The organism is Streptomyces sp. NPDC001493 (assembly GCF_053597235.1).
In genome coordinates, this window is the sequence record NZ_JBSFHV010000017.1 from 57,672 (window position 1) to 170,838 (window position 113,167).

Annotated in this window: 99 protein-coding genes, 1 CRISPR repeat array and 1 riboswitch (2 of these 101 only partly in view); of the genes, 35 read left to right on the top strand and 64 right to left on the bottom strand. The window is 71.4% G+C overall.

Annotation, left to right across the window (positions count from 1 at the left end; genetic code table 11):
- A protein-coding gene (locus ACWCWD_RS23565) for a LacI family DNA-binding transcriptional regulator (protein ID WP_450775268.1) crosses the window boundary here: on the bottom strand, positions 1-995 show its 5' portion. The gene continues 46 nt to the left of window position 1, outside the view; the window shows 995 of its 1,041 coding nt (coding positions 1-995); it begins with the start codon at positions 993-995; the stop codon falls past the left edge of the window.
- Between the two features lie 253 nt (positions 996-1,248).
- Between ACWCWD_RS23565 and ACWCWD_RS23570 the strand changes: the two genes are divergently transcribed.
- Positions 1,249-2,919 carry a beta-1,3-glucanase family protein gene (locus ACWCWD_RS23570; RefSeq protein WP_450775270.1) on the top strand — a complete coding sequence of 557 codons (1,671 nt, stop codon included), beginning with the start codon at positions 1,249-1,251 and terminating at the stop codon, positions 2,917-2,919.
- Between the two features lie 70 nt (positions 2,920-2,989).
- On the opposite strand, the gene ACWCWD_RS23575 is transcribed toward ACWCWD_RS23570, so the two are convergent.
- The 4 genes from ACWCWD_RS23575 to ACWCWD_RS23590 form a co-directional block, all read right to left on the bottom strand.
- On the bottom strand, positions 2,990-4,180 hold the full coding sequence (locus ACWCWD_RS23575) for an MBL fold metallo-hydrolase (protein WP_450775272.1): 1,191 nt from the start codon (positions 4,178-4,180) through the stop codon (positions 2,990-2,992).
- Between the two features lie 107 nt (positions 4,181-4,287).
- The gene (locus tag ACWCWD_RS23580) at positions 4,288-4,728 is read right to left on the bottom strand and encodes a PPOX class F420-dependent oxidoreductase (protein WP_450775274.1); all 441 of its coding nucleotides are present in this window, start codon (positions 4,726-4,728) and stop codon (positions 4,288-4,290) included.
- A 91-nt stretch (positions 4,729-4,819) separates the two neighbouring features.
- The gene (locus ACWCWD_RS23585) at positions 4,820-5,824 is read right to left on the bottom strand and encodes a DUF6745 domain-containing protein (protein ID WP_450775276.1); all 1,005 of its coding nucleotides are present in this window, start codon (positions 5,822-5,824) and stop codon (positions 4,820-4,822) included.
- A 120-nt stretch (positions 5,825-5,944) separates the two neighbouring features.
- Positions 5,945-6,271, bottom strand: coding sequence for a hypothetical protein (locus ACWCWD_RS23590; RefSeq protein WP_450775278.1), 327 nt, complete (start codon positions 6,269-6,271; stop codon positions 5,945-5,947).
- Positions 6,272-6,550: 279 nt separating this feature from the next.
- Between ACWCWD_RS23590 and ACWCWD_RS23595 the strand changes: the two genes are divergently transcribed.
- From ACWCWD_RS23595 to ACWCWD_RS23620, 6 genes are all read left to right on the top strand, one after another.
- Positions 6,551-7,507: an STM4015 family protein gene (locus tag ACWCWD_RS23595; protein ID WP_450775280.1), complete on the top strand. Its 957-nt coding sequence runs from the start codon at positions 6,551-6,553 to the stop codon at positions 7,505-7,507.
- Positions 7,504-8,523 carry an STM4015 family protein gene (locus ACWCWD_RS23600; protein WP_450775282.1) on the top strand — a complete coding sequence of 340 codons (1,020 nt, stop codon included), beginning with the start codon at positions 7,504-7,506 and terminating at the stop codon, positions 8,521-8,523. The genes ACWCWD_RS23595 and ACWCWD_RS23600 overlap by 4 nt, the downstream gene beginning before the upstream one ends.
- Entirely contained in the window at positions 8,504-9,712 is a 1,209-nt protein-coding gene (locus ACWCWD_RS23605) for an STM4014 family protein (RefSeq protein WP_450775284.1), read from the top strand. The genes ACWCWD_RS23600 and ACWCWD_RS23605 overlap by 20 nt, the downstream gene beginning before the upstream one ends.
- 157 nt (positions 9,713-9,869) lie before the next feature.
- On the top strand, positions 9,870-10,676 hold the full coding sequence (locus tag ACWCWD_RS23610; protein ID WP_450775498.1) for an STM4013/SEN3800 family hydrolase: 807 nt from the start codon (positions 9,870-9,872) through the stop codon (positions 10,674-10,676).
- Between the two features lie 7 nt (positions 10,677-10,683).
- Complete coding sequence (locus ACWCWD_RS23615) at positions 10,684-12,123, top strand: STM4012 family radical SAM protein (protein ID WP_450775286.1); 1,440 nt, start codon at positions 10,684-10,686, stop codon at positions 12,121-12,123.
- A 7-nt stretch (positions 12,124-12,130) separates the two neighbouring features.
- On the top strand, positions 12,131-13,024 hold the full coding sequence (locus ACWCWD_RS23620) for an STM4011 family radical SAM protein (RefSeq protein ID WP_450775288.1): 894 nt from the start codon (positions 12,131-12,133) through the stop codon (positions 13,022-13,024).
- 8 nt (positions 13,025-13,032) lie between these two features.
- On the opposite strand, the gene ACWCWD_RS23625 is transcribed toward ACWCWD_RS23620, so the two are convergent.
- Together ACWCWD_RS23625 and ACWCWD_RS23630 are read right to left on the bottom strand one after the other, a co-directional pair.
- Positions 13,033-13,857: an SGNH/GDSL hydrolase family protein gene (locus ACWCWD_RS23625; RefSeq protein WP_450775290.1), complete on the bottom strand. Its 825-nt coding sequence runs from the start codon at positions 13,855-13,857 to the stop codon at positions 13,033-13,035.
- 180 nt (positions 13,858-14,037) lie between these two features.
- Complete coding sequence (locus ACWCWD_RS23630) at positions 14,038-14,901, bottom strand: M23 family metallopeptidase (protein ID WP_450775292.1); 864 nt, start codon at positions 14,899-14,901, stop codon at positions 14,038-14,040.
- Between the two features lie 2 nt (positions 14,902-14,903).
- A riboswitch (cyclic di-AMP (ydaO/yuaA leader) is annotated at positions 14,904-15,060 on the bottom strand.
- 428 nt (positions 15,061-15,488) lie between these two features.
- Here ACWCWD_RS23630 and ACWCWD_RS23635 point away from each other — a divergent pair.
- Positions 15,489-16,298, top strand: a complete 810-nt coding sequence (locus ACWCWD_RS23635; RefSeq protein ID WP_450775294.1) for a tyrosine-protein phosphatase — start codon at positions 15,489-15,491, stop codon at positions 16,296-16,298.
- Between the two features lie 28 nt (positions 16,299-16,326).
- Here the strand turns inward: ACWCWD_RS23635 and ACWCWD_RS23640 are convergent, their stop codons facing one another.
- The 19 genes from ACWCWD_RS23640 to ACWCWD_RS23730 all read right to left on the bottom strand — a co-directional run bounded on the left by ACWCWD_RS23640 (position 16,327) and on the right by ACWCWD_RS23730 (position 37,009).
- Positions 16,327-16,725, bottom strand: coding sequence for a hypothetical protein (locus tag ACWCWD_RS23640; RefSeq protein WP_450775296.1), 399 nt, complete (start codon positions 16,723-16,725; stop codon positions 16,327-16,329).
- Between the two features lie 46 nt (positions 16,726-16,771).
- A complete protein-coding gene (locus ACWCWD_RS23645) occupies positions 16,772-16,951 on the bottom strand; it encodes a DUF6126 family protein (protein WP_450775298.1) in 180 nt (59 codons plus the stop codon).
- Positions 16,952-17,024: 73 nt separating this feature from the next.
- Complete coding sequence (locus ACWCWD_RS23650) at positions 17,025-17,633, bottom strand: helix-turn-helix domain-containing protein (protein ID WP_450775299.1); 609 nt, start codon at positions 17,631-17,633, stop codon at positions 17,025-17,027.
- A gap of 71 nt (positions 17,634-17,704) precedes the next feature.
- Positions 17,705-19,195 (bottom strand): aspartate aminotransferase family protein, encoded by a 1,491-nt coding sequence (locus tag ACWCWD_RS23655; RefSeq protein WP_450775301.1) that lies wholly within the window; start codon positions 19,193-19,195, stop codon positions 17,705-17,707.
- Positions 19,192-21,213 (bottom strand): 1-deoxy-D-xylulose-5-phosphate synthase, encoded by a 2,022-nt coding sequence (dxs, locus tag ACWCWD_RS23660; protein ID WP_450775303.1) that lies wholly within the window; start codon positions 21,211-21,213, stop codon positions 19,192-19,194. The genes ACWCWD_RS23655 and dxs overlap by 4 nt, the downstream gene beginning before the upstream one ends.
- 97 nt (positions 21,214-21,310) lie before the next feature.
- Positions 21,311-22,330, bottom strand: a complete 1,020-nt coding sequence (hpnH, locus tag ACWCWD_RS23665; RefSeq protein ID WP_450775305.1) for an adenosyl-hopene transferase HpnH — start codon at positions 22,328-22,330, stop codon at positions 21,311-21,313.
- 5 nt (positions 22,331-22,335) lie between these two features.
- Positions 22,336-22,983, bottom strand: coding sequence for a phosphorylase family protein (locus ACWCWD_RS23670; RefSeq protein ID WP_450775307.1), 648 nt, complete (start codon positions 22,981-22,983; stop codon positions 22,336-22,338).
- Positions 22,983-24,980 (bottom strand): squalene--hopene cyclase, encoded by a 1,998-nt coding sequence (shc, locus tag ACWCWD_RS23675; protein WP_450775309.1) that lies wholly within the window; start codon positions 24,978-24,980, stop codon positions 22,983-22,985. Before shc ends, ACWCWD_RS23670 begins: the two co-directional genes overlap by 1 nt.
- Positions 24,981-25,084: 104 nt before the next feature.
- A complete protein-coding gene (locus ACWCWD_RS23680; protein ID WP_450775311.1) occupies positions 25,085-26,188 on the bottom strand; it encodes a polyprenyl synthetase family protein in 1,104 nt (367 codons plus the stop codon).
- Positions 26,185-27,573, bottom strand: coding sequence for a hydroxysqualene dehydroxylase HpnE (gene hpnE, locus ACWCWD_RS23685; protein WP_450775313.1), 1,389 nt, complete (start codon positions 27,571-27,573; stop codon positions 26,185-26,187). Before hpnE ends, ACWCWD_RS23680 begins: the two co-directional genes overlap by 4 nt.
- 100 nt (positions 27,574-27,673) lie before the next feature.
- Positions 27,674-28,627: a presqualene diphosphate synthase HpnD gene (hpnD, locus tag ACWCWD_RS23690; RefSeq protein WP_450775315.1), complete on the bottom strand. Its 954-nt coding sequence runs from the start codon at positions 28,625-28,627 to the stop codon at positions 27,674-27,676.
- A complete protein-coding gene (hpnC, locus tag ACWCWD_RS23695) occupies positions 28,624-29,532 on the bottom strand; it encodes a squalene synthase HpnC (RefSeq protein ID WP_450775317.1) in 909 nt (302 codons plus the stop codon). The genes hpnD and hpnC overlap by 4 nt, the downstream gene beginning before the upstream one ends.
- 429 nt (positions 29,533-29,961) lie before the next feature.
- Positions 29,962-30,747, bottom strand: a complete 786-nt coding sequence (locus ACWCWD_RS23700) for an ABC transporter ATP-binding protein (RefSeq protein ID WP_450775319.1) — start codon at positions 30,745-30,747, stop codon at positions 29,962-29,964.
- Complete coding sequence (locus tag ACWCWD_RS23705; RefSeq protein WP_450775321.1) at positions 30,740-31,669, bottom strand: ABC transporter permease; 930 nt, start codon at positions 31,667-31,669, stop codon at positions 30,740-30,742. Before ACWCWD_RS23705 ends, ACWCWD_RS23700 begins: the two co-directional genes overlap by 8 nt.
- A 111-nt stretch (positions 31,670-31,780) precedes the next feature.
- Positions 31,781-32,653, bottom strand: coding sequence for a glycosyltransferase family 2 protein (locus ACWCWD_RS23710; protein WP_450775323.1), 873 nt, complete (start codon positions 32,651-32,653; stop codon positions 31,781-31,783).
- Positions 32,654-32,660: 7 nt separating this feature from the next.
- Positions 32,661-33,440 (bottom strand): CDP-alcohol phosphatidyltransferase family protein, encoded by a 780-nt coding sequence (locus tag ACWCWD_RS23715; RefSeq protein WP_450775325.1) that lies wholly within the window; start codon positions 33,438-33,440, stop codon positions 32,661-32,663.
- The gene (locus ACWCWD_RS23720) at positions 33,418-34,479 is read right to left on the bottom strand and encodes an iron-containing alcohol dehydrogenase family protein (RefSeq protein WP_450775327.1); all 1,062 of its coding nucleotides are present in this window, start codon (positions 34,477-34,479) and stop codon (positions 33,418-33,420) included. The genes ACWCWD_RS23715 and ACWCWD_RS23720 overlap by 23 nt, the downstream gene beginning before the upstream one ends.
- Positions 34,467-35,201 carry a phosphocholine cytidylyltransferase family protein gene (locus tag ACWCWD_RS23725; RefSeq protein WP_450775329.1) on the bottom strand — a complete coding sequence of 245 codons (735 nt, stop codon included), beginning with the start codon at positions 35,199-35,201 and terminating at the stop codon, positions 34,467-34,469. The genes ACWCWD_RS23720 and ACWCWD_RS23725 overlap by 13 nt, the downstream gene beginning before the upstream one ends.
- A complete protein-coding gene (locus ACWCWD_RS23730) occupies positions 35,198-37,009 on the bottom strand; it encodes a DUF5941 domain-containing protein (protein ID WP_450775331.1) in 1,812 nt (603 codons plus the stop codon). The genes ACWCWD_RS23725 and ACWCWD_RS23730 overlap by 4 nt, the downstream gene beginning before the upstream one ends.
- Before the next feature lie 353 nt (positions 37,010-37,362).
- Here ACWCWD_RS23730 and galE point away from each other — a divergent pair, with 353 nt between their 5' ends.
- The 3 genes from galE (at position 37,363) to idi (ending at position 40,174) form a co-directional block, all read left to right on the top strand.
- Positions 37,363-38,358: a UDP-glucose 4-epimerase GalE gene (gene galE / locus ACWCWD_RS23735; protein ID WP_450775333.1), complete on the top strand. Its 996-nt coding sequence runs from the start codon at positions 37,363-37,365 to the stop codon at positions 38,356-38,358.
- A 140-nt stretch (positions 38,359-38,498) separates the two neighbouring features.
- Complete coding sequence (locus ACWCWD_RS23740; protein ID WP_450775500.1) at positions 38,499-39,431, top strand: cation diffusion facilitator family transporter; 933 nt, start codon at positions 38,499-38,501, stop codon at positions 39,429-39,431.
- Positions 39,432-39,580: 149 nt separating this feature from the next.
- Positions 39,581-40,174, top strand: coding sequence for an isopentenyl-diphosphate Delta-isomerase (gene idi / locus ACWCWD_RS23745; RefSeq protein WP_450775335.1), 594 nt, complete (start codon positions 39,581-39,583; stop codon positions 40,172-40,174).
- Between the two features lie 122 nt (positions 40,175-40,296).
- Here the strand turns inward: idi and ACWCWD_RS23750 are convergent, their stop codons facing one another.
- Positions 40,297-40,752: an ATP-binding protein gene (locus ACWCWD_RS23750; RefSeq protein WP_450775337.1), complete on the bottom strand. Its 456-nt coding sequence runs from the start codon at positions 40,750-40,752 to the stop codon at positions 40,297-40,299.
- A gap of 153 nt (positions 40,753-40,905) precedes the next feature.
- A complete protein-coding gene (locus tag ACWCWD_RS23755; RefSeq protein WP_450775339.1) occupies positions 40,906-41,532 on the bottom strand; it encodes an HdeD family acid-resistance protein in 627 nt (208 codons plus the stop codon).
- A gap of 103 nt (positions 41,533-41,635) precedes the next feature.
- Here ACWCWD_RS23755 and ACWCWD_RS23760 point away from each other — a divergent pair, with 103 nt between their 5' ends.
- The 3 genes from ACWCWD_RS23760 (at position 41,636) to ACWCWD_RS23770 (ending at position 45,948) form a co-directional block, all read left to right on the top strand.
- Positions 41,636-42,388, top strand: coding sequence for an enoyl-CoA hydratase/isomerase family protein (locus ACWCWD_RS23760; protein ID WP_450775341.1), 753 nt, complete (start codon positions 41,636-41,638; stop codon positions 42,386-42,388).
- Positions 42,389-42,465: 77 nt separating this feature from the next.
- Positions 42,466-43,329, top strand: coding sequence for an SCO6745 family protein (locus ACWCWD_RS23765; RefSeq protein WP_450775342.1), 864 nt, complete (start codon positions 42,466-42,468; stop codon positions 43,327-43,329).
- Positions 43,330-43,533: 204 nt separating this feature from the next.
- On the top strand, positions 43,534-45,948 hold the full coding sequence (locus tag ACWCWD_RS23770) for a Tex family protein (RefSeq protein WP_450775344.1): 2,415 nt from the start codon (positions 43,534-43,536) through the stop codon (positions 45,946-45,948).
- A gap of 96 nt (positions 45,949-46,044) precedes the next feature.
- On the opposite strand, the gene ACWCWD_RS23775 is transcribed toward ACWCWD_RS23770, so the two are convergent.
- A complete protein-coding gene (locus tag ACWCWD_RS23775) occupies positions 46,045-47,682 on the bottom strand; it encodes an ABC-F family ATP-binding cassette domain-containing protein (RefSeq protein WP_450775346.1) in 1,638 nt (545 codons plus the stop codon).
- 201 nt (positions 47,683-47,883) lie between these two features.
- Here ACWCWD_RS23775 and ACWCWD_RS23780 point away from each other — a divergent pair, with 201 nt between their 5' ends.
- Together ACWCWD_RS23780 and ACWCWD_RS23785 are read left to right on the top strand one after the other, a co-directional pair.
- Entirely contained in the window at positions 47,884-48,462 is a 579-nt protein-coding gene (locus ACWCWD_RS23780; protein WP_450775348.1) for a hypothetical protein, read from the top strand.
- A gap of 162 nt (positions 48,463-48,624) precedes the next feature.
- A complete protein-coding gene (locus tag ACWCWD_RS23785; protein WP_450775350.1) occupies positions 48,625-49,548 on the top strand; it encodes an FAD-dependent oxidoreductase in 924 nt (307 codons plus the stop codon).
- Between the two features lie 135 nt (positions 49,549-49,683).
- Here the strand turns inward: ACWCWD_RS23785 and ACWCWD_RS23790 are convergent, their stop codons facing one another.
- Both ACWCWD_RS23790 and ACWCWD_RS23795 read right to left on the bottom strand, forming a co-directional pair.
- A complete protein-coding gene (locus tag ACWCWD_RS23790) occupies positions 49,684-51,426 on the bottom strand; it encodes a BCCT family transporter (RefSeq protein ID WP_450775502.1) in 1,743 nt (580 codons plus the stop codon).
- 112 nt (positions 51,427-51,538) lie between these two features.
- Positions 51,539-52,420, bottom strand: coding sequence for an oxygenase MpaB family protein (locus tag ACWCWD_RS23795; RefSeq protein ID WP_450775352.1), 882 nt, complete (start codon positions 52,418-52,420; stop codon positions 51,539-51,541).
- 301 nt (positions 52,421-52,721) lie between these two features.
- Here ACWCWD_RS23795 and ACWCWD_RS23800 point away from each other — a divergent pair, with 301 nt between their 5' ends.
- On the top strand, positions 52,722-53,636 hold the full coding sequence (locus ACWCWD_RS23800; RefSeq protein ID WP_450775354.1) for an oxygenase MpaB family protein: 915 nt from the start codon (positions 52,722-52,724) through the stop codon (positions 53,634-53,636).
- Here ACWCWD_RS23800 and ACWCWD_RS23805 read toward each other — a convergent pair.
- From ACWCWD_RS23805 to ACWCWD_RS23815, 3 genes are all read right to left on the bottom strand, one after another.
- Positions 53,623-54,255: a TetR/AcrR family transcriptional regulator gene (locus ACWCWD_RS23805; RefSeq protein ID WP_450775356.1), complete on the bottom strand. Its 633-nt coding sequence runs from the start codon at positions 54,253-54,255 to the stop codon at positions 53,623-53,625. The genes ACWCWD_RS23800 and ACWCWD_RS23805 overlap by 14 nt on opposite strands.
- A 272-nt stretch (positions 54,256-54,527) precedes the next feature.
- Complete coding sequence (locus tag ACWCWD_RS23810) at positions 54,528-55,004, bottom strand: macro domain-containing protein (protein WP_450775358.1); 477 nt, start codon at positions 55,002-55,004, stop codon at positions 54,528-54,530.
- Between the two features lie 54 nt (positions 55,005-55,058).
- A complete protein-coding gene (locus ACWCWD_RS23815; protein ID WP_450775360.1) occupies positions 55,059-55,961 on the bottom strand; it encodes a helix-turn-helix transcriptional regulator in 903 nt (300 codons plus the stop codon).
- A 101-nt stretch (positions 55,962-56,062) separates the two neighbouring features.
- On the opposite strand from ACWCWD_RS23815, the gene ACWCWD_RS23820 reads away from it, so the two are divergent.
- Complete coding sequence (locus ACWCWD_RS23820; protein ID WP_450775362.1) at positions 56,063-56,854, top strand: SDR family oxidoreductase; 792 nt, start codon at positions 56,063-56,065, stop codon at positions 56,852-56,854.
- On the opposite strand, the gene ACWCWD_RS23825 is transcribed toward ACWCWD_RS23820, so the two are convergent.
- The gene (locus tag ACWCWD_RS23825) at positions 56,811-57,923 is read right to left on the bottom strand and encodes an epoxide hydrolase family protein (RefSeq protein ID WP_450775364.1); all 1,113 of its coding nucleotides are present in this window, start codon (positions 57,921-57,923) and stop codon (positions 56,811-56,813) included. The genes ACWCWD_RS23820 and ACWCWD_RS23825 overlap by 44 nt on opposite strands.
- 144 nt (positions 57,924-58,067) lie before the next feature.
- Between ACWCWD_RS23825 and ACWCWD_RS23830 the strand changes: the two genes are divergently transcribed.
- Together ACWCWD_RS23830 and ACWCWD_RS23835 are read left to right on the top strand one after the other, a co-directional pair.
- Positions 58,068-58,550, top strand: a complete 483-nt coding sequence (locus tag ACWCWD_RS23830) for a MarR family winged helix-turn-helix transcriptional regulator (RefSeq protein ID WP_450775366.1) — start codon at positions 58,068-58,070, stop codon at positions 58,548-58,550.
- Between the two features lie 148 nt (positions 58,551-58,698).
- The gene (locus ACWCWD_RS23835; RefSeq protein WP_450775368.1) at positions 58,699-59,445 is read left to right on the top strand and encodes a MerR family transcriptional regulator; all 747 of its coding nucleotides are present in this window, start codon (positions 58,699-58,701) and stop codon (positions 59,443-59,445) included.
- Positions 59,446-59,505: 60 nt separating this feature from the next.
- Here the strand turns inward: ACWCWD_RS23835 and ACWCWD_RS23840 are convergent, their stop codons facing one another.
- From ACWCWD_RS23840 to ACWCWD_RS23855, 4 genes are all read right to left on the bottom strand, one after another.
- Positions 59,506-61,677, bottom strand: a complete 2,172-nt coding sequence (locus ACWCWD_RS23840; RefSeq protein ID WP_450775370.1) for a 3-hydroxyacyl-CoA dehydrogenase NAD-binding domain-containing protein — start codon at positions 61,675-61,677, stop codon at positions 59,506-59,508.
- Positions 61,678-61,723: 46 nt separating this feature from the next.
- Positions 61,724-62,938: an acetyl-CoA C-acetyltransferase gene (locus ACWCWD_RS23845; protein ID WP_450775372.1), complete on the bottom strand. Its 1,215-nt coding sequence runs from the start codon at positions 62,936-62,938 to the stop codon at positions 61,724-61,726.
- A gap of 73 nt (positions 62,939-63,011) precedes the next feature.
- Positions 63,012-64,154 carry an acyl-CoA dehydrogenase family protein gene (locus ACWCWD_RS23850; protein WP_450775374.1) on the bottom strand — a complete coding sequence of 381 codons (1,143 nt, stop codon included), beginning with the start codon at positions 64,152-64,154 and terminating at the stop codon, positions 63,012-63,014.
- Between the two features lie 46 nt (positions 64,155-64,200).
- Entirely contained in the window at positions 64,201-65,427 is a 1,227-nt protein-coding gene (locus ACWCWD_RS23855) for a CaiB/BaiF CoA transferase family protein (protein WP_450775376.1), read from the bottom strand.
- A 264-nt stretch (positions 65,428-65,691) separates the two neighbouring features.
- On the opposite strand from ACWCWD_RS23855, the gene ACWCWD_RS23860 reads away from it, so the two are divergent.
- On the top strand, positions 65,692-66,873 hold the full coding sequence (locus tag ACWCWD_RS23860) for a saccharopine dehydrogenase family protein (RefSeq protein WP_450775378.1): 1,182 nt from the start codon (positions 65,692-65,694) through the stop codon (positions 66,871-66,873).
- A gap of 58 nt (positions 66,874-66,931) precedes the next feature.
- Here ACWCWD_RS23860 and ACWCWD_RS23865 read toward each other — a convergent pair whose 3' ends face one another.
- Complete coding sequence (locus ACWCWD_RS23865; RefSeq protein ID WP_450775380.1) at positions 66,932-67,609, bottom strand: endonuclease V; 678 nt, start codon at positions 67,607-67,609, stop codon at positions 66,932-66,934.
- A gap of 182 nt (positions 67,610-67,791) precedes the next feature.
- Between ACWCWD_RS23865 and ACWCWD_RS23870 the strand changes: the two genes are divergently transcribed.
- The 3 genes from ACWCWD_RS23870 to ACWCWD_RS23880 all read left to right on the top strand — a co-directional run bounded on the left by ACWCWD_RS23870 (position 67,792) and on the right by ACWCWD_RS23880 (position 71,466).
- Entirely contained in the window at positions 67,792-69,495 is a 1,704-nt protein-coding gene (locus ACWCWD_RS23870) for a RecQ family ATP-dependent DNA helicase (RefSeq protein WP_450775382.1), read from the top strand.
- A 392-nt stretch (positions 69,496-69,887) separates the two neighbouring features.
- Complete coding sequence (locus tag ACWCWD_RS23875) at positions 69,888-70,304, top strand: SsgA family sporulation/cell division regulator (protein ID WP_450775384.1); 417 nt, start codon at positions 69,888-69,890, stop codon at positions 70,302-70,304.
- A gap of 190 nt (positions 70,305-70,494) precedes the next feature.
- Positions 70,495-71,466 (top strand): acyl-ACP desaturase, encoded by a 972-nt coding sequence (locus ACWCWD_RS23880; RefSeq protein WP_450775386.1) that lies wholly within the window; start codon positions 70,495-70,497, stop codon positions 71,464-71,466.
- A gap of 99 nt (positions 71,467-71,565) precedes the next feature.
- Here the strand turns inward: ACWCWD_RS23880 and ACWCWD_RS23885 are convergent, their stop codons facing one another.
- Positions 71,566-74,967, bottom strand: coding sequence for a hypothetical protein (locus tag ACWCWD_RS23885; protein ID WP_450775388.1), 3,402 nt, complete (start codon positions 74,965-74,967; stop codon positions 71,566-71,568).
- 486 nt (positions 74,968-75,453) lie between these two features.
- On the opposite strand from ACWCWD_RS23885, the gene ACWCWD_RS23890 reads away from it, so the two are divergent.
- The 5 genes from ACWCWD_RS23890 to ACWCWD_RS23910 all read left to right on the top strand — a co-directional run bounded on the left by ACWCWD_RS23890 (position 75,454) and on the right by ACWCWD_RS23910 (position 82,283).
- Complete coding sequence (locus tag ACWCWD_RS23890; RefSeq protein WP_450775389.1) at positions 75,454-76,437, top strand: ABC transporter permease; 984 nt, start codon at positions 75,454-75,456, stop codon at positions 76,435-76,437.
- Position 76,438: 1 nt separating this feature from the next.
- A complete protein-coding gene (locus ACWCWD_RS23895; RefSeq protein ID WP_450775391.1) occupies positions 76,439-77,374 on the top strand; it encodes an ABC transporter permease in 936 nt (311 codons plus the stop codon).
- Positions 77,371-79,476 (top strand): dipeptide ABC transporter ATP-binding protein, encoded by a 2,106-nt coding sequence (locus ACWCWD_RS23900; protein WP_450775393.1) that lies wholly within the window; start codon positions 77,371-77,373, stop codon positions 79,474-79,476. Before ACWCWD_RS23895 ends, ACWCWD_RS23900 begins: the two co-directional genes overlap by 4 nt.
- A gap of 104 nt (positions 79,477-79,580) precedes the next feature.
- Positions 79,581-81,257 carry an ABC transporter family substrate-binding protein gene (locus ACWCWD_RS23905; protein WP_450775395.1) on the top strand — a complete coding sequence of 559 codons (1,677 nt, stop codon included), beginning with the start codon at positions 79,581-79,583 and terminating at the stop codon, positions 81,255-81,257.
- 132 nt (positions 81,258-81,389) lie between these two features.
- Positions 81,390-82,283 (top strand): chitosanase, encoded by an 894-nt coding sequence (locus ACWCWD_RS23910; RefSeq protein ID WP_450775397.1) that lies wholly within the window; start codon positions 81,390-81,392, stop codon positions 82,281-82,283.
- 36 nt (positions 82,284-82,319) lie between these two features.
- On the opposite strand, the gene ACWCWD_RS23915 is transcribed toward ACWCWD_RS23910, so the two are convergent.
- Together ACWCWD_RS23915 and ACWCWD_RS23920 are read right to left on the bottom strand one after the other, a co-directional pair.
- Positions 82,320-82,574 (bottom strand): WhiB family transcriptional regulator, encoded by a 255-nt coding sequence (locus tag ACWCWD_RS23915; protein ID WP_450775399.1) that lies wholly within the window; start codon positions 82,572-82,574, stop codon positions 82,320-82,322.
- Between the two features lie 141 nt (positions 82,575-82,715).
- A complete protein-coding gene (locus ACWCWD_RS23920) occupies positions 82,716-83,510 on the bottom strand; it encodes a VOC family protein (protein WP_450775401.1) in 795 nt (264 codons plus the stop codon).
- Positions 83,511-83,809: 299 nt separating this feature from the next.
- On the opposite strand from ACWCWD_RS23920, the gene ACWCWD_RS23925 reads away from it, so the two are divergent.
- Complete coding sequence (locus ACWCWD_RS23925; RefSeq protein ID WP_450775403.1) at positions 83,810-86,002, top strand: DEAD/DEAH box helicase; 2,193 nt, start codon at positions 83,810-83,812, stop codon at positions 86,000-86,002.
- 12 nt (positions 86,003-86,014) lie between these two features.
- Here ACWCWD_RS23925 and ACWCWD_RS23930 read toward each other — a convergent pair whose 3' ends face one another.
- A complete protein-coding gene (locus tag ACWCWD_RS23930) occupies positions 86,015-87,160 on the bottom strand; it encodes an ABC transporter permease (protein WP_450775405.1) in 1,146 nt (381 codons plus the stop codon).
- Positions 87,157-88,185, bottom strand: coding sequence for a non-homologous end-joining DNA ligase (ligD, locus tag ACWCWD_RS23935; protein WP_450775407.1), 1,029 nt, complete (start codon positions 88,183-88,185; stop codon positions 87,157-87,159). The genes ACWCWD_RS23930 and ligD overlap by 4 nt, the downstream gene beginning before the upstream one ends.
- Positions 88,186-88,262: 77 nt before the next feature.
- Here ligD and ACWCWD_RS23940 point away from each other — a divergent pair, with 77 nt between their 5' ends.
- Both ACWCWD_RS23940 and ACWCWD_RS23945 read left to right on the top strand, forming a co-directional pair.
- Positions 88,263-89,327: an ATP-dependent DNA ligase gene (locus ACWCWD_RS23940; protein WP_450775409.1), complete on the top strand. Its 1,065-nt coding sequence runs from the start codon at positions 88,263-88,265 to the stop codon at positions 89,325-89,327.
- Positions 89,328-89,395: 68 nt separating this feature from the next.
- Positions 89,396-90,634, top strand: a complete 1,239-nt coding sequence (locus tag ACWCWD_RS23945) for an IS701 family transposase (protein WP_450775411.1) — start codon at positions 89,396-89,398, stop codon at positions 90,632-90,634.
- Between the two features lie 126 nt (positions 90,635-90,760).
- Here the strand turns inward: ACWCWD_RS23945 and ACWCWD_RS23950 are convergent, their stop codons facing one another.
- Positions 90,761-91,123, bottom strand: coding sequence for a DUF1330 domain-containing protein (locus ACWCWD_RS23950; protein ID WP_450775413.1), 363 nt, complete (start codon positions 91,121-91,123; stop codon positions 90,761-90,763).
- Entirely contained in the window at positions 91,120-91,542 is a 423-nt protein-coding gene (locus ACWCWD_RS23955) for a nuclear transport factor 2 family protein (RefSeq protein WP_450775415.1), read from the bottom strand. The genes ACWCWD_RS23950 and ACWCWD_RS23955 overlap by 4 nt, the downstream gene beginning before the upstream one ends.
- 117 nt (positions 91,543-91,659) lie before the next feature.
- Here ACWCWD_RS23955 and ACWCWD_RS23960 point away from each other — a divergent pair, with 117 nt between their 5' ends.
- The gene (locus ACWCWD_RS23960) at positions 91,660-92,463 is read left to right on the top strand and encodes a helix-turn-helix domain-containing protein (RefSeq protein WP_450775417.1); all 804 of its coding nucleotides are present in this window, start codon (positions 91,660-91,662) and stop codon (positions 92,461-92,463) included.
- Between the two features lie 188 nt (positions 92,464-92,651).
- Positions 92,652-92,985: a CRISPR direct-repeat array (repeat unit 29 nt; unit sequence GTGCTCCCCGCGCGTGCGGGGATGGTCCC).
- Between the two features lie 97 nt (positions 92,986-93,082).
- Here ACWCWD_RS23960 and ACWCWD_RS23965 read toward each other — a convergent pair.
- Genes ACWCWD_RS23965 through ACWCWD_RS24030 form a run of 14 tightly spaced genes read right to left on the bottom strand, consistent with a single transcriptional unit; the run spans position 93,083 to position 106,647 of the window.
- Entirely contained in the window at positions 93,083-94,357 is a 1,275-nt protein-coding gene (locus ACWCWD_RS23965; RefSeq protein WP_450775419.1) for a hypothetical protein, read from the bottom strand.
- A gap of 19 nt (positions 94,358-94,376) precedes the next feature.
- Positions 94,377-95,132: a hypothetical protein gene (locus ACWCWD_RS23970; RefSeq protein ID WP_450775421.1), complete on the bottom strand. Its 756-nt coding sequence runs from the start codon at positions 95,130-95,132 to the stop codon at positions 94,377-94,379.
- A gap of 47 nt (positions 95,133-95,179) precedes the next feature.
- Positions 95,180-95,710: a hypothetical protein gene (locus ACWCWD_RS23975; RefSeq protein ID WP_450775423.1), complete on the bottom strand. Its 531-nt coding sequence runs from the start codon at positions 95,708-95,710 to the stop codon at positions 95,180-95,182.
- Positions 95,711-95,766: 56 nt separating this feature from the next.
- Entirely contained in the window at positions 95,767-96,483 is a 717-nt protein-coding gene (locus ACWCWD_RS23980; protein ID WP_450775425.1) for a hypothetical protein, read from the bottom strand.
- Positions 96,480-97,001: a hypothetical protein gene (locus ACWCWD_RS23985; RefSeq protein WP_450775426.1), complete on the bottom strand. Its 522-nt coding sequence runs from the start codon at positions 96,999-97,001 to the stop codon at positions 96,480-96,482. Before ACWCWD_RS23985 ends, ACWCWD_RS23980 begins: the two co-directional genes overlap by 4 nt.
- Positions 96,998-98,266, bottom strand: coding sequence for an MCE family protein (locus tag ACWCWD_RS23990; protein ID WP_450775427.1), 1,269 nt, complete (start codon positions 98,264-98,266; stop codon positions 96,998-97,000). Before ACWCWD_RS23990 ends, ACWCWD_RS23985 begins: the two co-directional genes overlap by 4 nt.
- Positions 98,263-99,420 carry an MCE family protein gene (locus tag ACWCWD_RS23995; protein WP_450775429.1) on the bottom strand — a complete coding sequence of 386 codons (1,158 nt, stop codon included), beginning with the start codon at positions 99,418-99,420 and terminating at the stop codon, positions 98,263-98,265. Before ACWCWD_RS23995 ends, ACWCWD_RS23990 begins: the two co-directional genes overlap by 4 nt.
- Complete coding sequence (locus ACWCWD_RS24000; protein WP_450775431.1) at positions 99,417-100,634, bottom strand: MCE family protein; 1,218 nt, start codon at positions 100,632-100,634, stop codon at positions 99,417-99,419. The genes ACWCWD_RS23995 and ACWCWD_RS24000 overlap by 4 nt, the downstream gene beginning before the upstream one ends.
- A 2-nt stretch (positions 100,635-100,636) precedes the next feature.
- Complete coding sequence (locus ACWCWD_RS24005) at positions 100,637-101,656, bottom strand: MCE family protein (protein ID WP_450775433.1); 1,020 nt, start codon at positions 101,654-101,656, stop codon at positions 100,637-100,639.
- Positions 101,653-102,684, bottom strand: a complete 1,032-nt coding sequence (locus ACWCWD_RS24010) for an MCE family protein (protein WP_450775435.1) — start codon at positions 102,682-102,684, stop codon at positions 101,653-101,655. Before ACWCWD_RS24010 ends, ACWCWD_RS24005 begins: the two co-directional genes overlap by 4 nt.
- Positions 102,681-103,988 (bottom strand): MCE family protein, encoded by a 1,308-nt coding sequence (locus ACWCWD_RS24015; protein WP_450775437.1) that lies wholly within the window; start codon positions 103,986-103,988, stop codon positions 102,681-102,683. Before ACWCWD_RS24015 ends, ACWCWD_RS24010 begins: the two co-directional genes overlap by 4 nt.
- Positions 103,988-104,791, bottom strand: a complete 804-nt coding sequence (locus tag ACWCWD_RS24020; RefSeq protein WP_327179132.1) for an MlaE family ABC transporter permease — start codon at positions 104,789-104,791, stop codon at positions 103,988-103,990. The genes ACWCWD_RS24015 and ACWCWD_RS24020 overlap by 1 nt, the downstream gene beginning before the upstream one ends.
- Positions 104,792-104,794: 3 nt before the next feature.
- Entirely contained in the window at positions 104,795-105,655 is an 861-nt protein-coding gene (locus ACWCWD_RS24025) for an MlaE family ABC transporter permease (protein ID WP_450775440.1), read from the bottom strand.
- Positions 105,652-106,647: an ABC transporter ATP-binding protein gene (locus tag ACWCWD_RS24030; RefSeq protein ID WP_450775442.1), complete on the bottom strand. Its 996-nt coding sequence runs from the start codon at positions 106,645-106,647 to the stop codon at positions 105,652-105,654. The genes ACWCWD_RS24025 and ACWCWD_RS24030 overlap by 4 nt, the downstream gene beginning before the upstream one ends.
- Positions 106,648-107,589: 942 nt before the next feature.
- Here ACWCWD_RS24030 and ACWCWD_RS24035 point away from each other — a divergent pair.
- Positions 107,590-108,522, top strand: coding sequence for a hypothetical protein (locus ACWCWD_RS24035; RefSeq protein WP_450775444.1), 933 nt, complete (start codon positions 107,590-107,592; stop codon positions 108,520-108,522).
- A gap of 126 nt (positions 108,523-108,648) precedes the next feature.
- Here ACWCWD_RS24035 and ACWCWD_RS24040 read toward each other — a convergent pair whose 3' ends face one another.
- The 3 genes from ACWCWD_RS24040 to ACWCWD_RS24050 all read right to left on the bottom strand — a co-directional run bounded on the left by ACWCWD_RS24040 (position 108,649) and on the right by ACWCWD_RS24050 (position 111,703).
- Positions 108,649-109,212: a hypothetical protein gene (locus ACWCWD_RS24040; RefSeq protein ID WP_450775445.1), complete on the bottom strand. Its 564-nt coding sequence runs from the start codon at positions 109,210-109,212 to the stop codon at positions 108,649-108,651.
- A 48-nt stretch (positions 109,213-109,260) separates the two neighbouring features.
- Positions 109,261-110,790: a DUF6801 domain-containing protein gene (locus tag ACWCWD_RS24045; RefSeq protein ID WP_450775447.1), complete on the bottom strand. Its 1,530-nt coding sequence runs from the start codon at positions 110,788-110,790 to the stop codon at positions 109,261-109,263.
- Positions 110,791-111,127: 337 nt separating this feature from the next.
- Positions 111,128-111,703 carry a hypothetical protein gene (locus ACWCWD_RS24050; protein ID WP_450775449.1) on the bottom strand — a complete coding sequence of 192 codons (576 nt, stop codon included), beginning with the start codon at positions 111,701-111,703 and terminating at the stop codon, positions 111,128-111,130.
- A gap of 814 nt (positions 111,704-112,517) precedes the next feature.
- Here ACWCWD_RS24050 and ACWCWD_RS24055 point away from each other — a divergent pair.
- Positions 112,518-113,167 carry the 5' portion of a PucR family transcriptional regulator gene (locus ACWCWD_RS24055; protein ID WP_450775451.1) on the top strand. It continues 571 nt past the right edge of the window, so 650 of the gene's 1,221 nt are visible here — the first part of the coding sequence; its start codon is at positions 112,518-112,520; its stop codon lies beyond the right edge, outside the window.

Below are 113,167 nucleotides of genomic sequence, written 5' to 3' on the forward strand. Positions count from 1 at the left end.
TCGGGCGCCCCGGTTCCCTTGCGGTCCCGGTCCAGGCCGCGCAGCAGCAGCCTGGCCATGAGCCGCCCCTGGCCCTCGACGTCCTGCCGTACGGTGGTCAGCGGCGGTACGGTCTTCTCGGCCACCGACTCCATGTCGTCGAACCCGACCACGGCCACCTGGCCGGGCACCGCGATGCCGCGCTCGCCCAGGACCTGCAAGGCGCCCGACGCCATCAGGTCGTTGGCGGCGAACACCGCGTCCAGGTCGGGCCGCCGCTCCAGCAGCTCCTCCATCGCCAGTGCCCCGGACTCCACGGTGAACCCGCCCTCCGCGACGAGGGTCGGGTCCACGTCGAGCTGGATGTCGCGGTAGCCGTCGAACCGGTCCAGTGCCGAGGTCTGGTCGGGCGGCCCGCCGATGTACGCGATCCGCTGCCGCCCCAGATCCCGCAGGTGCTGTACGGCGGCCCGCGCCCCGCCCCGGTTGTCCGCGTCCACGTAACTGGCGGTGCGCTCGCCGGGAGGCGTGGTCCAGCTCGGCCGCCCGCCGTAGACGGTCGGCAGCCCGGCGCGCCGGGTGATCGCGGGCAGCGGGTCGTCGGTGTGCAGGGAGAAGGCGAGGGCTCCGTCGACGTGGCCGCCGGAGAGGTACCGCTCGATCCGGCCGAAGTCCCCCGGCCCTTCCACGATCAGCAGCACCAGCTGGGCGTCGTTCTCGGCCAGTTCCTTGCTGATGCCCCGGAGCTGCCGGGAGAAGAACGGGTCGGAGAAGATGCGTATCTCCGGCTCGGCGATCACCACGGCCACCGCCCCGGTACGCCGGGTGACGAGGGTACGGGCCGCGTGGTTCGGGATGTACTGGAGCTCCTCGACCGCCTGGCGCACCCGGTCCACGAGAGGTTTGCGCACACCGTCGCCCCCGTTGACGACCCGGGACGCGGTGGCCCGGGAGACACCCGCACGCGCCGCGACGGCTTCCAGGGTGGGCCGGGAACCTGGGGACTGCTCGGGCAAGGCGGTCGCTCCTCAACGCTGGTCGGCGGCGCGGGAGGTGGGGCCACCGGGTCACTCCCACCCTAACGCCGGGGCCGCCCGGAAGTGGTGCCGCCGGCAGCCCTGGTTGAGAGCGCTCCCAAACTCGTCCCGTTTCCTTCGACACATCCCTTGACCCTCATTGGTCCAGCCCAATAGCGTCACGTTCGCCTCAGGGCAACACCCCCACCCCGTCATGGTTCTGACGGCCCATCACCCCCTTTTGGGAGGGTCAGTGGTCTCTCGACGTTCCTTCCTCACCGCAGCCGGCGCGACCGCCGCCGCCGCTACGGTCCTCTCCCCGCTGTCGCCGTTCACCTCCAAGGCTTCGGCCGCGAGCGCACCGCTCCCGATCTCGCTCCAGAACAACTCCGGGAACAACACCGTCTACGCGTACATCTCCGGCACGGACAGCAGCGGCTGGCCGGTGTTCGTCTCCGCGAACGGCGCCCTGAACCGGCTGCCGAACCCCTCGTCGGCGGTGACCCCGATCGCCGACTACTCGATCCCCCTGGGTGCCTCCGGCTCGGCGGCGACCAAGGTGAACCTGGCCGGCTTCATCATCGGCGGCCGGGTCTGGTTCTCGGTCGGCCAGAAGCTCAAGTTCTTCGTCAACCCTGGCACCGTGCCCGGGGTGGTCCAGCCGGCCCTGACCAGCGCCGACCCCAACTGGTCGACGAACTGGACGTTCTGCGAGTTCACCTTCAACAGCGCCAACCTGTACGCCAACATCTCCTACGTCGACATGGTCGGCCTGCCGGTCTCCATGTCCAGCACCGGAAGCTCCGGCACCCAGACGGTCAGCCCGCTGCCCAGCGGCGCACTCGCCTCCATCGCCTCCGGGCTGCAGTCCCAGCACGCCGCCGACGGTGCGCCCTGGGACAAGCTGGTGATCAACGACTCCTCCGGCGGGGTACTGCGCGTACTCGCTCCCTCGCACTCCCCGGTCGACTTCGGCAACTACTGGGACGACTATCTGAACCGGGTGTGGAGCCACTACTCCACCACCCCCCTGACCGTGAACGGCCAGGGCAGCATCGGTTCGTACACCGGCACCGTCTCCGGTGGCGCCATCGTCTTCTCCGGCCTGAACACCAACGGCGTCCCGTTCACCAAGCCCAGCGCCGTCGACATCTTCGGCTGCGCCTCCGGTCCGCTCTACAACTCCGGCGGCGACGCGCGGGGCGCCATCGCGGCCCGGCTCTCCGCCGCGCTCAACCGAAGCAGCCTTCTGGTCTCCGGCGGCAACAACAACCCCGACGGCGTGTCCGCGTCCCAGTACTACACGGACCCCATCACCAACCACTACGCCCGGCTCGTCCACAAGTACGCCAGCATCGGCTACGCCTTCCCGTACGACGACGTCGGCCCCACCAACTCCGCGCCCGTCGACGGCCACATCCAGGACGGCAACCCCACGTCCTGGACCATCTCGCTGGGCGCGGGCACGGGTTCGGGTTCGAACCCGGGCGGCGGCACGGGCACCGGTACGGGCACCAGCGCCTACAACACCATCCAGGCGGAGTCCTACTCGGCCCAGAGCGGCACCAGCACGGAGACCACCACCGACACCGGCGGCGGCCAGAACGTCGGCTACATCGCCAACGGGGACTGGCTCAAGTTCTCGTCGGTGGACTTCGGTTCGACCTCGCCGGCCCAGTTCAAGGCCCGGATCGCCTCGGGTGCCGACGCGGGCGTGAGCGGCGCGATCAAGGTACGGCTGGACAGCACCAGCGGCACGCAGATCGCCGAGATCGACTTCGCCAACAACGGTGGCTGGCAGGCCTGGCAGACCGTGCCCGCCAACGTCGTCGCCTCCGCGACCGGAGTCCACGACGTCTACCTGGTCTTCTCCGGCAGCAGCTCCGACTTCGTCAACCTCAACTGGTTCACCTTCACCCACTGAACCGGCCACCGCGCCGGTGGGCCCGGTGCCCCGGACCGTCATCGACGGCCGGGGCGCCGGGCCACGCGTGTCACTCCTCCGTGACGAGTTCGAGGGCGCCGCGGGCCTCGCCCTCCGGCAGGTCGGGCGCGGGCCACTCCTGGTCGGGCACGTCGCCCACGGCCCGCCACCACGGCTCGGTCGGCAGTTCCCCGGACGGCTCGAAGGGCTGTCCCGGAATGGGGAAGGCGCCCGGCTGGCCGACCGCCGCGGCCGCTTCCCTGGTCCACTCACCCGGCTCGGCCCACGCGTGCGGGGCCAGGTTGAAGGTGCCCCAGTGGATCGGCATCAGGACACCGTGGGGGCGGCCGCCCTGGAGATCCAGATGCGCGCGGATCCCCTCGGCGGGCGTCATGTGAATGTCGGGCCAGAACTCGGCGTAAGCACCGATCTGGATCATCGTGACGTCGAACGGGCCGTGCTCGGCCCCGATCTCGCGGAACCCGGAGAAGTAGCCGGTGTCGCCGCTGTGGTAGATCCGGTGCTCGGCCCCCTCGACTGCCCAGGAGGCCCAGAGGGTGTGCTGCCCGCTGCGTACGCCGCGTCCGCAGAAGTGCCGCGCGGGGGTCGCCGTGAGCCGGACACCCGCCACCTCGGTGCTCTCGTTCCAGTCCAGCTCACGCAGGTGCGAGGGCGACACGCCCCAGTGCTCCAGATGGGCGCCGACGCCGAGCGGCACGGCGAAGACGGTGTCCGTCCGGGCGAGGGCGCGGATCGTGGGCAGGTCCAGGTGGTCGTAGTGGTCGTGGGAGATGACGACCACGTCCACCGGCCCGAGCGCTTCGAGCGACAGCGGCACCGGATGGAGCCGCTTGGGCCCCGCGAACGGGAACGGGGAGCAGCGCTCGCCCCATACGGGGTCGAAGAGCACGCGGGTGCCGTCGATCTCGGCGAGGACGCTGGAGTGGCCCATCCAGGTCACCCGGAGGCCCGAGGCCGGGGGGCGGGCCAGGTCGGCGTAGGTCGTGGCGTACACCGGAATGTTTCCCTGCGGCGCCCTGCGTGCCCGTTGTTCCCTGTTGAAGTAGATCTTCGCGAGCTCCACCGAGGAGCCCGAAGGCAGGGTGCGGGCTTCGACCGGGTTCTGGAACGCTCCGTCGGCGAAGTGGGGCGAGCGGCGGATGCGCTCCATCCGGGCCCCCGAGGGGTCGGCCCCGAAGGCGTCGGCACGCATCGAGCGCAGGCGGGTACGGAGGGGGGTCAGAAAGTCGGCGCCGGTCACAGCATCTCCTGGGGGAGTCGGTCTCTTCTTATTATGTGCGGGACGTATGCCCGCGCGAGGGTCGGGCACCGCGCCCCGGACCCGCCCGGCTCCCCACTCGTATCGCGTCAGGCACCCGGCTGCCCGTACACGTGCTCGATGTGCAGGGTGAGGACGACCCTGCGGTCCCGCACCATCGCCTGCCGGTAGTCGTCCCAGTCCGGGTGCTCGCCGAGAACGTCCCGGTAGAGGGTGATCAGCGCTTCGACGGTGGCGTCCTGGGGATCGGCGGCGGGAGGGGTCAGCTCGGCCGTCCCGTCCACGGCGGTCCACGCGCCCCGGTTCTCGCTCGTCACGTGGAAGCTGGCCCGGGGATCGCGGCGCAGATTCCGCGTCTTCGCCCGGTCCTCCGTCACTGAGACCCGGATCGTCCGGGCCTCCGCGTCGTAGGCGTAATTCACATTGGACAGCTGGGGGCGGCCATTCTTCCTCAGCGTCACCAGAACCCCGTCGTGCGAGGCACCGACGAGTCGCAGAAGGTCTTCCTGTGTGCGGTCGAGAGACGTCATGCCCCCTCCAACGTGCCCGCCCCCCGCAAGATTCCGCCGCTGGGCCGGCGGCACGATCCGGCTGCCGGCGGTGGCGCGTGACCACCCTCCGTCACGTCTGGCGCACGGGGGCGTACTGCTCACCCCCGAGCCCGAAGGTCCAGGCGACCCCGTCCTTCGCCGTACGGGTCGCGGGCGGCACCCGCAGCCAGTAGGTGCGGCTGGTGCCGTCGGGTTCGGGGGTGGAGTTGACGACCTCGACCATCACGACGTCCTCGTCCCCGGGGAGCGGGATGCGCCAGAGAACGCCCGTCTCGTCCCGGTGGACCGGCTCCGCCCCGGACTCCTCCAGGTAGCGGTCGTAGCCGAAGTGCTCCAGCATCACGCGCCGCAGCTCGGCGTTGGCCTCCTCGCGTATCCGCTCGGGGGTGAGGGCCGAGAGCTCCTCCAGGAAGGCTGCCGGCACCGGCATGCCGCGCCAGGCGTGGAGGGCGAAGCCGTCCGGGTAGGCGAGCGCCGGGCCGTCCCCGCGGTCGAGGCGGCCCGCCTCGTCGCGATGGAGCGCCTCGGGGCGTTCGGCGACGACGACCGCGTTCTCGTAGGGCCACCACCACCCGGCGTTGCGCGCCACCTCGGCCAGGCCCGCCAGGCGCTCGCTGTCCTCGAAGGCGGCGAGCCATGCCGCGTCGTGCTGCCCCAGCACCGCGTCCAGCAGCACCAGCCGCACCGCCGTCTCGTCCTCGGGACTGGCGGCGAGCTCGGCCACCACGCCCGCACGGATGCGCCCGGCGAGAGCGGAGGTGGTCTCCCACAGCTGCGCGCCGGTGGCCGACCAGAGCGCGGCCCAGCCCATCGACCCCAACTCGTCGTATTTCCTGCGGCGTTCATGACCCCACGGCCGGGTGCGCACCTCCTCGCGCACCGACTTCCCGGCGTCGGCGAGCTTCTCCACCGCCTCCACCGCGGCCCTGGGCGAGTCCACCCAGACGATCCGGCCCGGCTCCGCCAGGCCCGCCGTGCGGTAGGCCAGGCGAATGCCCTCCTCGGCCGCCACCCGGTCGGCCCTTCCGGTGGCCGAGGCCACCGCCCGCCACGAGGTCACGTCCCGTGTCATCATTCCCGTCCCTGTCATCTCTGGTCACCCATTCCTGCTCTTGCTCTTGTTCCGGCTCTTGTTCCTGCTCCGGTGCGTCTGTCGGCGCTTCTTTCCGTCCGCGCCGACGCCGGTGACCGTCCGTCAGTCCGCCACGACACGGAACGCGCCGGGGACGTACTCCCGCTGCCGCACCACGCGGAACCACCCCTTGGGCAGCGCGATCGGGGCGTGTTCCTCGTGCACCACCCGCCCTCCGTCGGGGAGGTGGAGCAGCATCGGTCCGAACGTCCCCGACTCGCGTATCAGCCGGCCGGGCCCCTGTACGGCGTGCGCGTGTCCGGTGACCTCGCCCAACGCCAGCACCAACCGGCCCCGTCCGTCACGCAGTTCGCCCGACGCCTCCAGGAACGGTGCGGGCACCTCGGACTCCTCGACCGCCATGATCAGCACATCGCCCTGCCGGTACACAGACGTCTCCCCTCCGGTACGGCGCCCCGTGCGCCGAACCTGTGGAGAACGCTAGGAGACGGGTCTGACATCGGGGGCCCGCGAGCCCTCGGTCTCGTGTCCATCACCTTCGTGACCAGCGGCTTCACGCGGATCGACTCGTGACGCCCCGCGGGTGCACCGGCATGGACGTCAGCTGCCGGAGGCGGCGACACCCGTCCCGGATGAGGTGCTGTCAGTGGCACTTGATAGACCTTGCGGCGGCAGACAGACGTCCCCAGCACACCGGAGCTTCGGGTCATGACCATTGCGAACCACCTGAGCGAGCTGCACGGCCTTCCCGCCGTCGACTTCGAACCCCCTGCCGAGGGGCGCTCGCTCCCCGAGGCCGGAGCCGTGGCGTGGCGGCTCCGGGTCGACCCGTACGACGACGACTCGGAAACCTCGTGGGAGGAGCTCTTCGAGCTGTTCCTGAAGACGGTCGATCCGTCCGGGGTGCGGGCTCTGATCATCGGTCAGTGGGGCGAGGCGTACGACTGCGACTCCGCGCACCCCATAGGCCTGGTGACCGCTGCCGCGAGCCGGTTTTCCTCCCTCGAATCCGTGTTCGTCGGCGATCTGGTCCTGGAGGAGGCGGAGATCTCCTGGATCGAGCAGTCGGACGTGACGGCAATGCTCAGCGCCTTCCCCCGGCTCGTGGAGCTGGGTGTGCGGGGCGGCACCGGTCTGGTGTTCCCGCCGGTGCGGCACGAAGCGCTGCGGTCGCTCACGATCGAGGCGGGCGGCCTGCCGGTCCAGGTGGTGCGCGGCGTGCTGGACAGCGAACTCCCGGCGCTGGAGAAGCTCGACCTCTGGCTCGGTGTCTCGGCGTACGGCGGTGACACGGAGCTCACGGACCTGGCGCCCCTGCTCTCCGGCACCCGCTTCCTGGCCCTGCACCACCTCGGCCTGCGCAACAGCGAGATCCAGGAGGAGATCGCCGAGGCGGTCGCCTCCGCTCCGGTGGTCGCGCGCCTGCGCACCCTGGACCTGTCGAACGGCGTCCTCGGCGACGACGGTGCCGCGGCGCTGCTCGAAGGCCAGCCGCTCACCCATCTCGACACCCTCGACCTCCACCACCACTTCCTCAGCGAGGCGATGGAGCAGCGGCTCACCGCCGCGCTGGAACCGCACGGCGTCCGGCTCGACCTCTCCGACCGCAACAAGCCCTGGAACGACGGCGGTCGCGAGAACCGGTACACGGCGGTGGCGGAATGAACCTCGCGACGGACATCGAGCACCCGGAGACCTTCCACGGGCTGCCCGTCCACGTGCTGCCGACTCCCGGCGAGTCGACGCCCGGGGGCGCGGACGGGAGGGACGCCGGACCGGCCGTGTCCCTCCCGGCGGCGGACGCGGTCGCCTGGCGGCTCGACAGCGCCTGGCAGGACGACCTCGACTTCCCCGTCCTGTGGCGGCACTTCCTGGACACCGTGGACGCCTCGAAGGTCCGGGCGCTGCTGATCGGCCCCTGGTGGGAGGACGAGTACACCCCGCTCACCCAGGTGGTCGACCTCCTGGCGGCCGACGCCGCCCGTCTCCCTTCCCTGCGCGGGCTGTTCCTCGCCGACGTGGAGAGCGAGGAGTGCGAGGTGTCGTGGCTGCAACTGTGCGACATCACCCCGGTGCTGGAGGCCTATCCGCTCCTGGAAGAACTCGTCGTCCGGGGTGGCGAGACGACGGGGCAGACCGAGGACGGGGAGACCCTCCGGCTGCGGCCCCTGCGGCACACCTCCCTGAAGTCCCTCCGCTTCGAGTCGGGCGGGCTGCCGGGACACGTCGTACGGGCGGTCGGCGCTTGCGAACTGCCCTCGTTGCGGAGCCTGGAGCTGTGGCTCGGCTCCGACTGGTACGGCGGGGACGCCACGGTCGAGGACCTGGCTCCGCTGCTGTCCGGCGGGGGGCTGCCGGCCCTGCGCCATCTCGGGCTGCAGAACAGTGTCGTCCAGGACGAGATCGCCGCTGCCCTGGCGTCGGCGCCCGTCGTCGCCCAGCTGGATTCACTGTCGCTGGCCATGGGCACGCTGAGCGACGCCGGCGGGGAGGCACTGCTGGCCGGGCAGGCCCTGTCGCATCTGTCGCGTCTCGACCTGCGCCACCACTACCTGGGCGAGGAGATGCTCCGACGCATCGTGTCGGCCTGTGCGCCCGCCGTGGTGGACGCGGATCCGGGTGACGCGTCCGACTTCGATCCGGACGAGGACGATGAGCGGTATGTCGCGGTCAGTGAGTAGCCCGGGGCGGGGACAGAGCCAGGGACCGCGTTTCACCGTCGTCGGCAACCCGCTCAACCGCCGGGTCGTCTTCTTCCGGGAGGCGGTTCTCGCCGCCGGTCTGCCGGAGGCACGGGTCGTGCCGTGGCTGGACGTCCTGCACGGCCGGGCGCGTTTCCTGCCCGGCGAGTCGGTGCGTCTGGACTCGCCGGGCGAGGAGTCGGAGGTCGAGCGGCTGCTGCGCGGGGTCGGCGACCCGACCCGTGTGGAGGGTTCGGCCCGCTGGTACACGAACTTCCTCGCGGCCGTCCGTACGGTGGCCGCCGAGGTTGCGTCCGCGGGTGGCGAACTGCTGGTCTCTCCGGATGAGTTGGCCCAGGTGTTCGACAAGCGGCTGTGCCACGCGGTGCTCGACGAGGCAGGCGTGGCCGTACCCGCCTCGCCGACCTCGGGAGCCTCCGCGGCTCCCGTCCGGGGCTGGGACCACGTACGGGAGCTGATGCGGGACCACCGCATGCCCAGGGCGTTCGTGAAGTTGGCGCACGGCTCCTCGGCCTCCGGGGTGCTGGCCGTGGAGACGGCAGGCCCGGGGCGGGTCCAGGCCACCACCTCGGTGGAACGCGACGAGGAGGGACGGCTGTTCAACTCCCTGCGGGTGCGGCGGTACACCACCGAGCGGGAGGTCGCGGCCCTCGTGGACGCCCTCGCGCCGGACGGGTTGCACGTCGAACGCTGGCTCCCCAAGGCCTCGCAGCAGGGCCGGTCCGCAGATCTGCGGGTCGTGGTGGTCGCGGGCCGGGCGACCCACGCCGTCGTGCGGACCAGCCGCTCCCCCATGACCAATCTCCATCTCGGCGGAGCCCGCGGCGATCTGGACCGGGTCCGTGAGGCGGTGTCCTCGGCAGGCGGGAGCTGGTCCGAGGCACTGGCCCTCTGCGAACGCGCCGCCGCCTGCTTCCCCCGGAGCACGTGCGTGGGGGTCGATCTGCTGCCCGCGACCGGCTGGCGGCGGTTCGCCGTGGGCGAGGTCAACGCGTTCGGTGATCTGCTGCCCGGCCTGACCGGTCTGCCGGGCAGCGGCGCGGAGGGCCAGGACACCTACGCCGCGCAGGTCGCCGCCGTCGTGCGGGCCCACGCCGACGCCCCCACGGGCAACGACAACGCATCCGACGAACGAGCAAGGAACGACCGTGCCACCGCAGCCCCCTGACCCCACGCCCCTCACACCCGGCCTGGCCTCCACCGATCGCACCGCCGCGGCGCACCCGGTCGCCACCACCACTGCCGCCGCCACCGCAGCGCCCACCGGCTCGGCACCCGTCGGTACCGTCCCCTTCGACACCGCCCGGGACGGCGGCACACCCGACATGAACGCCGTCGTCGGCAGTCACGATCTGCTGCTCGTCACGCTCGACACCCTCCGTCACGACGTCGCCGTCGAGCTCGCGGCGGCGGGCCGCCTGCCGAATCTCGCCCGGCATCTTCCCGGCGGCACCTGGGAGGAGCGGCACGCTCCCGGCAGCTTCACCTACGCCTCCCACCAGGCGATCTTCGCCGGATTCCTGCCCACCCCCGCCTCGCCCGGCCCCCACCCGCGGCTCTTCGCGGCGCGCTTCGCCGGCAGTGAGACGACGGCCGGCCGCACCTTCGTGTACGACTCCCCCGACCTGCCGCGCGGACTGGAAGAGGTCGGCTACCGCACCGTGTGCGTCGGTGGCGTCGGCTTCTTCAACCGGCAGCCGCCCCTGGGTTCGGTGCTGCCCGGCCTCTTCGCGGAGAGCCACTGGGAGCCGGAGTTCGGCGTGGCCTCGCCGACCTCATTCGAGGCGCAGGTAGCCCGTGCCGAGGAGGTCGTGGCGGCGCTCCCGGCCGATCAGCGGCTCTTCCTCTTCGTCAACGTCTCGGCGCTCCATCAGCCGAACTGGTTCCATCTGCCCGGCGCCACCGCCGAGGCCGGTGACTCGCGCGCGACCCACGCGGCGGCGCTGGAGTACGTGGACCGGCACATCGGCAGGCTCTTCGCGGCGGCGAGCAGTCGGCGCCGCTGCTTCGCCATCGTCTGTTCCGACCACGGCACCGCCTACGGCGACGACGGGTACACCGGTCACCGGCTCGGCCACGAGGCCGTCTGGACGGTTCCGTACGCCCACTTCTTCCTCGAACCGGGGGCCTGACCCGACCATGACCACCACTGTCCCCACCGCCCCGGCCGCAACACCCGCCGCCACTCCCGCCCCGGCCGGAGCGCCCGCCACCGGCGCGACCGAGCGGCCGTACCAGAGCTATGTCTACGCCTACCCCCACAAGACGGCCTACGAAGAGCTCGGCGACCGCCCCGCGCTGCGCGAGCTGTGGGCCGGGGAGTGCAAGGACGCTCTCCAGCTCTACGCCCACATACCGTTCTGCGAGGTCCGCTGCGGCTTCTGCAACCTCTTCACCCGGATCGGCGCCCCCGACGAGCTGACCACCCGCTACCTCGACGCGCTCGACCGGCAGGCGACCGCCGTACGGGACGCGCTGGGCGACGACGGACCGGTACGGTTCGCCGCCGCCGCGTTCGGAGGCGGTACGCCCACCTTCCTGACCGCCGGCGAGCTGGATCGGCTCTGCGACATCGCGGAGAAGAGGATGGGCGCCGATCTGCGCGCGGTGCCGCTGTCCGTGGAGACCTCCCCGTCCACGGCGACCGCCGAGCGGCTCGCCGTGCTCGCCGACCGGGGCACCACCCGTATCAGCATCGGTGTGCAGAGCTTCATCGACGGCGAGGCCAGGGCGGCGGTCCGCCCGCAGCGCCGGGCCGACGTCGAAGCGGCGCTCGGCCGCATCCGCGAGACCCGGATACCGGTCCTCAACATCGACCTGATCTACGGCATCGACGGGCAGACCGCACGGTCGTGGCTCGCCTCGCTGGATGCCGCCCTGGTCTGGCGCCCCGAGGAGCTGTACCTCTACCCGCTGTACGTGCGCCCCCTGACCGGCCTCGGCCGCCTCGCCGAAGGCAGCGGCCCCGAGGCCCGGGCGGCGGCGGACACCGCCTGGGACGCCCAGCGGCTCCACCTCTACCGCACCGGCCGCGACCACCTCCTGGCCCACGGGTACGAACAGGTCTCGATGCGGATGTTCCGCCGCGCCGACGCGCCCCAGGAGGGCCCCGACGACTACGCCTGCCAGACGGACGGCATGGTCGGCCTGGGCTGCGGCGCCCGCTCCTACACCTCGTCGCTGCACTACTCCTTCGACTACGCCGTCAAGATGGGGCAGATCCGCAACATCATCGACCGCTTCACCACCACCGGGGACTTCACCCGGGCGGAGCACGGCCGCCGCGTCGACGGCGACGAGCCCCGACGCCGCCATCTCCTGCAGTCGCTGCTCCAGGCCGCCGGGCTGCCGCGCGCCGAGTACCGGCAGCGGTTCGGCAGCGACCCCGTGGACGACTTCCCCGTGGAGCTGGCCCGCTTCGCGGAGCTCGGCTGGCTGGACAGCGGCAACAGCAGCAGCAACAGCGGCCATGACCTCCTGCGGCTGTCCCCGGAAGGACTCGCCCACTCCGACGCGCTCGGCCCCGCACTCTTCTCCCCCGCCGTGCGCGCCGCGATGGCCGCGTACGAGGCGAGGTGAGCGGCGCGTGGACCTGACGATCCTCTACCGCGGCCCGCTCGCCTCCTGCGACTACGACTGCCCGTACTGCCCGTTCGCCAAGAGGCGGGACAGCCGGGAACAGCTCACGGCGGACCGGGAGGCGCTCGAACGCTTCACGGCGTGGGTCGCCGCACAGACCGGGGACCGTCTCTCGGTGCTCTTCACCCCGTGGGGCGAGGGGCTGGTGCGGTCCTGGTACCGGCGGGCGCTGGTCGAGCTGTCCCACCTGCCGCAGGTGGCTCGGGTCGCGATCCAGACGAACCTCAGCGGCAGGACGGACTGGCTGTCCGGGGCGGACCCGGACCGGCTGGCGCTCTGGTGCACGTACCACCCCGGCCAGACCCCGTACGACCGGTTCCTCGGCAAGTGCCGGGAGCTGACCGCGGCGGGGGTGCGGTACAGCGTGGGCGTCGTCGGTTTCGAGGAGCACCTCCCCGAGGCGCGGAGGCTGCGGGCGGACCTGCCGGAGCGGGTGTACCTGTGGGTGAACGCCGCCGAGGGGCGTACGTACACGGACGCGGAGGCGGAGCGCTGGACGGCGCTCGACCCGCTGTTCCCGTACAGCCGCCATCCGCACCGCTCGGCGGGGCTGCCGTGCCGGACCGGGGAGTCGGTGATCTCGGTGGACGGGGACGGCACCGTGCGCCGGTGTCATTTCGTCAAGGAGGAGCTGGGCGGTCTCTACGACGGGAGCTACCGCCGGGCGCTCGCCCCGAGGGCCTGCCCGCTGGCGGTCTGCGACTGCCACATCGGGTACGTGCACCTGGAGTCGCTGCCGTTGTACGACGTGTTCGCCGGGGGTGTCCTGGAGCGGATTCCGGCGGCGCCGGCCGGGCCCGCCGCGGCGGGCCCGTCACGTCTCCGGCTTCCCCTGGTGTAGCGCCCCGCTCAGAGCGGCAGCAGGTCCGGGCGCTTCGCGGCGACCTCGTCGCCGGAGGACTCGCCGCGCAGCCGGCGGCCGATCCAGGGCACGAGGTACTCGCGTGCCCAGTGGATGTCGTCGCGCCGCACCTCGAAGGTGTTCCGCTGGATCTGCGGGGGCCACGGCTGGTCGGGGTCGGCCGGGGTCTCCAGGCCGAGGACCTGCGCGGCGCGCAGTGCCACCCGGGTGTGCCCGCCGGAGGACAGGTGGAGCCGGTCGTCGTCCCAGGCACGGCGGTCCTGGATCGAGCGGAGGGACCAGAGGTCGAGCACCGGGCAGTGGTAGCGGTCCGCGATGGCCCGCAGGTGGACGTTGTAGGTGGCGATCTTGCCGCGCATGTGGCGCAGGACCGGCACGCCGCGGGTGTCGAATCCGGTGGTGACCATGACGGTACCGACGGCGTCGGTGAGGTCGGCGACCGCACGCTCGAAGCGCTCCGCCAGGTCGTCCGGGTCGGTGCCGGGCCGGATGATGTCATTGCCCCCGGCGCAGAAGCTCACCAGGTCCGGTGCGAGCTCCTTGGCGCGGGGGACCTGCTCCTCGACGATCTGGTCGAGGAGTCGTCCGCGTACCGCGAGATTGGCGTACCGGAATTCCCCGCGCGGGGAATCGGAGCTCGTCGCCTCGTCGAGGACGGGAAGCTGCTCCGCCAGGAGAACCGCGAAACGGTCCGCCCAGCCGACATAGGTCCCGTCGGGTCCGGGGTCTCCGACTCCTTCGGTGAAACTGTCGCCGATCGCCGCGTACGACCCGATGATGTCTGTCTTCTGGATTCTCGAATCGTCTGCCACGGCCACATATCTTGCCTCTTTCAATGTGACCTACGCGACCGTAAGAAGGGGTTGACGTGGGGTGAGATAGACCACCCGGTCAGGTTTTGGTAAAGCCGGAATAAGTAGAGGGGCGGCACGCTTGCGCGTACCGCCCCTCGAAGCCCTGACGGATCGTGACGACCGTCATCGGGAGTGGTCTCAGATGGAGACGCCGTGGAGACGCAGGTAGGCGATCGGGTCCACGTCCGAGCCGTAGCTCGGGGTGGTGCGGATCTCGAAGTGGAGGTGCGGGCCGGTGACGTTGCCGGTGGCACCCGAGAGACCGATCTGCTGGCCGCCGGTGACGGTCTGGCCGGCCGAGACCATCAGCTGCGACTGGTGCGCGTACTGGGAGTACATGCCGTCGGCGTGCTTGATGATGACCTCGTTGCCGTAGGCGCCGTCGTAGCCGGCGGAGACGACGGTGCCGGGGCCGACGGCGCGGACGACGGTGCCGGTGGCGGCGCTGAAGTCGGAGCCGGTGTGGTAACCGCTGGACCACATGGAGCCGGAGGCGTGGTACGGGGTGGTGACGGTCGCGTTGGCGATCGGGGTGGTCCAGCCGGTGCTGTTGCTGTCGGCGGCCTTGGTGGTGGTCGCGGCGGACTCGGTCTTGGTCGCCGGGGCGGCCTTCGTCTCGGTCTTGGCCGCGGTCTTCGCGGTCTCGGCCTTGGCGGAGGACGCGGTGGAGGCCGAGCCGGACGCCTGGGCGCCGAGCGTCAGCTTCATGCCCGGGAGGATCAGGCTCGGGTTGCCGCCGATGACCTCGCGGTTGTCCTGGTAGAGCTTCTCCCAGCCACCCTTGATCTTGTGCTGGGCGGCGATCTTCGCCAGGTAGTCGCCGGGGACGACCTTGTAGGCCTTGGCGGACTGGGCGGCGACGGGGGCCGACTGCTCGGCGGCGTGGGCACCCGTGGCTCCGAGGAGCGGCAGGGCGACGACGGCGCCGCCGGCTCCGACGGCGAGGATGCCGCGAGCGATCGGGCCGGACTTCTTACGACGGTGCTTACCCGGGATGGGCATGGGGAATTCCTCTCCGGCGCCTACGAGGTGAGCTGTCGGGTTCGGGCTGGAGATGCCCGGTCGCGCTGAACGCGACTTCACCCCGAGCCGGCCGGAACAACTCCGGTCGGCGGCTTACCTGGGTCCCCCGCTCCTGCCACGCATGAGTGAGTGCGAATTCCGGGCGGCGGCAGGATTAGGCGGTCCGTCCGGAGTGATGGCGAACGTAATCGAGCCGGGCCGGACGGAACAAGCCATCGCAAGCGGAACGGAATCCGCACGCCGATTTCGGCACTCTTTTCCGGTCACCCTCCGTGGATTACGGATCTTGGCATTCCGCACGACGGACGGAGAGTCCTCCGGCGCCCCGGCCACGCACGGTCACGGATATGATCCCGCTCACCAGATCACCCACCATCTCCCCTAAAAACGGGTGATGTTGCTGGAAATCCATACAATACGGACATGTCGCGCACATCACTGATGACGGTTCCTCAGCCTTCGAGGAGCCGCCGCCACCGCTTCGCCGCCGCGGAGCGATGTCGTAGGGTCGCGACGAGCCGACGTCGGCGAGCAGCGCCGGCGCGCAGAAGCACCGAGGAGCCGCTGTGACGCAGGTGCCGCAGTTCTCGCCGGCCGAACCCGAGCTGAGCGGGGTCCGTAACTTCAGGGACGTGGGCGGGCTGCCCACCACCGATGGTCGGCGGGTACGGCACGGGAGGCTCTTCCGCAGCGGTCACCTCGCCGCCGCGACCGCCGAGGACGCCGTCTTCCTCGGCCGGCTCGGCCTGCACACGGTCTTCGACTTCCGTAATTCGGCCGACCAGAAGCTGGACGGCTTCGACGTGGAGCTGCCGGGCGTCCGCAACGTCCGCATCCCGCTCTCCGACCCCGCCGACGGGGCCGGTTTCTGGCGTCTGGTGCGCGAGGGCGACATCGCGCAGCTGCGCTCACTGCTCGCGGACGGTAAGGGCACGGAACGGATGCTCGTCTCGTACCGCTCGATCATCACGGACCGCACGGCCGAACTCGGCCGGGTGCTGCACGCACTGGCGGAGGACAGCGTGCCGGCGCTGATGCACTGCGCGGCGGGCAAGGACCGGGCGGGCCTGACGATGGCGATGACGCTGCTCGCGGTCGGGGTGGAGCGCGACGCGATCGCGGCGGACTACCTCAAGTCCAACGACGCCCACCGCCGGTACCGCCTGCGGCGCGGCGACAGCGCGGACCCGGTGGTCTCCACCGAGGTGATGAGCCTGCTCAACCCGCTCTTCGGGGCGCACATCGACTATCTGGACGCCGCCTTCGCCACCATCGAGGAGAACTGGGGCACGACGGAGCGCTACTTCTCCGAGGGGCTGCGGCTCTCCGGCGAGACCCGGGAGCGGCTGCGCGAGCGGCTGCTGGACGAGGCGTAGGCCTCGCGGTCGGGTCGCGGGCGGCCGGTCAGCCGGACGATCCCGGCCCGGCCGCCCGGACCCACCCCTCATCGAGGTGAATCGTCCAGGCGTTCCCCACCGCCCGGTCGAGTTCGACCAGGACCGCGACGTCGGCCACGACCGCGGGCGCGTCGGACACCCGCGGTGGAGCGTCCGGGACACCGTGCCGCCGGTAGGTCGGCAACACGCCGTCGCAGTCGAAGGCATGCAGCGGCACGGAGTCACCGCCGAACCACGCGGCCCGGTTCTCCTCCGCCCACGCGGCTGCGGCGTCGACCCGGTCCAGGTGCGCCAGAAGGTGCACCGGAGCGGGCCCGTGGCTGAACTGCACGAGAAAGCCCGCGGCGTCGACCGCCCACCAGTCCCATGTGTGTCCGGGCCGGGGGTGCCGCAGGATCGTCTCCATGTGGGCCACTGTACGGAGGCCGGAGCCGGGGCTCCGGACGACTCCTCTACTGGTTGCCCCCGGCGACGGCGAACAGGATGTAGAGGAAGGCGGCGATGACGTGCCCGGCGACCAGGTAGGCGACGAGCCGGATGACCATCCCGCGCGGCATCTTCCGCTCCTGGGTGTCCCGGGTCGCGCCGGGCTGCCGAGGGGTGAGCGGGTCGTAGTGCTCCGAATCGGACATGACGGTCCTCTCTGCCGTACGCCCGGGGCCGGGCGTACGAGGAATGGGCGCGGCACCGGGGTGCCGGGCGCGGTCAGCGCCGACGGGTCCCGTCGCCGAGGCACAGCTCGGCGGCGGGGCTCTGCAACAGGGTGTGTACGAAGATCAGCTCGGCGCCCTCCGGTCCGGCGGCGGCGATCCGGTGCGGGGTGAGCGAGTCGAAGTGGGCGCTGTCGCCGGGCCCGAGCTCGTGCGCGGATTCGCCGAGGCTGACCCGCAGCCGCCCTTCGAGGACGTACAGCCACTCCTCCCCCGGGTGGACCCGCACCAGGTCGCCCTGGGCGCCGTACGGGACGCGCACCCGAAGGGCCTGCATGGCGCGGCCGGGTCCGCCGGCCCGGCGGTACATCCAGCCGTCGGCCTCGGGCCCGTCGAACCGGCCGCCGCGCACGATCGCGTCGCGTTCCGGGGGGATCTCGCCGAGGAGCTCGGAGACGGTCGTACCGTAGATCCTGGCGAGGCCGAGAAGCACGGGCAGCGAGGGCTGCCGGTTTCCCGTTTCGAGCCGGGAGAGATGGGCCGGGGAGAGCCCCGCGCGCTGCGCGGCGGCCTCCAGGGTGAGGCTCCGGCTCCGGCGCAGCTCGCGCAGGCGGGGGGCGACACCGGGGAGGTCGTCGGCCACCCCTCCGTCGGGAGGATTCATGTCTCCATTGCGCCACCGACTTTCCTCTGAGGCAAATTTCTTGCCTCAGAGGCAAAGCGCTCCGGGAGTGGTCAGCGGTTGGCGACCGCCTGCTTCACCAGCGTGCGGCCGAAGTCCCACATCAGGCCGCCCCCGCTGTGGGCGTCGTCCATCACCGACTCGAAGGCCGTCACGAACCGGTCGACCTCCGCCTCGCCGATGATCAGCGGCGGGATCAGCTTGATCACTTCGAGGTGGTCGCCGGAGACCTGGGTGAGGATCCGGTGCTTCTGCAACAACGGTACGACAACCATCTGGGCGAAGAGCCCCTTGCGGGCGGCCTGGAGCATCGTCCACCGGCCGCGCAGCTTGATGGAGGACGGCCGTCCGAACTCGATGCCGACCATCAGCCCGCGCCCGCGCACCTCGTGCAGCAGCTCGTACCGGTCGACCAGCGCACCGAGCCGTGTCCGCAGCAGGTCACCGGTGCGCCGGGCGTTGGCGACGATCTCCTCGTTCTCCATGACCGAGAGGACCGCGAGCCCCGCCGCCATGGCCTGGGCGTTCGAACCGAAGCTGGCGGAGTGCACGAGCACCCGGTCCATCGAGGAGTAGACTTTCTTGAAGATCCAGTCCTTGCCGAGGGTGGCTCCGACCGGGACGTAGCCGCCGGAGAGCGCCTTGGCCACGCAGACCAGGTCCGGCTCGACGCCCTCCTCGTGCTGGTAGGCGTAGAAGTCGCCGGTCCGGCCGAGGCCGGTCTGCACCTCGTCCGCGATGAGCAGCGCCTTGTGCCGGTGCAGGAGGTCCTGGGCCTCTCGCAGGAAGCCGGGCGGCGCCGCGAGTACGCCCTTGCCCTGGATGGGCTCGACGACCAGCGCCGCCACGTCGCCCCGTTTGAGCTCGCGGCGCAGCGCGTCGAGGTCGCCGAGGGCGATGGCCGTGTCCGGGAGTAGCGGGGCGAAGCCGTCGCGGAAGCCGTCCTCGCCGTTGACCGAGAGCGAGCCGGTGGTGAGGCCGTGGAAGGCGTGGGCGCAGTAGAGGACACGGGGTTTGCCCGTGGCGTAGCGGGCGAACTTGAGCGCCGTCTCGACGGCCTCGGTGCCGCTGTTGCCGAAGAAGACGCGGTCGAGGTGGGGGCTGTGGGTGAGGAGCTTCTCGGCGAGCAGGCCGGGCAGCGGCTGGCAGTCGAAGCGGGTGAGGTCGGCGAGGGAGGCGTCGAGCACGTCGTGCAGGGCCTTGCGGACGACCGGGTGGTGCCGGCCGAGGCCCATCACGCCGAATCCGGCGAGCATGTCGAGGTAGTCGTTGCCGTCGGCGTCCCAGAAGTAGGCGCCCTCGGCCCGTTCGTAGACCTTGTCGAAGCCGATGGTGTGCAGCATGCGCGGCAGCTGGTGGTTGAGATGGCGCGCGTGCAGTTCGTAGCGTTCGGCGCCGCGCTCCGCGAGCAGCGTCGCGAGATCGAATCCCTTGCCGGAACCGTCGGCGCGGCGGGTGCCCTCCGCGGTACCGGAGCCTTCCGCGATGCCGGTGACCTCCGTGGCACCGGTGCTGCCGACGCCGCCTGCCCTGTCGTCCTTCATTCCCCGCTCGTCCCCTTCTTCTCTCCGCGCTCCACTCGTCCTCGTCCTCGCTCCCGCTCTCGTTCCGTGCCGTTCCCGGCCGTCGGTACGCGTCGCGGTACCGCCTCCGGTCCCGCCGTCTCCTCGTCGGTACGGCGCTCCGGATCTTCGGGCCGTCCCGCCAGTGCCGCGCCGATCCGGCCCGCGATCTCCACCGGGGTCAGTCCGACGTCGGCGAGCACCTCGTCGCGTTTGGCGTGGGCGAGGAACTCCTCGGGAATCCCGTAGGTCCGCAGGGTCACGTCCACTCCCGCGTCCCGCAGCGCCTGTCCGACCGCCCAGCCGACGCCTCCGGTACGGCAGTTGTCCTCGACGACCGCGACCAGCCGGTGGCCCGCGGCAAGGGGGGCGAGCTGCTCGTCGACCGGCCGGACCCAGCGCGGGTCGACGACGGTGCACCCGATGCCCGAGCCCTTCAGCAGGTCCGCGGCGTGCAGGCAGACCGGGGCCATCGCCCCGACCGCCACCAGCAGCACGTCGGGGCGCTCACTCCGGTGCAGGACGTCCATGCCTCCGACGCGTCCGACGGCGGGGACCGTCTCCCCCACGGACTCCTTGGGGAACCTGATGACGGTGGGCGCGTCGGCGACGTCGACGGCCTCCCGGAGCTGCGCGCGGAGCTGGTCGGCGTCGCGCGGGGCGGCGATCCGCAGCCCGGGGACGACCTGGAGGACCGATAGGTCCCACATGCCGTTGTGGGAGGGACCGTCCGTGCCGGTGATCCCGGCCCGGTCGAGCACGAAGGTCACGCCGCTGCGGTGCAGGGCCACGTCCATCAGCACCTGGTCGAAGGCGCGGTTGAGGAAGGTGGCGTAGACGGCGACGACGGGGTGCAGTCCGCCTGCCGCCATGCCGGCGGCACAGACCGCGGCGTGCTGCTCGGCGATGCCCACGTCCACGACCCGGTCCGGGAAGGCCGCGGCGAACGCGGTGAGCCCGACGGGGTGGAGCATGGCGGCGGTGAGGGCGACCACGTCGGGGCGCTCGGCGCCGATCCGCGCGATCTCCTCGCCGAAGACGGAGGTCCAGGAGGGCCCGGCGGGCACGGTGAGCGGGAGGCAGGTCAGCGGGTCCATCGCGCCCACGGCGTGGAAGCGGTCGGCCTCGTCCCTCAGGGCGGGGGTGTAGCCGCGGCCCTTCTCGGTGATGCAGTGGACGAGGACCGGCCCCCGGAAGTTCTTGGCCCGCACGAGGGCGGACTCGACGGCGGCGATGTCGTGGCCGTCGACCGGTCCGACGTACTTGAGGCCCAGGTCCTCGAAGAGCCCCTGCGGGGCGAAGGTGTCCTTGAACCCCTTCTTCGCCCCGTGCAGCGAGCCGTACAGCGGCTGCCCGACGACCGGGGTGCGTTCCAGGAGCTCCTTGCACCGGGCGAGGAAGCGTTCGTAGCCGTCGGTGGTACGGAGGGTGGCGAGGTGGTCGGCGAGGCCGCCGATGGTCGGGGAGTACGAGCGGGTGTTGTCGTTCACCACGACGATCAGGGGGCAGTCCTTGGCGGCGGCGATGTTGTTCAGCGCCTCCCAGGCCATACCGCCGGTGAGGGCTCCGTCGCCGACGACCGCGACGACGTGGTGGTCGTTGCCGAGGAGTTCGTTGGCCTTGGCGAGTCCGTCGGCCCAGCCGAGCGCGGTGGACGCGTGCGAGTTCTCGATGACGTCGTGCTCGGACTCGGCGCGGGAGGGGTAGCCCGAGAGGCCGCCCTTGCTCCGCAGTTTCGAGAAGTCCTGGCGGCCGGTGAGGAGTTTGTGCACGTAGCTCTGGTGGCCGGTGTCCCAGAGAATGCGGTCGCGCGGCGAGTCGAAGACCCGGTGCAGGGCGACGGTGAGTTCCACGACGCCGAGGTTCGGGCCGAGGTGCCCGCCGCTGCGGGACACCGCCTGCACGAGGAACGTCCTGATGTCCGCGGCGAGTTCGGTCAATTGCGGTCCGCTGAGCGGTGCGAGGTCCCGTGGTCCCCCGATGGATTCCAGCAAGGTCACGTATGTGCCCCCTCGTCGGTTCCTGGCGGAAGGTGGGCGGTCCCGGCCGGGGTCTCCCGGCCGGGGTGTCCCGGCCGGGACCGCCCACCTGAAGGGACTAACGGCTGCCGGCGACCGTCTCCCGGGCCGCGCGCAGCGATTCCTTGAGCGAGCCCATGGTGGCGAGCACGGCGGTGGGTTCGTAGCCGCAGTGCGCCATGCAGTTGGCGCAGCGCGGGTCCTTGCCGCGGCCGTACTTGTCCCAGTCGGTCTCCTCGATGAGCTGCCGGTACGTGGGGACGTACCCGTCGCTCATCAGGTAGCAGGGGCGCTGCCAGCCGAAGAGGGAGTAGTTCGGGATGGCCCACGCGGTGCAGGGGAAGTCCGCCTTGCCCTCCAGGAAGTCGAGGAAGAGCGGCGAGTGGTTGAGGCGCCAGCGCGCCCGGTTGCCTCCCGCGAACGTCTTCTTGAAGAGTTCGCGGGTCTGTTCCACGCCGAGGAAGTGCTCCTGGTCGGGTGCCTTCTCGTAGGCGTACGCCGGGGAGATCATCATCTCGTCGACCTTCAGGTCGTCGTTGAGGTAGTTGAGCACCTCGATGATGGTCTGAGGGGTGTCGGTGTTGAAGAAGGTGGAGTTGGTGGTGACCCGGAAACCGCGTCTCTTGGCTTCCTTGATCGCCTCCACCGCCTCGTCGAACACGCCTTCCTTGGCGACGGATTCGTCGTGGCGCTCGCGCAGCCCGTCGATGTGGACCGCGAAGGCGAAATACCGGGAGGGGGTGAACTTCTCGATCTTCTTGCGCAGCAGCATGGCATTGGTGCAGAGGAACACGTACTTCTTCTTGGCCACCAACTGCCGCACGATCTCGTCGATCTGAGGGTGCATCAACGGTTCTCCACCGGCGATGGAGACCATCGGGGCGCCGGATTCGAGTACGGCTCCGACCGCCTGGGCGACCGGCATGCGCTGCTTGAGCACTCCGGCGGGGTGCTGGATCTTCCCGCACCCTTCGCAGGCCAGATTGCAGGCGAACAGGGGCTCCAGCTCGACGATCAGCGGGAACTTCTCACGCTTGCGGATCTTCTGTTCGGCAAGGTACGTCGCAACCTTGATGGTTTGGCGGAGCGGCATGGCCATCTGGCTCACCTCCGGGGGAGCAACAAAGATCGGTGCCATTCATGAAAAGCCGGCAGGACGGCACGAAGAACGCGGAAAGCCGATATTCCACCGCGCACCGTGGCAACTCGGACGAGCTCATGCTCTGGAGCGTCCACGACCACCCGTACGGCCGCAACCGGGCGTGGTCCATGACGCAGAGCGGTACAGAGGGTCGCCGCGGACTCCATGTCCACGGCGATGGCCCCGGTCGCCGCGAGGGCCGCCCGCTCGGCGCCCCTCACGACGTGGTCGGAGCCGGTCAGGGGGCCGGTGTGCACGGTACGGCCGGGAAACAGCCGGGACACCGCGTCGACCAGCACGGATACGCCGTCGCAGGCGGTGGTTCCGTGGACGGACCTGGTCTCCTCGGCGACGACCAGGTCGCCCGGGTGCATCCCGGACGCGAGGCCGGCGCAGAACCCGGAGGCGACGACGGCCGCACCGCGCATCCCCTCCCGGACCAGGGCGCGCCCGAGGGCGGTCTCTGCGGCCTTCGGGCCCATCCCCGTCCGCAGGACGGTGACCGGACCGCCGCCGCGCGGCCCGCTCCGCAGGGCGAACTGCTCGATGCCGAGGGCGCAGGCGACGAGCAGTGCGGCCGGCGGGCCGCCGGGGGGCCGGGGGCCGCCCATCAGATCCCCGCCGGGCTCACGGCCCGGGCGGCGAGAGGGTCACCGTGGACGTAACGCCCCAGTGCGGTGAGCGGGAAGACCTGGCGGTAGAGGTGGTAGTTGATGGAGAAGTCCCAGGGGAAGCCGGTCCCGGTGAAGTACGGCTCGTCCCAGGACCCGTCCTCCTGCTGGGTGCGGACCAGGAAGGTGATCCCCCGGGTGACGGCTGGGTTCTCGTGCTCTCCCGCGGCGAGCAGGGCGAGCAGGGCCCAGGCGGTCTGCGAGGCCGTCGACTCGCCCCGGCCGATCCACTTGCTGTCCTGGTAGGAGCGCAGGTCCTCGCCCCATCCGCCGTCGTCGTTCTGGACGGACTCCAGCCAGCGCACGGCCCGGCGGACCGCGGAATGGGTGGTGGGCAGCCCGGCGGCGACGAGCGCCGGCACCACCGACCCTGTGCCGTAGACGTAGTTGACGCCCCAGCGGCCGAACCAGGCGCCGCTCGCGTCCTGTTCGGTGAGGAGCCAGTCGATTCCGCGGCGGACGCGCGGATCTCCGGCGCGCCCCTCGTAGGCCATCATCTCCACGACGTGACCGGTGACGTCGGCGGACGGCGGGTCGATCACCTCGCCGAAGTCGCAGAACGGCAGCCGGTTGGGGAACGGGCTGGTGTTGTCCGCGTCGAAGGCGCCCCAGGCTCCTCCGCGCGACTGCATGCCGACCGTCCAGCGCACCCCGCGCTCGATGGCGGCCTCGACCCTGGCGGGCTCGGGGTGGCGGACCCTGCGCAGTGCGAGCACGACCTCGGCGGTGTCGTCGATGTCCGGGTAGTTGTCGTTGTGGAACTCGAACGCCCAGCCGCCCGGCGGGAGTTGGGGCCTGCGCACGGACCAGTCCCCCGGCCTTACGATCTCCTCGCCGAGCATCCAGTCCGCCGCCTTGACCAGCGCCGGGTGGTCCGGAGAGACCCCTGCGTCGGCCAGCGCGATGGTGGCCAGGCAGGTGTCCCACACCGGGGACTGGCACGCCTCGATCATGCGCGCGCCGTCCGGGCGCCGTACGGCGAACCGGTCCAGCGACGCGAGCCCGGCGCGCATCACCGGGTGGTCGAGATCGTAGCCGAGCAGGTGGAGGGCGATCACGGAGTAGACGGCGGGGGGCTGGATCCCGCCCCAGCAGCCGTCGTTCTCCTGGCGTTCGATGATCCACCGGGCGGCCGCGTTCATCGCGGTCCGGCGGAGCCGGCGCGGCGCGATCCGGTGGTAGAGGTGCAGCGCCTTGTCCAGCCGCTGGAAGACGCCGTCCCAGCTCACCGGAGAGGCCTTGCGCACGGGCGGGTTGGGCCGGGACGGATCGGTGTGCAGCTCGTCGAGGGAGAACGGAGCGGGCCGTACGGGCCGCTTCGCCGAGACGATGGTCAGCGGAACAATGGTCTGGCGGGCCCAGCAGCCGAAGTCATAGATATTGAGAGGTACCCAGGAAGGAAAGAACATGAGCTCGGGCGGGAGTTCCGGGAGGTCGTCCCACTTCCACCAGCCGAAGAGGGCGAGCCAGATCCGGGTGAACACGCGGGAGGCGGCGATCCCGCCCTGGTCCCGCACCCAGGCGGCGGCCCGGGCCATGTGCGGCTCGTCCGGCCGGTCTCCGGCCAGCCGCAGCGCCACGTACGCCTCGATGGTGGCGGAGAGGTCGCTCGGGCCTCCGTAGAAGGTGGCCCAGGTACCGTCGCCCAGTTGCTCGCCACGGACGAAGAGGGCGGCCGCCCTGAGGGTGTCGGGGTCCTGGATACCGAGGAACTGGCGGAGCAGCAGGTCTTCCGCGTCCATGGTGACGTTGGTGGCCAGGTCGCCCTTCCACCAGCCCTGCTCGTCCTGTCTGCCGAGGAGGTGCTCGACGGAGCGTTCCGCGGCCCGCCGGGCGGCGTCCAGTACGTCGTCCGCCGTGATGGTTGTGTCGGTCGGATCGCCCGGGACCGTGCGAGGGTGCACAGCCCCGGTGCTTCCGTCGGTCGTCGCTGTCATGGCTTCCCCTTCGTGCAGTTCGGTCCTCTGCTGTGCTGGGGTCTCCGTCGGCCGGTGCCCCGAGGGACACCGGCCGGCGACTGCGAGTCATATACGAATGGTGATCATCTCTTTCGGACGACGACGAAATCGGCGAGCGCGGTGAGCTGCGCCCGTACTTCACTCGGCATGTCGACACCGTTCAGCGCCTCGATGGCGACGGCGTGCTGACGGCGGGCTTCCTGGGCGGTCCACTCGCGGCCGCCCGCCTCCTCGATGAGTGCCGCGCGGGCGGCGAACTCCTCTTCGGAGAAACTGTCGAAGTCGCTGCTCTTCGCGTCGGCGGAGAGCAGTGCGCCGAGCCGCTCGGAGGCCGGGCCGCCGGCCGCGAGGGCGGCGACCACGGGCAGCGACTTCTTGCGCTGGCGCAGGTCGCTCCAGGTCTGCTTTCCGGTGGACTCCGGGTCGCCCCAGATGCCGAGCAGGTCGTCGACGGCCTGGAAGGCGAGGCCCAGGTGGTAGCCGTAGGCCTCCAGGGTGTCGGCGGTCCGGTCGTCGGCGCCGCCGAGCACCGCGCCGATGGAGACGGCGCAGGCGAGGAGGGCGCCGGTCTTGTTGCCCTCCATCTCCAGGCACTCCTCGACGGTGACCCGCTCGCGGTGCTCGTAGGAGATGTCCTGCGCCTGGCCGTCGATGAGCTTGCGGGTGGCGGTGGTCAGGCGGCGTGCGGCGCGCCCCGCCTCGACGGTGCCGAGCTCCAGGAGGAGTTCGTTGGCCAGTGCGAACAGCGCGTCGCCGACGAGGATCGCCTGGGCGGGGCCGTGCACCTTCCAGACCGTGTCGCGGTGGCGGCGCTGCTCGTCCCCGTCCATCAGGTCGTCGTGCAGCAGCGAGAAGTTGTGCACGAGTTCGACAGCCACGGCGCCGGGGATACCGGCCTCGGCGGGGGCGCCCGCGGCCTCGGCCGACAGCAGCGCGAGCGCGGGCCGGACGGCCTTGCCGCCGTCTCCGGCGGCGGGCCGTCCATCGGCGTCGATCCAGCCGAAGTGATAGGCCGCGACGGTGTCCATGGGCGGCGCGAGCCGGTCCACGGCAGCCCGCAGAACCGGCGCTGACAGGGCCCGTCCGCGCTCCAGAAGCGCGGTGACGTCCGTGGTGTCCGCCACGGTGTCGAAAGCCGGATTCGCCGGGGTCACTGACTCTCCTCTTGTTCCGGTGGTACTGCTCATGCCGCCTCCTGCAGCGGATGTTCGTTCGGGCTCCTGAGCCCCTGGATCGCTGTTGTGGCGGCGGTGGTTCCGCTGCGGACGGCGCCCTCCATGGTGGCGGGCCACCCGGTCGCCGTCCACGCGCCCGCCAGGGCGAGTCCCGGCAGCCGGGTGCGGGACCCGGGGCGCAGCCGCCCCGTGCCGGGGGCCGGCGCGAAGGTCGCGGTGCGCTCGCGGGTGACGAAGAAGTCGCGGATGCCCGCACCCCTCGCCGCCGGGAAGAGGCGCTCCAGTTCGGGCAGGTAGCGGGCGCGCAGTTCGGCGACGGGCAGGTCGATCTCGTCCTGTGCGGCCGACTGCGACAGCGCGAGGTACTGGCCCGGGCCGCGGAGCCCGGAGGGTTCGGTGCGGTCGAAGACCCACTGGACCGGGGAGCCGAGCGCGGCGAAGAACGGCCGGCGCAGCACCTTGCGGTCGTAGACGACGTGGACGTTGAGGATGGGGGCGTCCTCGATGGCGAGCAGCCGGTCCTGGTCCTCGACGGCGCCGTCGGGCAGCAGTGCGTGGGTCTCCCGCTGCGGGAGGGCGAGGACCACGGCGTCGGCCTCGATCCGCTCGTTCTCGGTCAGAACCGTCCAGGTACCGTCCTCGGCCCGGGTGAGCGAGGTGGCCTTGGCGCGCAGTTCGGTGCGTACTCCGGCGGCGTCGAGGGCCTTGCGGGCGAGGGTGTCGTGGAGCTCGCCGAGCGGCACGGCCGCCCATCCGATGTCGGCGGCGCCGGGCTCGGAGAGCAGGCCGGTCTTGAAGACCATCGCGGCGAGCGCCATGGAGGCGTTCTCAGCGGTCGCGTTGAGGGTGGCGACCCCGACGAGGTCCCAGAGGGCTTCGACCGTCCTCGGGGACTGGCCGTACCGGCGCAGCCAGTCGGCGAAGCTGACGTCGTCCAGTGCGGGGTCGGCCGGGTCGAGCCGTCCGAGGGCCAGTGCGGCCCGGCCCACGGACGCCTTCTCGGCGAGCGAGAGGTGCGGGTAGGCGGCGAGCCCGCCGGCGAGGTGCAGCGGTACGGGCAGGCTGGTGCGCCGGAGCCGTCCGAGCCGGGGTCCGGCGGGCCGGCCCACGTCGAGGACGGGTACGTCGAGGCGGTCCTGGAGCGGGGCGAGGCGGGCCGCGCCGATGCGGTCCAGGAACCACCGGTACGCGGTGCAGCAGCGCAGGTAGACGTGCTGTCCGTTGTCGACCGTCAGGTCCCCGCGACGGAAGGAGAAGGCGAGTCCGCCGAGCCGGGGGCGGCCTTCGAGCAGGGTCACGTCGGCCCCTGCGTCGGCGAGGCGGAGGGCGGACGTGATGCCCGCGAGACCGCCGCCGACGACCACGGCGCGCGTGGGGAGCGGTGCGGTGCCGGTCATGCCTCGCCCTCCCGTCGGGTCATGGACCACAGAATCGTCCCAGGGAAGGACGTCGTCGGCCAGTGGAAGGTTGCCCGGTACACGGGCCGGCCGGAGTGGGTCACGCGCGGCCGGTCCTGGTCAGGCGCGAGACGTGACGCGCGTCGAGTCCGGAGAGGCCGCGGACCGCCACGTACGCCTTCTCGTGGCCGGGCAGGGAGACCCGGCCGCGCAGGACGGCCCCGGGGTCGCGCTCGATGCGGTCCAGCAGGCGTCGGTAGATCCCGGCCATCGCGGCAACGCAGGCACCGCTGCGGCGGTCCAGCATCGGCAGCAGCCGGTATCCCTCGGCGAAGAGCGCGCGGGCCCGGCGGACCTCGAAGTGGATGAGGCCCGCGAAGTCCGAGCCGGCGGGCGGGGTGGCCCGGTGGAACCCCTCGGAGCAGCCGAACTTGGCGAGGTCGTCGGCGGGGAGGTAGGTACGGCCGTTGCCGGCGTCCTCGCGCACGTCCCGCAGGATGTTGGTGAGCTGGAGGGCGAGCCCGAGGGTGTCGGCGTACTCGGCGGCACGGTCGGCCCCGGGCGCGCCGGGCTCCGTACCGAAGACGCCGAGGCTGAGGCGGCCGATGGCTCCGGCGACGCAGCGGCAGTAGGTCTTCAGGTCGTCCCAGGTCTCGTACGTCGCCCCGCGCACGTCCATCAGGACGCCGTCGATCAGCTCGTCGAGGCCGCCGAGGGGCAGCGGGAAGCGCCGGGCGGCGTCGGCGAGCGCGACGGCGACCGGGTCGGTGTCGTCCTCCTCGACCTTGCCGTCGCGGACTCTGCCGAGCAGTTCGCGGGTGCTTTCCAGCCGCGTCTTCTTCGTCCCGGGGTCGAGTTCGCCGTCGCCGATGTCGTCGACCCGGCGGGAGAAGGCGTACAGCGCGGACATCGCCTGCCGCTTCTCGGACGGAAGCAGCCTGATGCCGTAGGCGAAGTTACGTGCCTGCTGACCCGTGACGGCCTCGCAGTAGCTGTATGCCGCCGCTACCGGTGCCGACATGGACGTCGTCTGTCCCTCCACTTTCGGAGTCATCCCTCTCTTCGCGCACTTCGCAAGACAACTCCCACTTCGCGCAGCAGGCTGGGCTTCGTGGGTTTGGGCGGTCCGGGCAGTACGTCGAAGCCGGCCGCCGCGACCGCGTCGAGGGCGGCCCGCCCTCCGGCGACGAATCCGGCGAGCAGCAACCGGAGTCTGCCCTGGACGCTGCCCACCAGGGGGACGCCCTCGTCCAGCAGCTCCCGGGCGCGTGCCGCTTCCCAGGCGATCAGGGCCCGCACCGATGCCCCGGCGGTCGGAGCGGCCAGGTCGGCCTCGGTCACGCGGAAGCGCGCCATGTCCTCGGCGGGCAGATAGATCCGGTCGCGGCCGAGGTCCTCGGTGACGTCCTGGAGGTGTTCGGCGATCTGCAGCGCGGTGCAGACGGCGTCCGAGCGGCGTACCCGCTCCGGGCTGGAGGTCCCGGTGAGGGCGAGGACCAGCCTGCCGACCGGGTTGGCGGAGAGTTCGCAGTACGCGAGGAGTTCGTCCCAGGTCGCGTAGCGGCGGATCTTCTGGTCCTGCCGGTTGGCCTCGATCAGCCCGAGGAACGGCTCGGGGGTGAGCGCGCGGCGGCGCACGGTGGGGCGCAGGGCGCGCAGCAGGGGGTGGTGCGGGTCGTCGCCCCCGGTGGAGAAGACGCGGCGCAGGTCGGCCTCGAAGGCGTCGAGCATGGCGAGCCGGTCGTCGCTCCGTCCGGGCTCCAGGCCCAGGTGGCGGGCGTCGGCACCGCCGGGGGCGAGGTCGCCGTCGCCGATGTCGTCGACGAGCCGGGCGTATCCGTAGACCGCCATCAGGTCGTCGCGCCAGGCGCGGGGCAGAAAGAAGGGAGCCACGGGGAAGTTCTCGTCCGCGGCCTTGTCGAGCGTGGCGACCGGGGGCGCCTGACGGGTACGGGTCACGTCGTACCGCCCGGCGCGGGGACGGCGAAACCACGTCGGAGCTGGAGATTGTCCGTCATTGCCGTCACATCTCCCGTTCTACACTGCTGACCCAAAACATCCCTTTTCGGACACGCCGCCCGACCTCCCGAGTGCCCGGGGCACACTGGTCGCGTGCTGTGGGCGTATCGGCACACTTGCCGCGAATCAGCACCGGTACAGCTTACGTTGTACGGATCACACGGCATCGACCGGGTGTTGCGCGCCGTCGCGCCCGGTTTCCGGAGTCCCAACCTTCCACGGCATCGGGGCACTTGGCATCGTCCGCCAGGTGGAGAAGCGATCTCCGGCTACCACCACAGGCGGACGGGCCGGACTCCCCGGGCAGCCGCCAGGCGAAGCGTTTCGCCTGGCATCTTCCGAGGTGTCCGGCCCGTGCCGGCGGCCGTACTACTTGCCGGTCTCCCGCTCGTAGGCCTGGAGGACTTCCTCCGTCGGCCCGTCCATGAGCAGCTCGCCCTTTTCCAGCCAGAGGACCCGGTCGCAGGTGTCGCGGATCGTCCCGTTGTTGTGGCTGACCAGGAAGACCGTGCCGGCCTCCTTGCGCAGCTCGCGGATGCGCTCCTCGGAGCGGACCCGGAACTTCCGGTCACCGGTCGCCAGCGCCTCGTCGATCATGAGGACGTCGTGGTTCTTGGCCGCCGCGATGGAGAAGCGCAGGCGGGCCGCCATGCCGGAGGAGTAGGTCCGCATCGGGAGGGTGATGAAGTCACCCTTCTCGTTGATCCCGGAGAACTCCACGATCCCGTCGTAGCGGGAGCGGACCTCCTCGCGGCTCATCCCCATGGCGAGGCCGCCGAGCACGACGTTGCGCTCACCGGTGAGGTCGTTCATCAGGGCGGCGTTCACGCCGAGGAGCGAGGGCTGGCCGTCCGTGTAGACCCGGCCCTTCTCGGTCGGCAGCAGGCCGGCGATGGCGCGCAGCAGCGTCGACTTGCCGGAGCCGTTGGTGCCGATGAGGCCGATGGCCTCGCCCCGGTAGGCGGTGAAGCTCACCCCGCGCACGGCGTGGACCTTGCGGATGCCGCGGGGCTCGCCCTTGCCGCGGCGCATCATGCGGCTGAGGGCCGCGGTGGCGCTGCCCTTGCCGCCACCGCCGCCGTTGACGCGGTACACGATGTGGACGCCGTCCGCGATGACGGTGGGAACCCGTCCCTGGGTGTTGTCGTCAGCCACGGCCGTACCGCTCCTCTGCCTTCCAGAAGTACACGAAGCCCAGGGCGCCCACCACGAGCGCCCAGGCGGTGGCGACGGCCCAGACGTGGGCCGGGAGGTTCTCCGCGCCGTAGCCGTCGATGAGGGCGAAGCGGACCAGGTCCATGTAGATGGCCGCCGGGTTGTACTGGAGCACGTTGGCGATCCACTGCGGCTTGTCCTGGAGCATCACCGTGATGGAGAACATGACGCCGGACGCGTACATCCAGGTCCGCATCACGAAGGGCATCAGCTGCGCCAGGTCGGGGGTCTTGCTCCCGAGGCGGGCCATGACGAGCGCCAGGCCGGTGTTGAAGCAGAACTGCAGGAGCAGGGCGGGGATGACCAGGAGCCACGACAGCGTGGGGTAGCTGCCGAACGCCACCGCGACGATGATCAGCACGATCATCGAGTACAGCAGCTGCTGGAGCTGCTGGAGGGAGAACGAGACCGGCAGCGAGGCCCGGGGGAAGTGCAGGGCCCGCACCAGGCCGAGGTTCCCGGAGATGGCGCGGACACCCGCCATCACCGAGCTCTGGGTGAACGTGAAGACGAAGACGCCGGTCACCAGGAACGGGATGAAGACGTCCTGGCTCATGCCCTTCCGCGTGCCGAGGATCAGGCCGAAGATCAGGTAGTAGACCAGCGCGTTCAGCAGCGGGGTGGCCACCTGCCACAGCTGGCCGAGCTTCGCCTGGCTGTACTGGGCGGTCAGCTTCGCCCGGGAGAACGCCAGGATGAAGTGGCGGCGGCCCCAGAGCTGGCGGACGTAGGCGAACAGACCGGGCCGGGCACCGCTCACGGTGAGGCCGTACTTCTCGGCCAGCTGTGCCGGGCTCAGCCCCTCGTCGGCCGACGGCGGGGTGCTCATGGCGACCCGCCCGTCATGCGTTGTGTCACTCACAGATGGAAACTCTCGTCTTCGATCCACGCGGCCGGTGAAGGAGCGCGGCGCAGGCGGACAGGACCCGGAAAGGAATGCATACGGAACCCATGGTCTCAGAGCCTCACAGGCTCAGATCACGGGAGGACGGCCCAGCCTCGTCAGCCGCCAGACCGTACGCCACCGCATGGGGCGTCGGGGGCCGCACGGTGTGGTCCATCCCTCGCGGAAACCGCCGAGCCACGCCTTGAGGGCGGGCGCCGAGGGGCGGCGTACCAGCGTGAGCACCACCCAGGTGCCCAGGTAGACCGGGACCAGCGGGGCGGGGAGGTTGCGACGGGCGAGCCAGACCCGGTTGCGGGCGACCATCCGGTGATAGACGGCGTGCCGGGACGGGGCGGTGGCGGGGTGGTCGAGGACCATGTCCGCGCGGTAGTCGATCAGCCACCCCGCGTCGAGCGCCCGCCAGGCGAGGTCGGTCTCCTCGTGGGCGTAGAAGAACGCGTCGGGCAGCCCGCCGACCTCGGCGAGCACCGCGGTGCGGACCGCGTTGGCACCGCCGAGGAAGGTCGTCACCCGGGAGGAGCGCATCGGGTCCGAGGCGCGGAGCCGGGGCACGTGCCGCCGCTGGGTGGTGCCGGTCTCGGGGTCGGCGATGCGGAAGCTGACGATGCCCAGCTCCGGGTCCGCCTCGAAGGCCCGGCGGCACAGCTCGGCGGTGTCGGTCCTCGGGAGCCGGCCGTCGTCGTCGAGGAAGAGCAGGACGTCCACGTCGGTGCCGCCGGGGCCGAAGGCCTCGATGCCGACGTTGCGGCCGCCGGGGATGCCGAGGTTTTCCGGCAGCTCCACGGTCCGGACGCCTTCGGGGACGTCCGGCACGGGTGCCCCGTTGCCGACGACCACGACCTCGATCCGGTCGCCGTCCTGGGCGGCGACCGAATCGAGGAGGGCGCGCAGCTCCACGGGACGGTTGCCCATGGTGATGATGACCGCGCCGAGTTTCATGGGGTGCTCACTTCAGACGGCTGGACGCCAGGATCGACACCAGGTGCAGGACGGTCTGGAGCAGGGCGATGCCCGCCAGGACCGCGACCGCGAGGCGGGTGAAGAAGAGGTCGTCCCTGATCATGTCGGCGATGGCGGCGGCCAGCACGACGAGGGACGCCTCGACGCCGAGGATCAGGCGGTGGAACTTGAGCGCTCCGGCGGCCCGGCGGGCGAACGCCATGCCGGACGAGCGGGGCTCGGAGGCGGCTTCCTTGACGGGCGGCAGCCCGCCCTGGTGGCGTGCGACACCGACGAGGTCGGTCTCCGCCTTGATCAGGATGGCGCCGAGGGCGGCGAGGGTGCCGAGGAACGCCCAGAGCCAGTCGATCCGCCCGGTTCCGAACAGGTCGGCGGCGCGCAGGCCCAGCCCGACGAGTACGGCGGCGTCGCAGAGGTAGGCGCCGACCCGGTCGAGGTAGACCCCGCCCAGCGAGAACTGCTTCTTCCAGCGCGCGACCTCACCGTCGACGCAGTCGAGCAGCAGGTAGAGCTGGACCATGACCACGCCCAGCACCGCTCCCGGTATGCCGGGGACGAGCAGCGCCGGCGCGGCGAGCACGCCCGCGACGGTCATGACGTAGGTCAGCTGGTTGGGGGTGATCCGGGTGTTCACCAGGTGCCGGTCGATGCGCAGGGAGATCTCGCGCATGTAGAGCCGTCCACCCCAGTGCTCACCACTGCGGCGGTCCTTCACGCCCGGGGGGTGCACGACCGGACGGAGTTCAGCTACGGATGGCTTTTGCATAGTCGGCGTACGCGTCCCTGATCTGGTCGGTGGACAGGTTGAGGTGCTCCAGGATCGTGAAACGACCCGGGCGCGTCTGAGGGGCGAAGTCGACCACCTCGACGAACTCGTCGGCGGTGAAGCCGATCTCCTCCGGCAGCACGGGCAGGCCGTGGCGGCGGAAGACGGTGGCCATCTGCTGCGACTGGGCGTGTGCGCCGCGCAGGTGCATGGCGAAGCAGGCGCCGAGGCCGACCTGCTCGCCGTGGCTGGCGGCGCGCGCCGGGTGGAGCAGGTCGAAGGCGTGGTTGATCTCGTGGCACGCCCCGGAGGCGGGGCGCGAGTCGCCCGCGACCGCCATCGAGATGCCGGTCAGGACCAGGCCCTCGGCCAGCACCTTGAGGAAGTCGTCGTCGGCGATGCCGCCGGGGTGGCGCAGGACCGCTTCACCCGCCTGGCGTGCCATGGCGGCGGCGAGCCCGTCGACCTCTTCGCCGTTGATCCGCTGGGCGAGCTCCCAGTCGGCGACGCAGGAGATGTTGGAGACGGCGTCCCCGATGCCGGAACGGATGTAGCGGGCGGGTGCCCGGCGGACCACGTCGAGGTCGATCACGACGGCGATCGGCGTGGGCACGCCGTAGGAGCCGCGGCCGTTGTCGTTGTCCAGGGTGGCGACCGGTGAGCAGAGGCCGTCGTGCGAGAGGTTGGTGGCCACGGCGACCAGCGGCAGCCCGACGCGCGCGGCGGCGTACTTCGCCACGTCGATGATCTTGCCGCCGCCGAGGCCCACCACGGCGTCGTACCGGTTGCCCTTGATCCCGTTGGCGAGGCGCACCGCGGAGTCGATCGTGCCGTCGCTCACGGGGTACCAGTCCGCCCCGGGCAGGAGCGGCGCGAGCCGGTCCTTCAGGGCGCGGCCGGAACCTTCGCTGATCGCGATGGCCAGCTTGCCCGAGGTGGAGATCCGCTGGTCGTGGAGGACCCCCGCGAGGTCGTCCATCGCGCCGCGGCGGATGTCGACGACCAGCGGGGAGGGGATGAGCCGGGTCAGTACTGGCACGCGATCTCACGGCCCTTCGCGAGGTCCGCGTGGTTGTCGATCTCCACCCAGGTCACCTCGCCGATGGGAGCGACGTCGACGGTGAAGCCGCGGTTCACGAGCTCCTGGTAGCCGTCCTCGTAGTAGAGGTCGGGGTCGCGCTCGAACGTCGCCTTCAGGGCGTCGGCGAGCTCCTCGGCGGCCTCGGGCTCGATCAGGGTCACGCCGATGTACTCGCCGGTGGCCGTCGCCGGGTCCATCAGCTTGGTGATCCGGCGGACGCCCTTCTCGTCGGTGATGACCTTCATCTCCTCGTCGGCGAGGCTCTTCACCGTGTCGAGGGCGAGGACGATCCGGCGGCCTTCGCTGCGCGCCGCGAGCAGGGTCTCCTCGACGGAGACGGGGTGCACGGTGTCGCCGTTGGCGAGGATCACGCCGCGCTTGAGGACGTCACGGGCGCACCACAGGGAGTAGGCGTTGTTCCACTCCTCGGCCTTGTCGTTGTCGACGAGGGTGATCGAGAGGCCGTACGTGGCCTCCAGCTCGGCCTTGCGGGCGTACACGGCCTCCTTGCGGTAGCCGACGACGATCGCGACCTCGGTCAGACCGACCGCGGCGAAGTTGGCCAGGGTCAGGTCGAGCACGGTCTTCTCGCCGTCCACCGGCACGAGTGCCTTGGGCAGGGTGTCCGTGTAGGGACGCAGTCGGCGTCCTGCACCTGCTGCCAGTACGAGGCCGATCATGCGAGTTCTCCTTCGTCGTGTACGGCGGGGGCCGAGGAGGACACCCAGAAGCGGATGGATTCCACGGTCACCACCAGAGCCACGGCCGCGGCGAGCGCGGTGAGGGCCGTGGTGAAGCTGGAACGGGTGGTGAGTACGGCGGCGAACAGGGCCACCACGAGGGTGCGGCCCTCGTGCCCGAGGACGGTGCGGACCAGCCACTGCGGCGGGGCTCCCGTGCCGCCCCGGATCCGGTACACCGTGTCGTAGTGATGGTAGGCGACCGCCGCTACCAGGCCGAATGCCGCGGGAACGGCGTGGGGCACGCCACTGCGGGCGGCCAGTGCCAGGACCGTGCAGTACTCGGCGGCCCGGAAGAAGGGGGGGACGAGCCAGTCGAGGGCGCCCTTGAGGGGGCGCGAGACGGCGAGTCCGGCGAAGAGCGTGTACACCCCGGCGGCGGCCACCGGCCACCAGCTGCCGAAGGGGGTGACCAGGGCCGTCGCGATCATCAGACCGCTGCCCACCAGGGCCAGCAGCGGGGCGGTGAAGCCACCGCCCGGACGGCGGACGACGGCCACGGCCCGGGCGAGGGGGCCGGAGTCGGCGAGGTCGGCCAGGGCACGCGCGGCGCGGTCGGTACGCCGTGCCTTGCGGGTCAGCGAACGGAGCAGCCGGCCGGCCGTGGTGTAGCAGGCGGCCAGCGAGCAGCCGACGAGCAGGGCGTAGAAGACGATCCGGGGTGTGGTGACCGCGGTCAGCACGGCGATCATGGCCCAGCGTTCGCCGATGGGGAGCACGATCATCCGGCGCAGCCAGACCGTCCAGCCGACGCTGTCGAGCCGGTCGGAGAGGGCGGCGGTGGGGCTGGTGTTGGAGACCGCGTCGTGGTTGGCCTCGTTGAAGGAGAAGTCGACGACGTGGCGGCATGCCTGGAGCACCATGGCGCCGAGCGCGAGGGCCCATACGTCGTCGCCGCCGCCCATGTGCGAGGCGCCGATCGCGAGGCCCGCGTAGTAGGCGTACTCCTTGGCGCGGTCGAAGGTGGCGTCGAGCCACGCGCCCATCGTCGAGTACTGGAGGGAGTAGCGGGCCAGCTGCCCGTCGGTGCAGTCCAGGACGAAGGAGAAGAGGAGCAGCAGCCCGGCGGCCACGAACCCGGCCCGGGTCCCGGTCGCCGCGCAGCCGGCCGCGACGAGCGCGGTGATCAGCGAGGCGGTGGTGACCTGGTTCGGGGTGAGTCCGCGCCGCGCGCACCAGCGGGCGATGTAGCGGGAGTACGGGCTGATGAAGTGGGTGGTGAAGAAGCCGTCGTGCGCCTTCACCGCGCTGCGCAGCCGTACCGCCTCGTCGTCCACGGCCGCGACGGCCGCCCGGGCGGCGGCCAGCTCCTCGTCCGTGGTGGGGACGGTCGCGGTGAGCGAACCGAGTTCGGGGCGCTGTACGGCCGTCCCCTCGGTCTCCAGGGCGAGCGCGATACGGCCGGGGACCGTGCGGTCCTCCGGATGGTCCGGTCCGCCGTCCCCGGCCACCGGCCGTCCGGCACCGACCGCCGCGGCGGTCCGGTCCATGGCGTGCAGCAGTGCGGCCCGCGATTCGGGCTGCACGGTCAGCGCGCCGGGGAGGGCGGCGGCGGCGAAGCGGGGGTCGGTGAGTCCGAGGCGCAGGGCGTGGACGTGGCCGACGAAGCGGGGGTCCACGAGGGCGACGCGGTGGCTCGCGGGGACGGCTCCGAGGAGTGCGGCGGCTTCACCGGCGTCGGCGGCCGTGCGGACGTCGAAGCCGAGGGCGCGCAGGTCGTCCTCGATCGACGACCCGGGTACCGGCACACCGGTGAGAATGGCGGTCGACAGACGAACTCACTCCTTGGATCCGGGCATGGGCGGGCACGCGGGGCGACCCGTGAACGGGGCTGCGGGCCTACGGGCCCGCGGGCCTGCGGCACATCGGCAGAGGCTATCGGATGAACAGAAGGTTGAGTTCACTGCCCGTTTGTGCTCCGTTCGGGCCGGTCCTGCACCCTGTTCGCCCCTTAGTGATCATCCTCCTTGATCGAGCCCCTGTGCGACAAACCGCGGTGCGGAACGGCTGCGGGAGCCGCGGAGGCGACCACGCCCCCGGACGCGGCGGCATCCGACCGGAACCGGCCGGGGACGACGGGACACCCTTTAGGCTGATCGGCATGACGTGGCTGATCACAGGCGGTGCGGGATACATCGGGGCACATGTGGCGAAGGCCATGGTCGCCTCCGGCGAGAAGGTCGTCGTGCTCGACGACCTGTCCACGGGGGTGGCCGGGCGACTCCCGGCGGACATCGAGCTGGTCCGCGGGTCGTCCGCGGACCCCGCGCTGGTGGCCCGGCTGCTGGCCGACCACGCGGTCACCGGTGTGGTGCACCTCGCGGGGAAGAAGCGGGTGGACGAGTCGGTGGAGCAGCCGCTGCTCTACTACCGGGAGAACGTCGCCGGGCTCGGCGTCCTGCTGGAGGCCTGCGCGGCGGCGGGTGTGCGCTCCTTCGTCTTCTCCTCCTCGGCCGCCGTCTACGGGGTGCCCGAGGCCGAGGTGATCACCGAGACCACCCCCTGCGCGCCGATCAGCCCGTACGGCGAGACGAAGCTCGCCGGCGAATGGCTGGTACGCGCCACCGGCCGCGCCCACGGGATGTCCACGGCCTGCCTGCGCTACTTCAACGTGGCGGGCGCCGCCGAGCCGGCTCTCGCGGACACCGGGGCCTTCAACGTGATCCCGATGTTCTTCGACCGGCTGACGCGCGGCGAGGCGCCCCGTATCTTCGGCGCCTCGTACCCGACGCCGGACGGCACCTGCATCCGGGACTACATCCATGTCGCCGACCTCGCCGACGCGCACCTGGCGGTCGCACGCCACCTGGCGGACCGGGACGCCCCGGGCGATCTGACGGTGAACATCGGACGCGGCGAGGGCGTCTCGGTCCGCGAGCTCGCCTCCCTGGTGGCCGAGGTCACCGGGAACGGCACGGAGCCCGTCGTCGACCCCCCTCGTGCGGGTGACGCGGCGAAGTCGGTGGCCTCGGCGGCGCGGATCGCCGAGGAGCTCGGCTGGTCGGCCCGCAGGGGCGCGCGCGAGATGGTGGAATCGGCGTGGGAGGGCTGGCTGAAGGACCATCCGCAGGCCGGTGAACGCCAGGACACCGCCTAGGAACTCTCGCACATTTGTGCAGGTCAGAGCAGACGACAACGGTGTTCAACACCGTGTTGCCCGATACCCCCCGCCCGTAGTTCACTGGGCGTCCTCGGGCGCCGCCGACCCGAGCCGTACCACCGTCTGGAGGCATGCGCATGGGGGCCGGCCACGACCACGGTCACACGCACGGCACACCCGCGACAGCGTCGGCCGCGTACCTGGGGCGGCTCAGGATCGCCCTGGGCATCACCCTCGGCGTGATGGTCATGGAGATCGTCGGCGGCGTGCTCGCCGACTCGCTCGCCCTGATCGCGGACGCCGCCCACATGGCGACCGACGGGCTGGGGCTGGGCATGGCCCTGCTCGCCATCCACTTCGCCAACCGGCCGGCGGGACCGAACCGCACCTTCGGGTTCGCCCGCGCCGAGATCCTGGCGGCGCTGGCCAACTGTCTCCTGCTGCTGGGCGTCGGCGCGTTCCTCGTCTACGAGGCGGTCGACCGCTTCATCACCCCGGCGGACACCCGCGGCGGCCTGGCCATCGCCTTCGCCTCCGTGGGCCTGGTCGCCAATCTGGTCTCGCTCAGCCTGCTGATGAGCGGGCAGAAGGACAGCCTCAACGTCCGGGGCGCCTACCTGGAGGTGCTCGCCGACACCCTCGGCTCGGTCACCGTCCTCGTCGCGGCGGGCATCATCCTGGCCACCGGCTGGCAGGCGGCGGACCCGATCGCCTCCCTGGTGATCGGTCTCATGATCGTCCCCCGTACGGTGAAGCTGTTGCGCGAGACGATCAACGTACTGCTGGAGTCCGCGCCCAAGGGAGTGGACATGGCCGAGGTACGGGCTCACATCACGGAGCTGCCCGGGGTGCTGGACGTCCACGACCTGCACGCCTGGACGATCACCTCGGGAATGCCGGTCCTCTCGGCCCACGTCGTCGTCCACCAGGAGATGCTGGACTCCATCGGCCACGAGAAGCTCCTCCACGACCTCCAGGGCTGCGTGGGGAACCACTTCGACGTGGAGCACTGCACCTTCCAGCTGGAACCGAGCGGCCACGCCGCGCACGAGGCGCGACTCTGCCGGTGACGGCAGCGGGCCCCGCGCGTCCCACCCGGCCCGCGCGGGGGCGGACATGCCCGGCCCCGAAGTACGGACAAGCGGCATTTGTGGGGCAGACTTGACCGGACTCCAGGGGTCCGGACGCACGAGGCCGGGAACCAAAGCGAAGGATGGGTATGCCGACCACACCAGCCACCGCGACGCACAGCTCGTCGAACGGCTCCGCAGAAGCGATCATGCTCGAACTGGTCGACGAGAGCGGCACCACCATCGGCACCGCGGAGAAGCTCGCCGCCCACCAGGCGCCCGGCCGGCTGCACCGCGCCTTCTCGGTCTTCCTCTTCGACGAGCAGGGACGGCTGCTGCTCCAGCGCCGCGCGCTCGGCAAGTACCACTCCCCCGGCGTGTGGTCCAACACCTGCTGCGGCCACCCCTACCCGGGTGAGGCCCCCTTCGCGGCCGCCGCCCGGCGCACGTACGAGGAGCTGGGCATCTCGCCGTCCCTGATGGCGGCGGCCGGGACCGTGCGCTACAACCACCCCGACCCCGCGTCGGGCCTGGTGGAGCAGGAGTTCAACCACCTGTACGTGGGCCTCGCCCAGGACGCCCCGGAGCCCGACCCGGAGGAGGTCGGCGAGACGGTGTTCGTGACCGCCGCCGAGCTGGCCGAGCGGCACGCCGAGGGGCCGTTCTCCGCGTGGTTCATGACGGTCCTGGACGCGGCGCGCCCGGCGATCCGTGAGCTGACGGGCCCCTCCGCCGGCTGGTGACGGCCCGGCCCTGCCGGCACGGTGGGCGGGCCCCCCGGAGGGGAGCCCGCGGGCCGGCCGGCAGAGGCCGTGCGGTGCGAGCGGTACGGCCGGGCGTCACCGGCCGTGCGGCAGCCGTGCGGTCAGAGGGGCGGTCTCAGGGGGAGTACCGCCCAGATGATCTTCCCGCCGCTCGCGGTGTGCTCCACGTCGCAGGTGCCGCCCGCCTCGGCGGTGACCTCCTTCACCAGCAGCAGCCCCCGGCCGCCCGTCTGGGCGTGGTCGGTCTCCAGCGCGGTGGGGCGGTAGGGGTGGTTGTCCTCGACCGAGACCCTGATCCAGTCGGCGCCGATGGCCACCTCCACCGCCAGCTCGGGCGAGAGGAGGGCCGCGTGTCTGACGGCGTTGGTCGCCAGCTCCGAGACGATCAGCAGCAGCCCCTGGAGGATGTCGTCCTCCACCGGTACGCCTTGCCTGCCGATCAGGTCCCGCACAGCGTGCCGGGCCTGCGGAACCGATACGTCGACGGCGGGGGCGGTGAAGCGCCACACCCCTTCGTACGACACGGGACGGGCCGGAACACTCCCGCGGCTCTCCATAATCCGGCACCCGCTCTCGGTTCGCGCATCTGGGAACACTCTCTGTTGACTGACGAGTGTCGAGAACCTCGGAGCTCGGGACCGGCCACTGACAAGAAGTGGGCACCTATCGACTTGTCTTGACCGGCTGCGTATGGCGGCGTCGCATGTGGACTACTTCTGGCCACCTTCTGGGGCACTATTCGGCCTTCTCCTGCCGCCGTCCCCGTCCGCCGCCAGCTGCTCGGTGACCAGCCCGACCACCTGCCGGCCGCCCACGCCGATCGCGATCAGGCCCAGCCCGTCGAACAGCAGCGAGAGGGAGAAGAAGAGGCCGAGGACGTACCGGCTGCTGTGCGGCCAGTCGAAGAGCACCAGCAGTCCCAGCAGCAGGCCGAAGGCGCCCTGCAGCAGCGTCCAGCCGAACTGCGGCCCCCGCACCACGACCGAGCCGACCAGCCGGAACAGGCCTCCGGTGAGGAAGAGCAGGGCGGCGAACATGGTGAGCGCCTCGGCGCTGCCGTACGGGTCGTGGATCACGACCACGCCGGCCGCGATGTTGAGTGCCGCGACGACGACGGCGAGCCAGAAGAAGTTGCTGCCCCGGGACTGGACCGCGTGCGCCAGACCCACCACGCCGCCGATCAGCAGGAGCCAGCCGAAGAGCAGCATCGAGGTGAGCGTGGCCACGCCGGTGTAGATGAGACCGACGATGCCCGCGGCCACCAGCAGGATGCCGAGCACGACCAGCACGGCGAAACTGCGGTTGAGCTTTCTGCGCTGGACCCGGGAATCGGCCATCGACAGCTCCTCGCGGCGCGTACGAACTCCACCCCCGGGGGCCTGCCGGACGAAAGGCCCTGGTCGGATCATAGGAGCGAACGGGACGGATAGCATCCTGCGCATGGACCGCACCGAGCCTCAGCTGGAGCACACCGTCGCGAACGGGGTGGCGACCGTCGTCATCGGCAATCCCGCGAAACGGAACGCCATGACGGCCCCGATGTGGCGGGAGCTGCCCGTCCTGCTGGAGCGGCTGGCGGCCGACGCCTCGGTGCGGGTGCTGGTCCTCACCGGCGCGGGCGACACCTTCTGCGCGGGGGCGGACATCTCCTCCCTCAAGGAGCCCGGAAAGCTGACCTCGGAGCTCACGGTGGCCGCGGAGGAGGCGCTGGCCGCGTTCCCCCGGCCCACGATCGCCGCCGTACGCGGCTACTGCGTGGGAGGAGGATGCCAGCTGGCGGCCGCCTGCGACCTCCGCTTCGCCGAGGAGGGCGCACGGTTCGGCATCACCCCGGCCAAGCTGGGGATCGTCTACTCGTCCTCCTCGACCCGGCGGCTCGTCGGTCTGGTGGGCCCCGCGACCGCGAAGTACCTCCTCTTCTCCGGGGAGCTGATCGGCACCGAGCGGGCTCTGCGCACCGGGCTGATCGACGAGGTGCTGCCGCCCGCGGGGCTGGCCGGCCGGGTCGCGGAGTTCTGCGGCGTTCTCGCGTCACGGTCCCAGCTGACCCAGGCGGCGGCGAAGGAGTTCGCCACCGGCCGCACCGACCGGGACGCGTACTGGGCCGCGCAGGCGCGGACGAGCGAGGACACGGCGGAGGGCGTGAGCGCCTTCCTGGAGCGACGGTCGCCGCGCTTCACCTGGACGACCTGAGCCCGGCCGGTACGCCCCACGCCTGGAGGCGCCTGCTGGAGTTCCCTTCATACTGACCAGTCGGTAACGTACGGCGCATGAGTACTCTGCCGCCCCGCGCCGGCCGCCGCTGCCACAACGCCGTCAACCCGCTGCACTCGACGCTCTTCTTCTCCTCCGACCTCACCGCCGAACTCGGCGCGCTCGGGATCGACGACGCCCGGGCCGCGTACTTCGCCGCCCGCAGCGCCGCGCTCGGCGCGGTGGGAGCCGGCGCGGTGACGTCGACCTTCTACAACTTCAACCACGAGCTGGTGGCCCTGCACCTGCCGGCCGTGTGGTCGGTGGCCTCCCCCGAAGCGGTGCTCGACGCCAGGCTCCGCGCCGCCGACGCCACCCTCCGCCGGCTGCTCGGTGAGGAGGTCATCGGCTCGTCCGACATGGCGGAGGCCGCCGGGCTGGCGCTGCGGGCCGCCGAGGCGTGCACCCGCCACGCCCGGCCGCTGTACGCCGCCCACGCCGATCTGCCGGTCCCCACCGAGCCGCACCTCGCTCTCTGGCACGCCGCGACGCTGCTGCGCGAACACCGGGGCGACGGCCACCTCGCCGCGCTGCTCGCCGCGGGGCTCGACCCGGTCGAGGCGCTGGTCAGCCACACGGCGACCGGGAAGGGCATGTCCCCGCGCTGGGTCTGCGGCACCCGGGGCTGGCACCGCGAGGACTGGGACGCGGCCTCCGCCCGGCTGCGGGCGCGCGGACTGCTGGACGACGAGGGCTCCCTGACGGAGGCGGGCACCGCGCTGCGGGCGGAGCTGGAGGAGTCGACGGACCGGATGGACGCGGCACCGTACGAGCACCTCGGCGCGGACGGGGTGGCGCGGCTGACCGATCTGGCGCGCGGCTTCCTGTTCACCGCCGCCTCGGCAGGCGCCTTCCCCGGCGACCTGATCGGCAGGGGCTGAGCCCCGGAGGTACCCGGCACAGGGTTCCGGCCCGTGGTTCGCCGAGGTCGCGCGACACGGCCCCCGGCCACCCGGCACAATGCAGGCGAAGGGGACCACCCCGAATGACGCCCGCCCCCGGTACGGAGTCCCTCCGCACGGCGGGGCGGGGTTGTCAGCAGAGCCAGCAACACAGCCAGTACGAGAAGGCGAGCCGGTAACACCGTGACGACGTCCATCGAAGGCAGGATCGCCGAGGAACTCGGCGTACGTGAGCGACAGGTGGCGGCAGCCGTCGCCTTGCTCGACGGCGGGTCGACCGTCCCGTTCATCGCGCGCTACCGCAAGGAAGCGACGGAGATGCTCGACGACGCCCAGCTGCGCACGCTGGAGGAGCGGCTGCGCTATCTGCGGGAGCTGGAGGACCGCCGTTCGGCGATCCTCGAATCCGTCCGCGAGCAGGGCAAGCTCGACGAGGCGCTGGAGGCCCGCATCCGGGCGGCGGACACCAAGTCGCGTCTGGAGGACATCTACCTGCCGTTCAAGCCGAAGCGGCGGACCAAGGCGCAGATCGCCCGCGAGGCCGGTCTGGAGCCGCTGGCCGACGGGCTGCTCGGCGACCCGTCCGTCGACCCGCTCGCCGCGGCGGCGGCGTTCGTGGACGCGGAGAAGGGGGTCGCGGACGGCGCGGCGGCACTGGAGGGCGCCCGGTCGATCCTCACCGAGCGCTTCTCCGAGGACGCCGACCTGACCGGCGAGCTGCGCGAGCGGATGTGGACGCGCGGCCGGCTGGCGGCGAAGGTGCGGGCGGGCAAGGAGGAGGACGGATCGAAGTTCGCCGACTACTTCGACTTCACCGAGCCCTTCACGGCACTGCCCTCGCACCGGATTCTCGCCATGCTCCGGGGCGAGAAGGAGGACGTGCTCGATCTGGTGCTGGAGCCGGAGGAGCCTTCGGAGGAGCCGGGGCCGTCCGCGTACGAGAACATGGTCGCGCGCCGCTTCGGCATCGCGGACCGGGGGCGGCCGGGCGACAAGTGGCTCGGGGACACGGTCCGCTGGGCCTGGCGGACCCGCATCCTGGTGCACCTCGGCATCGACCTGCGGCTCCGGCTGCGTACCGCCGCGGAGGACGAGGCGGTACGCGTCTTCGCCTCCAACCTCCGCGATCTGCTGCTCGCCGCCCCGGCGGGCACCCGGGCGACGCTGGGGCTCGACCCCGGTTTCCGTACGGGCGTGAAGGTCGCGGTGGTCGACGCGACGGGCAAGGTGGTGGCGACCGACGTCATCCACCCGCACGTCCCGGCGAACCGGTGGGAGGAGTCGCTGACGAAGCTGGAGCGGCTCTGCCGCACGCACTCCGTGGACCTGATCGCCATCGGCAACGGCACGGCGTCCCGCGAGACCGACAAGCTCGCCGGTGAACTCTGCGACAAGCACCCGGAGTTGAAGCTCACCAAGGTGATGGTCTCGGAAGCGGGCGCCTCGGTGTACTCGGCGTCGGCCTTCGCCTCGCAGGAACTCCCGGACATGGACGTGTCGTTGCGTGGCGCGGTGTCGATCGCCCGCCGCCTCCAGGACCCGCTGGCCGAGCTGGTGAAGATCGACCCGAAGTCGATCGGCGTCGGCCAGTACCAGCACGACCTGTCCGAGGTGAAGCTCTCGCGCTCCCTGGACGCGGTGGTCGAGGACTGCGTGAACGGGGTCGGCGTGGACGTCAACACCGCTTCCGCGCCGCTGCTTTCACGGGTGTCGGGGATCAGCTCCGGGCTCGCCGAGAACATCGTCGCGCACCGCGACACCAACGGCCCGTTCCGCTCCCGCAGGGCCCTCAAGGACGTGTCCCGGCTCGGCCCGAAGGCGTACGAGCAGTGCGCGGGCTTCCTCCGTATCCGGGACGGGGACGACCCGCTGGACGGGTCGAGCGTGCACCCGGAGGCGTACCCGGTGGTGCGCCGGATGGTGAAGACGGCGGGCACCGGGGTCGCGTCCCTCATCGGCAACACGGAGGTGCTCCGGTCGCTGCGGGCCGACGCGTTCGTGGACGACACCTTCGGTCTGCCGACGGTGACCGACATCCTGAAGGAGCTGGAGAAGCCCGGCCGCGACCCGCGTCCGGCGTTCCGGACCGCGACCTTCAAGGAGGGCGTCGAGAAGATCGGCGACCTGGAGTCCGGGATGGTCCTGGAGGGCGTGGTCACCAACGTCGCCGCGTTCGGCGCCTTCGTCGACGTCGGCGTCCACCAGGACGGCCTGGTCCACGTGTCGGCGATGTCGAGGACGTTCGTGAAGGACCCGCGTGACGTCGTGAAGCCCGGGGACATCGTGAAGGTCAAGGTCATGGACGTCGACGTCCCGCGCAAGCGGATCTCGCTGACGCTGCGGCTGGACGACGAGGCGGCGGCCGGCCAGGGCGGCGGCCGGCGCGAGCGGGACGCGGCCCCGGGCCAGGGCGGCCGGCCCCCGCGCCAGCGCCAGTCGGACGGCGGCGGCCGCCGGCAGGGCGGTGACCGGCGTGGCAGCGGTGCGGGCGGCGGCGCCCGCCCCTCGGGCGCACCCGCACCCGCCAACAGCGCCATGGCGGACGCGCTGCGGCGCGCCGGTCTCGCCGATCCGGGACAGGGCGGCGGGAAGCGCTGACGGCGCCCCGGACGCACCGGACGGGCCGGCCCCCTCGGGGTCGGCCCGTCCGTGTCGCCCCGGGTCCCGAAGTCCGGCCGGCCTCCGGAGGTCCCGTCAGAGCTCCGTGATCCGCCCGTCCGCGACCTCGATGCGCCGGGTCGTACGGACGGCCTCCAGCATCCGCCGGTCGTGCGTGACCAGCAGGAGCGTGCCGTTGTACGAGTCGAGCGCGGACTCCAGCTGCTCGATGGCGGGCAGGTCGAGGTGGTTGGTGGGCTCGTCCAGAACCAGCAGGTTGACGCCCTTGCCCTGGAGCAGGGCGAGTGCGGCGCGGGTCCGCTCGCCGGGCGACAGGGTGGTCGCCGGGCGCATCACGTGGTCCGCGCGCAGCCCGAACTTGGCCAGCAGGGTGCGCACTTCGGCGGGTTCGGTGTCCGGGACGGCGGCGCAGAAGGCCGCCAGCAGGGTCTCCTCGCCGAGGAAGAGCTTGCGCGCCTGGTCGACCTCGCCCACCACGACGCCCGAACCGAGCACGGCAGAACCGGAGTCGACGGACAACCGCCCCAACAGCGCAGCCAGCAGGGTGGACTTGCCGGCCCCGTTGGCTCCGGTGATGGCGACCCGGTCGGCCCAGTCGATCTGGAGCGAGACCGGCCCGAAGGCGAAGTCGCCCCGGACGACGCGGGCTTCGCGCAGGGTCGCGACGACCGAGCCGGAGCGCGGCGCGGTGGCGATCTCCATCCGCAGCTCCCACTCCTTGCGCGGCTCCTCCACGACGTCCAGGCGCTCGATCATGCGCTGGGTCTGCCGGGCCTTCGCGGCCTGCTTCTCGCTGGCCTCGCTGCGGAACTTGCGGCCCAGCTTGTCCGAGTCGGTGGCCTTGCGCCGGGCGTTCTTCACGCCCTTGTCCATCCAGCCCCGCTGCATCTGGGCACGGCCTTCGAGGGCCGACTTCTTGTCGGCGTACTCCTCGAACTCCTCACGGGCGTGCGTCCGGGCCCGCTCCCGCTCTTCCAGGTAGGAGGCGTAGCCACCGCCGTAGAGGTTGATCTGCTGCTGGGCGAGGTCGAGTTCGAGGACCTTGGTGACCGTACGGGTGAGGAACTCGCGGTCGTGGCTGATGACGACGGTCCCGGCGCGCAGACCGGAGACGAAGCGTTCGAGGCGCTCCAGACCGCCGAGGTCGAGGTCGTTGGTGGGCTCGTCCAGCAGGAAGATGTCGTACCGGGAGAGCAGCAGGGAGGCGAGCCCGGCGCGGGCGGCCTGGCCGCCGGAGAGCGCGGTCATCGGCAGGTCGAGACCGACGGTGAGTCCGAGGTCGGCGGCGACTTCCTCGGCCCGCTCGTCCAGGTCGGCGCCGCCGAGGTCCAGCCAGCGTTCCAGCGACTCGGAGTACGCGTCGTCGGCGCCGGGCGCGCCGTCCACCAGGGCCTGGGTCGCGGCGTCCATGGTGGCCTGGGCGTCGGCGACGCCGGTACGGCGGGCGAGGAACTCGCGCACGGTCTCCCCGGGGCGCCGGTCCGGCTCCTGCGGGAGGTGGCCGACGGTGGCGGAGGGGGGCGAGAGCCGCAGCTCCCCCTCCTCGGGCCGGTCGAGCCCCGCGAGCAGCCGGAGCAGGGAGGATTTTCCGGCCCCGTTGACTCCGACGAGACCGATCACGTCCCCGGGGGCGACGACGAGGTCGAGCCCGGCGAAGAGTGTGCGGTCGCCGTGTCCGGCGGCGAGGTCCTTGGCGACGAGAGTGGCAGTCATCAGGGTGTCGATCCTAAGCGTTCCGGGCGGCCACCCCGTCAATCGGCCCGGACCGGGGACGTGGAAGGGCCGTCCGTGGCGGGAGCGGCCGGGACGGGGCCGGGGAGGCCCGCGTCCCGGCGCCGGAACGTGACCGGACCGTTGTGCCGCCTGAGTACCGGGACTCATGAAGCCCGGTGCGGCACGGAGGAGGATCGCCCGATGACGACATGGGGAAAGCACGGGTACGGGGCGCTGCCGCTGGTGGCGACGATTCTGCTGGTGTCGGGGTGCGGGACGTGGCGGCTCGCGGACGGCTCCGAGGACGGTCCGCGTACGTCTCCGACGCCGAGCGCCGTACCGACGTCGAGTGCGCCGGCGGACTTCCTCTGCCCCGGCGAGGACCCCGAACCGACATCTCCGGCGGCCGCCGCCCCGGCCGCGACCGCCGCGCCGACCGACCACTACGCCGAGAACCACGGCTTCAGGGTTCCGTTCCCGCTCCACGGCCAGAGCCGTTGCGACGGGCTCGCGGTCACCGGACGGGTCGAGAGCGCACTCGAACCGCTGCGCAGGCACGGGGACTTCGATCCGCAGCACGTCCGAACCGCGCTCGACGGCCTGGGCTACCGCACCGGGAACGCGTACCGGAGCGGCCCGACGGGGGTCGGCTTCCTCATCGTCCTCTACGCCTCCCCCTGGTGCGTGGAAGGAACGATGAACCGCGACTCCGTCACGGCGAACGCCTTCGGCGGTTACCCCGACGGCACCGACTGCGAGCCCCCGAAGGGCGGCCACTGACCACGGTTGTCGCGGATCGGGGCCATCACGGATCGGGGCTGTCCGAATCGCCGCCGTGTCCCGGCAATGATCCACCAGGCCCTGTCCTGGACGCCGGGCCCTCGGTTAGCTTCCGGGGTGACAGCGTTGCGGGTACGGGAGCGGAGCGACGGGGGTGGCGGTATGCCGGACGTGATCGTGGTGGGCGGCGGAGTCAGCGGGCTGACCACGGCGGTGGTGCTCGCGGAGCGGGGCCACCGGGTGCGGGTCTGGTCGCGGGACGCGGCGGGGGACACCACGTCGGCGGTGGCGGGCGCCCTCTGGTGGCCGTACCGGATCGAGCCGGCGCGGTCGGTGGGTGACTGGGCCCTGGAGACGCTCGCCGTCCACGAGGAGCTGGCGGAAGCTCCGGAGGAGACCGGGGTACGGATGGTGGCCGGGGTCCATCTCGGCGAGCGTCTGGCCGCGCTGGACCCGTGGGCGGCCGGGTTGCGGGGCGTGGTGGAGGTGGCGGAGGGGCTGCGGGTGACGCTGCCGCTGATCAGCATGCCCGACCACCTGGCCTGGCTGGAGCGGCGGCTGCTGGCGGCCGGCGGCACCGTCGAGCGGCGCACGGTGAGCGGGTTCGGGGAGGCCGCCGCCGAGGCATCCGTGGTGGTCGACTGCGCGGGGCTGGGAGCGGGGGCGCTGGCCCCGGACAGCGGGATGCGTCCGGTACGGGGCCAGCTCGTCCTGGTGGAGAACCCGGGGATCACGGAGTGGTGCGCGGCCCCCGATCCCGCGACGGGCTGGACGACGTACGTGTTCCCGCAGCCGTACGGGCTGGTGCTGGGCGGCACGGCGCAGGACGACGACTGGTCCACGGAGCCGGACCCGCGCATCGCCGCCGGCATCGTGGCGCGGTGCGCGCGGATCCGGCCCGAGATCGCGGGGGCCCGGGTCCTCGGACACCGGGTGGGGCTGCGCCCGGCGCGGGACGCGGGGGTGCGGATCGAGGCGGAGGACCTGCCGGGCGGCGGCCGGGTGGTCCACAACTACGGGCACGGGGGTGCCGGGGTCACGGTGGCCTGGGGCTGTGCACGGGAGGCGGCACGGCTGGTGGGGTGAGCCGGACGCGGCGGCGGTGCCGGGCGCGCACGGGGAGCCGCGCGGTGTGCCAGGTACCGCCGCGCGTACGCGCCCCGCGCGCACCGTACGGCCCGCACCGCCGCGCGACGTGCCCCGTACCGGCCCCCCGCTTCACTACCCCGTCGGCGGGCCTGTGGGCCCCGGGTCCTCGTGCTGGTGCCGGTGGTCCTCGGTGATCTGGCTCCCGGGGCCGATCCGGATCTCGAAGTCGCCGTCGTACTTCGCGTGGCCCTGGACGACCGCGCTCTCGACCGCCTCGATGCCGAACTCCTGACGGACGATGAGCGGGTCCTGGCGCAGGTCCCGCATGAGGGAAACGCACATGCCGACCATCACGATCGTGAAGGGCGCCGCGACCAGGATGGTGAGGTTCTGGAGTCCGGCCAGCGCGTCGCCCTCGCCGTCGCCGATGAGCAGCATGACGGCGGCCACCGCACCGGTGACGACGCCCCAGAAGACGACCACCCACTTGCCCGGCTCCAGCACGCCCTTCTGCGAGAGCGTGCCCATGACGATGGAGGCGGCGTCCGCGCCGGAGACGAAGAAGATCCCGACGAGGATCATCACCAGGACGCTCATCAGGGTGGCGACCGGGAACTGCTGGAGGACTCCGAAGAGCTGCGCCTCCGGGGTGTCGGCGCCCGCGAGCTTGCCCGCTTCCTTGAGCCGGATCGCGGAGCCGCCGAAGATCGCGAACCAGACCAGGCTGACGGTGCTCGGTACGAGGATGACCCCGCCGATGAACTGCCGGATGGTGCGGCCCCGGCTGATGCGGGCGATGAACATGCCGACGAAGGGCGTCCAGGAGATCCACCACGCCCAGTAGAAGACCGTCCAGGAGCGCAGCCAGTCGGCGACCTCGCCCTCGCCGGTCGCCTCGGTGCGTCCGGCGAGCTGGGGCAGTTCGCGGAAGTACTCGGCGATGGAGGTGGGCAGCAGGTCGAGCACGATGATCGTGGGGCCCGCGACGAACACGAAGACGGCGAGGATCAGGGCGAGCACCATGTTGATGTTGGAGAGCCACTGGATGCCCTTCTCCACCCCGGAGACGGCGGAGGCGACGAACGCCACGGTCAGCACGGCGATGATGGCGACGAGCAGGCCCGTGCCGGTCTTCTCCCGCCAGTTCAGCTCGTGGAAACCGCTGCCGATCTGGAGCGCGCCGAGACCGAGGGAGGCGGCCGAGCCGAAGAGGGTCGCGAAGATCGCGAGGATGTCGATGATCCTGCCGAAGCCGCCCCGGGAGTGGCGTTCCCCGATGAGCGGCTCGAAGACGGCGCTGATCGTCTGCCGGCGGCGCCTTCGGTAGGTGCTGTACGCGATGGCGAGCCCGACGACGGCGTAGATCGCCCAGGGGTGGAGCGTCCAGTGGAAGAGGGTGGTGGCCATCGCGGTCTGCATCGCCTCCGCCTCGTCGACGGGGCGGGTTCCCGGGGGCGGGTCGGTGAAGTGGGCCAGCGGCTCGCTCACCCCGTAGAACATCAGGCCGATGCCCATGCCGGCGCTGAACATCATCGCGACCCAGGAGACGGTCCGGAACTCCGGTTCCTCCCCTTCCTGGCCGAGCGAGATCCTTCCGTAGCGGCTGATCGCCAGCCACAGCGCGAAGACCACGAAGCCGGACGCGGCGAGCATGAAGGCCCAGCCGCCGTTGTGGATGAGCCCTTCGAGCAGATCGGTGGAGACGCTCTCCAGGGAGTCGGTGGCGACCGACCCCCAGAGCACGAAGGCGAGCGTGAGAACGGCGGTGACGCCGAAGACCACCCGGTCGGTGACGCCTTTCTGCCCGTGGCGCGGGTCTTCGGGGAGGTCCGCCGTGACGGGCAGGCCGTCCGGCTTCGGGTCGTCCTGCGGCACGTGGGGCACCTGGGCACCTTTCGGGAGTCCGGAGATCACTCCCTGTAGGCAGTACCACACGGGGTGCGACGGGTAGGGGACCCACGAGCAGTGGCGGTCCGCCCGCGCCCGCTCACGCTCGCGTTCGCGTTCGCCCCGCGCGGGCGGCGCGGCGCGCCTCGCGTGCCAGGGGCAGGTACCGCATCCGCTCGGGAAGGGCCGGCACCACGCGGCGCACGACCGCGCCGAAGCGCCGCAGCCGCCTCTCCTGCGCGGGGGTCCACTCCAGGCCGATCGCGGCGCGGGCGTCCGGCGGCATCAGGCCGACCGTGAGGAAGGCGCGGAACCGGGCGAGCGGCGGCAGGATCACCGGCCACAGCACGCGTGCGGCCAGCCGCAGGGGCAGCGGCCCCCGATCGGGCGGCGGTACGGGCCGGTCGGTGGCGACCAGTTCCTCGACGACCGCGTTGCACTCCAGCTCCTCGGCGAGCACCTTGCGGTAGTAGGGCCAGAACTCCTCGATCGTCGGGGGCATGTCCCGGTCGTGAATGCCGAGGACCCGGCCGACCTGGAGCCATTCCCGGTACAGGGCCCGCTCCTGGGCGTCGGTGAGCGGGCGCACGAGGTAGCGCGAGGCGTGCTGGTAGACCGGAAAGCCGGTGGCGTGCACCCACGCGTAGTTCGCCGGGGTGAGGGCGTGGTAGCCGCGCCCCCGGGAATCGGTGCCCTGGATGGTGCGGTGCAGTGCGCGCAGCCGCCGCCCTTCCGCCACACCTTCCTCGCCTCCGTACACCCAGAGCTGGAGGGAGCGCAGGGACCGTTCGCCGCGCCCCCACGGATCGGTGCGGAAGACCGAGTGCTCGTCGACGCCGGCGCCCACGGCGGGGTGGGCGACCTGGAGGGTGAGGGCGGCGGGCAGCATCAGCAGGCCCCGGACGTCACCGGCGAGGCTCCACAGCACACCGCCCGGCGGGGGCGGCACGGGGTCCGTCGGCCCGGTTCCCTGGCTGCTCATACGGATGCTCCCGGCGGTCGGCGGACGGGCGGACGCCGCGCCTGCTCACAGGTGCCCGCGCGTGTACGCATTCCAGTATGCGAGCGGACCACCGGCGCACCACCGGCGGGTCCGGCAGCGGATTCGTCTCGGCCCGTTGACGCCCCGATGAAACAAGTCAATAGTATTTGTAACATTGACTCCGAGGGCCCCTCTCCGGCCAACCACCTTGCGCAGCAGGGGAGTTGACAGGGTCGGCTACGGGACAGCGGGCCCGGGGTCGGCACGGCGAACCGCACACATCCGCAGGAGGGTGCACACCATGGGCCGTTACAGCCGACTGAGGGAGATCCGCAGGATGGACCCGGTGCGGGACTGCGCCGAGATCCTCCGGCTGATGTCCCAGTACGAGTTCCCCTGGGACTACCGGCAGGGCGTGAGCGTCGCGTTCCTGCGCGACTTCGGTATCCCGAGCATCTCCGTACTGCTCGACCGCACCCAGGAGTTCGAGCGCAGCGGACAGAAGCGCTACGACGACACGGTGCTGCTCACCTACGAGCTGGCGGCCGACGGCTTCGACTCGGAGCGCGCACGGGCCGCAGCCCGCCACCTCAACCGCATTCACAGCCGCTACCGCATACCCAACGAGGACTACCTCTACGTCCTGGCCACCACGGTCGTCGGCCCCAAGCGCTGGATCGACCGGTTCGGCTGGCGACCGCTGTGCCGGGAGGAGGTACAGGCCCTCGCCGAGGTCGGGCGGAACATGGGCCGGGTGATGGGCCTCAAGTCGGTCCCCGCCACGTACGCGGAGTTCGAGGAACTGCTCGAAGCGTACGAGGCCGAGATGTTCGCCCCGGTCCCGGCGAACCGCCGGGTCACCACCGCCACTTTACGGACGATGGCCTCCTGGTATCCGTCCCCGCTGCGTCCGCTGGTCGCCCGGTTCTTCCTGGCTCTCCTGGACGAACCGCTGCTGCGGGCCCTGGGGTTCACCCCACAGCCCCGCCCGGTCCAGATCCTGGCGGTGCGGACGCTGCGCGTCCGCGCCCACGTCGTACGGCTGCTGCCCGCCCGGCCCGGATGGCTGCCGTCCAGACCCCGGCCGCGCAGCTACCCCTTCGGCTACCGGCTCGACGACCTGGGGCCGCACTGGGCGCAGAACCGCCCGATCGAACCGCTGCCGGACGAGGTGCCGGGTGCGGCGGAATCCCCCGAGGACCTCACGCGGCCGTGAGGAGGGGGACGAGACAGCGACGGGCGAAGGCCGCCACCTGCTCGTCGTCGTCGAGTTCGAAGCAGCTCAGCGGGTTGAGGAGGAAGGAGACGGTGATGCGCACCATCACCTCGGCGACAGGTGCCGAGTCCGTCTCCGGCCGGCCCTCCAGCTGCTGGGCGTGATGGAGGCGGTCGGTCAGGAAGTCGCGCATGGCGAGGAACGCGGGGCCGCTGTCCACCGTGAGGAAGGGCAGCATGACCTCCGGCTCCAGCTTCAACAGGCCTCCGATGAGCGGGTGTTCGCGAACGTGCCGGAGCACCGCCACGAACCCGGCGACGAGCCGCTCCTCCACCGACGGCAGTGCGGCCACCGCCTCGTCCACCTCGCCGACGAAGCGGCGGTACTCGCGCAACAAGCACGCGGAGACCAGGGCTTCCTTGTTGCCGATGCGCCGGTAGACCGTGACCCGGGAGACCTTGGCCCGCCTGGCGACGTCGTCGACGGTGGAGCGGCGCAGCCCGAGGGTCATGAACTGCTCACGGGCCGCGTCGAGGATCTGCTCGCTCAACGCGTCGGAGGGCGGGGCCTTTTCGAGCGCCCTCGACGTCAGCGCCTCGCCGCCGGCCGGTACCGTCATGAGCTCTCCCCCGTGTCGCTGCCGTCCGAGCACCTCGCCGCCACCCTAACCGGCTGTGCTACAGCGAGACATGAGCCGTCGCTCCGTATCCACCGAAGGGCCGAATCCCGCACGGAAATCCGCCGCAGGACGGGCCCCGCCACCCGCACCCTGCCGCACGCGCCCGCCAAGGACACGGCCCGTACGGACCCGACACGGCCCCGGTATCCGCGCGGACCCCCGATGGTGCCCGACCGGTGCCACGGTCACGGCACACGCGAACCGCCGTTCGTTCACCCGAAGTCGTACACCGTCACCGGAATGTCGCGGCTCACCAGCCGCTGCTCTATGAGCGGTTCGACCCGGGACCACGTGCCGCCCGCGAGCCCGCAGCCGATCCTCGGCATGTGGACGGACGCGCCCAGCTCGACGGCGCGTGCCGCCACCGCTTCCAGGCCCGCGTCGATCGCCTCGTACCGGACGGGCACGCCGGCGCTCCCCCTGCGTATCCCCCGCTGGCCCACCAGATTGGCCACCCACAGGAACGGGCCCACCTGCACGAACTGGACGGCGCCGAGGCCGAAGTCGCTCCCCGCGCGCTCGCGGTACCAGCGGCGGTAGGCGGCCTCGGGCTCCGGCCAGCGGCGGGAGAGGGCCAGTACGAAGCCCTTGCCCCAGCCGCCCAGGTCGTTGCAGACATGCACGATCAGCTTGACGCCCTTGGCCTGCGGAGCGGTGGCGTCGCCCTTGAGGTACGTGATCCCCGACATGTCACCCACCGTAGGGGCAGCCACTGACAATCGCCTCGGCCGCTTCCGTGAAGTTCAGCCTTCGTGCCTCGCCGGTGCCTGCGCCGGTGCCGGTGCCGGTGCGGAGTCCTGGCGCTCCGTCGGCGGGAAGCGGTTCAGGCCCAGCGCGGCGAGCAGCCGGAGCTTCTCGTACCCCTCGGTCCGCGGCGGGGCGGTGAGCACGAGGAGCGTCTGCGACTGATCCTCGGTGAAGAGCGCCTGGCAGTCGAGTTCGATCGCGCCGACTTCCGGGTGGATCAGCGTCTTGTGGTCTTCGAATCTTCGGGCGACCTCGTGTCGTGCCCACATTTCGGCGAACTCCTCGCTCTCCTTCTCCAGGGCCCGGACGAGCCGACCGGCCTGCGACTGCGGGCCGCGCAGTCCGAGGGCGGCGCGGAGGTTCGCGACCTGGGCACGGCTCTGCCGGTCCCGGTCGGCCTCCGGGTACACCGAACGCTCGGCGGGATCGGTGAACCAGCGGTAGATCCCGCTGCGGGCGAGGCCCGTGTGGTGGGACGCGTCCCCGAACAGGGCGACGGCCATCGCGTTCTGCACCAGCGTCTCGCCCAGGTCGGTCAGGATGAGCGCCGGGGTGTCGTGCAGTCGGTCCAGCACCCGCAGCAGAGCGGGCGCGACGTGCGGCGAGGCCGAGGACGACATCGGAGCGTTGTGTCCCGCGATCCGGTAGAGGTAGTCGCGTTCGTCGGTGGTGAGCCGCAGGGCCCGGGCGAGCGAGGCCAGCATGTGAGCGCTGGGCTGGGGCCCACGCTGCTGTTCGAGACGTGTGTAGTAGTCGGTCGACATCACGGCGAGCGAGGCGACCTCCTCACGCCGCAGGCCCTGGGTGCGCCGACGGGTTCCCGGGGGAAGGGCGACGTCCTCGGGCCGGAGCGCCTCGCGGCGACGGCGGAGGAAGTCGGCCAGTGCTGCACGGTCCATGGTGCCCATTGTCGTCCGGTACCCATGGCTCAGCCAGGGATCGCCGATCCCCCGACAAGCGGTCTCTGCACGCGCCACCGCGGATCGACGACCCTCGAAGCATGAACATCTCCGGAAACACCGTCTTCATCCCCGGCTCCACCAGTGGCATCGGGCTCGCGCTCGCCCTTGAGCTGAAGGCCAGGGGGAACACCGTCATCGTCGGCGGCCGGCGTGCCGAGCTGCTGGAGAGGATCGCGGCCGAGCACCCCGGCATCGACACCGTGAGGATCGACACCGCGGACGCGGCGAGCATCGCCTCCGCCGCGAAGCAGGTCCTGGCCGATCACCCGGACCTCAACGTCCTCGTGACCATGGCCGGTGTCATGAGGGTCGAGGACTGGCACGATCCGGCATCGTTCCTCGCATCCGCGGAGTCCACGGTGACGACGAACCTGCTCGGCCCGATCCGCCTCATCGCCGCCTTCGTGGAGCATCTCCAGGCGCGGCCGGACGCCACGATCATGACCGTCTCCTCCGGCCTGGCGTTCACCCCCCTGAAGGTCACGCCGAGCTACAACGCGACGAAGGCCGCGATCCACATGCTCAGCGAGTCCCTGCGGCTGCAGCTCGCCGACACCTCGGTGCGGATCGTGGAGCTCGAACCGCCGGCCGTGCGGACCACGCTCCTGCCCGGGCAGGAGGACGACGAGCACGCCATGCCCCTCGACGAGTACGTCGCGGAGGTCATGGGCCTGATCGAGACGCAGCCCGACGCCAAGGAGATCCAGGTGGAGCGCGTGAAGTTCCTGCGCTACGGCGAGGCCCGCGGCGACTACGACCAGGTCGTCGAGGCGCTCAACGGTCCCGTCAGGGGGCAGGGGAAGGAGCCGGAGTCCGCGCCACGTGTGTAGCGAGGAAGAAGTCCCGGACGTCCCCGGCGAGCAGCTCCGGCACCTCCATCGCGGCGAAGTGGCCGCCGCGCTCGAACTCCGACCAGTGCCTGATGTCGTACAGCCGCTCGGCCAGTGGTCGCACCGACTGCGTGATGTCGTGCGCGAACACCGCCACGCCGACCGGTACCGGGCACGGGTCGATGCGCCGCGGAGCATCGCGGTGCAGCCGCGCCGAGGAAGCCGCGGTGGCGGTCAGCCAGTACAGCGAGACGTCGGTGAGCATCCGCTCGTCACTGATCGGCGAGCGGGGGTCGGTCCACTGCGCGAAGCGCTCGGCGATCCAGGCCAGCTGGCCGACCGGCGAGTCGGTCAGTGCGTATCCGATGGTCTGCGGGGTGGTGGCCTGCAGGGCCTGGTACGGCGGACGATTCGCCATCAGCTGCCGGATCCTGTCCAGCCGCGCCTCATCCGCTTCGGACAGTTCGATGCCGGCGTCCGGCACCGGCCGGGTCGGCAGGTAGTTGACGTGCACCCCGACGACCCGCTCGGGTGCCACCGCGCCGAGCGCCGTCGAGATGCCCGAGCCGAAGTCGCCGCCCTGCGCGCCGTAGTGCTCGTACCCGAGTCGGCGCATCAGCTCGGCCCAGGCCCGCGCGATCCGGACCGTGTCCCAGCCGCGTTCGTGGGTCGGACCGGAGAAGCCGTACCCCGGGATGGACGGAATCACCAGGTGGAAGTCGCGTGACAGCGGTTCGATCACGTCGAGGAACTCGAGGAACGAGCCCGGCCAGCCGTGGGTGAGGATCAGCGCGAGCGCGTCGGGTCTCGAAGACCGGACATGGACGAAGTGGATGTTCTGGCCGTCGATCTCAGTGGTGAAGTGCGGAAGCTCGTTGAGCTCGTCCTCGTGCTCGCGCCAGTCGTAGCCGGTGCGCCAGTATTCGGCCAGTTCCCTGAGCCGCGCCAGCGGGAAGCCGTAGTCCCACCCGGCGTCGGCGACCTCGTTGGGCCAACGGGTGCGGGAGAGCCGGTCGTTCAGGTCGTCGAGGTCGGCCTGGGGGATGTCGATGCGGAACGGTTTGATCATGGTCTCAACTCCACGAGCTGCATTCGGCGTTCGAACGTTCGGACGGCATCGCATGGGGGCTCGCCGAATCGTTCGCCACACTAACGTTTCCCTCGCCGACGAAGGTAGTTCGTTAGTGGGACTAACGCAACGTAGAATCACGACATGGACAACGGAAAGCCCGGCACGGCGAGCGGGACCGACCGCCTGGTCACTGCCACGCGGCTGCGGAATCTGGGGACCCGTCTTCTGTCGCTGGCCGCGATCCACTCGGATCGCCTGGTGAACGAGGAGCTGACGCGCGCGGGCGCCCGCAAGTGGCATTACGCGGCGCTCGCCACGCTGGACGAGTTCGGACCCGCCAGCCAGGCGGAACTGAGTCGCCGCACGGGGATCTACCGCAGCGACATGGTCACGGTGATCAACGAACTGGCCGACCGCGGACTGGTGGAACGCTCGGCCAACCCGGCCGATCGCCGGCAGAACATCATCTCCGTCACCAAGCAGGGACACCGGCACCTGCTGAAGCTGGACAAGCTGCTCACCGAGACGGAGAACGCGGTGCTCGCGCCACTGACCCCGCCGGAACGCGAGCAGTTGACCCGGCTCCTCACCGCTCTTGTGGATCACCACGGCCGGAACATGTGAACAGAGCGCGCCGCCTCGGGTTTCCTGGCCGGTGAGGGTTTCACCACAGTGGTGAGACAGCAATACTGTTGCACGCGATCGCCGCACGCCGGGGCGATCGGGACCGATCCGGCCGTCTTGGGCCGTCTCCGGGCAACGAGGAGCAGACATGGCGACCGCGCCCGAGGAGCCGACGCTCACCGTCGACGAGCTGGCGGCCCGCGCCGGGGTGACCGTGCGCACCGTGCGTTTCTACAGCACGCGGGGGCTGTTGCCGCCTCCGGTGATCGGTCCGCGCCGGGTCGGGCACTACGGGCACGGCCATCTGTCCCGGCTGGCGCTGATCGAGGAGCTCCAGCGCCAGGGCATGACACTGGCCGCGATCGAACGGTATCTGGAGCAGTTGCCGGAGGATCTCAGCGCCCACGACCTGGCGATCCACCGGGCACTCGTCGCGTCCTGGGCGCCGGACGTGGCCGAGGAGATGACCGGCGCGGAACTGGAGCGGCGGGCGGGCCGGCCGCTCACCGGGGAGGATCTCGGCCGGCTGGCGGCGATGGGGGTACTGCTGGACGAGCCCGAAGGGGACTCCTCGTCGCCCGGGAAGGTCCACCGGGTCGATCCGGGGCTGCTCCGGCTGGGGGTGGAGCTGCTGGACGTGCCGATCGCGCACGAGACGATCCTCCGGGCGCGTACGGTCCTGCTGGAGCACACCCGGTCGGCGGCGGCCGAGCTGACCCGGCTCTTCCGGGACGAGGTGTGGAGCCCGTACCGGGAGCGGGAGGCGGACCCGGAGCACGTGGCCGCGATGAAGTCGCTCTCGGCGCACATGCAGCCGCTGGTGATGCAGGCCCTGGTGACCGCGTTCCAGCGGTCGTTGACGGCCGAACTGCGCGCCGCGTTCCAGGCGCCCTGACCGATACGTACGCCCGGAGCGTGGTCCGCCGCGGGGCGGACCACGCTCCGGGCGGCGGGCTCAGTCGTGGAAGGTCTCGCCCCGTTCGGCCATCTCCACCAGTCGGGCGGGCGGCAGGAAGCGGTCTCCGTACCGTTCGGCGAGCTCGCGGGCACGGGCCACGAAGCCCGGCAGGCCGCCCTCGTAGCCGTTGACGTACTGGAGGACGCCGCCGGTCCACGGCGGGAAGCCGATGCCCATGATGGAGCCGATGTTGGCGTCGGCGACGGAGACGAGGACGTTCTCGTCCAGGCAACGGACGCTGTCCAGGGCCTCGGAGAAGAGCATCCGCTCCTTCATGTCCTCGAACGGGATCGCGGCGCCGGGCTTGCCGAAGTGCTCGCGCAGCCCGGGCCAGAGAGCGCCGCGCCGGCCGGACTCGTCGTACTCGTAGAACCCTGCGCCGCCGCTGCGTCCGGGGCGTTCGAACTCCTCGACCATCCGGTCCACCACCGCGTCCGAGGGGTGCGGGGTCCAGGTGCCGCCGGACTCCTCGACGGCGCGCCGGGTCTCGTTGCGGATCTTGCGGGGCAGGGTGAGCGTCAGCTCGTCCATCAGGGAGAGGACCTTGGCCGGGTAGCCGGCCTGGGCGGCGGCCTGTTCGACGGAGGCGGGCTCGATGCCCTCGCCGACCATCGCGACGCCCTCGTTGATGAAGTGGCCGATGACGCGCGAGGTGAAGAAGCCGCGCGAGTCGTTGACCACGATCGGGGTCTTCTTGATCTGGCGGACCAGGTCGAAGGCGCGGGCCAAGGCCTCGTCGCCGGTGGCGGCACCCTTGATGATCTCGACCAGCGGCATCTTGTCGACCGGGGAGAAGAAGTGCAGTCCGACGAAGTCGGCGGGGCGGGTGACCCCTTCGGCGAGGACGGTGATGGGCAGCGTGGAGGTGTTGGAGCAGAGCAGCGCGTCGGGGGCGACGATGTCCTGGATCTCCTGGAACACCTTGTGCTTGAGGGAGGTGTCCTCGAAGACCGCCTCGATGACGGCGTCGCAGCCGGCGAGGTCGGCGGGGTCGCCGGTCGGGGTGATGCGGGCGAGCAGCTCGTCGCGGGCGGCCTCGGTCGTACGTCCCCGGGAGACCGCCTTGGCCAGCAGCTTCTCGCTGTATGCCTTGCCCTTCGCGGCGGCTTCGGCGGTGACGTCCTTGAGGACGACCTCGATGCCGGCCCGGGCGCAGGAGTACGCGATGCCGGCGCCCATCATGCCGGCGCCGAGCACGGCGACCTTGCGGACGGTACGGCGCTCGACGCCCTCGGGGCGGCTGGCACCGGAGTTGACGGCCTGGAGGTCGAAGAAGAACGCCTGGATCATGTTCTTGGCGACCTGGCCGGTGACCAGTTCGGTGAAGTAGCGGGCCTCGATGGTCTGCGCGGTCTCGAAGTCGACCTGCGAGCCCTCGACGGCCGCCGCGAGGATGTTGCGGGGCGCGGGCATCGGTGCCCCGGCGATCTGCTTCTTGAGGTTGGCGGGGAAGGCCGGGAGGTTGGCGGCGAACCGGGGGTTGGACGGGGTGCCGCCGGGGATCCGGTATCCCTTCACGTCCCAGGGCTGCTGGGACTCGGGGTGTGCGTCGATGAAGGCGCGGGCCTTGTCCAGCATCTCCTCGCGGGTGGCGGCCACTTCGTGGACGAGGCCGTTCTCCAGGGCGCGGGCGGGGGTGTACTGGGTGCCCTGGAGCAGCACCTTGAGCAGGGCGTCGGCGATGCCCATCAGGCGTACGGTACGGGTGACGCCGCCGCCCGCCGGGAGCAGGCCGAGGGTGACCTCGGGAAGGCCGATGCGGGAGCCGGGCGCGTCCAGTGCGATCCGGTGGTGGCAGGCGAGGGCGATCTCGTAACCGCCGCCGAGCGCGGCGCCGTTGATGGCCGCGACCACGGGGATGCCAAGGGTCTCGATGCGGCGCAGGGAGCGCTTGATGGCCATCCCGGTGTCGAAGACGGCCCTCGCGTCCTCGGGCCGGGCGTGGATCATCTCCTTGAGGTCTCCCCCGGCGAAGAAGGTCTTCTTCGCGGAGGTGACGACGATGCCGCGGATGTTCTCCTTCCCGGCCTCGGCGCGGTCGGCGATCGCCGCGAGGGACCGGGTGAACGCCTGGTTCATCGTGTTGGCGGACTGGTCCGGGTCGTCGAGGACGAGGGTGACGACGCCGGTCCCGTCCTCTTCCCAGCGGATGGTCGTGCTCTCGGTCATGAGTTCTTCTCCGTAGGCAGCGGGCGTGGCGGGAGGGCGGGGCCGGTCAGACGCGTTCGACGACGGTGGCGACGCCCATGCCGCCGCCCACGCAGAGGGTGACGAGTCCGTACCGCAGGTCGCGCCGTTCGAGTTCGTCGACGACGGTGCCGAGGATCATCGCGCCGGTGGCGCCGAGGGGGTGGCCGAGCGCGATGGCTCCGCCGTTGACGTTGACCTTGTCGAGGCTGATGCCCATGTCCCGGACGAACCGCAGCACCACTCCGGCGAAGGCTTCGTTGATCTCGATCAGGTCGATGTCGTCGATGGTCAGTCCGGCCTTGGCGAGCGCCTTGCGGGAGGCGGGGGCGGGGCCGGTCAGCATGATGGTGGGCTCGGAGCCGGAGACGGCGGCGGAGACGATCCGGGCGCGCGGGGTGAGGCCGTAGCGCTCGCCGACCTCCTTCGAGCCGATCGCGACGAGCGCGGCGCCGTCCACGATCCCGGAGGAGTTGCCCGCGTGGTGGACGTGGTCGATCTTCTCGACCCAGTGGTACTTCTGCAGGGCGACCGCGTCGAAGCCGCCCATCTCGCCGATGGCGGCGAAGGAGGGCTTGAGGGCGGCGAGCAAGTCGGCGGTGGTGCCGGGGCGCAGGTGCTCGTCGTGGTCGAGGACGACGAGGCCGTTGCGGTCCTTGACGGGGACCACCGAACGGGCGAAGCGGCCCTCCTTCCACGCCTCGGCGGCGCGCTCCTGGGAGAGGGCGGCGTACTCGTCGACGTCGCGGCGGGAGAAGCCCTCGACGGTGGCGATGAGGTCGGCGCCGATACCCTGGGGGGCGAAGCCGGTCTCGAAGCTGGTCATCGGGTCCATCGCCCAGGCGCCGCCGTCCGAGCCCATGGGGACGCGCGACATGGACTCGACGCCACCGGCGAGGACGAGGTCCTCCCACCCCGAACGGACCTTGGCGGCCGCGAGGTTGACGGCTTCGAGACCGGAGGCACAGAAGCGGTTCTCCTGGACGCCGGCGACGGAGTCCGGGAGTCCGGCCGCGATGGCCGCGATCCGCGCGATGTCGGAGCCCTGGTCGCCGAGCGGGCTGACGACACCGAGGACGATGTCGTCGATGGCCGCCGGGTCCAGGCCGGGGAAGCGGGCGCGGATCTCGTGGATGAGGCCGACGACCAGGTCGATCGGCTTGGTGCCGTGCAGGGCCCCATTGGCCTTGCCGCGACCGCGCGGGGTGCGGATCGCGTCGTAGACGAACGCTTCGGTACTCAAGACAACAGCCTTTCGGGGGGCGGGCTTTCAGGTTTCGGGGTGCGCGCGGGCATCCGGCACTCGGAACCGGCGCTCAGGACAGCAGGGAGCGGCCGATGATCTCCTTCATGATCTCGGTCGTCCCGCCGTAGATCGTCTGGATGCGTCCGTCGGTGAAGGCCCTGGCGACCGGGAACTCCGCCATGTAGCCGTATCCGCCGTGCAGTTGGAGGCAGCGGTCGGCCACCCGCTTCTGGAGTTCGGTCGCCCACCACTTGGCCATCGAGGCGTGCACCGCGTCGAGCGTGCCCTCCGCGTGCTCGACGATGCAGCGGTCGAGGAAGGTGCGGGTGACGGCGCATTCGGTGGCCATCTCGGCGATCTCGAAGCGGACGTGCTGGAGTCCGGCGAGCGGCCGGCCGAACGCCTCGCGCTCCTTGACGTACCGGGTGGTGATCTCCAGCAGGTGTTCGGCGGCGGTGATGCCGGCGACCGCGATGCCCATCCGTTCCTGGGCCAGGTTGGTCATCAGGTGGATGAAGCCGCCATGGAGTTCGCCGAGGAGGTTCTCCTTGGGGACCCGGACGTCGTGGAAGAAGAGTTCGGCGGTGTCCTGGGACTTCTGGCCGATCTTGTCGAGGTTGCGGCCGCGTTCGAAGCCCGCCGCGCCGCGTTCGACCACGAGCAGCGAGAGCCCCTTGGCCCCGCCCTCCGGTGACGTACGGGCGACGACGACCACCAGGTCGGCGAGGATGCCGTTGGAGATGAAGGTCTTGGACCCGTTGAGGAGCCAGTGGTCGCCCCGGTCCTCGGCGGTCGTACGGATGCCCTGGAGATCGGAGCCGGCCCCGGGTTCGGTCATGGCGATGGCGGTGATGGTCTCGCCGGAGCAGAAGCCCGGCAGCCAGCGCCGCTTCTGCTCGGGGGTGGAGAGGCCGGTGAGGTAGGGCCCGACTATGTCGTTGTGCAGGCCGAGCGCGAGGCCGCTGACGCCCGCCCGGGTGAACTCCTCGGCCAGTACGGCGCTGTAGCGGAAGTCGTCGTTGCCGCCTCCGCCGAACTCCTCGGGGACGGCGAGGCCGAGCAGCCCCTGCCGGCCCGCCGCGCGCCACGCCTCGCGCGAGACGATGCCGTCCTTCTCCCACTGTTCGTAGTGCGGGAGGACCTCCTTGGCGAGGAAGGTACGGACGGTCTCTCGGAACACGTCGTGTTCGGCGGCGAAGATCTGCCGTTTCACCGGGCCTCCTGGAGTGGGTGTCGATTGGTGTGCACCGGTCTCGCCCTCATCCGGAGGCCCCCTGCGGCGGTTCGCCGGACGGCTCCGGCGTGTCCCGGCCCCCGAGCGCTTCCGGCACGTCCCCGTCTCCGAGCCTTTCCGGCACGTCCCCGTCCTCCCGCAGCTCCGGTACGTCCCACTCCGCGGCCACCGACGCGGCGCCGCTGCCGGGCAGGGCGGGGGCGCTCCGGACGGCGGTGGGGGTGGCGGAGAAGCGCGGGGCGGGGGCGGGCTGGGTGATCCCTGCGTGTTCCACGAAGGTGGCGCGGGCGGCGAGATGCGGGTGCCCGGGCGCCTCGCGGAGGGAGAGGACCGGGGCGACGCAGGCGTCGGTGCCCTCGAACACCTCGGTCCACTCGGCGCGGGTACGGGTACGGAACCGGTCCGCGACCGCGGTGCGCAGCTCCGCCCAGCGGGAGAGGTCCGCACGGTCGGGCAGCTTCCCGGCGATGCCGAGGAGCGCTGTGAACTCGTCGTAGAACCGCTGTTCCAGCGGCCCGACCGCCATGGCCTCGCCGTCGGAGGTCGCGTACGTGCCGTAGAAGGGGCAGCCGCCGTCGAGGAGGTTGGAGCCGCGCCGGTCCTGCCAGGCGCCGGCCGCCAGCATGCCGTGGATCATGGTGGCGAGGTGGGCGGCGCCGTCGACGATCGCCGCGTCCACGACCTGGCCGCTCCCGCCGGGGGTACGGGCGTGCTGGAGGGCGGCCAGCACACCGACCACGAGGTAGAGGGAGCCGCCCGCGTAGTCGCCGAGCAGGTTGGCCGGGACGGCCGGGGGTTCGCCGGGGCGGCCGATCATGGAGAGGGTGCCGGTGGGCGCGAGGTAGGACACGTCGTGCCCGGCTCGCTGGGCGAGCGGGCCCTCCTGGCCCCAGCCGGTCATCCGCCCGTAGACGAGCCGGGGGTTGCAGCCGAGGCAGGCGTCGGGGCCCACCCCGAGCCGTTCGGCGACCCCGGGGCGGTACCCCTCGATGAGGATGTCCGCGCGTTCGGCGAGGGCGAGGACGGCCGAGACGCCCGCCTCCGTCTTGAGGTCGAGCAGGACGGAGCGCTTGTTGCGGTTGGTCAGGTCGAGGGCCGGGTCGATGCCGAGGGCGGCCCCGCCGGGCCGGTCCACCCGCACCACGTCGGCGCCCAGGTCGGCCAGGAGCATCGCGGCGAACGGGCCGGGGCCGATGCCCGCCAGTTCGACCACACGCACTCCGGACAGGGGCCCGTTCCCCGATGTGGTCATCAAGCCCCCAGCGGTGTGACACAACCGATGTAACATCGACGATGCTAAGAACGACCGCCGCTCCGCACAAGGCTTTTGGCCGAGCGACCGCTTAGTTTCCTCACCTTCCATGGTGCACCGTCACACGCCGTTCCGCCCCGAGTGCCACGCGTCATCCGCCGACCCGCGGCCGGGGTGGTTCACCGGCCGCCGGTCGCGGGACTACCCTCGGCTGCCACCCACCCGGAGCCGGTACTGCGACGACACGCCCCAGCGGAGGCACACATGAAGAGGCACCATGGATCCGAACGCCTTTACGACGTCGTCCTGTACGGCGCCACCGGCTTCGTCGGCACGCTGACCGCCGCGTATCTCGCGGCGCACGCCCCCGACGGGCTGCGCTGGGCGCTGGCCGGACGCAGCCGCGAGAAGCTGGAGCGGCTGCGCGGCGGACTCGCCGTGAAGGGCCCGGAGCCCGAACTGCTCGTCGCGGACGCCGACGATCCCGCCGCGCTGCGCGAACTCGCCCTGTCCGCACGGGTGGTGGCCACCACGGTCGGCCCCTTCCTCCGTTACGGGAACGCGCTCGTCGCGGCCTGCGCCCGGGCCGGTACGGACTACCTGGACCTGACCGGTGAGGCCGAGTTCATCGACCGGACCTGGCTCTACCACGACGGGCCCGCCCGGGAGACCGGGGCGCGTCTGGTGCACGCCTGCGGCTTCGACTCGGTGCCCCACGACCTCGGCGCGTACTTCACCGTCCGGCAGTTGCCCGAGGGTGTGCCGCTGGCGGTCGACGCCTTCGTCCGCGCCCACGCGGTGTTCTCCGGCGGTACGTTCGCCTCGGCGGTGAACGCGATGGGCCGGGGGCCGCAGATGCTGGCCGCAGCCAAGGAACGCCGGGAGCGCGAGCCCCGGCTCACCGGCCGTCGCGTCCGGACACCGCTGGGGGCCCCGCACTTCAGCGGGGAGACCGGGACCTGGGCGCTGCCGCTGCCGACCGTGGACCCGCAGATCGTGGGCCGTTCGGCGCGCGCCCTGGAGCGCTACGGCCCCGACTTCCGGTACCGCCATTTCGCCTCGGTGAAGCACCTTCCGGTCGCACTGGGCGGCACGGCGGGGCTGATGACCCTGGTCGCGGCGGCTCAACTCCCCTTTGTGCGGGATTGGATGACGGATCGTTACCAGTCGGGCAAGGGGCCAGACGAGGAGCGCCGCGGGCGGAGCAGGTTCACCGTCCGGTTCGTCGGGGAAGGTGGCGGCCGCCGGGTCTTCACCGAGGTCTCGGGCGGTGACCCGGGGTACGACGAGACGGCGCGGATGCTGGGCGAGGCCGCCCTCTGCCTCGCCCTGGACGATCTGCCCGAGACCTCGGGCCAGGTGACGACGGCGGTGGCGATGGGCGATGCCCTGCTGGAGCGGCTGCGGGCCTCGGGGCTGGGCTTCCGGGTGGCGGCCCGCCGCTGAGAACGGGCCGGGGGGTCTCGCTTCGGCCCGCCGCTGAACACGGGCCGGGGGTCTCGCTTCAGCCCGCCGCTTCCCGCAGCGCGCGGCGGCAGAGCGCGTCGGCCCGGCGGGTGGTCTCGGGCTGGCGGAACCCCCGGGTCAGCGCCAGGGTGTGGGCGCAGGCGGTGTCCAGCGTGGTGCGGTGGCCGACGGAGACGAAGACCGGCTTGGTGTCGTCCCGGGTGCGCAGGGCGCGGCCGACTTCCTCCGTACCGTCCAGCAGCGGGGAGGAGTCGCCGCGCTTCGGGCCGGGCGGTTCGTACGCGAAGGTGAAGGGGTTCTTGGCGACACCGATGACGGGGAGCCCGGTCAGCACCCCGAGATGGCTGGCGAGTCCGAAGCGCCGGGGGTGGGCCAGCCCGTATCCGTCGCAGACGACGAGGCCGGGGTCGGCCGTGAGCGACTCGAGTGCGGCGAGCACCGTGGGAATCTCCCGGAAGGCCAGCAGCCCGGGGACGTACGGGAAGGTGACCCGGCCCACGGCGGTGGTCTCGGCGACCACGTCGAGCGTGGCGGCGTCCAGCACCACGGCCGCCGCGACGACGAGGTCCCGCTCGTCGTCGTAGGCGACGTCCACCCCGGTGACGTGGCCCGATCCCGGGGCAGGTCCGGAGTCCTCGGTCACCACCCGGTCGCGCAGGCGGTCCTGGACGGCCCGCGCCTCGGCGGCGTCGGCGGGTACGGCGAACGTAGTCATGACGGCCGAGCTTAGGACACCACCTGGGGCCTTCTCTTCGGATCGGGCGCGGCATGATCCGGACGAAGGGCCCGGAGGCGCGCCGCTTCCGCGCGCACTACCGCGCGTCAACGGGGGTACGAGGAGCGCCACGAGGGCTCCCGGTTCGCGGGTTTTGCCCCGGCTCGCCGTCGAGGAGTGTCATGGTGGCTGTTTCTTCGCGGCGTCTTCAGGACGTCGCGCGGGATGTGTTCGGCTGGGATCGGCTGCGGCCGGAGCAGACGGTGGCGATGCAAGCCGTGATGGAGCGGCGCGACACGCTGGTGGTGATGCCCACGGGCGCCGGGAAGTCGGCCGTCTACCAGGTTCCGGGGGTGCTGCTTTCGGGTCCGACCGTCGTGGTGTCGCCGCTGATCGCGCTCCAGCGCGACCAGGTCCAGGGGCTGTTGCGTCGCACGGGGACGGATGCGGCGGCGGTGAACTCGACGCAGACCGGCGGTGAGAACGCCGCGGTCTGGGACAGGATCAGCGCGGGGGACGTGGACTTTCTCTTCCTCGCCCCGGAGCAGCTGGCGAAGGACGAGGTGATCGAGCAGCTCGCGGCCGCGGAGCCGGCGCTGTTCGTCGTGGACGAGGCGCAGTGCGTGTCTTCCTGGGGCCACGACTTCCGGCCCGAATACCTGAGGCTCGGCCAGGTGCTCCAGCGCATCGGGCGTCCTCCGGTGCTCGCTCTGACGGCGAGCGCCGCCGCCCCCGTGCGGGCGGACATCGTCGCGCACTTGGGGATGCGGGACGTACGGGAGGTCGTCACCGGCTTCGACCGCCCGAACATCCATCTGGAGGTGATTCCGTTCCGGGACGCGGCGGTCAAGGCGCGGGCCGTGGTCGAGCGCGCCGCGGCGGAGCCCAAACCGGGGCTGGTGTACGCGGCGACGCGGCGCGAGGCCGAGGAGTACGCGAACGAGCTGAGCCTGCTGGGGCTGGACGTGGCGGCGTACCACGCGGGACTTCCCGCGCAGGAGCGCGGCGACGTGCACGACCGCTTCCTGGCGGGTTCGCTGGACGTGGTGGTGGCGACGTCCGCGTTCGGGATGGGTATCGACAAGCCGGACGTGCGCTTCGTGCTCCACGCGTCCGTCCCCGGGTCCCTGGACGCCTACTACCAGGAGATAGGCAGGGCCGGACGGGACGGCGAGCAGTCCCGGGCGATCCTCGCGTACCGGCCGCAGGACCTCGGCCTTCAGCGCTTCTTCTCGGCGGGCCGCCCCGATCCGGACACCGTCACCCAGGTGGCGCGCACGCTGGCGGAGCACGACGGCCCCGTGCACCCCAGCGACCTGCGGGCCGAAACGCATCTGACGGCGAGCCGGCTGACGGCGGTCGTCAACCTCCTGGAGCAGGTCGACGCGGTACGCACGACCGTGCGGGGCGACGTGGAACCGGCCCCGGGCGTCGACGCGGCCCGCGCGGCGCAGCAGGCGGTCGAACTGGGTGACGCCCATCAGCAGCTCGAACGCTCCCGGGTGGACATGATGCGTGGCTACGCGGAGACCACCGGCTGCCGGCGCCGCTTCCTCCTCGGCTACTTCGGACAGGTCCGGGACGAGGCCGAGGGGTGCGGCTCCTGCGACCTGTGCGGAGCGGCAGAGCTGTCCCGGGAGGGCGCGGCACCCGGCCCGGCGGTCCTGGCCGGTACGGGCGGGCGGATACCCGCCCCGGCCGACCGGGCGACGGCCGGAGGCGGCCACCCTTACCACCCCGGCACCCGGGTCCGGCACCAGCACTGGGGAGAGGGTTCGGTGATGAGCGAGGAGGACCGGAGTCTGACCGTGCTCTTCGAGACGGTCGGCTACCGCACCCTATCGCTGGAGGTCGTGCGGGAGCACGGGCTGCTCGACGTGTGCTGATCCCGGGCCGCTCGACGTTGGGCTGATCCCGGGTTGCTCGGGTGTGCCGACCCCGGGTTGCTCGGGTGTGCCGACCCCGGCCGGGCGCACCGGCCCCTGTCCGGCGGGGTTTTCCGCCCGGAGCGTCCCGCGATGTCCCGACTCTCCGCGGATGGGACACAAACGGGCCCTGTCCGGTCGGCGGCCGGGCCGTGCGGCCGGTGGCCGTGCGTCCCGCCGTCCGCGTACGGGCTGGACGCACGGGATGGACGGACACTTCCCGGGCAGATGATCAGTCCCGGGGGCTTCGGCGGTGACAGAGCTCACGCCCCGGGTCGGTGCGCGGATCGCGGTGTTCCGTCGTCTACTCCAGTGCCGGAGTCCGTTCGTCCAGCCGTGCGAGGGAGCAGGTCTTGTCCAGCCTTATCGAGCAGCCCGTACAGGCCCGCATGGTCGCGTCCGTTCCACGGACGGCCACGCTGGCCGCCACCTTGCGGTACGACCGCGACCATCCGTTCGCGGTCCGGATCGCGTTCCCGGCGAGGGCCACGCTGGAGGGCACGGACGTCTCGTGGGAGTTCTCCCGGGAGCTGCTGGCCCGGGGCGTGGACGCGCCCGCCGGCCTCGGGGACGTACGGGTGCGCCCCTTCGGCCAGGAGCGGACCGCGCTCGAATTCCACGCCGCCGAAGGCATCGCGATGGTGCACGTCCGCACCTCGGAAGTGCGTCGATTCCTCAGGCGTGCCGAGGAGTTGGTGCCTGCGGGCGACGAGCACCGGTTCCTGGACCTCGACCGGGAGCTGGCGGAGTTCCTGGGCGACATGCGCTGAGCGGAGTGCGCCCCGGCCGGTCCCGCCGCGGCGGTTTCCCGTCTCACGGGGGCCTCCCCGGAACCCGTCCGGAAGGCCTCCGGGAACGGCTCCGGCACCGGTCAGGCTTGGCTGAGGGCTTACCTGCGCTTAACCTACGGACACGTAACCTACGAAGCCGTAGGTAAATCTCCCGTCCCCAGGAGCACCCGTGACGATCACCTCTCCCCACCTCGGCAGTTCGAAGGCGTGGACGGACGCCCAGCTGCTGTACGCGCTGGAAGAGGTGGTGGAGAAGGAACTCAACCGCCATCTCAAGGTCGCCAAGGACTGGATGCCCCACGAGTACGTCCCGTTCTCCGACGGCCGGAACTTCCCGGGCGTCTTCGACGACGGCGAGGCGTGGGCCCCCGACCAGTCCAAGGTCACCGACATCGGCAAGATCGCCCTCGTGGTGAACCTGCTGACCGAGGACAACCTCCCCAGCTACCACCACGAGATCGCCTCGCTCTTCGGCCGCGACGGCGCCTGGGGCACCTGGGTGCACCGCTGGACGGCCGAGGAGGGCCGCCACGGCATCGTGATGCGGGACTACCTGCTGACCTCGCGCGCGGTCGACCCGGACAAGCTGGAGCAGTTCCGCATGGCGCACATGGCGGAGGGGTTCGAGTCCGACAACCGGCACTCGATGCTGCACTCCGTGGCGTACGTCGCCTTCCAGGAGCTGGCCACCCGTGTCTCGCACCGCAACACCGGCCACCAGTCGGGCGACCCGGTCTGCGACCGGATGCTCGCGCGCATCGCCACCGACGAGAACCTGCACATGGTCTTCTACCGGAACCTCCTGGGCGCCGCCTTCGAGCTGGCCCCGGACCTCACCATGCAGGCCGTCCGGGACGTGGTCGTCAACTTCCGGATGCCCGGACACGGCATGCCCGGCTTCGAGCGGGCCGCCGCGCAGATGGCGATCGGCGAGATCTACAACATGCGCATCCACCACGACGACGTGATCCAGCCCGTGCTGCGCTACCTGAAGGTCATGGACATCGACGGGCTCGGCCCGGAGGGGCACCAGGCGCAGGAGGAGCTCGGCCTGTACATGGGCGGCCTGGACAGCGAGGCGTCGAAGTTCGACGAGAAGCTCGCGGCGCGCAAGGCCCGCATGGCGGCGCGCGGGCGCTGAGACCCGCGTGGCGGCCGCCACCGGCCCGGCCCGCCACTCCGCCACCGGCCCGCCACTGGGCCACCGGTCCACCGTTCCGGCGCGGTCACTCCGGCGCGGTCACTCCGGCGCGGTCCACTCCTCGTACGCGGCGTCCCGGACGTCCGCCGCCGGGTGCTGGCGCAGGATCCGCAGCTGGGTGCGCCAGGGCGCGGCCCACTCCGTGCTCCGGCCGCCGGCCACCGTGAGCGCGACGGCGAACAGCCCCTGCGCGGGGTCTCCGCCGGACGCGGTGAGCCGGCCCGCCACGGTGAGGAGGACGTCGGGATCCGTACCCCCGTGCCGCCGCGCCGCCACCAGGTGGCCGAGGAGGGTGCGGGCGGTCCTGGCGGCCAGCGCGGGCCGGCCGTCGTGCAGGGCGGCGAGCCGGACGAGGCCGGTGTGGAGGGTGTCGGCTTCGGTGGCGTACGGGTCGACGGCCCGGACCAGGAGGGCGGCGGCCTGCGGCACGGTGTCGCGGTGTACGGCGAGGCGGTCCGCCGCCCCGACGAGCACGGCGCGCTTCGTCCCGGTCGGGCTCGTGTGCCCGCCGGACAGCGCGCGCACCAGGTGGACGAGGCGCTGGCGGCCCGGCCGGTCGCGGTCGGCGCCCGCGTCGTCCGCGGTGTCGTCGGTGGCCAGCAGGGTGAGCGTCCGGTTCAGGGCGTCGGCCGCCTCCGGGGTGACCGACGCCGCGTGGACGAGCGCGTCCGCCGCGTCGGTCCAGCCGCCCCGGCGGTCGAGGTCGGTGACGGCGGCAAGCAGCACCTCGCTCGCGCCGTGGGCCCAGGGCAGCCAGTGGGCCAGCACGCGGTGGGCGGCGGCGGCCAGTTCGGGGTCCCCGGTGGTGCTCACCTCCTGGACCAGCCGGGCGAACCGGGCCCGGTGCCGCTCCGGCAACTGGTGGGGGACGGTACGGAGTACGGCCCCGCGCAGGGCCGGGGTGTCGCTCCGGGCCGCGTCGGCGAGCACCTCCCAGATCCGTTCGCTGCCGAGCAGCACGTCGGCGACGGCGACGCAGGCGGCCCGTACGTCGGGGTGCTGGCCGGGCTCGCCGTAGGCGCCGGCGACCACCTCGGCCGCGCGCTCCAGCGGCAGCCGGACGGCGGCGAGCCGCACCATCTCCTTGCGGCTGGTGACCTTTCCGGTGCCGGGTGCGGTCCGTGCGGCGAGGACTCCGGCGAGGCGGGACGGGCGGACGTGGCGCGAGGCCCGGCTCGCGGCGAAGACGGCGACCCGCGCCCTGTCCCCGCCGACGTGGTCGAGCAGTTCGTCCAGCGCCTCGGCGGGACGGTCGGTGCGGCCGAGGGCGGCGAGCGCGGTCTCGGCCAGCAGGACGTCCGGGGAGCCGGCCCGTTTCCGCAGCGCTCCGGCGCCCGCTCCCGGTACCGCCGCCAACTGGGCGACGGCCCCCGCCCGGGTCCACAGCGGCAGCTTCCTGTCGCCCGCCGCCTTCTCCAGTCCGCGCAGGGCGGCCTTCTGCTGCCGGGGCACCCAGCGGACCGCCTCGCGGCCGATCGGCAGCGTACGGTCGGCCTCGCGCGTGGCGAACCTGCCGGGCGGCACCGGCGCGCCGAGCACCCGGTCCAGCAGATCGGTGCGGCGCGCGGTGACGACGCGCCGGACTACGGGGAGGACGACGGCGGAGCGGTCCCTCTCCAGGACCTGCGCGACGCGTGCGTCGCGCTTCCGTACCGGCCGCAGCCACAGGGGGATCGCCCCGCGGGCGGTGTCCGTGTTCCCGTAGCGGACGGCCTGGCGGAGCAGCTCCTGGAGTTCGTCCATGCCCTCGGCCCGGCGGCCGACGGCCTGGGCGAGCGCCAGCACGAGCCCGTAGTCCGACTTGTCGGCTCCTGCCTCCAGCCAGGGCCGGAGCGCTTCGAACACCAGGTGTTCCTGCCCCTTGCGCAGGGTGCGGTCGAGCCGTCCCAGGTCTGCGGCGCCCGTGGTGCCGGAGAGCCGGACGAGGGTGCGCAGGGACCAGCTGACGAGCGCGCGGCGGCCGGTGACGGCGTGCTCGCGCAGGACGGCCACCGCGAGGGAGGAGAGGAAGGAACGGGTGGCGGCGGAGGAGTCGCGGGCCTCGACGGCGTCGGTGGCGACCCGGTCGAGCAGGGGCTCCGAGGCGGCCGTGAAGAGGGCGGGCGGGGTGGCGAGGAGGGCGCACAGTGCGGCGGTGCGCACGGGTTCCTGTTCGTTGCGCAGCCGCCCCATGTCGTCGAGTACGGCGTGGACGGTGGCGGGTTCACCGGAGCGTCCGGCGTTGCGGATCAGCAGGCTCCAGGCCGTCGCGCGGTCCTCGGCGGCCGGCCGCCGGGTCGCGGTGAGGAGGCGTTCGCGCACCTCTTCGGGCGGCAGGTAGGACTCGGCGAGCAGGACGGTGTCCCAGGGTTCGCCGTGGGCGCGGGCCCATGCGGCCATGCTCCGGGCGGTCGCGGCGACCCGGTTGCGCGGCAGGGCGCCGAGCACGGCGGCATCGACGGCCGTTCCGGTGGTGCTGCCGGTGTCCCGGCCGGTGACGGACCCGTGGAACGCGGCCCGCCGGCCGGGCGGCAGGGCGCGCATCAGCCGGGCGAGTGCGGCGGAGTCGTCCCTCAATGTACGGCCGAGCGCGATCAGTTCCTCTTCGGGCGCGGACCGGGCCAAGCGGCGCAGCAGGACGCCGCTGAGGACGCCGTGCCGGGGGAACTCCGTCCGGCCGGGGCCGAGGAACAGGCGTACGAAGCGTCCCGGGTCGGCGTCGACGAGCGCGCCGAGGTGACGGCGGAGGGCGAAGGGGAGCCGGGCGGGCGGGTACGTCTCCAACAGGCCGAGGACGCGGTGCGGGAGGCGGTCCGCCGCCGTCGCGACGCCCCGCACGCACTCGGACGACCACCAGCGGAGGTCGCGCCGGTCCTCCGGAAGTGCGGCGAGTTCGCGGGCCGCCTGGTCGAGGTAGGCAGCGGGGTGGTGGCGCCCCAGCGAGGACCAGCAGGCGGCGGCGTGGAAGAGTTCGGGCAGCAGCGCGGCCACGGTCTCCGGGGAGCAGCCGGGCAGTATCCGGGCCGCCTCCGCATCGCCCCAGGTGCGGCGCAGGGAGACGACCAGCCGGTCGGCGAGGGCCGTGCGGCGGCTCGCGACGACCGCCCGGATCAGCCGGAGCCGTACGGCGGCCGACGCGTCGGCCAGCGCCTCCTCGAACACCGAGTCGGGCACGCCGAGCCCGTCCGCCACCCGCAGTGCCTGGCCGCGGACGAAGGGGTCCTCGTCGGCGATACGCCGGGCCACCCACTCCCGGTCTCCGCCGGCCGCCGCCGCGAGGACGGCCACGCCGCGTTCGTAGGGCTCACCGTCCTCCAGCTCCTCCAGCACCGGACGCAGCACACCGCTGTCGGCCAACTTCATGGCGCGGTGCGCCAGTTCCCGCATGCGGGCGGGGTACGGAAGCGGGTCGAGGCTGTCGAGCAGGGTGCAGGCCAGTACGAGGGGACGCTTCTCGGTCATGGAGGGATTCTGCCGCGCCCCCGCCGATTCCTCGCCACGATTTTACGGACCGTGACGCGCCCGGTCCGTTCGTACGCATCGCCAGAGCCCAGCCGTTCGTACGCGTCACCGGAGCCGGTCCGTTCGCACGCATTGCCGGAGCCGGACCTTCTCGCGCACCACAGGAGCCGCTCCGTTCGCACACATCACCGGAGCCGGTCCGTTCGTACGCACCACCAAGGCCGGTACGGGTGCCGGAAAGGAGGGAGCACTTCCTCCCAAGTCACCTCACATCGACCGGAGTTCCGATGTGATTACTACGGCGGCGTTTCGGGCTCATGGCGGGACCACCGAAACGCTGGCGCGCCCGGGAAGGCCGGACCAGACTGACGCGCGCACCTCGGCGAACCCCACATCCCCCGAGAAGGCCCCCACGCCCATGCCCGCTCCCCCCTCCCCCGACGCACTCGCCCCCCTCCCGCCCCATGGGCCACGGAGGCGGTGCGCATGCTCCGCCATGTGACGCGGAAGATCGCAAGCTGGCTGCTGATGATCGCCGTGGCGACCAACGCGACCTACTTCTTGGCCAGTTGGTTTCTCGACCCGCGGTCGAACTTCAAGGAGCTGCGCCCCGTGCGCAGCGAGGCGCAGATCGACCGGGCCCTCGCGCCCTACAACCTGGACCCGCGGGTGCCGGTGGTGCACCGGTGGTGGGACTGGCTCACCTCGGTGGTGCTCCACTTCGACTGGGGGAAGTCCCCCACCGGCGTCCGGGTCAACGGGGAGGTCGGCTACCGGTCGCTGGTCAGCGCGGAGCTGGTGCTCATCGCGACGGTGCTGTCCGTGGTGGTCGGTGTGGGGCTCGGGGTGTACACCGCCTCCCGGCAGTACGGCTGGGCGGACCGGGTCTCGCAGGCCGTGTCCATCGCGGTGTTCAACGTGCCCACATCGGTCGCCGCGCTCGCGGTGGTCTTCGTCGCCATCTGGTTCAACCAGCACACGGGCGTGCACTTCCTCCCCGTGGCGGGTGAGAACTCCCCCGGTGTCGAAGGGCTGTTGCCGACGATCGGCGACCGCCTCCTCCATCTCGTCCTGCCGACGCTCACGCTGACCCTGATGGGTTACGTCGGCTACCACCTGACGCAGCGCTCGCTGCTGCTCGACACCATCGACGCCGACTTCGTGCGGACCGCCCGGGCCACCGGGCTCACCAGGGCCCAGGCCGTCCGACGGCACGCGCTGCGGGCCGCCCTCATCCCCACGGCGACCTCCGTGGCGTTCAGTGTCCCGGCCCTCTTCACCGGCGCCGTCATCACCGAGACGATCTTCGGCTGGAACGGCATGGGGCGCTACTTCATCCAGACCATCAGCAAGAACGACGTGCACGGCGCGGTCGCCACGGCCGCCTTCGCCGCGGCGCTGACCGCGATCGGGGCGATCCTCGCCGACCTCACCGTCGTCTTCCTCGATCCGAGAGTGCGGGTGGGCTGACGTGGCGGCAGACCTGACGACGGGGAAGGCCGCACCGCGCCCGCAGGCGGCGCCTCCCACGAAGGACGCCCGGCACCTCGGCCTGGCCCGGCTCCATCTGCGACGGTTCCTGCGCAACCGGCTGGCCGTCCTCGGCGTGGTGATCTTCGTGGCGCTGGTGCTCTTCAGCGCCTTCGGCGGCCTGTTCACCCCGTACGCGTACTCCGACGCCGACTTCGCGGCGCTCACCCAGGCCCCGAGCTCCGCCCACTGGTTCGGCACCAACCAGGGCGGCAACGACATCTACGCGTCCGCCGTGCACGGTCTCCAGCGCTCCCTGGTCATCGCGGTGAGCGTGTCGGTGCTGACCGTCGTGGTCGCGGCGGTCATCGGTTCCAGCGCCGCGTACTTCGGCGGCCGGACCGAGAAGGCGACGCTCGCCGTCATCCACTTCCTGCTGGTCGTCCCCAGCTTCCTCATCCTCGCCCTGGTCTCCCACCGGCTGGCCGGCGACTGGCGGGTCCTCATCGTCGTGCTGACGGTGTTCGGCTGGATGTCCACGGCCCGGGTGATCTGGTCGGTCTCGACCTCCCTGCGCGAGAGGGACTTCGTCACGGCGGCGGAGTTCATGGGGGTCCGGCCGCTACGCATCATCCTGCGCCACATCATCCCCAACCTCGGCTCGCTGCTGATCGTCAACCTGACGCTGGGGGTCGTCGCCACCGTGCTCAGCGAGACCGCGCTGTCCTTCCTCGGGTTCGGCGTCCAGACCCCCGACGTCTCGCTCGGCACCATGCTCGCGGACGGTGCCGGAGCCATCACCAGCGCGCCCTGGCTCTTCGCCTTCCCGGCGGGCCTGGTCGTGCTGCTGACCGTGTCGATGACGTTCGTCGGCGACGGGCTGCGGGACGCCCTCGATCCCACGTCCGCGACCGGTGCGGCGGGAGGCCGACGATGACCCTCACCACTCCGCTGCCCGGACCCGTGCCGCCCACCGCCGCCACCCCCGTGCTCTCGGTGCGGGATCTGCGGATCTCCTTCCCCTCCGAGGCCGGCCGGGTGGAGGCGGTGCGCGGGGTCGGTTTCGACCTGCTGCCGGGCCGTACGCTCGGGATCGTCGGCGAGTCCGGCTCGGGGAAGTCGGCCACCGCGATGGGCATCATGGGCCTGCTCCCGCCCACCGCCGAACTGCGGGGCCAGGTGCTGCTGGGCGGGCGGAACCTGGTCGGGCTCGGGGACAAGGAGCTCTCCGGCGTCCGGGGCAAGTCCATCGGCATGGTCTTCCAGGACCCGCTCTCCGCCCTCACCCCGATCTTCTCCGTGGGCCGGCAGCTCTCCGACGCCCTCCGGGTCCACCAGGACCTGTCGAAGCGCGCCGCCCGGGAGCGGGCCGTGGAGCTGCTCGACCTCGTCGGCATCCCGGATCCACGTGAGCGGGCCACGTCCTTCCCGCACGAGTTCTCCGGCGGGATGCGCCAGCGCGTCGTCATCGCGCTGGCGATCGCCAACGAGCCGTCCGTCCTCGTCGCCGACGAGCCCACCACCGCGCTCGACGTCACCGTGCAGGCCCAGATCCTCGACGTCCTGCGGCTCGCCCAGCGCGAGACCGGTGCCGGGCTCGTCCTGATCACCCACGACCTCGGGGTGGTGGCCGGTCACGCGGACGAGGTCGCGGTGATGTACGCGGGCCGCATCGTGGAACGGGCGGGCGTCGACGAGCTGTTCCGGCGGCCGGCCATGCCGTACACCGCGCGGCTGCTGGCCGCCGTACCGACCGTGGACAGCGGGGTGCACCGGCCGCTCCTGCCGATCGCCGGGGAGCCGCCCGCCCTGGTGGGCCTCCCCACCGGCTGCCCCTTCGCGCCCCGGTGCGCGGTCGCGCTCGACGCCTGCCGCGCCGACGAACCCGCCCTGCGGCACATCGGCGGGCACGGCGAGGTGGCCTGCCTGCGCGCCGAGGAGACGTACGGCGGCACCCTGGACCCGGCCGGGGACATCGTGCCCGTCGCGCCGCTCTCCGGAGGGCGCTCCGGCACCCCGTCCTCCGGCACACCGGGCACGGGCGAGGTCGTGCTGCGCGTGGAGGACCTCGTCAAGACCTTCCCCGTCACCAGGGGCGCGGTCCTCAAGCGCCGGGTCGGCACCCTGCGCGCCGTCAACGGCGTGGGGTTCGAGCTCCGGGCCGGCGAAACCCTGGGCCTGGTGGGCGAGTCGGGCAGCGGCAAGACCACCACGCTGCTGGAGATCCTCCGGCTGAGGCGGCCCGAGGGCGGCCGGATCGAGGTCGCCGGACGGGATCTCGCCACCCTCGGTTCCGCCGCCGCGGTACGGGAGTTGCGGCGTGACGTGCAGATCGTCATGCAGGACCCGTTCGGGGCCCTGGACCCGCGGCTCCCCGTCTCCGAGCTGCTCGCCGAGCCGCTGCGGGCGATCCGGCGGGACCGGGGGGCGATCCGCGCCCGGGTCGCCGAACTGCTGGGCCTCGTCGGCCTGGACACCGCGGTGGGCGACCGCTTCCCCGCCGCGCTCTCCGGCGGTCAGCGCCAACGGGTCGGTATCGCCCGGGCCCTGGCGACCGAGCCGAAGCTGCTGGTCCTCGACGAACCGCTGTCCGCGCTCGACGTCTCCGTACAGGCGGGGGTGATCAACCTGCTGGCACGGCTCAAGCGCGAACTCGGGATCGCCTACCTGGTGGTCGCGCACGACCTGGCCGTGATCCGGTACGTCTCCGACCGCATCGCGGTGATGTATCTCGGCCACGTCGTGGAGACCGGGGACACCGAGAGCCTCTTCGCCGATCCGCAACACCCTTATACCAAGGCCCTGTTGTCGGCGATCCCGGTGCCGGACCCCGGGCTGGAGCGCACCCGCGAGCGCGTCGTGCTCCAGGGCGAGCAGCCGAGCGCCACCCGGTTGCCCGCGGGCTGCGTCTTCGTCGACCGGTGTCCGCTGTACCGCCTCGCCGACGAGGGCGTACGGCAGCGCTGTCGTACGGAACGCCCCGCGCCGACGCGGGTGGCCGGGCGCCCCGGCCACAGCTACGCCTGTCACGCCGTCTGAGCACTCCACGGCCCCTGTCCGTCGCACCGGCCGGCCCCGACCGGACCCGCGTCGGCCCTCCGTCCCGACTCCCCCACCCCCGACTCCGAAGGAACCGTCCCGTCATGCGCGCACGACTGGCACTGCCGCTCGCCCTGATCGCCGCCATCTCCGTCACCGCCACCGCGTGCTCCTCCTCCGGGAAGGACACCCCCCGGGCGGACGAGAAGAACGTCCCGGCCGCCGCCTCGGGCGCCGCGGACTACAACCCGCAGCCGTACGACAAGATCAAGGACGGCGGTACGTACACGACGGTCGGGACCTTCGACGACCAGGGCAACCCCTTCAACGTCAACTCCACCCTGACCGCCGCCCGGGTATGGGCCTGGTACAACGCGGACGCGATCACCTACTCGCCGACCGGCGAGGTGCAGTACAACCCGGACTACTACAGCGATGTGAAGGTCGCCGTCGAGGGCGGCAACCAGAAGGTCACGCTGACGATCAACCCGAAGGCCGTCTTCAACGACGGAACACCGATCGACTGGACCGCCATCGAGGCGACCTGGAAGGCCAACAACGGCTCGGACAAGAAGTTCGCCGCCTCCACGGACGGCTACGACCGGATCACCTCGGTCGAGAAGGGGGCGGACGCCAAGCAGGCGGTCATCACCTTCAAGGGGGTCAACGCCTCCTGGTCGAGCCTGTTCACCACCTTCCTGCACCCCGAGGCCGCCACGGTCGCCCACTTCAACGACGCCTACGTGAAGAAGGCGCACCCCGAGTGGGGCGCGGGTCCGTACACCGTGGGCTCCTGGGACACCCACTCCGGCAACATCACCTTCGTCCGCAACCCGAAGTGGTGGGGCAGGAAGGGCAAGCTCGACAAGCGCGTCTACGTGAACCTGGAGTCGACCGCCGCGGTCAACGCGTTCAAGAACGGTGAGATCGACCTCGCCTCCGCCGTCGACGCGGAGAGCCTCAACCAGGTGAAGGGGCTGAAGGGGAGCGAGATCCGCAGCGGCGGCAGCCCCTTCGAGTACTCGCTGTACTTCAACACCAAGTCGGCCGTCCTCGCGGACGCGGAGGTCCGCAAGGCGGTCGAGGAGAGCATCGACCGCGCCCAGATCGCGAAGATCCAGTTCCAGGGGCTGGACTACTCCGAACCCCTGCCCGGTTCGGCCGTGCTCTACAGCTTCCAGAAGGGCTACCGGGACAATGTCTCCTCCGTGCTGACGTACGCACCCGAGGAGGCGAAGAAGTCGCTCGACGCGGCGGGGTGGAAGGCGGAGGCGGACGGCGTCCGGGCGAAGGACGGCAAGAAGCTCGAAATCGGCTACACGCTCCTCGGCGACGATCCGCTCGACAAGGCCCTCGCCGGTGCCTTCACGGCGATGCTGAAGCCGGTCGGCATCCACCTGGTCGTCAAGAAGGCCGACGAGGCGGACTTCGCCACCATCCTCAGCGACCGCAAGTTCGACCTCTTCCTGTCGGGCAACCGCTCGATGGACCCGTTCGGCGCGCGGTACCTCTGCGACTTCTACTGCTCGGACCGTGACTCCAACCTCACCGGTGCCGGCACACCGGCCCTGGACGCCGAGATCCGCGCCACCGCCGAGATCGCCGACCTCGACGAGCAGGTGGCGGCGGTCAACGACGTCGAGCAGAAGGCGCTGCGGGAGTACGCGTTCCTGCCGCTGTTCAGCGGCCCGTCGACGTACGCGGTGAAGAGCGGTCTCGCCAACGCCGGGGCGACCATCTTCCACAACCCGCTCCCGGAGACGGTCGGCTGGCAGAAGTAGGCAGCCCGCGGCCCCTGTCGCGACGGGCGCTTCCGGAGGAATCACCCCACGGAAGCGCCCCGGCGGGCCCGGGGAGGAGCCGGGTCAGGGGGGACCCGTGGGGTTCCTGTGAACCGCCCTAGACTGTGCCGCGTGAAACCTGCGATACGTCTCGCCGTCATCGGCGTCCCGGTCATCATCGTCCTCTCCCTCGTCTTCGGGGGTTCCGGCGACGAACTCCCCTCGGACACCGGGCAGCCGTCGGCGGCCAACGAGAAGCAGTCGGCGGCGGACATCCGCGCCGAGGAGGACGCCGAGATCGCGGAGCAGCCTCCGGGACTGGCGGACCCCGCGATGAAGGAGATCGCCTCGGAGCTGGTCTCCAGCGCGAACAGCTCCACGCTCGACTGGCGGAGCCGGTACGGGGCGATCGGGGACACCGGGGACGGCCTGGGCTACACCGCCGGGATCGTCGGTTTCTGCTCGGGCACCAGCGACATGCTGGACCTCGTGGAGCGCTACACCGCCGCGCACCCGGACAATCCGCTGGCGCCCTTCCTGCCGGCGCTGCGCAAGGTGAACGGCAGCGGGTCGCACGAGGGACTGGACCCCGGGTTCACCGACGCCTGGAAGCTGGCCGCACAGGACCAGGCGTTCCGCTCGGCGCAGGACGACACCCGTGACCGCCTCTACTTCGAGCCGGCCGTGCGGCAGGCGAAGCTCGACGGGCTGGGGCCCCTCGGCCAGTTCATCTACTACGACGCGATGGTGCTGCACGGGCCCGACGACAGCGCCACGGGCTTCTACGGCATCCGGGAAGCGGCTCTGGCGGACGCCGACACGGTGGCCGAGGGCGGTGACGAGGAGGAGTACCTCGACATCTTCCTGGACGCGAGCAAGAAGGCGATCCTGGCGAAGCGCAAGGGGCGCGACACCTCCCGGATCGACACCATGCAGATGAAGTTCCTGGACGACGGCAACTTCAAGCTGGCCACCCCGCTGGAGTGGCGGGTGTACGGGAAGACCTTCCGCATCCCGGCCGCCTGAGGCCCGCCGCGGCAGAGCGCTCCGGCGGCTCCCCGGTCAGGCGCTCGCGCGGCCGGAGCGGCGGAGCCGGTCGCGCTCGTTCTCCGACATGCCTCCCCAGACGCCGAAGCGTTCGTCGTTGGCGAGGGCGTACTCCAGGCATGCGATCCGGCCCTCGCAGGCGAAGCAGAGCCGCTTCGCCTCGCGCGTCGAGCTTCCCGGTGCGGGGAAGAAGAACTCGGGACCGGTCTGGGCGCACAGGGCCGATTCCTGCCAGGCGAGTGCGTCCTCGGTGGTGGTGTTGATCAGCATGCGCCCAGCATGCCGCCCGTCAATAAACATCCGTTGAACGATCACTTCTGGCCACGCCCTCGGCCGGTGCGGGAACGGGGCGTCGACGGGGGCCGCGACGGCGACCCCGGCCGTGATCCGCCGGACATCACCCAGGGCGTTTCAGTCCATCGGCGCGGGCTTGATGACGGCGAAGGAAGCCCCGTACGGGTCGGTGACGTTGGCCATCACGCCGACCTTCTCCATCTCCATCGGCCCGAGGGTGACCGCTCCGCCTAGCCGGACCGCGTCGCCCAGCACCACCTCGACGTCGTCCACCGAGAAGTACGGCAGCCAGTGCGGGCCCGACCGCGCCTCGCTCGGCACCTCGTCCAGACCGACCAGCCCGCCGAAGAACGCGGCCTCGTCGCCCTCCGTACCGGCCGGGCGGATCATCGTGTAGGTGCCGCCGGGGAACTCGGTGGCCTCCGCGTCCCAGCCGAAGACGCTTCCGTAGAACGCCTTCGCCGCCTCCACGTCCGGGGTGTAGAGCTCGGACCAGATCAGCGTGCCCGGCACCTGGGTCGCGCCGAGTCCGGGGTTCTGCTTGGGCTGCCAGGAGCCGAAGTAGGCGCCCGCGGGGTCGGTGAACCCGCCCATCCTGCCGTACTCCAGCACGTCCATCGGCGCGAAGGGAACGTTTCCGCCCCCGGCTTCGACCGCGCGGGCGGTCGCGTCCACGTCGGGCGACTGGAAGTACACCGACCACGTCGGCTTGGCCTGTTCGTCGGTGACGGTCATCGCCCCGGCGACGGTCCGGCCGTCCAGGGTGTACATCCCGTAGCCGCCGGTCTCGGGGCCGCCGGGGACCAGGTCCCATCCGAACAGGCCCCGGTAGAAAGTGGTGGCTCCGTCGAGGTCGGGTGTGCCGAGGTCGATCCAGTTCGGGGCGCCCGGGACGAAGGTCGGGTCGAGCATGGCGCTGCGCTCCTCCAGCGGGGCCCGTTGACGCCCCGCTTGACTCGTCAGTGCAGGTCGTGGTCGTGGTCTCGCGCAGGGATTCCCTGGCCATTCGAGTCTGCCACCGGTGGCCGGACGCCGCAGTCCGCGGACGGCCGGCCGGAGGAGGAACGCCCGGCCCGCACGATCCGGTCTCCGCCGCCGGGGCGGTGGCCGCCCTCCCACCGGGCGCTCGTGAAACCATGGGGGCCCGCGGGACCCCTGCGTGGTGTCCCGGGACGGGCGGGGCGGCGGGCGGGACAGAGGGACGTACGTACATGCCACAGGACGGCACCACGGGCACCGGGGCGGGCGCCAGGAGGACGGTCCGGCCGCTGCTCGCGGACGCGGACGCGCTGCTGGCGGCGGCCCGCGCGGTGCCCGCCGACCACGACCGCGCGCTGGACGCCGTACGCTCCGTGCTCGACCCCCTCGTCTCCTCCCTGGTCGGCCGGGAGCTGGAGGCGATCCCGGTCGCCCGGCTCCGCGACGTGACGGAGGGGCGGCTGCGCATCACCGCCTTCGAACAGGCCGGGTTCCGCACGGTCGGCGCGGTGCGCACGAGCAGCCGGTACGAGCTCCGGCGGCTGCCCGGGGTCGGGGCGCAGACCGCGGACCAGGCGCTGGCCGCCGCCGAGCAGCTCGCGCACGCGGTCCGCGACACGGTCGCGGTACGGCTCGACGCGGACGCCCCGGACCCCGCCACCGGCGCGCTGGTGGTGGCCCTGCACCGGCTGGTCGAAGCGGGCCCCGACGCGCGGCGGGCCCGCGAGGCGGCGGTGCGCCTGATCGGGCGACTGGCGGAGCCGGTGGCCTCGGCGGCACCGGCCCGAGGGCGGCTGCGCCCCCTCTTCCTCGGCCGGGAGGCGCGCGGACGGGTCGCGGCGGCGGTGGAGACGGTGCGGACGGTGCTGGTGGAGGCCGAGGAGCAGCGGCTTCCGCTCCTTTTCGGCCAGGTGTGCGTCGATCTGCTGCGGGCCGACGAGCCGGAGGCGTCGGCCTGGGTCGACTTCGAGCTGCGGTCGGCCGAGTACTACGGTCTGCTCGCCGAGTTGTCGGGCACCGGCCCGGACCGGGAAGCCGCCGAGGGGTTCCTGCCGTCCGCGATCGCGGACCGGGTACGCGGGCTGCGGCTGGACGACTCGCGGTTGCGGGTGTCGCTGCGCGGCTACCAGTCGTTCGGGGCCCGGTTCGCGCTCGCCCAGAAACGGGTGGTGCTCGGGGACGAGATGGGTCTGGGCAAGACGGTGCAGGCCATCGCGGCGCTGGCGCACCTGGCGGCGGGCGGCGGGAGCCACTTCCTGGTGGTGTGCCCGGCGAGCGTGCTCGTCAACTGGACGCGCGAGATCCGCGCCCGCTCCACGCTGGGCGTGCTGCCGGTCCACGGCCCCGACCGGAACGACGCGTTCGGTGAGTGGCTCCGCTCGGGCGGGGTCGCGCTCACGACCTTCGACGCGCTCCACGCCCTGCCCGAGGCGGAGGCGGCGGGCGTGCGGCCGGCGATGCTCGTCGTGGACGAGGCGCACTACGTGAAGAATCCCGGCACCCGCAGGTCGCGGGCGGTCTCGGGGTGGGCGGACCGGGCCGTGCACGTCCTCTTCCTCACCGGCACGCCGATGGAGAACCGGGTGGCGGAGTTCCGTAACCTGATCCGCCTGCTCCGCCCCGAGCTGGCGCCCTCGGTCGACGGCGTGCAGGGCGCCGCCGGTTCCCTGGCCTTCCGTCGCGCGGTGGCGCCCGCCTATCTCCGGCGCAACCAGGAGGACGTGCTCCCCGAACTGCCCGCCCTGGTACGGGCCGACGAGTGGGTGGAGTTCAGCGAGGCCGATCTGCGCGCCTACCGGGCGGCGGTGGACGACGGCCACTTCATGCGGATGCGCCGGGCCGCGTACGCGGTGCCCGAGGCGTCGGCGAAGCTGGCGCGGCTGCGGGAGCTCGTCGCCGAGGCGGCCGGCAACGGGCACAAGGTGGTGGTGTTCTCGTACTTCCGCGAGGTGCTGGCGACCGTCCGCGAGGCCCTGGGCGATGGGGTGTTCGGGCCGGTCGCGGGGAACGTCGCGGCGGGCCGCCGGCAGGAGCTGGTGGACGCGTTCGGCGCGGCGCGCGGGCACGCGGTACTGCTGAGCCAGATCCAGGCGGGCGGCACCGGGCTGAACATGCAGGCCGCCTCCGTGGTCATCCTCTGCGAGCCGCAGATCAAACCGACCCTGGAGCACCAGGCCGTGGCCCGGGCGCACCGGATGGGTCAGATACGCGGCGTCCAGGTGCACCGGCTGCTCACGGCGGACAGCGTCGACCAGCGGATGATGGCGCTGCTGGCCCGCAAGGACCGGGCGTTCGACGCGTACGCCCGGCGCAGCGATGTCGCCGAGGCGGTGCCGGAGGCCGTGGACGTGTCGGACGGGGCGCTGGCCCGGCTCATCGTGGAGGAGGAGCAGCTGCGCCTCGCGGCGGTGTCCCCCACCGACTGAGCGCGACGGCGTTCAGCCGGACGCGGCCGCGTGCTCGGCGGGCTTGGGGCGGCCGCCGGGGTGGCGGTGGCGCCAGGTCCAGAACACGGCGCAGGAGACCAGGGCCCAGACGCCGAGCACCAGGTAGGGAAAGAGGAACTGGTGCCCGTGGTAGTAGACGGCGGTGTGCTGGGCGTTGACCGAGGCGCCGGGGGGCAGCCAGCGGCCGATGTGCCCGAGCAGCGACGGCAGCAGCGGCCAGGAGACGGCGCCGCCGGACGACGGGTTGCCGAGCAGCACCATGACGCCCCAGGTCGGGAGCATCGCCCAGCGTCCGATGAGGGTGTTGAACATGGTGAAGACCATGGCGCTGGTGAACATCGTGAACGCCAGGATCAGCCAGGACTGGAGGAACGGCAGGTCCAGTGCGCCGAGTCCCCAGTCCACGACGGCGGCGATGGCGAACGCGCCGAACAGCGCGTGGGCGACGGTGAAGAGGATGCGTTCGGGCGGGGTCAGGCTGCGGGCGTGGACGCTGAGCTGGATGGCTCCGACGAAGCCGAGGATGACCGCGGCGAGCGAGATGTAGAAGAGCGCGAGTCCGCGCGGGTCGCCCGGCTGGAGCGGTTTGACGTCCCGGACGATGACCGGCACTCCGATCTCCTTGCCCACCTTCTCCCCCGCCTCGGCGAGGAGTTGGGCCACGGAGGCGCCGGAGGCGGCGGCGACGTCCAGGTGCACCCGGTCGTTGTCCGCGCGCAGGATGGTGAAGACGCGTTGTTCCTGGAGTGCCTCGTCGGCCTCGGCCATCGTGTCGTACTCGTGCAGGACCAGGGAGGTGTTGAGGGCCTTCTCCATCCCCGCCACGAACGCGGTGCCGCGCGGCGAGGCGGGCTCGCCGATCACGGCCGCCGGAATCCGGTGCGGGGTGGGGTTGGCCATGGCATAGGTGTACGAGCCGGCGAAGAGGCCCGCGGCGGCGGCGAGGATGAACAGCAGCACGGTCGCGGGGAAGTACGGCGACTCCTTGAAGGCGCGCCACTTGTCCCGCGCGGTGGAGGGCCGGCCGTGCGCGCCGTGCGGGGCGCGGCCGGGCGCCGCGGTGGCTCCCCCTGCGCCGTCGGGGGTGGCTCCCCCACCGTCGTCGGCTCCCTCCGGCGGCGTGCGCTCTCCGCTCACCCGTCGGTCTCCGGTTCCTCGTCGTGCCGGGCGCGGCTGGGCTGCACGCGCTTGGGCTCGCCGGGCATCTTGGGGTACTCCGGCGGATAGGGCAGGTCGCCGTGGCCGTGTTCCCGCTCGTCGCGCGCGGCGAGTTCCAGCAGCAGGTCGAGGCGGAAGGCGTGCTGGTCCATGTCGGCGTGGACGTCGCCCACCTTCGCGTACCGCTGGGGCATGGTCCTGATGTCGAAGTCGCGGGGCTCGGCGTCGTCGATCTCCTCCCAGCGCAGCGGGGCGGAGACCGGGGCGTGCGGGAAGGGGCGTACGGAGTAGGCGGAGGCGATGGTCCGGTCGCGGGCGGTCTGGTTGTAGTCGACGAAGATCCGCTCGCCGCGCTCCTCCTTCCACCAGGCGGTGGTGACCCGATCGGGCATCCGCCGCTCCAGTTCGCGCCCCACCGCGATGGCGGACCGGCGGACCTCGGTGAAGGTCCACTCGGGGACCAGCGGCACGAAGACGTGGATGCCGCGACCGCCGGAGGTCTTGGGCCAGCCGCGCAGTCCGTGCTCCTCCAGGACGATGCGGAGTTCGTGCGCGGCTTCGACGGCGTCGGCGTAGTCGGTGCCGGGCTGCGGGTCGAGGTCGATGCGCAGCTCGTCGGGGTGGTCGGTGTCGGTGTTCCGTACCGGCCAGGGATGGAAGGTGAGGGTGCCGAGGTTGGCGGCCCAGAGGACCGCCGCGAGACCAGCGGGGCAGATCTCGTCGGCGTGCCGGCCGCTGGGGAAGGAGATCCGGGTGGTGGGGATCCAGTCGGGCACCTTCTTCGGCGCCCGCTTCTGGTAGAAGAACTCGCCCTCCACGCCGTCGACGAAGCGCTGGAGGGTGGTGGGACGGTCGCGCAGTGCGCGGGTGATGCCGTCGCCCACGGCGAGGAAGTACTCCGCCACGTCCCTCTTGGTGTAGCCCTTCTCGGGGAAGTACACCTTGTCGGGGTTGGACAGCCGCACCGGCCGCCCGTCCACGTCGAGTTCCACCGCAGCTCCCATGTCGGCCACCGTAGGCGGGGTACGCAAATGCCGCATATCGAAGGACGGGCGGTGGGGTTTCGCGCAGAATCGGGACCATGGACCTGCCGGTGATGCCCCCTGTGAAGCCGATGCTCGCCAAGTCCGTCGCCACGATCCCGCCGGGCATGCAGTACGAGGCGAAGTGGGACGGTTTCCGGGCGATCGTGCACCGGGACGGGGACGAGGTGGTGATCGGCAGCCGTACCGGCAAGCCGCTGACCCGCTACTTCCCCGAGCTGGTCCCGGCGGTCCTGGAGTCGCTGCCGCCGCGCTGCGTGATCGACGGGGAGATCGTGCTCGCGCACGGCGGGCGCCTCGACTTCGACCGGCTCAGCGAGCGCATCCACCCGGCGGAGTCCCGCGTACGCCTCCTCGCCGAGCAGACCCCCGCGTCCCTGGTCGCCTTCGACGTGCTGGCCCTGGACGACCTGTCGCTGCTCGGCACCCCGCAGGCGGACCGGCGTACGGTGCTGGAGGCGGCGCTCGCGGGTGCGGTGCCCCCGGTCCACCTCGCCCCGGCCACCACGGACCGGGAGGTCGCGCAGCGGTGGTTCGACCAGTACGAGGGCGCGGGGCTGGACGGGATCGTCGCCAAACCGCTCGACCTGCCCTACCGGCCCGACGCCCGCACCATGTTCAAGATCAAGCACGAGCGGACCGCCGACTGCGTGGTGGCGGGCTACCGCGAGCACAAGAGCGGCCCGGTCGTCGGTTCGCTGCTGCTGGGGCTGTACGACGACGGGGGCACACTCCAGCACGTCGGTGTCTGCGCGTCCTTCCCGATGAAACGCCGGGCCGAACTCGCGGACGAGCTGTCGGTGTTGAGGACCCCGGCCGCAGAACACCCCTGGGGCGCCTGGGCGGACGCCGAGGCGCACGAGGGTGCCCGGCTGCCGGGGGCGCCGAGCCGGTGGTCGGGGAAGAAGGACATGTCGTGGGTGCCGCTGCGTCCGGAGCGGGTCTGCGAGGTGAGGTACGACCACATGGAGGGCGACCGGTTCCGTCACACCACGCAGTTCAGCAGGTGGCGCCCCGACCGCACCCCTTCCGGCTGCACGTACGGGCAGTTGGAGGAAGCCGTGCGGTACGACCTCTCGGAGGTGCTGTCGGGGGCGGGGTGAGGCGGGTCTCCGCTAGTAGTGCTTCGTTACCTTGAGTGATCTTTCCTGGTGGTGGGCATCCTTCGAGTGTGAAACTGGGGGATGTCGAGCGGCTCCGGGGTGAGTTGGCGGACTTCGTGGGTGATGTGTTCGGGTCGTTGCCGCGGCGGGATCAGCGGCGGTGGGGTGCGTGTTATCTGCGGGGCCTGATGTTGGACGGTCGGCGTAAGTCGATCCAGCCGATGGCGGAGCGGTTGCCGGACGGGAACATGCAGGCTCTGCAGCAGTTCGTGAATCAGTCGCCGTGGGATCCGTTGCCGGTGCGGCAGCGGATCGCCCGGAGACTGTCCGAAGCGATCACACCACAGGTCTGGGTGATCGACGACGTGTCGTTTCCCAAGTGCGGCCGGGCCTCGGCCGGGGTGGCCCGTCAGTACTGCGGAGCCCTGGGGAAGCGGGCGAACTGCCAGGTCGCGGTCAGTGTCCACGCCGCCACCGATACGGCGTCGTGTCCGCTGGACTGGCAGTTGTATCTGCCCCGTGAGTGGACGGACGAGCCGGGCCGCTGCCACCGGGCGGGCATCCCCGACGGCACCGTCCATCAGGAGAAATGGCGGCTCGCGCTCGGGCTGCTGGACAACGTGACCGAGTGGGGGCTAAAAGCCCCGGTGGTGGTCGCCGACGCGGGCTACGGCGTGAGCACTCCCTTCCGCCACGGCCTTCAGGAACGCGGCCTGTCCTATGTGCTGGCACTGACCGGGAAGGAAGTCGCCCACGAGCTGAACATCGAGCCGCACCAGCCGGATTACGGAGGACTTGGCCCCCCGACGCTGGCCCGATACCGCACGGCGCCGCGAGCACTTACCGTCCACGCTGCCGAGGCCGCTGCCGCCGACCACTTCACCGAGGTGGCCTGGCGACAGGGCAGTAAAGGCGCGATGACCTCACGGTTCGCGGTCCTGACGGTTCGGACGGCGGGCAGGCAGTCCCTGGCCGCCGCCCAAGCCGCAGGCGGCGGACGCAACCGCTGGGACGGAGTCCTACCCACTTCCACCGTCCTGGTCGAGTGGCCTGCCGATCAGGAGACCCCGACGGGTTTCTGGATATCGAACCTGCCGCCCGAGACACCTGTCGCCGAGCTGGTGCGGTGGGCGAAGATGCGCTGGCGCATCGAACACGACTACCGCGAACTCAAACACGGTCTCGGTCTGGACCACTTCGAAGGCCGCACCTGGCGCGGCTGGCACCACCACGTCACCCTCGTCACCGCCGCCCAAGCCTTCCTCACCCTCAGGCGGCTCGACCCAAAAGTACCCACGCCGGCCTGACCCTCTACCAGATCCTGGACCTCCTCCAGAACCTGCTGAAGGGCTGGACCGGCACCTGCACCACCTGCAACCGACCCCTACCCCGCAACCGAACCAGACACAGATCCAGAACCTAACGAAGCACTACTAGTGGAAAGCGTCCCGGGGCGGGAAGAGCCGCCGGATCTTGTCGGCGGCGTGATAGTCCTCCCCCACACCCTCGACCAGCGCGACCATGGAGGTCGCGTGCTCGGTGCGGAGCGGCAGGATCGCCTGGTAGGCGGGCGACTCGTACCACTCCTGCGCGGCGGTGAGGCCGGGGAACTCCAGCACGACGAGGTCGCCGTCCCACTCCCCCTCGTACGCGGCGAGCCGTCCGCCATGCACCAGAAAGCGACCGCCGTACGGAGCCATCGTGGCCTCGATCCGCTCGATGTACTCCGCGATGTCCGGGCCGAGTTCGACGTTCCTCAGGTAGCCGATCGCGTAACCGCGCGGCGGCGTGGTCATGCCGGCACCTTGTCCAGGAAACCGCGCACGTCCTGGATCCGTCCGGACTCGTCCAGCACGAGGACGTCGAAGCCGATCACCAACGGTTCGGCTCCCGGGAGGCCGAGGCCCCAGCGGAACCGCAGCTGCCGGTGGTGGGCGTCCACCTCTCCGACCTGGGTGAACACCAGCCCCGGGAACTGCTCCCGGACGCCGTCGATGACCGCCGCGATCCCCTCGTGGCCGGAGACCTCGGCCAACGGATCGGTGTACGTCACCTCGGGCGACCAGTGCTCGGAGAGCAGCTTCGCCGTCTCCTCGCCGCTCGCGTTCCAGGTGGCCAGGTAGTGCTGGACCGTGTCTGCGGCGCCTGCGGTGCCTCCGGTTTCTGTCGTGACTGTGGTGCCTGCGGCGCCTGTCGTGACTGTGCTGTCTGCCATGTCCGTCTCTCCGTTCGTCCGGTTCGGCCGATGCCGGAATCCTGGCCCGGGCGGGTCGGCCGATCCATGACCCCGGAGGTCATGGCCCCTCGGACGCACGCTTCTAGACTCGCGAACATGAGGATCGCCATCGAAGGACCGCCGCCCGGCGCGCTGTTGCGGATGTGGCGTGAGCGACGCCGTTTCAGTCAGCAGGAGTTGTCCAACCACTCCCGGGTGTCCACGCGACACCTCAGCCGGGTGGAGACCGGCAGGGCCCACCCGACCCCGGAGATGATCGTGCATCTCTCCGAGAGCCTGGATGTGCCACTGCGGGACCGCAACCGCATTCTGCTGGCGGCCGGTTACGCACCGCACTATCGGGATCTGCCGTGGGACGACGTGTCGGTCGAGGTGGTGATGGACGGCCTGCGCCGACTTCTCGACGCCCATCTGCCCTACCCCGCGCTACTGTTGGACGATCACTGGGACATCGTCGACGCCAATGCCGCCGCGGAGGGCCTGCTGACGGGATGCGCGCCGGAACTCCTGGAGCCGCCGGTCAACGTGGCCCGGGTCTGCCTGCATCCGGACGGGCTGGCGGGCCGGATCGGCAACCTTGAGGAGTGGGGCAGCCATCTGCTGCGGCAGGTGGAACACCGCGCCGAGCGCACCCACGACCAACGCCACCACGCGCTCGCCACGGAGATCGCCCGATACCTCGACGGGACCGACGCCACCGGCACCACCGCCCCGGCCACGGGACCGGTAGTCACCCTCTCCATCGACGTGGGGGGAACCCCACTCCGGTTCTTCAGCACCTCCGCCACTCTCAGCACGGCCACCGATGCGGCCCTGGAAGGGCTGCATCTGGAGACCTTCCTCCCGGCCGACGAGGAGACCCGACGCCATTTCGGTGCTGGGGACCTGCGGACCGGATGACGGGCGGACCGGTGGCCTGCTCGGTCGCCGACTCGTGGGCGTGGCGGCCGCTTTGAGGGAGAACGGGGGCGGCCGTGGGACTGAGGAACCCAACCTGGATGCGGACGAGTCACATGGTTGATATGCCGGAGTCGGAGAAGTTGGTCATTTTCGGCCTGCCGACGCGATAGCCCAGCAGGTCAGGAAGGGTGCTCCCCGCGCGTGCGGGGATGGTCCCCGACGCCGACGAGCTGGAGTCAGCGATCGTGTGTGCTCCCCGCGCGTGCGGGGATGGTCCCGTCCAGGTGAAGCTGACCCTGTACGCCTCGGCGTGCTCCCCGCGCGTGCGGGGATGGTCCCACGCGCCCGACCACCCGCGACGTTGGCTGGGGGTGCTCCCCGCGCGTGCGGGGATGGTCCCAGGGTGCTGGGCCGGTACCAGGAGCTGAATCAGTGCTCCCCGCGCGTGCGGGGATGGTCCCTGGAGTCCCCCCGGGCCGGGGCCGGTGAAGCCGTGCTCCCCGCGCGTGCGGGGATGGTCCCACGGCGACGGACGGCACCTGGTACGCCGTGTGGTGCTCCCCGCGCGTGCGGGGCCGACATCGTCCGTCCCGGGGTGCGGAGTCCGTCCGCAGATGCCCTATTCCGCAGCCCCCTCAGTCGGATTCACGCACGGGTCCTCCGTCGCCTCGGGGTCCTCGGAAGGGTCGGCGGCCGGGTCCGTGCAGGTGGGCTCGGGGTCGGTGGTGGCCGGGGCCGTGGGTTCCGTGGTGGCCGGGTCCGTGGGGTCGGGGGTGCCGGTGTCGGTCGGGTCCGGGTCGGGCGTGGTGCCGGGGTCGGGCGTGGTGCTCGGGTCCGGGGTCGTACTGGGATCCGGCGTGGTGCTCGGATCGGGCGTGGTGCTGGGGTCCGGCGTGGTGCCCGGGTCCGGGGTCGTGCTCGGGTCCGGGGTGGTGCCGGGGTCGGGCGAGCCGGACGGGGTGGGGGTGGGTGAGGTGGACGGGCGGGGGCTGCCGGAGGGCTGGGGGCCGATGATGATGGTGCCGGGGCCGCCGACCGGGGCGGACGGTTCGGTGGGGCCGCCCGCGCCGGGAGTGGTGGGCAGGGGGCCCTGGCCGTCCGGGACCGGGTGGGCTCCGTCGCCGTAGTAGGCCATCCAGGACAGCACCGTGCGCAGATAGGTGTCCGAGTGGTTGTAGCTGAGGATCGCGCGGTCGAGGTCGGCGCCGACGGAGAGGTTGCGGGTCCCGGCGCAGAGGTAGCGGCCTGCGGCGAGCGTCGCGTCGTAGACGTTGCTGGGGTTCCGGAGGCCGTCGCCGTTGCCGTCCTGGCCCCAGTGGGCCCAGGTGGACGGGATGAACTGCATCGGCCCTACGGCCCGGTCGTAGGTGCGGTCGCCGTCGTAGGCGCCGTTGTCGGTGTCCGGGATGTTGGCGAACCCGGCACCGTTCAGGACCGGGCCCAGGATCGGGGAGAGGGTCGTACCGGCCTTGTCCACCCTGCCGCCGGCGGCGTGCCCGGACTCCACCTTGCCGATGGCGGCGAGGAGTTGCCACGGCAGCCGGCAGGAGCCGTCGGTCCGGGCGACGGTGGCCTCGGCCCTGCGGTACGCCGCGAGCACGGTCGACGGGATGCCGGCTTCGGCCCAGGCGCGGACGAGGGCGGGGGTCTGCTTCACGCCCGGTTTCGGTGGCGTCAGCGGGGCCGGTGACTTCAGGGGCGGCAGTTCGGTGTGGTACGAGTCGTCGTTGGGCACGTGCGTCCAGACCACCTCGTCGGTGGCCACGTTCTTCGCCTCGTCCTGGTGCGCGACGCCCACGTAGCCCGGTGCCTGCGAGGCCGTGAGTGCGGCCATCGCGGCGACGGCCGTGGCCGTGCCGGTGATGCCGCGCCGCATGGAGCCGTTGAACCTCATCTGTCCGTCTCTCCCCGGGTCACTGGGTGAAGGTGTCGATGGCCGCGATCTGCCAGCGGCCGTCCTTGCGGACGGCGTCCACGGCGAACATGGCCGCGGCGTAGGTCGTCTCCTCCTTGGCGCCGGTGCGGGTGTTGCTCTGGTCGGCGAAGACGAGGAGCCTCGCCCGGTCGCCGTCGAGCCGCTCGACCGCGCTCTCGGTGACGGTCGTGGTGAGGACGAGCTTCTGTTTGGGGGCCTGCTCCCTTACCTGGGCGAGCATGTCCTGGTGCTGCTGCACCGCCTTGCCGGTCAGGTAGGTCTTGGCGGCGCGGTCGGACTTCTCGGTGGAGGCGTAGTCGTAACTGAAGACGGCGCCGACCGCCTCGGTGATCTGCCCCTTGACCTCGCTGGTGCGGGCGATGTCGGTGAGCGCGGTGTTCCGGCGGCTCGGGTCGTCGCGCAGGGTGGCGGCGGAGGTGAACGCCCAGGCGGCGAAGACACCGAGCAGCACGGTGAGTACGCAGAGGAGGGCGGGGAGGCTGATACGGAGGCGGCGGGTCCGGCTCTCCGGGGACTCGGTCTCCGCTTCGGCCTCCGACTCGGTCTCCGCCTCGGCCGGGGAGCGCTCGTCCTCGTCCTCGTCGGCTGCGCCGGACGGCTCCGGATCGTCGGCGACAGCCGTCGCGTTCGCTTCCTCGGCGTCCGGGGAGGTCGCGTGGGGCGCCGTGGCGCGGTCGGCGGCGACGGTGGCCAGTCTGCGCTGCCGGTTGACGAGGTGACGGGTCGTCGACATGTCCGGGGTTCCTCTCGGGGTGGGGCGGGGTGGCGGGAGTGGAGGCGTCAGCCGGCGGTGTTGCCGACGGGGGCCTGGCCGAGGGCGCTGAGCTTCCACCCCTGGGAGGTCCGGGTGAGCTGGCCGAGCATCCGGCTCTCCTTCACCGCCGGGTCGCCCTCCGGCGCGGTGACGGTGACGCGCAGGGCCACCATCAGGCTCGCCTTGCCGGCCCGTTCGTCCAGTTCGGTCACGGCGCCGGAGAGCACCTGGGCGGTGCTCTTCGTCTTCGCCGTCTCGATCTGCTTCACGAACGCGTCGCGTCCGTCGACGAGTTGCTGGTGGAGGTCTCCGGTCGTGGAGTCCTCCCAGCTGTCCAGGCCCTCCTGGAGCCGGGAGTGGTCGAGCGTGTTCATGTTCTGCACGGCCTGCTCGCCCGCCGCGAGGGCGTCGTCGCGGGCCTGTGCGTACGAGGCGGAGTCGTCGTGCGCCGCCGTGTACCAGGACCAGCCGCCCCAGCCCGCCGCGACCGCCGCCACGAGTGCCAGCGCACTCGCCGCCCGCACCAGCGGGTTCGTCGCCTTGATTGCCCGTGCCATCGCTGCCTCTCCCCTGCCGGGCTCCGTGCGGGCCGGCACCGTGTCGCTGTGCCTCGTCACCTGGAGGTGATGTCGACGATCTGCCAGACGCCGTCCTGCTGGTGGGCGGTGATGGAGAGCTGGGCGGCGGCCGTGGTGGCGGCCTTGCCCTCGCGCTCGTACACCTGGTCCAGGAAGACCAGCAGGTGGGCGCTGTCGCCGGTGAGCCGGGTGACCCCGGCGCGCACGACGTTGGTGGTGAGCGTCAGCTTCTGGTCGGCCGCCTGCTTCTCGACCTGCCCGAAGAGCGCCGCGTACTGCTTGAGCGCCGCTCCCGCCAGCAGGTGCTGGGCGGAGGCCTTCGTCGCGGTGGTGGTGGCCGGCGCGTACGAGAAGACCGTGGCGAGGGCGCTGCTGACGTCACCGGTGACGCGGTCGGTGGCGGCCGTGTCGGTCAGGGCCTGGTTGGCGGTGGCGGGGGTGTCCCGGATCTGCCGGCCGCGTACGAAGAGTCCGGTTCCGGCGGCGATCAGCAGGACGACCAGGGCGCCCGCGAGGACGCGCCGCCAGGGGGCCCTCACGCCGGGGGACGGCGCCCCGGACGCGGCCCCGTCCGTGGAGGCGTCCTGCACCGTGGCCGTGTCCTGCTCCGTGGCGGTGGGCGCCTCCTCGGAACGTTCCTCCACGTCCTGGCCGGTAACGCTCACCGCCGCCGCCTCTCCGCCACCGTGCTCGATGCTGTCGTGCTCGCCCCGGTCGTGCGGGGCCGCCGTGCCCGTCCGCACGCCGCTCATGTGGCCGCTCCGACCGGGATCGCGGTGAGCGCCTTGACCTTCCAGCCGTCGCCCGTACGCTCCAGGGCGGCCTCGAACCGTTTGCGTTCGGTGCCGGCCGCTCCGGTGCGCGGGGTGACCTTCACCTCGACGGTGGCGATCAGTTCCGCCGTACCGGCGCGTTCGTCGAGGGCTGTGAGCGCCGCGTCCCTGACCGTGCCCTTGGCGCTGGTGCCGGCCGACCGGAACGCGGCGGCGTCCTTGCTCCGGGTGCTCTTCAGCTGGTCGTGGAGCGGCCCGGCGGTGACGCTCAGCCAGCCGTCGAGCCCGGCGTCGATCTTCGCGGCATCGGTGCCGTCCATGCTGTTCAGCCGCGCCACCTGGCTCCGGCCTGCGGCCAGGGCGGCGTCCCGGCTCTTGGCGTACGGGACGGAGTCGTCGCTCCGGGCCGCCGCGTACGACCAGCCGCCCAGCGCGCAGACGAGCACGGCGGCGAGGAGGACCGCCCAGCCGCTGAGGTTCTTCGCCCGTACGCTCACGCGCCTCCCCCCAGTCCGAGCAGCCCGGCCATGGTGGTGGACGGGGCCGTGGAAGAGGTGGAGGAGACGGAGCCGGAGGAGAGCGCTCCGGGGAGGAGCGTGTCCGCCGCGGAGCCGGTCAGGGTCGTCACGGGCTTCACCGGGTCGGGGACCGCGCCGCCCTTCGGGGCGTTGGCCGGGCCCCGGACCTCGACGCCGGTGCCGGGGGACGCGGTGCAACGCGCCTTGGTGTTGACCGCCGGGCCCTGGGTGGTGTCGAGGCCGTTGCGGTAGACGGTGTCGCCGTATCCGGCGGTGCAGGGCAGGGGTTCGAAGAAGGTGACGGCCATACCGAACCGTGCGCCGTCCTCGTCCACCACGCTGGCTCCGGCGGCGGCCACGGCGGGCAGTTTCACCAGGAGTTCCTCGATGCCGCGCTGGCGGGTGACGGCGACCTCGGAGGTGGTGAGGAGGTTGGCGACCACCACGCCGAAGCCCGGGTCGAGGTCGCGCATGAGCGCGCTGAGCTGGGTCGCGGCACCGGGGGTGGCGGCGATCAGGCGGCGCAGGTCGCTGTCGGATCCCTTGAGTTCGGCGGCCAGGTCCTTCGCGCCGTCGGCGAATCCCTTGAGCGCGTCGCCCTGTTCGGCCTGGGTGCGCAGGACCGTCTCGCCGTCCTGCATCAGCTTGATGTTGGCGGGGAGTGCCTTGTCGGCGGCGTCGACGAACTCGCTGCCGGTGTCCAGCAGGACCTGGAGGTCGTCGCCCCGGCCGGCCAGTGCGGTGCCGAACTCGTCGACCACGGTGCGCAGCGATTCCAGGTCCACCGAGGACGCCAGGTCGTTGACGCTGACGAGGACGTCGGTGGGGGGTGCGGGGATGGCGGTGTCGGCCTGGTCGATCACCGATCCGTTGCCGAGGAACGGGCCGGTGGAGCGGGTGGGGCGCAGGTCGACGTACTCCTCGCCCACCGCCGAGAGGTTGGCGACGACGGCGGTGAGGCTGTCGGGGATGGGCGGGGAGTCGTTGTCGATGCGCAGTTCGGCCTCGACGCCCTCGTCGGTGAGTTCGATGGGGCCGACCCGGCCCACCGAGACGCCCCGGTAGGTGACGTTGGAGTGGGTGAAGAGGCCTCCGGTCTGCGGCAGTTGGACGGTGACGGTGTAGTAGTCGCGCAGTCCGACGTAGTGGCCGAGGTCGGCGTAGCGGAACCCGAGGAAGGCGAGGACGAGCACCGAGATCACGAGGAAGGCAATGTTCTTGAGGCGGATGGCCGTGGTGATCATCGGTCGCTCCCTGCGCTCGAAGCGGTCACCGAGGGAAGCGGCAGGGGCAGGGAGGCGAGGGACGCCGTCTCCGCCGTCGGGGTTTCCGGGGTGGTCGTCGCGTTCGGGTCGTACGGCGGGATGATCTGGGAGCCGGGGGCGGCGGTCATGTCCAGGTAGACGTTGAGGTAGTCGCCCTTGACGCCGCGCAGGACCTCGTCGGTGAACGGGTAGGTGGCGAGCACCTGGAGGGAGTCGGGCAGCGCGTCGCCGGAGTCGGCGAGCGCCTTGAGGGTGGGCGCGAGGGCCTTGAGGTCGGCGATCATGTCGGCCTTGCTCTTGTTGATCGTGTCGACGGCGACGGTGGACAGGGTGTCGAGCGAGCTCAGCATGGTCAGCAGCTGGCCGCGCTGGTCCTCCAGGACCTTGAGGCCGGGGCTGAGGCCGGTGAGGACGGTGCCGACGTCCTGCTTGCGGGTGGCGAGGGTGGCGGCGAGCCGGTTGACGCCGTCGAGGGCCTGGGTGATGTCCTCCTTGTGGTCGTCCAGGTCGGTGACGAGGGTGTCGACCCGCTGGAGCATCGACCGGATCTCCGGCTGCTGTCCGGTGAGCGCCTTGTTCAGCTCGGTGGTGATGGTCTTGAGCTGGCTGACCCCGCCCCCGTTGAGGAGCAGGGAGAGCGCGCCGAGGACCTCCTCGACCTCCGGGTTGCGGTTGGTGCGGTCGAGCGGGATGCGGTCGCCGTCCGCGAGGGCGCCCTCGGCCTTGCCTTCGGCGGGCGGGGAGAGCTGGACGAACTTCTCACCGAGGAGGCTGGACTGTTCGAGGTGGGCGAGGGCGTTGGCGGGGAGGTCGACGTTCCCGTTGATCCGCATGGTGACCTTCGCGGTCCAGCCGTCCCGGCCGAGCGCGATGCCGGTCACCCGGCCCACCGCCACGTCGTTGACCTTGACGGAGGACTGGGGGGCGAGGCTGAGTACGTCGGCGAACTCGGCGGTGATCTCGTACGGGTGGTCGCCGAGGTCGGCGCCGCCGGGCAGCGGGAGCTGCTCGATCCCGCTGAACGACGGTGCGTCGACCTGGGTGACGACGAGGACCAGGGCGACGCCCACCGCGGCCACTCCGGCCGCCCCGGCGATCACCCGGCCCCTGGGTCGGTACGCGGCCCTGCTCATCGGCCGGCCTCCTTCTGTTCGGTCCCGGAGCCCTCGGTCCCGGAGCCCTCGGTCCCGGAGCCCTCGGTACCAGTGGCCGTCTTCTCGGGCGTGCCGTAGACGGTGCCGACGGCGGGGAGCGGCAGGACGGGCAGTTCCGCCTGGCGGGAGGCGTCCACCGCGGCAAGTCCGCTCAGGGTCGCCGCGCCGTCGCTGCCGGATGCCGCGGTGCCGGTCATGGTGGCGCCGGCCGAGGGCTGGTCGGGGAAGTAGCCGCCCATGCTCAGCTCGTTGAGGTTGGTCCGTCCGTCCAGGGTGCGGTTGACGGGGTCGTACGCGTTGACGAGGTTGCCGGCCGTGAGCGGGAGGGTGTCCAAGGACTCGGCGAGCGACGCCCGTTGGTCGACGAGGATCTGGGTGAGCGGGACGAGCGCGTCGACGTTGGTCTTGAGCGACTCGCGGTTGTCCTCGATGAAGGTCTTCACCTGGCCGAGGGCGGTGGCGAGTTCGGACAGGGCGGCGCTCAGGTTCTCCTTGTCCTCGGCGAGGAAGCCGGTGACGGAGTTCAACTGCTGCTCGGCCGATCGGACTTCGCCGTCGTTGTCCTTGAGCATGGTGGTGAAGGACTGGAGGTAGGACAGGGTGTCGAAGAGGTCCGTGCTGCTCTTGTCGAGGGTCTTCGTCGCCTTGCCGAACTCCTCGATGGAGTCGCCGATGGCCTTGCCGTTGCCGTCGAGGTTCTTGGCCCCGGTGTCGAGGAGCCGGGCCAGCGCCCCGTTCGCGTTGGCGCCGTCCGGGCCGAGTGCGGTGGAGAGTTCGGTGATGGAGGCGTAGAGCTGGTCTACCTCGACGGGGGCGGCGTTGCCGTCGGCGGGGAGCACCGCGCCGTCGGCGAGGGTGGCGCCGCCGGTGTAGGCGGGCGCGAGCTGGATGTACCGGTCGGCGACGAGGCTGGGGGCGACGAGGACGGCGTGCGCCCCTTCGGGGACCTTGACGTCCTTGTCGACGCGGAGGGTGACCCGTACCTCCTGGCCCTGCGGTTCGACGGCGGTGACGCTGCCCACCTTGACGCCGAGGATGCGCAGGTCGGAGCCTGCGTAGACGCCGGTGGCGCGGTCGAAGTACGCGGTGACGGTGGTGGTGCCCTCCTGGTCGAGGGCCATCACTCCGGAGGTCGCCGCGACGGCCACGACCGCGAGTCCCGCGCCGATGCCGATGACGCGCGTGAGTCTCATCTTCAGCTGCCCCCTTCCTGTTTGGGCGGCATGCATCCGGTGGCCGGGGTCGCGTCGGCCGGCAGGTAGTTCTTGGGGACGACCCCGCAGACGTAGTTGTCGAACCAACGGCCGTTGCCGAGGGTGTTGCCGACGAGCCGGTTGTAGTCGCCGGCCATCGAGAGGACCTTGTCGAGGCTGTCCTCGTTCTTCACCAGGACGGCGGTGACCCTGCCGAGTGCGTCCAGGGTGGGCTTCAGCTGCTTGTTGTTGTCCTGGACGACGCCGGTGAGCTGGATGCCGAGGTTCTTGGTGCCGGTGAGCAGCTGGTGGATGGAGTCCCGGCGGGCCTGGATCTCACTCAGCAGGAGGTTGCCATCCTTCAGCAGCGTCTCGAAGGAGCTCTCCTTGGTGGAAAGGGTCTTGGTGAGCTGCTTGCTCGCCTTGAGCAGGGTGGCGAGTTCGGCGTCGCGCGCGGAGACCGTACGGGAGAGCGCGGAGAGGCCGTCGGCGGCGCTGCGGACGTGGGCCGGGGAGTCCTTGAAGGTGTCGGAGATCGCGTCGAAGCTCGCGGCGAGCTGGTCGGTCTCGATCTCGTCGATGGTCTCGCCGAGTCCGTTGAACGCCTGGGTGACGTCGTACGGGGAGGTGGTGCGGTCGGCCCCGATGCGGTGGGACGGGTCCTGGGAGGTGGTGCCCAGCGGGTCGACGGCGAGGTACTTGTCGCCGAGCAGGGTCTTGATGGCGATGCCGACGGTGCTGGAGTCTCCGATCCAGGCGTCCTTCACCCGGAAGGTGACCTTGACCTTGGCGCCGTCGAGCGAGACGCCGGTGACCTCGCCGACCTTCACGCCGGCGATGCGGACCTCGTCGCCGTCGGAGAGCCCGGCGGATTCGGAGAAGTCGGCGGTGTAGGTCGTGCCGCCGCCCACGAGGGGCAGCGCGTCGGCGTGGAAGGCGGCGAACCCGACGAGGCCGAGGACGACGAGCCCGGCGACCGAGACGGCGACGGGGTTGCGTTCCCGTATGGGGGTGATGTTCACGCCGTGCACCTCGGTTCGGTGATCGCGATACCGGTGGGCGGCTTGCTGCCGTCGCTGGTGGTGACCCCGGAGACCTTGGCCTCGCAGAGGTAGAGGTTCATCCACGACCCGTACGAGGTGAGGCGGGTGATCGCCTCCATCTTGGCCGGGGTCTTCGCCAGGAAGTTCTCGATCTCCGGTGTGGCGTCGGCGAGTTGGTCGGAGAGCCGGCCGACCTGCTTGATGCTGTCCTTGAGGGGCTTCCTGCCGTCCTCGAAGAGGTCGGCGGTGACGGTGGTGAGGGCGCCCATGGCGGTGACGGCCTCGCCGAGCGGCTTGCGGTCCCCGGCGAATCCGGTGACCAACTGCTGGAGCGTGTCGACCAGTTCGGTGAACCCGGCCTCGCGGTCGTTGACCGTCTTCAGCACCTCGTTGAGGTTCTTGATCACCTCGCCGATGACCTTGTCCTTGGCGGCCACGGTCGTGGTGAGCGAGCCGACGTGGCTGAGGATGCTGTCGACCGTGCCGCCCTCGCCCTGGAGCACCTGCACGATGGAGCCGGCGAGCTCGTTGACGTCGGGCGGCGAGAGGCCCTCGAAGAGCGGCTGGAAGCCGTTGAAGAGCTGGGTCAGGTCGAGCGCGGGGGTGGTGCGGGCGAGCGGGATGGTGGCCCCGGCCGCGAAGCTCCGGCCGACGGGCCCGGCGCCCTGGTCGAGGTCGATGTAGCGCTGGCCCACCATGTTGAGGTACTTGATGGACGCGGTGACCGAGGCGGGGAGCGTACGCCCCTTGCGTACGGCGAACCGGACTTCGGCGACCCGGCGGTCGGCGAGGCCGATGGACTCGACCTGGCCGACCTTGACCCCGGCGATGCGGACGCTGTCGCCGACGACGAGCCCGGTGGCGTCGGTGAACCGGGCCTTGTACGAAGTGGTGTCGCCCACACCGGTGTTGGCGATGGAGAGGGCGAGCACGGTGGTCGCCAGGGTCGTCACCAGGACGAAGACGATCGATTTCGTGAGGGGTCCCGCGAGGGAGCGGCGCTTCACTTGAGCTTCACCTCCGCACCGCGGAAGGCCGGACCGATGAGCACGCTGCTCCAGTCGGGCAGGTCCTGCGGCTGGACTTTCAGTGTGGGAGCGACGAGTTCGTTGACGAGCGCGCTCTCCTCGGGGGAGTTGGCGACGCCGAGGGAGCGTTCGCCGGCGGCTGCTCCGGTGCCGCTGTCCACGGCCGCGGAATCGGCGCCGGTGTCCGTTCCGCTGTCCGCCGCCACCAGGGTCTCGGCGGAGGGGGCGGCGGCGCCCAGGTACGGCACGGAGTAGCAGTGCGGGCCGCCGGTGGCCGTGTAGCTCGGGGTGTCGCGCCCGGCGACGTACTTCCCCTTGGACGGGACGGTCTTGAGGGTGACGTGCAGGCCGGGCTGGTCGGTGCCCTTGCCGAGCGCCTTGTCCATGGCGGGCACCATGCCGGCCATGGTGCGCAGGGTGCAGGGGTACTCGTCGGCGTACTTCGCGAGGAGTTCGAGGGTGGGACGCCCTGAGGCGGAGAGCCGGATGAGGTTGTCCTTGTTCTTCCGCAGGAAGGCGGTGACGTCCCTCGCGGAGGCGGTCGTCGTCCCGTACAGGCCCGCGAGTTCGGCCTCCTGGTCGGCGATGGTGCCGCTGGTGGTGGTGAAGTCGGTGAGCGCGTCGACCACGTCCGGCGCCGCGTCCGCGTAGACCGAGCTGACCTTCACCAGCTCCTGGATGTCCCGGTTGAGCGTGGGGAGTTGCGGGTTGAGCTTCTTCAGGTGGGCGTCCAGGGTGACGAGCGTGTCACCGAGCTTCTCGCCGCGTCCTTCGAGCGCCTGGGAGACGGCCGTGAGGGTGGCGGAGAGCTTCTCCGGCTTCACGGCGGTGAGCAGCGGCAGGACGTTGTCGAGCACCTGCTCCAGTTCGATGGCGTTGCTGGAACGGTCCTGCGGGATGACCGCCCCGGCGCGCAGCGGCTCCCCGGAGGACACCTGCGGCGGTACGAGGGCCACGAACCGCTCCCCGAAGAGGGTGGTGGGCAGCATCTGCGCGGTGACGTCGGCGGGGACCTGGTGCAGCTTGTCCGGGTCGATGGCGAGGGTGAGGCGGGCCCCGTCGCCGTCCGCGCTGATGGAGCGGACCTGGCCGACGACGACGCCGCGGAGCTTCACGTCGGCGTTGTCGTGCATCTCGTTGCCGACCGAGCCGGTGCGTACGGTCACGGTGGCGTCGTCCTGGAAGTCCTTCTCGTACACCGAGACCGAGACCCATACGAGCACGGCGGGCACCAGCAGGAAGGTGACCCCGGCGGCTCTGCGGCGTACCGTCTGCGCGTTCATCAGCCGGCCACCTTCACGGTCGTCGTGGCGCCCCAGATGGCGAGCGAGAGGAAGAAGTCGGTGACGCTGATCAGCACGATCGCGTTGCGCACCGAGCGGCCCACCGCGATGCCGACCCCGGCGGGGCCGCCTTCGGCGCGGAAGCCGTAGTAGCAGTGGGCGAGGATCACCAGCACGCTGAAGATCAGCACCTTGAGGACGGAGAGCAGCACGTCGTCCGGGGAGAGGAAGAGGTTGAAGTAGTGGTCGTAGGTGCCCTCGGACTGACCGTTGAAGAGGACGGTGACGTACCGGGAGGCGACGTACGAGGAGAGCAGCCCGATCGCGTAGAGCGGGATGATGGCGACGACGCCCGCGATGATCCGGGTGGTGACGAGGTAGGGCATCGAGCGGACGCCCATCGCCTCCAGCGCGTCGACCTCCTCGTTGATCCGCATCGCGCCGAGCTGGGCGGTGAAGCCGGCGCCGACGGTCGCGGAGAGCGCGAGTCCGGCCACCAGGGGTGCGATCTCACGGGTGTTGAAGTAGGCGGAGATGAAGCCGGTGAAGGCGGAGGTGCCGATCTGGTTGAGGGCGGCGTACCCCTGGAGGCCGACGACGGTCCCGGTGAAGAGCGTCATGGCGATCATCACGCCGATGGTGCCGCCGATGACCCCGAGGCCGCCGCTGCCGAAGGCGACCTCGGCGAGGAGGCGCTGCACCTCTTTGGTGTAGCGGCGCAGTGTGCGCGGGATCCAGATCAACGCACGGACGTAGAAGTTGAGTTGGTCGCCGGAGCGGTCGAGCCAGCTGAGCATGGACATCGGTCAGCCCCCCTTCGCGGGGACGATCTGGAGGTAGACCGCCGTGAGGACCATGTTCACGAAGAACAGCAGCATGAAGGTGATGACGACGGACTGGTTCACCGCGTCGCCGACGCCCTTGGGACCGCCGCGCGGGTTGAGGCCGCGGTAGGCGGCGACGATGCCGGCGAGGAAGCCGAAGATGAGGGCCTTGAACTCGCTGATCCAGAGGTCGGGCAGCTGGGCGAGCGCGGAGAAGCTGGCGAGGTAGGCGCCGGGGGTGCCGTCCTGCATGATCACGTTGAAGAAGTAGCCGCCGAGGGTGCCGACGACCGAGACCAGGCCGTTGAGCAGCAGGGCGACGAACATGGTGGCGAGGACGCGCGGGACGACGAGGCGCTGCACGGGCGAGACGCCCATGACCTCCATCGCGTCGAGCTCCTCGCGGATCTTGCGGGAGCCCAGGTCGGCGCAGATCGCGGAGCCGCCGGCGCCCGCGATGAGCAGCGCGACGATGAGCGGGCTGGCCTGCTGGATGACCGCGAGGACGCTGGCGCCGCCGGTGAAGGACTGGGCGCCGAGCTGCTGGGTGAGCGAGCCGACCTGGAGGGCGATGACCGCGCCGAACGGGATGGAGACGAGCGCGGCGGGCAGGATGGTGACGCTGGCGATGAACCAGAACTGCTCGATGAACTCCCGCGCCTGGAACGGGCGTCGGAAGACGGCCCGGGTCACCGCGATCCCGAGGGCGAAGAGCTTCCCGGTCTCCCGCAGCGGTGCGAGCAGCCGCGAGGGCTGCTTCTGCACGGGCTGCGGGGACGGTACGGGCGCGGGTGGCGGCTTCTGTGGCGGCTCGGCCGGCCGCACCGGTATCTCGGCGGTCACGGGCGCGCACCGCCGGTGGCCGTGGTCTGGCTGCGCAGGATGGCGTGCTGGGCGGCGACCGGCAGCTGGTGCATCATCGCGGCGACCCGCTCGCGGCGGCGCAGGGCGCCCTGCCGTACGGGCATCCCGGGCGAGGGTTCCAGCTGCGGGACGACGCCGCGCGGCCCCTGGCCGGCGTAGCCGCCGGGGCCGTGGCCGTCGGAGGCTTCGGCGGCGAGCAGGGCGGCGTCCTTCTCCTCGGACATGCCGATGGGTCCCTCGCGGCGGCCCGAGAGGAACTGTGAGACCACCGGCAGGTCGCTGGTGAGCAGCACCTCGCGCGGGCCGAAGGTGACGAGGTTGCGGGAGAAGAGCATCCCCATGTTGTCGGGGACGGTGGCCGCGATGTCGAGGTTGTGGGTGACGATCAGCATCGTCGCGTCGATCTGCGCGTTGAGGTCGATCAGGAGCTGCGAGAGGTAGGCGGTGCGCACCGGGTCGAGGCCGGAGTCCGGCTCGTCGCAGAGGATGATCTGCGGGTCCAGGACCAGGGCGCGGGCCAGGCCGGCCCGCTTGCGCATGCCGCCCGAGATCTCCCCGGGCAGTTTACCCTCGGCACCGAGGAGGCCGACGATGTCGATGCGTTCCATGACGATGCGACGGATCTCGGATTCCGTCTTGCGCGTGTGCTCGCGCAGCGGGAAGGCGATGTTGTCGAAGAGGGACATCGAGCCGAAAAGGGCGCCGTCCTGGAACATGAGCCCGAAGAGTTTCCGGGTCTCGTAGATGTCCCGCTCGGGGCTGTTCACCATGTCGACACCGTTGATGAGGACGCGTCCCCGTTCGGGCTTGAGGAGCCCGATGATGGATTTCAGGAACACGGTCTTCCCGGTGCCGGACGGCCCGAGCATGACACTGACCTCACCGGCGGGAAGCGTGAGTGACACATCCTGCCAGATGTTCTGTCTGCCGAAAGACTTGGTAAGGCCTTCGACGACGACTTCGATTCCCATCCCACCTCCTGCATGCACTCACGAAGTGACAGAAATGCGCCGACGGGCGCACGTTAAGTTCACGGACGCCACCAGGACAAGCCCTCGAACAGTCAAGAGGCCAAAGATCGGCACACTTGTCATCGAGTGACAAAACCCGGTGGCAATCTTGTTCTTTTCTGCGTACTCACCACGGACGGCACAGGCGGGGGATCCCCGCCCCGTGAAGCCGGGGTCGAGGTGCCCCCGAGGGGCGAGAGTCCGGGCCGCAGGGGGGTGGCGGGACGGTGGGCTCCCGGGAGGGAAGACCGGTGCGGCGGGCCGCTCCGGGTTCCGATCCCGCACGTGACGGCGGAGACCCGCACACTTCGCCGGGTGCTCACGGGGCGAGGCTACGGGCGGGTAACCTGGCAGGCAATACACGTCGTCCAAGTTTTCCCGGCCAAACCTACGGCCCCGTATTTCTGCGCGAGAAGTGAGCAGTTCGGCCGTCAGAACTATTCCCGGGTGACAATTTTCCCGTCGCCCGACCCTCCGTCCAGTCGCATCACCGCACGTCACGCCCGCCCCGTGCGGTATGCGCCGGCCGGACGACCCTCACAAACGGAAACCCGGGCTCCGCATTTCACGGGATGAGCTCTCCGCTCACCATCTGACAAGAATGGCCGGATAAGCACTCACCCAGGCACGAGAACAAGGCCGCCTTCGAGGATTGTCAAACGCCGCCATTGTGCACCGGTGTGACCCGCCAGTAACGTCACGGCTCGGTGATAAGAGCGGAGCCACTCGGGAGCAGATCCCATCGAAACAGCGCTCATTTCACCGTAGCGATTCTCGTCGCCGCCGGAGCCGCTTCCCTCGGCGGACGCACCGCCCGTTCTCAGCGCCCCATTCACCGGGCGCTTTCCGAGCAACTCCGCGCATGCCGCCGCCCGTACGGCGGCTGCCGTCAAAGGGGATGACATGAGAGCCACTTCGAACCGGACGCGCATGGGACTGCTGGCCGGCCTCACCGCCCTCGGCGCCTTCGCGTCCATGGGGTCCGCCACCGCCGCCACGACCCTCAACGGCAACTGGGCCTCCTTCACCCGGTGCCCGGTGGACTCGGCCGCCATGCTGGCCGCCGACGGCGCCACGGACACCGCGGTCTGCGTCTCCTCGCACTCCGCGAGCGGCACCATCAAGCTCGGCAACACCGTGGTCCCGTTCGGCGCGAGCGACCTCCAGCTCGGCGTGGTGACCCACCCCAACAACACCTCGACGGCGGTCTCTCCGGCAGGCGGCGCGCTGGTCGCGGCGCCCGCCGACATCCCCGGAGGTCTCCTCGGGCTGATGTGCCCGAGCGACATATTCGTCATCACCGGCATCTGCAACAGCCTCGCCGACGTCAACCTCAACCGGGTGACCGCCACCATCGAGTCCGTCAACAACCCCTCGGACTTCCAGCTCCTGGCCGGCCTCGGCACCACCACGCCGATCATCACCCTGCCGGTCCGCATCCACCTGACCAACCCGCTGCTGGGCGACAACTGCTACATCGGCAGCTCGTCCGCCCCGATCCTGCTGCACCCGAAGAACTCGACGCTGCCCTCGATCGGCTCCTTCCAGTTCAACGGGGACGGCTCCGACAACCCCGAGGGCGTGCTGGGCCGCATCAGCCTCGCGGGCGCCACGCAGTCGGACACCACCTTCGCCGCTCCCGGTGCCAACGGCTGCGGTCTCGGGCTGCTCAACTGGGCGGTCAACCTCAAGACGGGCCTGCCCGCCGCCGCCGGCACCAACAGCCTGACGCTGAACAACGCGCAGACGAACGTCGTCACCATCAACGACCCGGGCGCCGCCGCCCCGAACGCCGGCAAGGACCTGTCCCGGTACTGGCACTCGGCCGTGAAGTAGGGCCTTTCGTCCGGATCGGGCTGGGCTCAGCCCGATCCGGACAGCCCTGGCTCTCCCCGCATGGCTGAACGACAGTGGGGCCAACCTCGGTTCGAGGGTGGCCCCACTGTCGTACGTGTCCTCCCGTCACGAGACCTGGATGGTCTGGTGCGGGTTGACGGCGTAGTCGGCGTCGAAGTCTGTCGGATCGCCCGCCTGGAGCAGGCCCAGGCAGTTGGCCGCGCTCACCGTCATGGTGGAGCCGTCGATGACCAGATGTCCGGTGTCATTCTCGTAGTGGCCGGTCAGGCTGCCCCCGAAATTCGCCGTGCAGCCGGTTCCCGTCATACGGAAGGCCAGCCCGCTCACGGAGACGCCGACCCAGGTGGGCCGGCCCGCCACTGCCCCGGTCGCGGTGAGCGGCCGGGCGCCCGACGTCAGGGTGATGCTGTAGGCGATGCCGGCGAGCGTGCACCCGCTGAACGCCACGGAGCTCACCGTTCCGACCACGCTTCCCACGGGCGCCGGTACGAAGGATCCGGCCACGTCGGTCGCGGAGCAGTAGAACGACATCGCGGGCCAGGCCCAGGTCGCGGGTACGCCGTGTCCCGAGAAGGCACCCCCCGGAGTCACCGCACAGGAGGCGGAAGCCGTCGCCGACGCGGAGGTCGCCGTCAGCGCCATCGCCGCGGACAGCGCGGCCACGAGCATGCTTGTGTTTCTCCTGCGTCTTCTCATGGTGCGGTTCTCCTCAGGGGATCAGCCGACGACGGGCGTGGGGCTTCCGGGCAGCTGGGGGATCAGCGGAGGACAGTTCCAGTACTCCGGGTCCGCGTCCGGGACGCACATGTTGGCCTGGTTCATCGCGATGGTGTTTCCCGGCCCGGAAATCGACGCGGTGAACAACGCGTCCAGATCCTCACCGCCGGTACCGCAACCGGAGAACGCGGGAATGTCCAGTGTTCCGTTGAGCGCACCGCCCATGAGCACGTTCAGGTAGCGCGGCTCCTTCGTGAAATCACCGCGGAGTACCACCTTGTACGGCTTCGAGGTCCGGCAGTCGGGTCCCACGTCGAGGGGGACACCGTTCACCTTCACGTCGTGCAACCTCATCGACTGGGTGAAGGAGGCTACCGCGAAGTTGCTCATCATCCCCCCGATCGGCATCACCGAGCCGGTGGAGATGGTCATGGGTCCGGTATCGAACGACACCTTGGCGGAGACGGGCTGGAAGCCGAACGCGAGGAACGTCGATTCGGCATCGGGAAGGTCGATGCGGGCGGTCGAGTCGAGCTGTACGTAGTAGCCGCCCTCCGCCGTCGGCATCCGGACGGTGGTCCGTCTGTTGGCGGTCGCGGTGATCAATACCGGCTTCTTCTCAGGATCATTGATGATCATGGACCCGTTGAGCTTCTTGACGGTCGCCACCCCCGCCGCGTACCCACAGACCTTCTGAGGGAACGGCGAGTTCATCACGATCGGTGGCGCGCCCGCCGGCATCGGGTCGACGTCGCTCGTGTCCAGGTCCCCCAGGGGCATCTCCGCAGGGCAGAAGGCCGACCCGTCCACGGGAGGCTCCACCGGGGGCTCCTCGCCGGGGTCACCCGGGTCCTCCCCACCGCCCTCCCCGGGGTCGGTCTCTCCGCCCGGGTCCGGCGTGCCCGCGTCCGGCACCTGGACCGTCGCCAGCAGGCCCGCCTCCCCCTCGGAACGGTCACAGGTCAGGGTCACCGGTTCGGCCGGCGTCTCCTCGCCTTCAGCGGCCGGGACGCTCAGTCCGAGGGTCAACTGCCCTGCTGTCAGAGTCACGTCACCGGCCGCGCTGACGGTGACCGAGGGGACCTCACCCGTGTGCGCGAGCCGCACCTTCCCGTTCTCGTCGCCGGCCAGCGGCGTGGCGGGCGCGGCGAACTGGGCCCACTGCGCCTGGGCCGTCTGGTCGTTCTGCACCACGTCCACGTCGAGTGTCGCGGTGCTGACGACCTCGGTGGCCCCCTCCGGCAACAGTTGTGCGAGATCTGCGGCCTCGAAGTCGGCCGTCATGCTCACGTCCGCGGGTGACATCGGCACATCCACCTCGCCGGTGGCCGGAAACGTCCCCCGCACCTCCAACGGCACCTGGACCGTTCCCGAGGGCAGATCGCAGTCGTACGTCACCACGGCGCTGGCGTCCACGTCGTCGGCCGCCGACCCCGGACCGCTCAGCAGTCCGGCGATGGTGGCGACGGCCGCGACGGATGCCAGACGTACGGATCGCCGCGAGGCGGTCGCCGATGTCTTCTCGCTCATCCTGGCCCTGTCTTTCGCTGGGATTGTGGAATGCTGCCCGCTCCGGAGCGGGCAGCGCCCGCCGGACACCGCCCGGCCGATCGCAGAACGCACGATCCGGACCGACGGTGGCAGGGTCGCTGCTCACCGTCGGCCCGGAGGCTCATGTGCCGTGGGAGTACCAGGTCGTGTGTCGAAAGTGGCGCCGTCCGCCCGGAGGGCGGGTCCGGCGGCGTCCGGTGCGTGCGATCGCAAGGCGGAGGGTCACTCCGATACTGGATGTATCGGGGTGATCCCGACAACGCTGCGAGCGTGCGTGCCGGGCGTCGCAGGACAGGCGGGACTTCCGACACACGGCCTAGGAGATCACCGGGTGGGTGTTCACCAGGTAGTTCCCGGTGAAGGCGGCCGCGTCGTTGACGTTGATGAGGCCGAGGCAGTTCGCGGCCGTGGCCTTGAGCGTGCCGGTGCCGTTCAGGCCCAGCACCCAGGTGCTGTTGTTGTAGGTGCCGTTGACCGTGCCCGCGAAGGTCGCGGTGCAGCCGACGCCGGCGATCTTCGCCGAGACGTTGCTGACGTTGCCGGTCACGATGCTGCCGCTCTTGGACGTGGCGTTGATGTTCCACGGCGTGACGTTCATCGTCACGGTGAAGCTCAGACCCGCCAGGTTGCAGCCGGTGAAGGTGATCGCGCCGATGGTGCCGACCGTGTTGGTGGTGCTCGACGCCAGGTTGCCGGTCGCGGTGCTGGACGTGCAGATGAGCGTGGCGAGCGGGACGCTCAGCGTCGGGCTGGACGCGGTGGCGGAGTAGGCGCCGGACGGGGTGACCGTCCACGGTGCCTGGACACCGGCCGAAGCGGACGAGACGGTCATGCCGAGGGCGGCGCCACCGGCGGCGAGGACGACGGCGGCTCTACGGGCAAGGGTGTTCACGATGGATTCCCTTCGGGGGAGAGTATCCCGATCCGGACATACTCGTCTCCGGAAAGAGGCGGTAATCCGGGGGGACAAGGGTGGTGTGAAGTGACGGCCCGCCCTGACGGACCGCTCGACCGCTTGCGTTCGACGATGACGCTACGGGCGGGTAACGTGCCTCCGCAACAGCCTTGCTGAAGAAATTCCGGAAGAGTGTTTTTCGGCCGGTCTTTTATTGGACGGCGAGCAAGTGCCGACCACGTGCCGCCCCGTTCTTGTCGAAAAGTGAGCAACCGCGCGCTCCGCGAGATCGTGTCACCAACCCTCATCGGGCCGGCCCACGCCCCCATTGCTCACAACTTCCCATGTCAGAGCGGGATGCCGGACAGCGGGAGGCCCGTCCGGATCAAGCCTCAGCACCGGCGCACCCGTGAGCGATGATTGATGATTGATCGGTCCGACATCGCTCCTCAGGCGGAATTAGTACGGACCGCCGAGGAATGCGCACCGCACCTTCGGATCTCTCCCGTTCCGGTAAAGCACCGCGGAATTGTGGCTCGCGTGCGCTATCACGCGGGCAGCAGCGGCATTCCCGGGCGGATTCGAGCCCAAGCCCTTCCGGGAAGAGGACTGACGGATTCCGGGTCGTCAGTGGCTCAAAGTCGCCACCGGCATAGTCACTCCGCGTACTTCCCGTCGTCTCACCGGTGTCCACGCGCTCGGACGTGCTCTATGTTCAAGATTCCAATGGGTACGCACCTGGCGGCATGTGGGAGCGCCCTCCCCCCTGCCCGCCGCCGTCGGGGCACGGGAGAGCTAGGGGTAAAGCAACATGCCGGCAGTCTCGCAGCCCTCGGACCTCGGGGAACCTCTGGGACCACTGCCCCAGGAGTTCGCCGCGATCGTCCGCCCCGAACTCCCGAGCCTCATCCGGGAGATAGGCCTGGAGGTCACCCGCGCCTACCCGGAGTACGCGCGGCTCTTCGACAGCCCGCACGGCGAGGGCATCCGGGTCGGCCTGGAACAGAGCATCTCCGTCTTCGTCGAACAGGTGGCGCGGCCGTCCGCGCCCACCCCGTTGCGGGACGAGATGTGCAGGCGGTTCGGCCGGTTCGAGGCGTACGAGGGCAGGGGCCTCGACCAGCTCCAGGGGGCCTACCGCCTCGGTGCCCGTATCGCCTTGCGCCGGGCGAAGAAGGTGGGACGGCGTTACAACCTCTCCCCCACCATGATGCTGACCTTCGCGGACGCCCTGTTCACCTACGTCGACGAGCTCGAATCCCTCTCCCGCGAGGGATACTTGGAGGTACGGGCCGCCACCGACGACCACACCGAGACGCTCCGCCGCCGCCTGCTGCACCTGATCCTCACGGGCCGCCCGGCCCCCCGCAGCGCGATCGCCGAACTCTGCGAGCAGACGGGCTGGACCATGCCGGAGGAGGTGACCCTGGTCGCCCTGCGCCCCTCCCCCGACCTGGGGCG

Coding starts and splice junctions, on each gene's coding strand:
- ACWCWD_RS23980 (WP_450775425.1), bottom strand. CDS start 96,483: ATGAGCGGCGTGCGGACGGGCACGGCGGCCCCGCACGACCGGGGCGAG.
- ACWCWD_RS23835 (WP_450775368.1), top strand. CDS start 58,699: ATGGCGACCGCGCCCGAGGAGCCGACGCTCACCGTCGACGAGCTGGCG.
- ACWCWD_RS24045 (WP_450775447.1), bottom strand. CDS start 110,790: ATGAGCGAGAAGACATCGGCGACCGCCTCGCGGCGATCCGTACGTCTG.
- ACWCWD_RS23925 (WP_450775403.1), top strand. CDS start 83,810: ATGCCACAGGACGGCACCACGGGCACCGGGGCGGGCGCCAGGAGGACG.
- galE (WP_450775333.1), top strand. CDS start 37,363: ATGACGTGGCTGATCACAGGCGGTGCGGGATACATCGGGGCACATGTG.
- ACWCWD_RS23905 (WP_450775395.1), top strand. CDS start 79,581: ATGCGCGCACGACTGGCACTGCCGCTCGCCCTGATCGCCGCCATCTCC.
- ACWCWD_RS23800 (WP_450775354.1), top strand. CDS start 52,722: ATGGGCCGTTACAGCCGACTGAGGGAGATCCGCAGGATGGACCCGGTG.
- ACWCWD_RS23645 (WP_450775298.1), bottom strand. CDS start 16,951: ATGTCCGATTCGGAGCACTACGACCCGCTCACCCCTCGGCAGCCCGGC.
- ACWCWD_RS23600 (WP_450775282.1), top strand. CDS start 7,504: ATGAACCTCGCGACGGACATCGAGCACCCGGAGACCTTCCACGGGCTG.
- ACWCWD_RS23840 (WP_450775370.1), bottom strand. CDS start 61,677: ATGACCGAGAGCACGACCATCCGCTGGGAAGAGGACGGGACCGGCGTC.
- ACWCWD_RS23630 (WP_450775292.1), bottom strand. CDS start 14,901: ATGCCCATCCCGGGTAAGCACCGTCGTAAGAAGTCCGGCCCGATCGCT.
- ACWCWD_RS24040 (WP_450775445.1), bottom strand. CDS start 109,212: ATGCTCGTGGCCGCGCTGTCCGCGGCGATGGCGCTGACGGCGACCTCC.
- ACWCWD_RS23920 (WP_450775401.1), bottom strand. CDS start 83,510: ATGCTCGACCCGACCTTCGTCCCGGGCGCCCCGAACTGGATCGACCTC.
- ACWCWD_RS23680 (WP_450775311.1), bottom strand. CDS start 26,188: ATGAGCAGTACCACCGGAACAAGAGGAGAGTCAGTGACCCCGGCGAAT.
- idi (WP_450775335.1), top strand. CDS start 39,581: ATGCCGACCACACCAGCCACCGCGACGCACAGCTCGTCGAACGGCTCC.
- ACWCWD_RS23715 (WP_450775325.1), bottom strand. CDS start 33,440: ATGCAAAAGCCATCCGTAGCTGAACTCCGTCCGGTCGTGCACCCCCCG.
- ACWCWD_RS23900 (WP_450775393.1), top strand. CDS start 77,371: ATGACCCTCACCACTCCGCTGCCCGGACCCGTGCCGCCCACCGCCGCC.
- ACWCWD_RS23990 (WP_450775427.1), bottom strand. CDS start 98,266: ATGATCACCACGGCCATCCGCCTCAAGAACATTGCCTTCCTCGTGATC.
- ACWCWD_RS23670 (WP_450775307.1), bottom strand. CDS start 22,983: ATGGGCGGCCCCCGGCCCCCCGGCGGCCCGCCGGCCGCACTGCTCGTC.
- ACWCWD_RS23890 (WP_450775389.1), top strand. CDS start 75,454: ATGCTCCGCCATGTGACGCGGAAGATCGCAAGCTGGCTGCTGATGATC.
- ACWCWD_RS23760 (WP_450775341.1), top strand. CDS start 41,636: ATGGACCGCACCGAGCCTCAGCTGGAGCACACCGTCGCGAACGGGGTG.
- ligD (WP_450775407.1), bottom strand. CDS start 88,185: ATGGGAGCTGCGGTGGAACTCGACGTGGACGGGCGGCCGGTGCGGCTG.
- ACWCWD_RS23965 (WP_450775419.1), bottom strand. CDS start 94,357: ATGAGGTTCAACGGCTCCATGCGGCGCGGCATCACCGGCACGGCCACG.
- ACWCWD_RS23885 (WP_450775388.1), bottom strand. CDS start 74,967: ATGACCGAGAAGCGTCCCCTCGTACTGGCCTGCACCCTGCTCGACAGC.
- ACWCWD_RS23755 (WP_450775339.1), bottom strand. CDS start 41,532: ATGGCCGATTCCCGGGTCCAGCGCAGAAAGCTCAACCGCAGTTTCGCC.
- ACWCWD_RS23655 (WP_450775301.1), bottom strand. CDS start 19,195: ATGAAGGACGACAGGGCAGGCGGCGTCGGCAGCACCGGTGCCACGGAG.
- ACWCWD_RS23870 (WP_450775382.1), top strand. CDS start 67,792: ATGGTGGCTGTTTCTTCGCGGCGTCTTCAGGACGTCGCGCGGGATGTG.
- hpnE (WP_450775313.1), bottom strand. CDS start 27,573: ATGACCGGCACCGCACCGCTCCCCACGCGCGCCGTGGTCGTCGGCGGC.
- ACWCWD_RS23855 (WP_450775376.1), bottom strand. CDS start 65,427: ATGACCACATCGGGGAACGGGCCCCTGTCCGGAGTGCGTGTGGTCGAA.
- ACWCWD_RS23915 (WP_450775399.1), bottom strand. CDS start 82,574: ATGCTGATCAACACCACCACCGAGGACGCACTCGCCTGGCAGGAATCG.
- ACWCWD_RS23810 (WP_450775358.1), bottom strand. CDS start 55,004: ATGTCGGGGATCACGTACCTCAAGGGCGACGCCACCGCTCCGCAGGCC.
- ACWCWD_RS23970 (WP_450775421.1), bottom strand. CDS start 95,132: ATGTCGACGACCCGTCACCTCGTCAACCGGCAGCGCAGACTGGCCACC.
- ACWCWD_RS23795 (WP_450775352.1), bottom strand. CDS start 52,420: ATGAGCAGCCAGGGAACCGGGCCGACGGACCCCGTGCCGCCCCCGCCG.
- ACWCWD_RS23785 (WP_450775350.1), top strand. CDS start 48,625: ATGCCGGACGTGATCGTGGTGGGCGGCGGAGTCAGCGGGCTGACCACG.
- ACWCWD_RS23940 (WP_450775409.1), top strand. CDS start 88,263: ATGGACCTGCCGGTGATGCCCCCTGTGAAGCCGATGCTCGCCAAGTCC.
- ACWCWD_RS23775 (WP_450775346.1), bottom strand. CDS start 47,682: ATGACTGCCACTCTCGTCGCCAAGGACCTCGCCGCCGGACACGGCGAC.
- ACWCWD_RS23765 (WP_450775342.1), top strand. CDS start 42,466: ATGAGTACTCTGCCGCCCCGCGCCGGCCGCCGCTGCCACAACGCCGTC.
- ACWCWD_RS23860 (WP_450775378.1), top strand. CDS start 65,692: ATGAAGAGGCACCATGGATCCGAACGCCTTTACGACGTCGTCCTGTAC.
- ACWCWD_RS24000 (WP_450775431.1), bottom strand. CDS start 100,634: ATGAGACTCACGCGCGTCATCGGCATCGGCGCGGGACTCGCGGTCGTG.
- ACWCWD_RS23605 (WP_450775284.1), top strand. CDS start 8,504: ATGTCGCGGTCAGTGAGTAGCCCGGGGCGGGGACAGAGCCAGGGACCG.
- ACWCWD_RS23955 (WP_450775415.1), bottom strand. CDS start 91,542: ATGGCAGACAGCACAGTCACGACAGGCGCCGCAGGCACCACAGTCACG.
- ACWCWD_RS23725 (WP_450775329.1), bottom strand. CDS start 35,201: ATGATCGGCCTCGTACTGGCAGCAGGTGCAGGACGCCGACTGCGTCCC.
- hpnD (WP_450775315.1), bottom strand. CDS start 28,627: ATGACTCCGAAAGTGGAGGGACAGACGACGTCCATGTCGGCACCGGTA.
- ACWCWD_RS24035 (WP_450775444.1), top strand. CDS start 107,590: ATGAGAGCCACTTCGAACCGGACGCGCATGGGACTGCTGGCCGGCCTC.
- ACWCWD_RS23740 (WP_450775500.1), top strand. CDS start 38,499: ATGGGGGCCGGCCACGACCACGGTCACACGCACGGCACACCCGCGACA.
- ACWCWD_RS23615 (WP_450775286.1), top strand. CDS start 10,684: ATGACCACCACTGTCCCCACCGCCCCGGCCGCAACACCCGCCGCCACT.
- ACWCWD_RS23995 (WP_450775429.1), bottom strand. CDS start 99,420: ATGAGCAGGGCCGCGTACCGACCCAGGGGCCGGGTGATCGCCGGGGCG.
- ACWCWD_RS23975 (WP_450775423.1), bottom strand. CDS start 95,710: ATGGCACGGGCAATCAAGGCGACGAACCCGCTGGTGCGGGCGGCGAGT.
- ACWCWD_RS23580 (WP_450775274.1), bottom strand. CDS start 4,728: ATGACGTCTCTCGACCGCACACAGGAAGACCTTCTGCGACTCGTCGGT.
- ACWCWD_RS24020 (WP_327179132.1), bottom strand. CDS start 104,791: ATGTCCATGCTCAGCTGGCTCGACCGCTCCGGCGACCAACTCAACTTC.
- ACWCWD_RS23820 (WP_450775362.1), top strand. CDS start 56,063: ATGAACATCTCCGGAAACACCGTCTTCATCCCCGGCTCCACCAGTGGC.
- ACWCWD_RS23610 (WP_450775498.1), top strand. CDS start 9,870: ATGAACGCCGTCGTCGGCAGTCACGATCTGCTGCTCGTCACGCTCGAC.
- ACWCWD_RS23595 (WP_450775280.1), top strand. CDS start 6,551: ATGACCATTGCGAACCACCTGAGCGAGCTGCACGGCCTTCCCGCCGTC.
- ACWCWD_RS23960 (WP_450775417.1), top strand. CDS start 91,660: ATGAGGATCGCCATCGAAGGACCGCCGCCCGGCGCGCTGTTGCGGATG.
- ACWCWD_RS24015 (WP_450775437.1), bottom strand. CDS start 103,988: ATGAACGCGCAGACGGTACGCCGCAGAGCCGCCGGGGTCACCTTCCTG.
- ACWCWD_RS23750 (WP_450775337.1), bottom strand. CDS start 40,752: ATGGAGAGCCGCGGGAGTGTTCCGGCCCGTCCCGTGTCGTACGAAGGG.
- ACWCWD_RS23780 (WP_450775348.1), top strand. CDS start 47,884: ATGACGACATGGGGAAAGCACGGGTACGGGGCGCTGCCGCTGGTGGCG.
- ACWCWD_RS23950 (WP_450775413.1), bottom strand. CDS start 91,123: ATGACCACGCCGCCGCGCGGTTACGCGATCGGCTACCTGAGGAACGTC.
- ACWCWD_RS24030 (WP_450775442.1), bottom strand. CDS start 106,647: ATGGGAATCGAAGTCGTCGTCGAAGGCCTTACCAAGTCTTTCGGCAGA.
- ACWCWD_RS23640 (WP_450775296.1), bottom strand. CDS start 16,725: ATGGAGACGATCCTGCGGCACCCCCGGCCCGGACACACATGGGACTGG.
- ACWCWD_RS23710 (WP_450775323.1), bottom strand. CDS start 32,653: ATGAAACTCGGCGCGGTCATCATCACCATGGGCAACCGTCCCGTGGAG.
- ACWCWD_RS23585 (WP_450775276.1), bottom strand. CDS start 5,824: ATGATGACACGGGACGTGACCTCGTGGCGGGCGGTGGCCTCGGCCACC.
- hpnH (WP_450775305.1), bottom strand. CDS start 22,330: ATGGCCATGCCGCTCCGCCAAACCATCAAGGTTGCGACGTACCTTGCC.
- ACWCWD_RS23805 (WP_450775356.1), bottom strand. CDS start 54,255: ATGACGGTACCGGCCGGCGGCGAGGCGCTGACGTCGAGGGCGCTCGAA.
- ACWCWD_RS23815 (WP_450775360.1), bottom strand. CDS start 55,961: ATGGACCGTGCAGCACTGGCCGACTTCCTCCGCCGTCGCCGCGAGGCG.
- ACWCWD_RS23650 (WP_450775299.1), bottom strand. CDS start 17,633: ATGAATCCTCCCGACGGAGGGGTGGCCGACGACCTCCCCGGTGTCGCC.
- ACWCWD_RS23825 (WP_450775364.1), bottom strand. CDS start 57,923: ATGATCAAACCGTTCCGCATCGACATCCCCCAGGCCGACCTCGACGAC.
- shc (WP_450775309.1), bottom strand. CDS start 24,980: ATGACAGCGACGACCGACGGAAGCACCGGGGCTGTGCACCCTCGCACG.
- ACWCWD_RS23830 (WP_450775366.1), top strand. CDS start 58,068: ATGGACAACGGAAAGCCCGGCACGGCGAGCGGGACCGACCGCCTGGTC.
- ACWCWD_RS23865 (WP_450775380.1), bottom strand. CDS start 67,609: ATGACTACGTTCGCCGTACCCGCCGACGCCGCCGAGGCGCGGGCCGTC.